The organism is Streptomyces sp. NPDC044033 (assembly GCF_056434425.1).
The window spans coordinates 114,476-227,794 of the sequence record NZ_JBWKFF010000001.1 but is presented as its reverse complement, the minus strand read 5'-3'; the positions used below and the strand labels follow the sequence as shown (position 1 = coordinate 227,794).

The window sequence follows — 113,319 nt, the reverse complement described above, 5'->3', positions numbered from 1 at the left end:
CTCCCCCTTCTTCCTCTCTCCCCCCCTCCCCCCCCCCCTTCCCCCCCCCTCCCCTCCCCCCCTCCCCCCCCCCCCCCCCCCCCCCCCCCCCTCTCCCTCCCCCCCCCCCCCCCCCCCCCCCCCCCCCCCCCCCCACGGTTGGAGAACCCGGACCGCCTACGGGCAGGTCGCCTGGCAGGCAGACTCGCAGGTCTGACCGCAGCCGTCATCGGTCATCTGGATGAGCCGGTCGGCCTCGGGGCCGGACTCGACGATCGAGACATCCAAGTCCCAGCCGTCGATGTCCCCCTCCTGGCCCTCGACTTCCGGACCCTCTACCGCCGCAGGGGCCGTAACCACTACTTCCTCGGACTGCACGGACACAACAACCTCCCTTGAGAGTTGGGCGGTGCACACAGCCCCATCCCGAGGCTCGCCTCGGGATGGGGAGCTTAAGTCCAGGAGATCTCGACAGCTCCGAGCCGCTTCGCCACGACCCCGGCAGACGGCTCGGCCGTTCCTGCGGGCATCGGCACGTACCGGATGCGGGCGGCACCGCGCCGCCGGTGATCGGACGCCCACCGCCGCAGCAGTTCCACGTATCGCGCGGCGACCGTCTCCGCCTCGGGCCCGTGAGCGAATACCCCGCTTTCGAAGCCGTCGGTTTCCTCGTTGGGCCGCTTGGTCCGGTACGCGAAGCTGCCGCCGACCACCAGGGCCGGGACACCACGCGTCACCGACAGAGCGAACACGCCTCGGTCGACGAGTTCCTTGCTGCCGTGCAGCATCACCATTTCCGGTGTGCTGGTCGCCAAGAACAGTTCCAGTTCATCGGGCATGTCGAACGCGGCCCCGGACCAGACCTCCAGATGCGGCGCGTGCACGGCGGCGGCCAGGGCCTCGGTGTCGAACTCCTGGCGCTGGTCGTCGAGCTGAAGCGCGACCCCTTCTGTGACCGGGTCTAGCCGTTCGGTGTAAGCGCCGTCCCCCTGCATGGGCACGAAGCCGCACAGCCGATAGCTGGCGCTGACCAGCCCGGTGTCGTCGCGGTCGAACGCGAACGACCGGGTGATCCCCCGCATGCGCAGCGGGACGACGATCCTGCCCCGATCGGACATCTGCTCCAGCCATGCCGGCGGGATGTCCCACGCTCCCGCTGTGACAACGATCCGATCGAACGGCGCGTGCGCGGGCACGCCTTCGTCGGCGTCGGCCAGCACCACGTCGACCCGGTCGTAACCGGCCGTCCCCAGGCAGGCGCGGGCGCGCTCCACGATCTCCGCGTCGATGTCGGCAGTCACCACCGTGCCTGTTTCTCCGACGAGTTCAGCGAGCAGCGCGGCGTTGTAGCCACCCGAACCCACTTCGAGTACGCGCATGCCCGGCTCGACCTCGGCCTGCTCCAACATCACCGCCTGGATGTGCGTGGCCGACAGCGAGCTCAGAGCGTTGCCGTCGTCGCCGCGCTTGATCACCAGAGCCCTGTTCGCGGCATACGCCGACTCCAGCGGCTCATCCGCCGCGAACAGGTGCCGGGGCACCGTCGCGACGGCCTTCGCGACCGCCTCGGACTGGAACACGCCCATCTCGTGCAGCTCGCTCACCATGGCGGCACGGAGCGAGCCCGCCGCTTCGTCTCGGACCGTAGTCATGACATCACCCTAGACATCTGTGATCGCGTTACGGGGATTGTTGGAAGAGCCGGACCCTGGCTCGTACGGCAACCGAATCTGCGCCGAAGCGTCCTCGACGGACGGGGCATCGGGGGCTACGGCCGCACTCGTCGCGTGCGGGGCTGGGGTCTGGCTGACGAGGACGGCGCCGAGACCGAACAGGTTTGCCGCGACCAGGACGATCCCGGCGAACACGCCGTCCCCGTCCGGTCGTGGTAGCCGGTGGCGGGCGCTCATCGCTCCGCCGCCGAAGCGTCGGCCGGCTCAAGCAGCTCGGTGTCGTGCATGAGGGACTGGCGCTCGGTGCAGTCCGCCAGACGGGAGCAGACGAAGGCGTGGTTCGCGTCCACACCGGCGTAGCCGCTGCCGATCTGCACCACGACTCCTTCGAACTCCTCGGGTTTCTCCCGCCGGCGCCGCTCGGGCGGAACGTAGGAGATGCCGCGTACTCGGTCGCCGATCCGGAACGGTGCCTGATCCGGTGAGGTCACGGGGCTTCACCGCCTGCCAGCGCGGTTCGGGCGTGTTCCAGGTCCAGGTAGATCTCGAAGTCCTGCGCGCTCCAGGTCGCCGGGGCGCCGTGCGCGGTGTGGAAGGAGGCGGCAGCCTCGGCTATGGGGGCCGTTGCGTTCGTGGCCGCCGTTGTCGGCGGGCCTACGGAGGGTTCGCGGGAGCTCTTGCGCAAGGACATGCCGCCTCCTGTGGGTGAGCCGAGCGGGATGACCTGACCTCGGCGAGGGCACGGGGACAGATGGGCCGCTTCTCCTCGGAGACCTCAACTTCCGGAAACCGGGGACGAATTCACCGTGGCCTTCGGCATAGTGGGGCCGCAAGTGAAACCGCACGGGAAGTCGCCGCTGCGGAAAAGTGGCACATGCCAAAGCAGCCGCATGGGCTGTTTCGGCCCGCACATGCCGTGCCACACTCCGCGCATCGGCACCATCGGTCGGCACGTACGCCGGGGAGGCACGCACGTGGCAGCACGAGCAAGACCCACAGCACGGCGCATCGAACTGGGCCACGAGCTACGCGAGTTGCGTAAGCAGAACGATCTGACCCTCGAAGAGGCCGTGGAGGGCCTGCCGCTTTCCGACACCAAGCTCTACCGGGTCGAGACCGGCATGCAGGACCTGCGCAGCTCCGGCGACCTGCGCAAGCTCCTCACGCGCTACAGCGTGACTGAGGAGGACATCGAGCGGCTGCTGGCCATTCAGCGTGAAGGCTCCAGCAGGGAGTGGTGGACGCAGTTCAAGGGCTCGATGCCCTCGGGCATGCCGCGGTTCGTCGGCATCGAGTCCGCGGCCGTCGAGATGCAGGCATTCCACCCGTGCCTGGTGCTCGGGCTGCTGCAAACCCGCTCGTACGCCCAGGCGCTGTACGAGACGATGAAGCCGATCGAGGAGACCACCACCGAGTTCATCCAGCAGAACGTCGACGTAAGGATGGGGCGAAAAGAGGCCCTCACCCGCGCGGAAGAACCGCTGCGGTTGCGGGCCGTGCTCTACGAACCCGCTCTGCGCTACACCGTCGGCGACGCCGAGGTGATGCGCGAGCAGTACGACGAAATCATCAAGCTGACCGCGCTGGACCACGTCACGGTGCAGGTCCTCCCGCAGACCGTGCGCGGCTACCTGGCCGTGAACGACTTCAGCATCCTGGACCTCGGCGACACCTTGCCCGCCACGGTCCAGGTCGACAACGCGTGGGGTGCCTCGTCGGTTACCGACACATCCCGCGAGGTCGGAAAGTTCTCCCGCAGGTTCAACGCCATGGTGGCGTCGTCCCTGCCGCCCGAGGACACCCCGAAGTTCCTGCATCAGCTATCGCGAGAGATCTCCGAATGACCACTGACACCCGCACCCTCAAGGCCACCGACCTCCCCGGCGCCTCCTGGCACAAGTCCTCCTACAGCAACGGCACCGGCAACAACTGCGTGGAGGTCGCCGACCTCGCTCGTACCCCCCGCCGCGCGGTCGCGATCCGCGACTCGAAGAACCCCGACGGCCCGGCCCTGCTGATCGAGCCCGAAGGCTTCGCCGCGTTCGTCGTCGGCATACGCGACGGGCGCTTCACCGCCTGATCGCACGGGCTCCGGCATGCGCTGGCCGGGCCGTACGAACCCACAGCACTCGGACCGGCCAGCCCTCTTTTCACTCTGCTGCCCCGCAGGCCGTAAGGGGGCTGTAGTCGGCTGAAGTCGCTCGGTTGTTGATGCGGCTACTCCGCTCACCAGCGACATCGGCTGCGAGGCGGGCTCTCTGGCTGGCCAGATAAGACCGCTGTGCGTGATCCTTCCCTGACGCGCTGTCAGTGTCGCGTGCTGTCATACGGCATGCAGTAGCTCGTGACGTAGAAGCGAGGGGGAGACTTATGGCCGTGCAGGTCAAGGGGCACACACGGGGTGGGAGCCCGGTACAGGCACATACCCGGTCCCATCCTGGCTCAGCGGGCCAGATGACCGTGCTGGGCATCATCGCCGTTCTGGTGTGGGGCGCCTCGGAGGGCGGGATCAAGATCAAGGGGGAGATGGAATCCCCGCCGGCCTACGGTCCTTCGGTCAGCGGCCCGGCCCAGCCCGGAGGGGCGCGGTGAGCCGGCGGCCGGTACGCCGTAGCAGGGGGCGTCGGCCCTCCCAACGGCAGAGGAGGCAGAACGAGCAAGTGGCGGTCCTGGTGGCCGCCGTCATCGGTTTGCTGTGCGTGGTCGCCCTCGTGCAGTGGCTGTTGGACCACTGGTGGGTTCTGTTGATCGCCGTCTTGGTCGCCGTGGGCGGGGGCGGCTTGTGGCTGCAGCAGGTCCGGCAGCGGGCGGCGTGGGACCGGGTGCGCATGCAGGCGCTGCGGATACGGATCGCCGAGATCGATGCGCTGGATCACCGGGCGTTCGAGTTCGCGGTGCGCGACTTGATGCGCCGTGACGGTTGCGAGGCAGAGCGGCTCGGTGGCGCCGGAGACGACGCGTGCGACGTGCGGGCGGTCGACCCCACAGGTCGTGTCTGGGCGATCCAGTGCAAGCACAGGCGCGATGGGGAGCGTGGCGCCGCCGTGGGGACCGGTGTACTGCAACAGGTCAACGGCACCGCCAGGCAGGTACACAAGGCCGATGTCGCCGTCGTCCTCACGAATGGACGCTTCTCCTCCAAGGCCATTCCCTGGGGCGAGCGGCATCACATCCAACTGGTCGACCGGCGTCTCCTTGGTGAATGGGCTGCTGGCTCCCGCCCGTTGTGGGAGCTCCTGGGGCGCATCCCCCCTCCACGCCGACCAACCTCACTGCCCTGACCGTACGAAGGCCGTCGGGCCGACCGGCTGCGTGTCAGGGCCACCGTTGCTGCGGAACGGACGCGGTTGTCACCCCCGCCCGCTCCTGCGCTCTGTCTCACCCAATCCAGACCATCACCTCCGGCGCCGGACGGCAAAAGACTGGGCAGGGGCGGTAGCGGTGGTGGAGGGCGCTGATTCCGGGGCTGAAGAGCGGAGCGTGGCGGTGGTACTGCGGGCCTGGGCTGCCCGAGCCCGAGGGTTGGGGGCAGGGTGTTGACCCAGGCGGTGAATTCGCCAGATCAGGACCTTGGCGGGGGAGCGTGCGTCGTCCAGGGCCCGACGGTCGGCCGCGAGTTGGAGGACGGTGGAAGGGGCATGTCCCGCTGTCTGGGCGTCGGTGAGGGCAGTGGCGAGCGCGTCCCAGGCAGGACTCTTGAGGACTCGATCCGCGTAGTCGGGCAGAGCCTCGCGTATGAGGTCGGCGTATCGGTCCTCTGCCTTGCGTGACTGCCTGCGCTCGGCCAGGGAGGCCAGCGGCGCGGCTGCCGCCTCGTCGTAGGCGGTCTGGAGGTGCGTCAGGGCTTGGCGGGCGGCATTGGCCTGCTGCTGATGATGCCGTCGCTCGTGCCAACGGGCGGCAGCGATGATGGCGAGGATCGCGGCGTCGAGGAACGTCGCAAGCGCGGCTCCGTCCTTTGGCGCTGGCTGGCGCAGCGCTGCCCGGACAGCGCTGCGCAGGGCACGGGACTGGTGGTGTTCGGCACGGATACGAGAGCGAGTGGCGCGCTCGAAGGCTGCGGCTGTCTGTTGGAGTTCTGGACGGAGGTTCGGTGGCGCGATGAGGGGGAGGGCATCGAGGGCTTCGCCGAGGGCGGCAAGGTGGGCCTGGGATGCGGCGTCGTCGTTCTGGTCCAGGCCGTGGGGGATGCCTTCGGTTGCGGCCGTGGCTTCGTCCCAAGGGCCCGGTCCGAGCTCGGTTGTGGGGCGGCCTGCGGAGTTCAGGCGTTCGTGGATCTTGGGGAAGGACAGGTCGGGGGCGAGTTTTGAGCCGGAGAACCACACGGGTTCGCCGGCCGCGTTGGTGTCGGATTCGAGGGCGATCTTGTAGCCGCGTATGTCGCCGGAGGGGAAGTGCTGGACCTCGACGCGGACGCCGTCGACGGACTCCAGGAATCGGATGAACTCGCCGGTGCTGGTGGCGGCGGCGACTGCGGTGCGGACGGTGGCGCGCAGCCGCTCCCGCGCGGTCTGGGTCTGGCCTGTGCGGTGGGCTTTTTCCTGTTCGGCGCGGGTGGGGCGTTTGGCGGCGGTGCGGTCGCCGCGTGGGACCTGGGTGAGGCCGTAGTCCTTCTCGACGGCTTCGAGTTCGCGGTCGGCGGTGAGGAAATCGTTCCAGTGCTTCTCGTTGCGCAGGTCACCGCGCACCGTGGTGGCTGCGATGTGAATGTGGTCCTCGGCATGCCGCACCGCCACCCACCGGCAACCGTCCGGGTCGCCGTCGGGTGCGATGCCGGTGGCGGCGACGACGCGGCGGGCGATGGCGGCCCACTCCTCGTCGGTGAGGATTCGGTCCTCGGCGGTGGCGCGCAGCGAGCAGTGCCACACGTGCTGCTTGGTGTCCCAGCCCTTCTGGCGGGCCTGGTTGACGCGCAGGTCCAGGGCCTGGACGAGCTGCTGCTTGACGGCCCGTGCGTCGGGGGCGCGGCCAGGGTCGGGGGCGAAGCCGTCCCAGGAGGCGACCAGATGGGGGTCGGTGTGTTCGTTGGCCCGGCCGGGCCCGTAGAGGTAGCTGATCAGGTGGCGGGTGCTGCGCCCGGAGGTGATCTTCGCGATCACTGGGGGCTGCCTTGGCCGGTGGCGGCGTGGTGGGCGGTGGCGTCGATGGCTGTCACGGTGGCGCGGACAGCGTCCAGTGCGCGGTGGGTGTGGTCGAGTGTGGTGGCGTCCCCAGGGTGTGGATGGCCGCCGGAGTTGAGGCGGTGGGCGATCTGGTTGATGTTGTTGCCGATCCTGGCGACCTGGGTTCGCAGGGCGTTGAGTTCGTCGATGAGGTCGTCCATGGCGCCGCGCTGGCCGGGTAGGCCGAGGTCGCCGTGGAGGTGGCCCATGACGACGGTGCCGACGTAGTGGGCGGCGGCGATGTTGTAGGACCGGGCCTCGGCGACGATCTCGTTCTTCTCCTCGGCGCTCCAGCGCACATCGACACGCGCTCGACGCTGCACGGGCTCACGCTTGCGGCGGCGGGCGATGCGGTGCAGGGCGGCTTCGTCGGCGGCACGCGGCAGCGCGACAGGCGCTGCGGCATCGACGGCGTCGGGCCGTTCTCCCTCGGGCACCCCCTGGTGCCCGTCCGCCTCCGCCACCCCCGGGGCGGAGGGTCCCCGGCTGGACCGGCCCTTGGACGGTCCAACGGGATACCTTGCTGCGCCGTCGGTGGCTGGAGTGGGGGCCATCGCCACGGATCCGGGGCGGGATCGAGGGCTGTTGTCGTGCATGGAACGGTCTCCGGTGGTACGTGGGGCGGTGTTGTCTTCGCGGTGCGGGGCCCGGGCGGCGGATGTGGCGGTGGGCTTCCGCCACCCGGCTGGCGCGAGGTCAGGCGTCCGTGAGCGAGCGCTCGCTCTCGTGGCGGTCGGCTTCGTCCTGGAGGGTGCGGGTGGCCTCGGTGAGGCGGTCTTTGCCGATGGTGTGGCCTGCGGCGCGGATCGCTTCTTCGACGTTGCGGCGGGAGATACGGCCGCCTCGTCCATGAGGCGCGGCACGTCCGAGGGCCAGGAGTTCGTCCATCGAGGCGCTGGGCTGACGCCCCGGTGCGCCGGGCTTCGCGGGCGCATCCGGCTGCGGCGTTGTGGTCTTGCTGCTCTCCGCCACGTCCGACGCCGCCTCTTCGCTGCCCGCTGCGGACTCCGGAGCCGACTGCGCGGACGTGGCGGGTGTGGCGGACGTGCCGGAGTGCTGGCCGATGTGGCGGATCGTGGCGCGTGCCACTTCGGCTTCGGCGGGGTTGTGGCGGTGGGTGGGGTGGCGGCGGATGAGGAGGTAGAGGTGGACGGCTCCGGCCAGGGCGAGCGGGGCGATGGCGGACAGGGCGCCGACGGTGGTGTCGTCCAGGTGGAGACCGACCTGGTGCTGGGCCTGCTGGTTGAGGCGTACGGCGTGCAGGGCGTTGGCCCAGATGCTGGTGGCGGTCGCCAATCCGACCAAACTCCATACGTACAGGCGGGCGTGCAGGGGTGCGGTGCGCAGGATGAGCAGGGCGCCGATGCCGATGGCGATGAACCCGTCGATCACCAGGGGGAAGGCGTAGGTGAGCAGACCACGGATGTGGATGGCGACGGCCGTCTGACGCAGGGCGTCGTACGAGAGCCCGAAACCGAACGCGGCGAGCAGGCCGATGCCGGCGCGGATGGCGGCGGTGCCGGGTATGGCGGGGGTCATGCGGGGTGGCTCCTCGGGGTGCTGCTGTGGTGCTTGGTGAGGGCGTTCACGGTGGGGCGTACACGCGAACCCCCTTCTAAAGGGGGGTTCGCGCGTGAACGCCTGGCCGCGTGGACGCCGTGCACGGTCGCGTGATCGTCTGACCTGCGGTTCCGCCGTGCAGCGTGGACGGTGTGAGCGCTTTTCGGCGCTGGGAGCACGGAGGGGGTGCGTGTACGGTCCCGTGAACGCTCCGGCGGCCTTGAGCAGGCGCTGTCAGGAGACGGCGAGGTGCCGGTGGGAGACCTGGTAGCGGGCTTGCTGGCCGCCTCCGGTCCCGCCTGCCGTGCCTTCGGCCTTGGTGGCCAGGCCGCTTTTGACGAGCCGCTCCAGTTGCCGCCTGGCCTTCTCTATATCGGACCGTCCGGGGACGGTCTCGCCGCTGAGGGCGGCGGCCAGATCGCGCGTGGTCAGCCCACTGGGGTGAGCGCGGAGGATGGTGACGGCGTCCAAGGTGGGTTCCACGGTGGTGGTGCCGCGTTCGTGGTCGTGGATGACTTGGAGGGGCCCGATCTCGCCGGTGACCTGCTTGAGGTGGTGGAGGGTGACGGCGGGATCGCCGGCCTCTCCGGCGACGAACAGCACGCTGCCCGCTCCTGAGGTGAGCCAGGTGGAGCCGTAGACACGGTCCAGCGTGGGCCTTTGGCCGCGTGGTGCGTCGGCGGCGGCCTTGCGCTGGTGGTGGAGTTCGAGCACCTCGACGCCGTTGCGCAAGGCGCGCATACGGGCGTTGTGGAAGGCGACGGCGAGTGCGTCGTCGACGAGCGTGCTGACCGCGTCCTTGAGGCTGTCGATCACAAGGGTGTCGGCCTGGTGGGCGGCGGCGAGGTCGGCGAGGAGGTCGGGCTCCTTGTCGATGGTGGCAGGAAGCGGACCCTGCCAGACGCAGAGCCGGTCGCGGAGGGTGGACTCGTGCTCGGGGGCAACGCTGCGCGCCATGGCCTTGGCGATTTGCTTGGGGCGGTCCATGGCCAGGTAGAGGACGCGTTTGCTCGGGGCTACCGGCATGTCCAGCACGGACTCCCGGAGCCCGAGCCGGGCGAGGATCACCTGGTGTGCCAGGGTCGTCTTGCCCACACCGGGTGGCCCGACGATCATCAGGCTCTCGCCGGAGCCCCAGAGAGTCTGTTCCGGAGTGCCCCACAGAGGCGTTTCCTGGACCCCGGTCTCTGAGACGAAACGCCATCCATCGACCATGTGCAGCGAAAGACGCCCCTGGCCCGATGCGAGTGCCCGCTCTCGTTCCGTTCGGGCATCGGTCTCCATGCCGGAACGGATGACGTCCGGATCGGCGCCCGGTTCCTGCGTGAGCTGAACGGTGCGGATGGCAGAGGCGCGCAGACGTCGTAGGTCTGCCCTGTCGCGCACGATCTGCGCGTAGTACTCGGCGCCGCTGACGGAAGGCACGGCGTCGAAGAGCTGGTGCATGTACACCGCTCCGCCGACTCGTTCGAGGTCTCCGCCCGCACGGAGGCTGTCGGCGAGGACGATGGGGTCGGTCGGCTTGCCCTCGCTGTGCAGGGCAAGCAGCTTCTGCCAGACCGTCTCGTGTGCCGGCCTGTAGAAGGAGCCCTCTCCGAGGATGTTGCACACGGCGTCCAGCGCGTCCCGGTTGCCCATGCAGGCACCGAGGACGGCACGCTCGGCGTCCACGTCGCGGAGGTTCTCCTCGGCGGCTTCAAGGTGGGCGGAGCCCGTGTCCCACGGGCTGGATGACACATCGGGCGGTGTGGCCCTACTCTGGACCATGTAGCTCCTCACCCTGCTTGGCCATTACGGGGCGGCAACCCCGGCCAGCAGGTGGTCGTTGTGAATGGGCGGCGTGAGGTTTTTGCTTGGCCCCTCGGCGTTCGTAGCGCCGAGGGGCTTCTTCTATGCCTGCGGTGGCGGCGTGGGCGTGCACTCCTACGGTCGTGGGCGGGCGGGCGCGTACCTACTGTCCCACACGTTTGCCGATTGCAGAAGCCCTTTGCGTACCGCAGGAGCGATGCTACTGTTCAGGGGTCGCTGCAAGACGCAGGGATGCTCTTCTTCAGGAAGGAGGCTGCGTGAGTGACGAGGGGCCGCAGGATGCGGCAGTCAAGGGCGTCCTGCTCAGCGGCGAGGAGAACGTCGCGGCACGTCTTCGAATCGAGCGCGAGGCACGGGGGTGGAGCACCAACATCCTGTCCGACCGCATGAACGAGGCCGGTTTCGACATGAACCCCTCGGCGGTGTGGCGGATCGAGAACGGCAAGCGCCGCATCAACCTCGACGAGGCCATCGGGTTCGCCGAGGTCTTCGGCATCTCCCTGCAGAACTTCGCCGGCCCGCCCAGACTTGCCGCCAGGTCCCGCGCCCTGGAGCTCATCGACGACGTCGTACGTGCCTTCCGGGAGACCCAGCGGGCCAACGCAGCCTTCACCCGGACCCGCGACGCTTTCGATGCCTACATCACCGAGCATCCCGACATCCGCGAGGAGGCTGAGGTGATGATCTCCAACTCCATCGCCGAAGTGGCGATGGAAGACGCCCACGCCATCGCGACACCCGCCTCCGATCCAGGCCCAGGCGCCGCCGCGCCACCGCCGGACGCGTAGCCCGGCCCGGGGTGCTACGAACACTCCGTCAACGCCGCCCATTCATCAACACCGCAGCCGGTCAGGCCACAGGGGTTGCCGCCCCGTGTCTGCCGCGCGGAAGGAGCCTCACTTGCCTCAGCAGGCACTGCCCCTTGCCCAGATCGCCCAGCTCCTCGATGTTCCCGAGGACGCCCTGCGCGCCTTGATGGCCGACGGCGCCGCCCAGGCCCCCGCCCAAGGCGATGCCACCCTCGTCGCTCTCACCGTCGCCGAGGCCGCCCGCCGCATCGGCATCAGCCGGACCAAGCTCTACGAATACGTCGCCACAGGCGAGATCGCCTCGGTGAAGATCGGCCGACTGCGCCGCATACCGGCCGAGGTGGTGCCTGAATTCCTCGCCCGACGCCAGGGCGGGAACGAGTACACGATCGCGGCTTGAGGGGGCTTCCATGACGAAATCCCGTCAGCCGAACGGCGCCTCCTCGATCTTCCAGGGTAAGGACGGTCGTTGGCACGGCTACGTCACCGTCGGCACCAAGGACGACGGCCGACCCGACCGCCGTCACATCAGCCGCAAAACCCGTCCCGAGGTCACCAAGGCGGTCCGCGCCATGGAGCGGCAGCGCGACTCCGGGAACGTCCGCAAGGCCGGACAGACCTGGACGATCAAGATGTGGCTGACCCACTGGGTCGAGAACATCGCCGCTCCGAGCGTCTCCGAGAACACCATCGACGGCTACCGCGTCGCCGTGTACCACCACCTCATACCCGGCCTCGGCGCCCACCGTCTGGAGAAGCTTGAGCCCGAGCACCTGGAGCGCTTCTACAAGAAGATGCGGGAGGGCGGCAGCTCGGCAGGCACCGCACACCAGGCGCACCGCTCGATCCGCACCGCCTTGAACGAGGCGAAGCGGCGCCGCCACATCACCGTGAATCCGGCCACGATCGCCAAAGCTCCGAAGCTCGAAGAGGAGGAGGTGGAGCCGTACTCGATCGAGGAGGTCCAACACCTCCTTGCCGAAGCGGGGAAGCACCGTAACGCCGCCCGCTGGGTCATAGCCTTGGCGCTCGGTCTGCGCCAGGGAGAAGTCCTTGGCCTGCAGTGGAGCGACGTCGACTTCGAGGCCAGTGTCATCCGCGTGCGCCGGGGCCGGCTGCGCCCGCGCTATCAGCACGGCTGCGGCGACCGCTGCGGGCGCAAGCCCGGCTACTGCCCGAAGAAGGTCAGCATCCGACGCGAGACGAAGAACACGAAGTCGCGCGCGGGCCGTCGGCCCATCGGCGTCCCCGAGGAGCTGATGAAACTGCTCCACCAGCACAAGGAGAAGCAGGAACGCGAGCGCCTCCTCGCCCGGGACCTGTGGACGGAGAAGGGGTACGTGTTCACCTCGCCGACCGGCGAACCGCTCAACCCCAACACCGACTACCACCGGTGGAAGGACCTGCTGAAGGCAGCAGGCGTCCGCGACGGCCGCCTCCACGACGCGCGCCACACAGCGGCGACCGTCCTGCTGATCCTCGGCGTACCCGACGCGGTCGTCGACGCCATCATGGGCTGGGAACCGGGCAAGTCCGCCCGCATGCGGAGCCGCTACCAGCATGTGACGGGCGGGGTACTCAAGGACACGGCTGACAAGGTGGGCGGTTTGCTTTGGGGGCAGTCCGGCTGAACCCCAACCCTCGCAACGGCGTGTGCCCCGACCACATGGTCGGGGCACACGCCGTTTTTGCGCGCTCTCCGGAGGGTGTGCCGTGCTGCGCATGTCAGAGGCTGATGCTGATGTTGGCGCGCAGTCGTGAGTCTTCCCTGGTGTGCCAGGAGCGTGGCGACGCTGTTTGAACGTTCGGACCTCCTGCCGTTTGTTGCCTAGGTCTGCCGTTCCTTGCCTAATCTTGCCGGTCTGTGAGAGTGTGCCATCACGCTCAGATGGAGATGTCCCGCAGGGAGGTGGAGTCATGGCAGAGGAGAAGGGAACCTCGTCGCCCAGATGGACCGATGAGAACATCGGACTGAAGGTCCGTCTCGCTCTGTGGCTGCGGGACGAGGTCGGCGAAGGCAACGTCTTCACTAGGGCGCAGATGCAGGATGCGTTTCCAGGTCTCGCCAATCTTGATCGTCGGCTGCGAGACCTTCGTGAGGACGGGTGGGAAATCTCGACTCGCCGCACAGTGGTCTCACTCGCGGAGCACGAGTACCTCTTCGCACGTGCTGGCGCCCCCATCTGGGACCCCGCGACGCGCAGTAGAAGGCGACCCCGTCTCAATGCTGAGGAACACGACGTGCCTCGCGTGGCTCACTACGCGAGGGAGACGAGTGTCCGACGGATCGCAGGACCGCCCAACCCGGACGATGTCTGGTTGAGGCTGGAGGAACTCTCGACACGCGATCGGTCGCTGCTGCTTGCCTGGATGGCGATGGATCGTCGGCCGAGCACCTCGGCCGAGCTGGCGTGGAGGGCATACCGCAGCCTGTCGACGGACGAGCGTCGAAGGCTTCAGCTAGCGCTAGCGGAACTCGTCAGCGAAGAGACTCCAATTGAAGAGCCCCTTGCTCCTCCGGCCTCGGATGAAGAGACCCGCTAGGCCCAAATGCTTCCGCCGAAACCCGGTGTCACCTTCCACAGATCTCCGGGCCTCGGCGGATGGTCCCAACCCGTCTAACAGGGAGAACCATGTTCAGTATGCAGGCCCGGCGGCCTCAGTGGGAACGGCCGCCGTGGATCGAACTCTGGCTGGCGGCTGTCGCCGTCAGTTACGGCGCGGGCTACACCGCGGGTATCGGCGAAGAACCCGGAAGAAGTGTCGGGCTTCTGACTCTTGCGGCGCTCGCCAGTCTGTGGGCCAGGTGGAGGCGGTAGACAGCCTCGGGCGGTTGGGGAGCTGACTGCTCAGCCGGCGAAGGTAACTGCGTGCCGATGACGTTCAGGGGGTTGGGTTCACGCCAGCGTGGAACCAGCGCTCCCGGCCGACCTTGGCCAACTGCAACCAAAACTGCAACCAGGAACTACGTAGGGCCCCACCGCCGAGGCGGTGGGGCCCTACGTTCAGCCCGGTGAGGCTGGGCGGAGGATAGGGGATTCGAACCCCTGAGGAGTTGCCCCCAACACGCTTTCCAAGCGTGCGCCCTAGGCCACTAGGCGAATCCTCCGCCGCAAACAATACAAGACCGGAGAGGGTGCTCGCGAACATGGTCGGGAGGGGGGTCCGGGGAGGGGGTGAGGGTGGTCCTCGTGGGGGCTGGGATCGGTTAGAGTGGGGTCAGCCCCTCACGTGGCGCTATCTCACCGAAATCCCCCAGGGCCGGAAGGCAGCAAGGGTAAGTGGGCTCTGGCGGGTGCGTGGGGGGTCCTTGCGTTTTTGGGGCGGTCTCCCGGCGGGGTCGGAGGGGCGTCGTGGAGCCCTCGGTTCTGTGAGCGAGACCACTTGTCAGTGGGGCCCGATATCGTCGTATGCGTGTCGTCCCTCGCGCTCTACCGCCGCTACCGCCCCGAGTCCTTCGCAGAGGTCATCGGACAGGCGCATGTCACCGATCCCCTGCAGCAAGCGCTGCGCAACAACCGGGTCAACCACGCCTACCTGTTCAGCGGGCCGCGCGGCTGTGGCAAGACGACCAGCGCGCGCATCCTGGCCCGCTGTCTGAACTGTGAGCAGGGCCCCACGCCCAACCCCTGCGGCGAGTGCCAGTCCTGCCAGGACCTGGCGCGCAACGGCCGCGGCTCCATCGACGTCATCGAGATCGACGCCGCCTCGCACGGCGGCGTGGACGACGCCCGTGAGCTGCGGGAGAAGGCGTTCTTCGGGCCCGCGTCGAGCCGGTACAAGATCTACATCATCGACGAGGCGCACATGGTCACCTCGGCGGGGTTCAACGCCCTGCTGAAGGTGGTCGAGGAGCCGCCCGAGCACCTGAAGTTCATCTTCGCGACCACCGAGCCCGAGAAGGTCATCGGCACCATCCGGTCGCGTACGCACCACTACCCCTTCCGCCTCGTCCCGCCGGGCACCCTGCGCGACTACCTCGGCGAGGTCTGCGGGCGCGAGGCGATCCCCGTGGAGGAAGGGGTGCTGCCCCTGGTCGTACGGGCCGGGGCGGGGTCCGTGCGTGACTCGATGTCCGTCATGGACCAGCTCCTGGCCGGCGCCGCCGCCGACGGTGTGACATACGCCATGGCCACGGCCCTCCTCGGGTACACCGACGGCAGCCTCCTGGACGCCGTCGTCGAGGCTTTCGCCTCCGGGGACGGTGCCGCCGCCTTCGAGATCGTCGACCGGGTCGTCGAGGGCGGCAACGACCCGCGGCGCTTCGTCGCGGACCTCCTGGAGCGGCTGCGCGACCTGGTGATCCTGGCCGCCGTCCCGGACGCCGCCGAGAAGGGGCTCATAGACGCCCCGGCCGACGTCGTCGAGCGGATGGAGGCCCAGGCATCGGTATTCGGCGGCGCCGAGCTGAGCCGCGCCGCCGATCTGGTCAATACGGGCCTCACGGAGATGCGCGGCGCTACGTCGCCCCGGCTCCAGCTCGAACTCATCTGCGCCCGCGTGCTGCTCCCCGCCGCCTTCGACGACGAGCGCTCCTTCCAGGCCCGCCTGGACAAGCTGGAGCGCGGCGCGATGGCCGGAGCCTTCATGGGGTACGTGCCGGGGCCCGACGCTCACGCCCCCGGCGTCATCGGCGGCCCCGGTGGGGTCTCCGGGCCCGCCGCCGCCCGCGCCGCGGTCGCGGCGGCGGCCCCCGACGCCGGTTCCGTCCCACCGGCCCCCGCCGCCCCGCAGCAGGCCCCACCGCAGCAGGCCGCCGCACCCCAGCAGGCCCCGCACCAAGTGCCGCCGCCCCCGGCTGCCCCGCCCGCGCAGCCCGGTGCCTGGCCCACCGCCGGCGCGGCGGCCCCCGCGCCGCCCGCGCAGCAGTCCGCCCCCGCGCGTCGCCCCGGCGGCTGGCCCTCCGCGGCCGCCCCCGGCCAGGGCGTCCCGCAGGCCGCTCCGGCGCCGGCCGCACCGTCCGCGCCACCTCAGCAGTCCCAGCAGTCCCCGGCCGCGCCTCAGCAGGCTCAGCAGGGGCAGGGCATGGCGCAGGGCGCCGCGCAGGTCCAGCGGATGTGGCCCGAGATCCTGGAAGCGGTCAAGAACCGGCGCCGCTTCACCTGGATTCTGCTCAGCCAGAACGCGCAGATCGCCGGGTTCGACGGCACCACCCTCCAGATCGGCTTCTCCAACGCCGGCGCCCGCGACAGCTTCGCGGGCGGCGGCAGCGAAGAGGTGCTGAAGCAGGCGCTCGCCGACGCACTCAACGTGCAGTGGAAGGTCGACCTGATCGTCGACACCTCGGGCGGTACGAACCCGCCCGGCGGAGGCGGCAGCGCCTTCGGCAACGTCGGCTACGTCAACCCCGGCCACGCCCCGGCCGCCGCGCCCCGCCCGGCCCCGCCCGAGAGCGCCCCGGCCCCCGGCCCGTACAACGGCGGGGGAGACGGCGGCGCCCCCGCGGCGCGCCAAGCCACGCACACGCCCCCGGCCGCCCCTCCGGCCCCGCCCCAGGCCCCGCGGGCCCAGGCCCCCGCGGAGCCTTCGGGCGGCTACCGGGCGCCGGAGCCGCCGCCGCATGTCGCCCTGGAGGACGACATGCCGGAAGAGGACGACCCGGATCTCGTCGACTCCGCGCTGACCGGCCACGACCTGATCGTCCGGGAGCTGGGCGCGACGGTGATCGAGGAGATCCCCAACGAATGACGCGTCCCGGCAGATGACCCGAGGGGCCCGGGAGGCCCTGGGGCCCGAGGGGGCGGCGGAGCGCGGCGCGCCGAAACAGGTACGCCGGGGTACCGCCGACGGGTGGCGCGATCACGTTCCCGACCGGTCACCGGCCGCTTCCCGGCCGTACCCGCGTTCGTGCCCCCAGGGGAGGGCGCGTCGCTCCGGGACCACGTAGGCTCGGGCTACTGAACCGTCGTTGTCGACAACCAGGAGCAACCCGTGATCCCCGGTGGTGGCCAGCCCAACATGCAGCAGCTGCTCCAGCAGGCCCAGCAGATGCAACAGGACCTCGCGACGGCCCAGGAAGAACTGGCGAAGACCCCTGTCGAGGGCACGGCGGGCGGTGGCCTCGTCAAGGCCACGGTCACCGGCTCCGGTGAGCTCCAGGCCCTGGTCATCGACCCCAAGGCCGTGGACCCCGAGGACACCGAGACCCTCGCGGACCTGGTGCTCGCCGCCGTGCGCGACGCCAACGCCACCGCACAGCAGCTCCAGCAGGAGAAGCTCGGCCCGCTGGCCCAGGGCCTCGGCGGCATGCCCGGCCTGCCCTTCTAGCCCCGATCACCGGCAGTGCCGACAGAACCGACTGGCAGCACCGGATAGCAGAACCGGACAAGGAGAAGGCGTCCCGTGTACGAAGGCGTGGTCCAGGACCTCATCGACGAGTTGGGCAGGCTGCCCGGCGTCGGTCCCAAGAGCGCGCAGCGGATCGCCTTCCACATCCTCCAGTCCGAGCCGGCGGACGTCCGCCGGCTCGCGCACGCGCTGACCGAGGTGAAGGCGAAAGTCCGGTTCTGCGGCGTCTGCGGCAATGTCGCGCAGGAGGAGCGGTGCCGGGTCTGTCTGGACCCGCGTCGCGACCTGTCCGTCATCTGCGTCGTCGAGGAGCCGAAGGACGTCGTCGCCATCGAGCGGACGCGTGAGTTCCGCGGCCGGTACCACGTGCTCGGCGGGGCCATCTCCCCCATCGAGGGCGTGGGCCCGGACGATCTGCGGATCCGGGAGCTCCTCGCCCGCCTCGCGGACGGCGTCGTCACCGAGCTGATCCTCGCCACGGACCCCAACCTGGAGGGCGAGGCCACCGCCACGTACCTCGCCCGCATGATCAAGCCCATGGGGCTGAGGGTCACCAGGCTCGCCAGCGGTCTGCCGGTCGGGGGCGACCTGGAGTACGCCGACGAGGTCACCCTCGGCCGCGCCTTCGAGGGAAGGCGGCTGCTGGATGTCTGACACCACGACGGGGTATATGGGTCGGACGGGGTTCGATGCAGGTGCATACCGATCCACCGCCGACGAGGTCATGCCGGAGCGTGCCTTCGAAGGGAGTTGACTTCTCGATGTCTGACGCAACGCTTCACGACGCCAAACGCGATCCTGACGACTTCTCCGTCCAGATCGCCGACTCGATCGAGAGCTTCATCGTCGCGGTCACCGAGGTGGCCAAGGGCGACGAGCCCGACAGCGCGGTTCCCTTCCTGTTGCTGGAGGTCTCGCAGCTCCTCCTGACCGGCGGCAGGCTCGGGGCGCACGAGGACTTCGTCCCGGACGAGCGGTACGAACCGGACGTCGGCCCCGAGCCGGACGTGGACGATCTGCGCGAGCGGTTCGCCGTCCTGCTGGACCCGATAGACATCTACTCGGAGGTCTTCGACCCGTACGTACCGCGCACCGCGCCCGTGGCGTGCCGGGTCTCCGACGACCTCGCGGACATCGTCACCGACCTCCGGCACGGCCTCGCGCACTACCGCGACGGGCGCGTCAGCGAGGCCCTGTGGTGGTGGCAGTTCTCCTACCTCTCCAACTGGGGCCCGACCGCCAGCGCCGCCCTGCGCGCGCTGCAGTCGCTCGTGGCGCACGTACGCCTGGATTCCCCGCTCGACGAGCTCGACGGCCTCGATACGGACGCCTCGGCGGGTGAGGAACAGCTGGCCGAGGAGGCCGGGAAGGTGATGGAGGCGGAGATCGCCGGCCCGCTGGGGCTGCGTTCGGTCTGATACGCCTTTTCGCCGCGGAAGCCGGCACCTCAAGACGAGGTGCCGGCTTCCGCGGCTTGGTCCGTCGTGCCGCGGCGCCCGCCCGGCGTGTCGCCGATGCCCGCCCGGCGTGTCGCCGGCGCCCGCCCGTCGTGTCGCCGGCGCCCGCCCGGCGCGGCCCGGCGCCCGCCTCACCTGCCGCGACGGATGTGAACTTGTGAGCTGGGTTACGTTCTCGTGTGTCCGTGCCGGATGCGGGAAGGGTTCGTCGCGGAGCGGGCTCGACGGTGAGCCTCGCCAGTCCTGATCATCCAGTGAGCGGTTTGTCTCATAGTGTGATATCGGCAGGGCGGATTTCGCCTGCTCGGTAGACTGAGCCGACCGCATCACCCCCTTGCGGGGTCTGGGGTTCACCCCCAGGAGACACAGAGCGAGGAGCGCACGTGGGCCTTGTCGTGCAGAAGTACGGAGGCTCCTCCGTAGCCGATGCCGAGGGCATCAAGCGGGTCGCCAAGCGAATCGTCGAAGCCAAGAAGAACGGCCACCAGGTGGTCGTCGTGGTTTCGGCGATGGGCGACACGACGGACGAGTTGATCGATCTGGCGGGACAGGTTTCCCCTATCCCGGCCGGGCGCGAGTTCGACATGCTGCTGACCGCCGGGGAGCGGATCTCCATGGCCCTGCTGGCGATGGCGATCAAAAACCTCGGTCACGAGGCGCAGTCGTTCACGGGCAGCCAGGCCGGGGTCATCACCGACTCGGTCCACAACAAGGCGCGGATCATCGATGTCACGCCGGGCCGCATCCAGCAGTCCGTCGATGCGGGGAACATCGCGATCGTCGCCGGGTTCCAGGGGGTGTCCCAGGACAAGAAGGACATCACCACCCTGGGCCGCGGCGGGTCCGACACCACCGCCGTGGCGCTGGCCGCCGCGCTCAACGCCGAGGTCTGCGAGATCTACACGGATGTCGACGGCGTCTTCACCGCCGACCCGCGGGTCGTGAAGAAGGCCCAGAAGATCGACTGGATCTCGTTCGAGGACATGCTGGAGCTGGCGAGCTCCGGCTCCAAGGTGCTGCTGCACCGCTGTGTCGAGTACGCACGCCGTTACAACATTCCGATCCACGTCCGTTCGTCCTTCTCGGGGCTCAAGGGCACGTGGGTCAGCAACGAACCGCAAGGGGATCAGCCGATGGAGCAGGCGATCATCTCGGGTGTCGCCCACGACACGTCCGAGGCGAAGGTCACGATCGTCGGGGTACCGGACAAGCCGGGCGAGGCCGCGACGATCTTCCGCGCTATCGCGGACGCCCAGATCAACATCGACATGGTCGTCCAGAACGTCTCCGCGGCGTCCACCGGCCTGACCGACATCTCCTTCACCCTCCCGAAGACCGAGGGCCGCCGGGCGATCGAGGCGCTGGAGCGCACCCGCCCGTCCGTCGGCTTCGACTCGCTGCGCTACGACGACCAGATCGCCAAGATCTCGCTGGTCGGCGCGGGCATGAAGACCAACCCGGGCGTCACCGCGACGTTCTTCGAGGCGCTGTCGAACGCCGGCGTGAACATCGAGCTCATCTCGACATCCGAGATCCGTATCTCGGTCGTCACCCGTGGCGACGACGTGAACGAGGCCGTACGGGCCGTGCACAGCGCCTTCGGCCTGGACTCCGAGTCGGACGAGGCAGTGGTCTACGGGGGCACCGGCCGATGAACTCCGGGCCCTCGGGCCGCAAGCCGAACCTGGCCGTCGTCGGCGCCACCGGGGCCGTCGGTACGGTCATGCTCGGCATCCTGTCCGAGCGGGCGGACGTATGGGGCGAGATCCGTCTCGTCGCGTCCGCCCGCTCGGCCGGGCGGAAGCTGACCGTCCGGGGCGCGGAGACCGAGGTCGTCGCGCTCGACGAAGAGGTCTTCGACGGCATCGACGTCGCGATGTTCGACGTGCCGGACGAGGTGTCCGCGCGGTGGGCCCCGATCGCCGCCGCCAAGGGCGTGGTCGTGGTGGACAACTCCGGCGCCTTCCGGATGGACGCGGATGTGCCGCTGGTCGTCCCCGAGGTCAATCCGCACGCCGCCCGGGTCCGCCCGCGCGGCATCATCTCCAACCCGAACTGCACGACGCTCTCGATGATCGTCGCGATCGGCGCCCTGCACGCCGAGTTCGGGCTGAGCGAACTGATCGTCTCCTCGTACCAGGCCGTGTCCGGCGCGGGCAAGGAAGGCGTCGACACGCTGCGCTCCCAGCTCGCGGCCGTGGCCGGTACGGAGCTGGGCACGGCCCCCGGGGACGTACGGCGCGCGGTGGGCGACACCGGGCCCTTCCCCGCCCCGATGGCGCTCAACGTGGTGCCGTTCGCGGGGTCGCTCCGGGAGGATGGCTGGACCTCCGAGGAGCTGAAGGTCCGCAACGAGTCCCGCAAGATCCTCGGGCTGCCGGAGCTGCCGGTCACCGCCACGTGCGTACGGGTGCCGGTGATCACCACGCACTCGCTGACCGTGCACGCGCGGTTCGAGAAAGAGGTGACGGTCGGCCGGGCCCACGACATACTGCGGAGCGCGCCGGGCGTGGTGCTGTGCGACAACCCGGCCGAGGGCGAGTTCCCCACCCCGGCCGACGCGGTGGGCACGGACCCGACCTGGGTGGGGCGCGTACGGCGGTCGATGGACGACCCGAGGGCGCTGGAGCTCTTCGTGTGCGGCGACAACCTGCGCAAGGGGGCCGCGCTCAATACGGCGCAGATCGCGGAAGTCGTGGCGGCGGAGCTGACCAGTTCGTAATAATGCGAGGGGATCTGTGAAGGCCTTGTGATGAATTTGTGGTCACACACCACTTGAACTGGGCCGACGCGAACTGTTCGACTAAACGCTCCCCCCTTACTGCAACCGGCAGCAGGGCGGGGAGCGTCTTTGTTGCCGCTCCCGATGAGTGGCACGAAAAATGGGGCATTGGGGAAAACTGGTGCGCATTAGGGCATTTAACTCGTCGTCAAAAGCGGTGCCTTACGCGTACAACCCTGAGGGGGGTAAGCGTGTCCAACTTGCGTGGCAGACGTCATCAGCATCGCAACCGCCCCAGGACGCGGCAGCGCTTCAGCGCGCCCGCGTTCTCGTACGTCGGGCGGTATGCCGGTGATCGCGCCCTGGCCTGCCGCCCGCCCTGCTCAGATACCTCCCCAACGCGGGGACACTGACGAGGCGATGGCAGCGGGCACCACAGTCGACCATCTCACCGAGACCTACCGCGCCCACTACAGGTCGCTGCTCGGTCTGGCCGCCCTGCTCCTGGACGACACGGCGTCGTGCGAGGACGTCGTGCAGGAGGCGTTCATCCGCGTGCACTCCGCGCGCAACCGGGTCCGTGATCCGGAGAAGACCCTCGCCTACCTGCGGCAGACCGTCGTCAACCTCTCCCGCTCCGCGCTGCGCCGGCGCATCCTCGGCCTCAAGCTGCTCTCGAAGCCGATGCCCGACATGGCGAGCGCGGAAGAGGGCGCGTACGACCTGCTGGAGCGTGATCAGCTGATCACGGCCATGCGCGGACTGCAGCGCCGCCAGCGCGAGGTACTCGTACTCCGCTACTTCGCCGACATGACCGAGGCGCAAGTGGCTCAGACCCTCGGCATCTCGCTCGGCTCGGTCAAGGCGTACGGCTCGCGGGGCATCGCGGCGCTCCGCGTCGCCATGGAGGCCCCCGCATGAACGATCAGAACCACGGCCCGGAGGATCCGAGGGGTCCGCAAGGGCCCCAGAGCGGTGATCCCGGACCCCTCGACGAGGAGGCGTTGCGCAGCCTGCTGCGCGATGCCGTCGGTGATCTGGAACCCGACCCCGACTCGCTGGAGCACCTACGGCGCGCCGTGCCCGCGCGCCGTACGCGCCGCAGGCAGGCCCTCGTCGGCGCCGCGGCCGCGGTGATCCTCGGAGGTACGGCCGTACCGGCGCTCTTCCACGCCGCCACGACCGGCGACGCCACCGACGACCGGTCCGCCAACACCGCCAGCAGCCAGCGCGCCCATCAGACGGCCCCCGAGGAGCACACCGGCGGCGGCAGTGGCACCGGCGGGGGCGGCGCGGGCCAGGAGAGCTCGTCCGAAGAGGAGCAGAAGGACAGCGGGACGCCGGGCGGGAAGAAGAGCCACGACCAGCCCGACGGACCTTCGGGGGCCTCCGGCACCCCGTCCCCGGACACCACCGACACCATGGCCGCGACCTCGCCGACCTGCGGCCGCGACCAGCTCGGCAAGGGCACCGCGAAGGTCGGCCCGCCCGACAAGGACGGCCGGATCTACGGCAGCTTCCGGGTTGTGAACACCTCCGACCGCTCTTGTACGGTCGACAGCGGGGGAGCCGTCTCGGCGACCGCCCAGGGCGGGACCAAGAGCTCGAACATCTCCGTCGTCGACCACACCACGGGCGACGCGGCCTCGGGCCTGCCCGACCCGGCCACCGCCCCCAGCGACGTGATCCTCAAGCCCGGCCAGGCGTACGCGGTGGAGTTCGCCTGGATCCCGGCCGCGGGCCACGGCTCCGGGGGCTGCTCGACCGGCGGTGGCGGCACGCCGAGCCCCGGCGGCGGTGGCGGCTCGCCCTCCCCGGGGAACAGCACCAGCGCCGGAACCTCGTCCAAGGCGGCCTCCACCGCCTCCACGGAGGTACTCGCGGTCGGCGGGAGCAAGTCCGGCGCCGAGGACCCCGGCACTCCGCAGCCCACGGGCAGCGTGCAGCTCACCCACGTCCCGGATGTCGGCGAGCCCGAGGCGGCCAGTGCGACGATCCCGGGGGCGTGCGCGGGGACGATCTACCGCACGGGAGCCCTCGCGGGCGACTCGTAGCCGCGCCCCGACCGATTCCCTCGTTCCCCCCCCGCCCCCCCGCCCCATCCCCTCCCGTCCTCCCTCGGCACCGCGTTGCCCGCCCCGCCCGCCCGTGACTGGAAGGGGGCGGGAGAGGCCCCGTTGTGGGGGGCCCGTACCGTGGGGGTGTGTATCGGTTCCTGCTGACTCCCCGCTGGTGGGGGATCAACCTCTTCGCCGTACTGGCCATCCCCTTCTGCCTGTTCATGGGCAGTTGGCAGCTCAGCCGCTTCGAAACGCGCGTCGACACGCACCGCGAACAGCAGGTACAGGCCGACGACGCCAAGACCGCGAAGGCCGAGCCGCTGGCCGGCCTGCTCCCCGTCAGCACCGAGACCTCCGGACGGCAGGCCAGCGCCACCGGGCGGTACGACACGGCCCACCAACTGCTCGTACCGGACCGGGAGCTGGACGACCGCACCGGCTTCTACGTGCTCACCCCGCTGCGGACCGACGCCGGCAAGGCCCTGCCCGTCGTACGGGGCTGGCTGCCCGGCGACGCGGACTCCAAGGCCGACGTGGCCAAGGTCCCCGCACCGCCGGCCGGCGAGGTCACCGTCACCGGGGCGCTCCAGTCCTCGGAGGGCCCCAGCACCCGCGGCGTGCACAACGGCACCGGCCTGCCCAAGGGGCAGCTCGGCATGATCAGCGCGGCATCGCTGGTCAATATCGTGCCGTACGGGGTGTACGACGCCTGGATCACCACGGCCCAGGGCGGCGCCGGCCTGACGCCGGTCCCGGCCGCCGCCCCTCCCAACAGCGGCCTCGACCTCAAGGCGTTCCAGAACCTCGGTTACACCGGTGAGTGGTTCGTCTTCGCGGGCTTCGTCGTCTTCATGTGGTTCCGGCTGCTGCGCCGTGAGGCCGAGGCAGAACGGGATCTCGCGCTCGGCATCACCCCTGAGGAGCCGGGGCCGGGCGGTCCTGGGCGGCCGGGCGGCTCAGATGACGCTGAGCGAACTCGATCTCCAGCCGGAGCTGCTTGATCCGCTCCTCGACCACCAGCGAGCCGTGCCCCGCGTCGTAGCGGTACACCTCGTGCGGGTGGTCGCGCCGCTCCAGGCGCCGCACGTAGTTCTCCACCTGGCGGATGGGGCAGCGCGGGTCGTTGACCCCGGCGGAGATGTAGACCGGAGCCCGTACGGCGTCCACATAGGTCAGCGGTGAGGACGCCGCGTAGCGCTCGGGCACCTCGTCGGGGGAGCCGCCCAGCAGCGTGCGGTCCATCGCCTTCAGGGCCTCCATCTCGTCGTGGTAGGCCGTCACATAGTCGGCGACCGGGACCGCGGCGAGACCCACCGCCCACGCCTCGGGCTGGGCGCCGAGTCCGAGGAGCGTCAGATAGCCGCCCCACGAGCCGCCCGCCAGTACCAGCCGCTCGGGGTCGGCGAGGCCGGAGTCCACCGCCCACTCGCGGACCGCCGCGATGTCCTCCAGCTCGATCAGGCCGATGCGGTGCTTGAGCGCGTCCGTCCACTCCCGGCCGTAGCCGGTCGAGCCCCGGTAGTTGACCCGCACCACCGCGAAGCCGTGGTCCACCCAGGCGGCGGGGCCCGACGCGAAGGCGTCGCTGTCGTGCCAGGTCGGACCGCCGTGGATCTCGAAGACGGTGGGGAACGGGCCCTCGCCCGCCGGCCGCTGCACCAGCGCGTGCACCTTGCCGCCCGGGCCGTCCACCCACGCGTCGGTGACCGGCACCGAATCGGGGGCCTTGCTGAGTCCGTCGGGCAGAGCCGGGGGGTCCAGGACGACGCGGCCGCTCGTGGACCGTACGACCGGCGGCTGCGCCGCCGAGGACCACAGGAACTCCACCGTCCCGTCCGGGCGCGCGGTGGCGCCGGAGACCGTGCCGGAGGGGATCTCCACCCGCACGAGCTCGCCGGTGCCGAGCTCGTACCGCCACAGCTCGCTGCGCGCCTGGAAGCTGTGGGAGATCAGCAGCGAGCCCGCGCCGCCATCGGCTTCGCTCGCGGCGGGGGAGTCGGCGTGGGGCTCCGGATACCACTCGGCGCCGATGTCCCCCGGCAGCTCGATGGCCAGCGCGGTCTCCTCGCCCGTCACCGCGTCCCAGATCATCGGCTCCCAGCGGCCGCGCCGCTGGTGCCCGACCAGCATCCGGGTGTCTCCCGGGCGGGGCGCGAACCCCATGACGGTCAGGCCCAGCTCCTCGGTGCCGTTCTCCGTGTCGTCCAGCTCGGAGACGACCGTCCCGTCCAGGCGCGTGACGCGGATCGCCGAGTGCATCGCGTCGCCGTGCTCGGTGTGCTCGACGGCGATCAGGGTGCCGTCGTGGCTCAGATCGCCGACGCCGGCGGACTCCCGGTGCCGGTAGATCTCCACCGGCTCGGCCCCGGGCCGCACCACGTGGATGGAGGAGCCCTCGTCGTCCGTGGAGCGGCCGACCACCGCCGTGCCGTCGCGGCCGAGCGCCAGGCCGCCCGAGTACGAGGGGGCGAGCCCCGGTGCCGCCGGTTCGTCCTCGCGCGAGCCGTCCTCCCACCCGAAGAAGGGCTGGCGCATCCAGACGCCGAACTCGTCGCCGTCGGTGTCCGAGAACCACCAGATCCACTCGCCGTCGGGCGACAGCACCCCGTCCGTCGTGCCGTTCGGCCGGTCGGTGGCCTGGCGCTGGGAGCCCGTGGCCCGGTCCCACGCGTACAGCTCGAAGGTGCCCGTCGCGTTCGACACGAAAAGCGAGCGGTCCGGGGCGTCCTCGGCCCAGTCCGGCAGGCCGACGCGCGGCGCTCGGAATCGCTTCTCCCAGTCGGGCATGGACGACGGCGACGCGGCTGATCCGTTGCTCTGTGTCATGCCCCCATTCTGCGCCGGGGCGGTGACAACCCGCTGGCGAGGGTCCAAGCCTGTGGATAACCTCACCGGCATGCACAGACCCATGGCCCCTGACGACTGGCGTGAGGCGAACCGCGCGATGTGGGATGAGCGTGTGCCCATCCACGTCGGCAGCGAGTACTACGACCTCGACGCCTTCCGCCGAGACCCGGACTCCCTGCGCGGGTTCGAGGTCGAGGAGGTCGGAGATGTGACCGGCCGTACCCTCCTCCACCTCCAGTGCCACATCGGACTCGACACCCTCTCCTGGGCCCGCCGGGGCGCCCGGCAGGTCGTGGGCCTGGACTTCTCCGAGCCCGCCGTCGAGGCCGCCCGCGACCTCGCCACGAGCCTCGGCCTCGGCCCGGACCGCGCCTCCTTCGTGGCCGCCGACGTGTACGACGCCGTCGAGGCCGTGCCGGACACCGCGTACGACATCGTCTATACGGGCGTGGGCGCCCTGTGCTGGCTGCCCGACATCGTCCGCTGGGCCGAGACCGCGGCCGCCCTCGTCGCGCCCGGCGGATTCCTCTACCTCGCCGAGTTCCACCCGATGACCGACGCGTTGGACGACGAGACCGGCACACACGTCACCTACGACTACTTCAGCCGCCAACCCTGGGTCGACGAGAGCCCCGGCACGTACGCGGACCTCGACGCGCCCACGGTCAGCAACCGCAGCGTCGAGTGGCAGCACACGCTGGGCGACGTGGTCTCGGCCCTGGCCGCGGCCGGGCTGCGCGTCGACTTCCTGCACGAACACGACGTCACGCTCTTCCCGCGATTCGGCTCACTGGAGCGCAGAGACGGCTACTACCGCCTGCCCGCGGACCGGCCCCGCGTCCCTCTCATGTACTCGTTGCGCGCTTCTCGTCCCTGAGCGGCTGCCGGGGCGGGGGCCTTCAGGGGGTGGCGGGCGTTATGTGCGGGGTGTTTCCCGTTCGTGTTGCGGTTCGTGGTTGGGGGCCTGGCCGCCCTCCTGGGGGCGGGCGCGCCTCGGCAGTAGCAGTGGGGTTGCCAGGAGCAGGAGGCCCGCGATGGCTATCGCGGTGCGGGGGCCGGCGATGGCGGCCAGCAGGCCCCATAGTCCGGTCATGATCGCGGTCGTGGCCTTGGTCGTGACCGACCACGCGGAGAGCGTACGGGCGATCCGGTCGTTCGCGGTGTGGTCGAGCCGGTAGGCGGCGAAAACCGTGTTGAAGAGGCTCGCGAAGAAGATCAGGCCGAACTCCACGGCCATGACGAGCACGAGGCCCGGGAGGCCGGGGCGGATGAAGGCCAGGCCGAGCGGCCAGCAGGCTCGGAGCGCGCCGGCGGTGCGCATGACCTTGTGCCGGCCGAACCGTGTGACCAGTGTCTGAGCCAGCCGTGAGCCGATCAGGCCGCCTAGGCAGGGCACCGCGAAGGCGAGCCCGTACTGCCAGGGCGCGAACCCTAGGCGGCCGAGCATGAGGACGGCGAGGAGGGGGACAGGCGCCATGATCAGGCTGTTGACCGCGGCCGTGTTGAAGAGCAGCGGGCGCAGCGCCGGGTTGGCGAGGATGTACCGCCATCCGTCGAGTACGGAGCCGGGGCCGCGCCGTCGCGGCGCTTCGGTCCGTACGGGCCGGGGCTCCGAGCCGCCGATCGCGCGGATGCCCGCTGCCGAGAGCAGATAGCTGACGGCGTCGGCGACCACGGTCAGCATCGGGCCGAACACCCCGATCGCGGCCATGCCGAGCGGCGGGCCGAGCACGGTGGCGGTCCAGGTCGTCGCCTCGAACCGGCCGCTCGCGACGATCAGGTCCTTGGGCTGTACCAGGGCTTTGAGGCAGGCGCCCGCGGCTGCCGAGAAGGTGATGCCGGACGCCGCGACGATCACCGACACCACCAGGAGCTGGGAGAAGCCGAGCCACCCGAGCGCGAACGCGACGGGGACGCTCGCCAGCGCCGCGAACCGGATCAGGTCCATCACGACCATCACCGGCCGTTTGCGGCGGAACTCGATCCACGGCCCGAGCGGCACCGCCACCACCGCGCCCACCGCCGTACCGGCGGCCGCCAGGAACGACACCTTCGCCGGCCCGGTGTGCAGCACAAGGATCGCGATCAGGGGGAACGCGTCGAACGCGAGCCAGGTGCCGAAGGCGCTGACCGAGTACGCCGTCCACAGCCACCCGAACTGCCGCCCCAATGACCTCTTGGGCCGGGCCTCTCTCATCTCTTGCGTTTCCCGTGTCTCCCGCATCCCCCACGCCCTCTGAACGAACAGCCCCGCACCGACCGGCACATCAAAGCCAGCGGCGGGTCGGCAGATCAAACAACCGACGCGCCCCTGCGACGACAACCACAGGTTGTCGAGCTAGGGTTTCGAGCGTGGACCTCGATGCCGTGCGCGCTTTCGTAGCCGTCACGGACGCGGGGACGTTCTATGAAGCCTCCGGCAGCCTCTCGATCACCCAGCAGGCCGTCTCCAAACGCATCGCCGCGCTGGAGAAGGGGCTCGGCGTGCGGCTGTTCACCCGCGCCGCGCGCGGCGCGCGGCTGACCGCCGACGGACAGGCGTTCCTGCCCCACGCCCGCGAGCTCCTCCAGGCCGAAGAGCGGGCAGCCGCCTCCGTACGGCCCGGAAGCCGCGCCCTGCGCGTCGACGTGATCGGCCGGCGGCTCGCCCCGGCGGGGCTGATGAGCGGCTTCCACCGCGCGCACCCCGGCACCGAACTCGACCTCGTGACGCTCTTCGACGCCGACGCGGCCGTCGCCGCCGTCCGGTCGGGCACGGTCGACGCCTCCATCCGCGCCGTCACCGTGCCCGCGCGGCAGCTCCCCGACGGCATCGAGGCCGTCCGCGTCCACGACGAGCCCATCCAGCTGCTCACCGGCCCGGGCCACGAGTTCGCCGACGCCCGCGCCGTCACCCCCGCGCAGCTCGCCGGGCACAGGATCTGGATGCCCGGGATCGTCGCCGGTACGGAGTGGGCCGCCTACTACGACGATCTCGCCGCCGCGTTCGGGCTCACCATCGAGGCGACCGGCCCCGGCTTCGGCACCGAACCGCTCCTCGACACGATCGCCGACTCGCCGGTACTGGCGTCCTTCGTCGGCGAGCAGACCCGCCTCGTCTGGCCTCCCGAGGACGACTTGCGGCGCATCGCCGTGCACGGCCCGACGCCGGTCTACCCGCACTCGCTGATCTGGCGCGGCGACAACCCGCACCCCGCGCTCGCCGGGCTCCGCGACCACTTCGCGGCAGCACGGCCCCGGCCGGGCCGCCACGCCGCCGACCCCGGGACCTGGGTGCCGAAATGGGCGCGGTGAACCGACGCGGACGGCACCGCCGACACGGCCTGCCGGGAGCCCGAAAAGCTCGCTGGCGGGCGCCGTAGGCCCGTAGGCGCGGCCGTCGGCGCCCCCCAGCGGCCTACGCCCCCAGCGGCCTACGCCCCCAGCGGCCTACGCCTCCCAGGGAACGGCCCGCCAAGGCCCCGCCGGATCGTCCATGAGAATCCTGTGCGGCTTCAGCACACTCGCGTACCAGGCGCCGAACTCGTCGCCGTCGAACCGCAGCAGCCGGCCGAGCGCGTACCCCGCCGAGAACTCCGCCCACGACGCGTAGTGTTCCCGGCTCAGCGCCCCCGCCCGTACGATCGCCGCCTGCGCGGCATCGGCTCCGCAGAGCCGCGCGCTGAACCCCCAGCGGGCGAAGTTGACCCCGCGCCCGTAGTCGTAGGCGACCGCGCTGGTCACGACGGAGTCGGGCGGCAGCAGCCCGTCGGCTCTGAACCGCGCCTCGTAGGCGAGGATCCGCCCGATGATCCGCTGGATCTCGGCATCGGCGCCCGGCGGCGCCGACAGTTCGTCGAGCGCCTCGGTGCAGGCGCGGCGCCAGTCGTCGTGGGTGGGCTGTACGCGCCAGGCCCGGGTGAGCCGTTGGCGTACCCGAAGGGCGAACTCCGGTTCCGCCGGGCTGTTCTCGGCGGCGAGCAGCGTGTCCATGTTCGCCTGCCAGTCCCGTGCGGTGGACGTTCCCCACAGGTCGCGGAGGAGGTGGCGGTCCTGTTCGTAGTCGTCGTAGACGTCGTCCAGGTCGTTCCACATCACGCCGTTGGTCACGGCGAGCAGCGCCCCGCAGCCGAGCCCGTGCGCCAGCGGGCCGCTCAGGGGGCCGGTGGCTTTGGTGAGCAGCCGCATGGGCCGTTCGTCTTTCGGGATGTCCCGGGTGGCCTTCTTGGAGAGCCGCTTCCAGCGCAGGAGGTCGCGCGGGCGGGCCGTCAGATACATCTCGACGGGTGTGCCCGGGTTGACCAGGAGGGCGAGGCGCGGGTCGGTCCAATTGCGGGCGAGGGTGTCCAGGGTGGTGCGTACGGCGACGATGCCCGCGCGGCGAGGCAGCCGCTCGCCGACCGTGCGGACGATCAGGCAGCCGCTGGAGACGCTGCGCCAGGGCGCGTCGCCCCCGGCATCGACCTGGTCCTTGGCGACGTATCCCACCAGATCGACCCCCGCGAGTACCCGCAGACAGCCCTTGGAATCACCCCGCCCCGCGACCTCCATCAGCTCCCGCTCGACCTCGGTGACCGGCTGCCATGAGCGAGTGACCGTCTTCGCGCGCGCCCTTGAAGTGCTCACCGGCCAACTCTACTGAGGACGGCGAGGAGCGGATCGGCGGGCTGCCGGACCCCTGAATATCGAGGGTCGCCGAGGTGAGCTCAGGAGTTGGCGCGGGTTCGGGAGTTCCTGCGGGCGAGGGAGTTTCGGGGCGGGGCCGGAGAGCTGCGTTCAGGCCGTACGGACCAGCCTGACCAGTGCGTCGTACGCCTCCTGGATCAGCGTATTGCCGCGCTCCGGCGCGCAGTTGGCGAGGGCGACCAGGGCGGTGCCGTGGTGCGGGCTGAATCCGGCGAAGGCGGTGCAGCCGCGAGTGCCGCCCGAGTGGTGGTAGAGGGCGGAGCCGTCGGGGCGGGGCCGGACGTTCCAGATCAGGGCGAGGCCGTCCTTGCCGCGCGGCATGGTGAGCCGGGGCCGGGTGACGTCCCGCAGCGCCGCGCGCAATGGCTCCGGCGGTGAGGCGCGCAACGGCTCCGGCAGTGCCGCGCGCAACGGTTCCGGCGGTGCCGTGTCCGTACGGGCCGTGCCGCCATGCGCGCCGCACGCCAGCGCCTCCACGTACGCGAGCAGGTCGCGCGCGTCGGCTCGGGCCGCTCCGGCGGCGGGCATGCCCGGGATGTCGAAGGGCGGCCGTGGCCGACGGTGACAGTAGCCGGTGGCCTCGGACCCCTCGCCGCCTGTGCGCGGTGAGCAACTCGTGCCGCTCAGGCCGAGCGGCGACAGGACGCGGGAGTCCAGCAGGTCCCCGTACAGCAGGCCGCCGCCGGCCGCGCCGCACAGGGCGTGGCCCAGGATGCCCACGCCGAAGTTGGAGTACCGCAGCCGGCTGCCCGGCCGGGAACGCAGCCGCGTGCGGGACAGGGCGCGCAGGAGATCCGCGCCGGTGAAGGCGGAGTAGGGGTTGGTGAAGAGCCGCCGGCCGGCCGTGGCCAGCAGGCCCGGGGGCAGCCGGGGCAGCCCGGAGGTGTGGGTGGCCAGGTGGGTCAGGGTGATGGCGTCGGCGCCGGCCGGGTAACGGGTGCCCGGCGGCAGATGGCGTACGGCGCTGTCATGGTGGCCCACCTCGCCGCGGGCGGTCTGTTCGGCGAGGAGCAGAGCGGTGAACGTCTTGGTGATCGAGCCGATCTCGAAGCGCGTACGGGCGTCGGCCGGGACGCCGCCCTCGTGCGCGGTGCTGCCTCGGGCGTGGAAGGTCCGTTGCCCTTCGCGGTACACACCGACGACGACGGCGCTCGCGCCCGGGGCCGCGGACAGCAGCGCGTGCGGCACCTCGTCGGAGTCCATGGCGGTCACGCCGGACCCGGAGCCGCAGCTGGGGCCAGGGCCGGAGCCGAAGCCGAAGCCGAAGCCGGAGCCGGAGCTGCGGTCAGGGCCGGGTCCGGGGCGTATGCGCTGCGGGGCCTCACCCGGCGGACCGCCCCGGGTCGTCCAGCGCCCGGGCGAGGGCGAGGGTCCCGGCGACGACGGCCACGATGGTGGTGTGCTGGTGGTCCTCGAAGCGCTGGGCCGGGTCGTCGTCGACGGGGTTGTCGTCGCGGGGCACCAGGCCGTCGGCGTGCTGGAGTTCCGCCAGCCGCTGCCAGTCCTCGGCCTCGGTGCAGGGTTCGGGCAGGCAGTTGCCGACGATCATCAGCTCGGCCATCAGGTCCCACTGGCTGATCTCGGACCAGACGTCCGTCCACATCGGCAGCCAGTCGCGCAGATAGCCGACGACGTCGCCGGGGAGCCCGCCGGGCAGGCGCCCCCAGTCGGTGAGGTGGAAGACGGTGTGGGTGACGGAGTAACCGGTCAGCCAGTTGATGTGCCAGGGCTCTGGCATGCTGCCGAGCCAGGTCGCCCGGGTCAGCGCGGACCAGTCGTGGGCGCCGGCGCCGTGGTCGTAACCGGTGATGCGGGCGGCGTTGGCGACGGCGAGGCGGCGGTTGGGAATGTGCTCGCAGGCGTGTGTCGCCCGCAGCGTGACGGTATGGGCGAGGAGCCCTTCCAGCAGCGCGTGGCGGTAGCCGGCGCGGGCGAAGTGGGCGTAGGTCTCCAGCGGGTCGGTCTGGAGGGGGTGCCGCAGGAGGCGCTCGTACAGCAGTGTTCCGTCGCCCAGCTGTCGCCAGCCGAAGTCCAGCAGTTCGCGCGCGAGGGTGAGCTCCTTCGTCCCGGCCGCGCCGTCGCGGAGGACCAGGGAGGCGGCGAGCGCCGTCTCGGCGAGCGCCTTGTACGCCTCTCCCTCCTCGTCGAGGTCGGCGCGCGGGAGCTTGGAGAGCGCCCCGTACTCGCGGTTGGCGTGCAGCCAGGCCAGGGCCCGGCTGCTGATGTCGTGCGCGGTCCGCGCCGGGAGGGGGCTCATACGGGCTCCAGGCCGAGCAGTCGGCGGGCGATCGCGGTGTCCAGGGCGAGGCGTCCGCCGTCGCCGCCGGCCAACTGGATGTAGGTCGTCAGCGGCGCCGGGTCCAGCGGCAGCGCGACGCCTTCGGCGTGCAGCCAGGCCAGCCAGCGGGCGATGCGCGCGGCGGTGGCGAAGTCGCGCCGCAGGGTGGCGCGGCCCGCTCCGCGGGCGAGGCCCACGACGCCTTGCCGGGCGGCTTCGTGCACGGGACCGTCCAGGCCGGGGAGTGCGAGCGAGGCGAGTCGGCCCATCCGTACGGACCAGGGAACCCAGCCCTCCCGTACCGCGCCGTCGCCGTCCGGACCGGCCGCCGCGGTGGGCGCGAGGTGGCGGGGCGCGGAGTCGTCGCACCGGGGAGGGCCCTGGGGGCGGGGTGGTTCAAGGGGGGCGGACTCCGCGGGGTCGGTGCGGGACAGCAGGGTGAGCAGCCCCCAGTCGGCCCACGCCATGACCCATGGCTGTTCGTCCCCCGCGGGCGGCGCGGGGGGCGGCGGCTGTACGGGCGGCATCGCGTCGAGCGCGAGGCGCACGGCCTCGGCCTCACCGGGGGGCAGGCCCCGTCCGGTCAGCGCGTAGGGCGCGAGGACGTCGGCGCCGAGCATGCGCACCGCGCCGAGGGCGACCGCCGGGTCGTCCGCTTCTTCCACGTGGGCCGCCGCCACAGCGGTGCCCCCGACGCCGCGGAGGACGTCGAGGGCACGGTCGGCCAAGTGGCCGGCTGATTCGCTGTGGGCGGTCCGTGACCGCTCGGAGATCACTTGCGCTTCGGCCCCTTGGGCGAGAGGGCCAGCCCTGCCAGCAGAATGCCGGACCCGCCCCCGACGCCGTCCGGCGAGGGGACCGGAGCGTCGCTGAGCGGCGCTTCGGGCTGGGTCATCAGGTGACCGAGGGTTTCCTTGTCGAGTGCGAGGCCAGTGGGCTTGAGAGTCTGGACAGGCATTTTCGTTCCTTCGCAGAGATTCATCACCACAGCCGGTGATGCCCCGATGCTCTGTCCAATTTAACCCGATACGTCACATCGCGCTCGTTGGCGGGACGGCCGGGCGCCAGAGCGCGTTCCCCGCCTCCTCAAGGCGTCAGGCGAGGGGCACGTTCACGCAGGCGAGGCGCGCCCCCGCCATGCCGGCGTGGCCGGGTTCGGTCTCGGTCGCGTGCTCGTGGACGACCACGGACCGCGCCTCCCCGTACCGGAAGTGCCAGCCCTGAGCCGCGCGCGAACGCCCGTCGCCGTCCTCGTCCGTCGTGAGGTCGAGCCACACCTCGTTGCGAGGATTGGCGTAAGCGGGGTCGGTGGAGGGCTGCTTCGGGTCGCGTACGTCCTGGTAGTGCGGGCCGGAGTCCTCCGGCTTGGCGCCGCACGGCTTGGAGTGGACGTGCGCGCCGAAGGTGCGGTGCGCCTCCACCCCCTCCAGTCGCAGGGCGAGGGACGTGCCACCGCCCTCGCGCCGCCGCTCGGTGACCACCACACGGCTCCCCTCGGGCACGGCGGCCGGGGCGTGGGTGACGGCCGTGTACGGGGGGTGGCTCGCGGAGCCGAAGTGCTCGTCGACGGTCACGGTGGTGCTGCGCACTCCGGCGGTCGGGCTCAAGGCCATGGCCGCGGTCAGCATGGTCGCAACGAAGGGCACGTCCACTCCCTGACGGGAAGATCGGATGCGGATGGGGATCCTGGGACAGTTCTTGCCGCCTCGGATGATTGCGGGAAGGGGGGCTGCCCACTACCGAGTATCTGGACAACCCGAATCCCGCGCCTTTCGTGCTCACATCCTGCTCAGATGCTGCCCATCCGGGCTCTCACGGTCCCGACCATGGTTGGGACGGTGTTTGACTGCTGAGGCATCAGCGAAGAGGGGCGGATTCCACCATGGCTGACCAGCCTTCTGTGAGCGTCGGTGGTGTCACCTACCGGGTGACCCCCGAGTACCTGGCCAACGCTTCCAGCAACACGATGTCCACGGCGGCGGAGATCGCCGGGCAGCTGGCGGAGCTGAAGACCTATGTGACCAGCCTGGAAGCGAGCTGGCAGGGGCTCGCCCACAACCAGTTCCAGACCCTGATGACGGAGTACGACATCTACGCGCGGATGCTCCACGACGCCCTGGAGGGGATCTCCAAGGGGCTTCAGGGCAACTTCGTCAACTACAAGGACTCCGAGCAGCAGAACCTCACGAACCTCGCCGCGCTGGGCGAGGACGTGCCCAAGACGCCGGCCGGCACCAACTTCAACTGAGCGGGCCTCGCATCCACTTGCTCGATCCGTCCGCCAGGGCGGGCGCATTCCTAGGAGCGTTTCATGGCCGATATCGACGGCACGCCGATCTACGTCGGCGAGGGGCTCGCGGCCGCGGGCGGTGTGCTCAACGCCCGGGCCGCGGAGATCTCCGGCGAACTCCAGCAGCTGAAGTCCCAGCTGGCCCCGCTGGTCGACGCCTGGCGGGAGAGCCAGGCCGCCACGTACTACCAGGACATGCAGAATGAGTGGGACCTCGCGGCCGACGGGCTGTTCGGGCCGGAGGGCGTGCTCGGGCGGATCGCCACCGCCATGCACGTGAACTGGAACAACTACAGCGACGCCGAGTGGTCGAACATGTCCACCTGGCGGCACTGACCCCACCGCGGCCCGCGGGCTCGCGGCCATGCGGTCCGACACCGAAGGAAACATCCGTGCCCGATGAACGCTGCCGGGTCACCGTGGTCGGCGAACGCAGGCGGGTCGACCTCGCGCTCCCCGCGCAGGCCCCGATCGCCGAGTACGCCTCCCGGCTCGCCACCCTGTGCGGCCAGACCGAACCCGAGGCCATGCCCCCGGTCTGGTCGCTCGCCGAGTCGGGTGGCAACCCCATGGCGCCCGGCGAGTCGCTGGCGGCCGCGGGCATCGTGGACGGCGCCATCCTCTACCTGCGCGACCAGCGGGCGGCGGAGCTCGGCGAGCTGACCGTCACCGACCTCGACGAGCAGGTCGCCAATGCCCAGGACACCAGCGGTCTGTGGAACGGACGGCGGCGCGCCCAGTTCGTCGTGGGCGCCGGGCTCGCGGTCGCCGCGGCCTCCGCGGGCTGGCTCGGCGCACACCGGCTCGCGAGCCTGTCCGTGGTGCTGTTCGGGCTCGCAGCGCTCTGCTCGGCGCTCCTCGCCTGGTACGCCCAGCGCAAGAACTGGCCGCTGCCGCACGCCGTGCGGCAGCTCCTGGCGCTGGCCGCCTGCCCCCTGCTGGCCTGTGTCGGCCTGGGCGCCCCGGCTCACGGCCCGGTGGTCACGCCGGTCCTGGTCTCGATCTGCGCGGTGTTCGGCGCGCTCGCCGGGCTGATCGCGCTGCCGGCCCCCTCCACCGTGGTGCTCCAACTGCTCACCGTGGCCACCATGCTGTTCGTCGTGCCGCTGACAGCGCTGCACGCGGGCCTGACCGGCTCCGCCGCCGTACTGGCCGCGGTGCTGTTCATGCTGGCCGGGCTGCTGCCCCGGATCACCAGCCAGATCGCCGTGCTCGTGCCCTCCGGCCCCGACACCGGCGCCGCCGCCCTGGACCCCGGGGAGATCGCCGCCGTCGTCCGCCGCGGCAACGGGCTGCTCACCCTGCTCAGCGTCGTGTCCGGCACGTTCCTCGCCGCCTCCCTGCTCACCCTGAGCGCCTCCCGCGGCGCCTGCGGCCTCGCGCTGGTCGCCGTCGTCAGCGTCGGGCTGCTGCTCCAGGCCGGTTCCGTGCGCGTGCTGACCGGCGTGATCCCGCAACTCGCCGCCGGAGTGGTGGGGTTGCTCGCACTGGCCGTACGGGTGCCCGAGTACGTATTCGGCTCGACCGTCGCGGGGCCGCTGGCCGCCTTCGCCGTGGGCATCGTCCTCGTCGCCTGCGGGCTGTTCCTCGCCTTCGGCGCGGTCCTGCGCCCCATCGAGCCCGAGCGCCCCACCTGGCCCGGGGGCCTCGCCACCTTCCTCTCCTTGGCCGGACTGCCGCTGGCCGCCGGGGTGTTCGGCCTCTTCGGCTGGCTGGCCAACCTGGGAAGTGGTCTGTGACCGGGCGGCCGGTGCCCGGACGGTCCGCGGCCGGGTGCCCGGTGGCCGGACGGCCTGTGATCGGGCGGCCGGTGACCGGATGGCCCGTGATCGGACGGTCCGTGATCGGACGGCCTGTGATCGGACGGTCCTCGGCCGGGCGGCCGACGCCACCGCCGTACGCGGCCGCGCCCGCGAACGAAGCCGCGCCGGGGCCGTTCCAGGCCGGCCCGAGGCGCGCCCCATGAGGGCCGCCGCTCAGCGCGTCGCGCCCGGCAGCTGGGGCGGCCACCGCACGATCGGGGCCGCGGTCCGCAGCGCGAAGCCCGGCGCCGTGATCACCGTGCAGGCCGGTACGTACACCGAGAGCCTGGTGCTGGACAAGGACGTCAGCCTGGTCGCGAAGGGCGCCGTACGGCTGGTCGCGGCCCGCGGGCCCGCCGTCACCGTGCACGCGGGCGCGGCCGAACTGCGCGGCTTCGCCATCGCCTCCACCACGCCCCGGGACGCCGCGGTGCTGCTGCGCGGCGGCGAACCGGTGCTGCGGGACTGCGAGATCACCGGCGGGCGCGTCGATATCGCCGGAGCGGCGGCCGCGCTGCTGAGCGGCTGCTCGGTGCGGCAGGCCGAGGGCGTGGCGGTATGGCTGGCCGGCACCAGCCGCACCACGCTGGAGAACCTGACGATCGGCGGCTGCACCGGGGACGGCCTGATCGTCGAGGACGAGGCACGGGCCGAGCTGACCGACGCGCTGGTGGACGGCGCCACCGGGCGCGGCGCCCTGCTGACCGGCGGGGCGCACGCGACGCTGACCCGCTGCGAGATACGCGGCAGCGGCGCCGCCGCCGTCATGGTGGAAGGGCACGCCACCGCCGCGCTGCGCGAGTGCCGGCTGCACGAGGCGACCGGCCAGGGCGTGTGGACCCGCGAGACGGCGGGCCGCCTCGCGGGCGCTGCCGACGTCCGGGCCACGGACACGGGCGCCCCCGCGCGCGCCGAAGGCCGGGACCGGGCCCCCGCCACCGGGTCCCGCGCCCAGCACGGCCGCGGCGCCCAGGGCGTGCGGCTGCGGGACTGCGAGATCTTCCGTACGGGCGGCGCGGGCGTGCTGGTGGACGGCGGCAGCGCGGTCCTGCTGGACGGCTGCCACGTGCACCACACCACCGGCGCCGCGGTGCTGGTCACGGCGGAGGCCGCCGTGGAACTGGTCTCGGTGCGCGCCGTGGACTGCGAGGACACCGCGCTGGTCGTCAGCGCGGCGGGGCGGGCCACCGCGCACGACTCCACCTTCGCCCGTACCGCCGCCAACGGGGTGTACGCGGTGGGCGAGGCGGAGGTCGCGCTGACCGGCTGCACCGTACGGGACACCGCTTATACGGCCGTACACCTCGGCGGCGCCGCGCGCGCCACGGCCCGGGACTGCACCGTCAGCGGCACCCCCGAGTACGGCATGCGCGTCACCGAGCGGGCCGAACTCCTCGCGGACGGCTGCGAGGTGAATGACGCGGGGCTGACCGGGGTGAGCGTGGAAGGCGGCGACGCCGCCGTGCGCGGCTGCCGCGTGACCGGCGGCCGGGAGGGCGTGCGGCTGCGCACCACCCACCGGCCGCTGCTGGCGGACTGCGAGATCACCGCCGCCGGGGACACCGGGGTCCGGATCGGCCGGGACACCGGCGCCCGGCTGGAGAACGTGACCGTCACCGGCAGCGGCGGCGCCGGGCTGCTGCTGGAGGAGGACAGCACCGCCGTGGTGGAGGGCGGAGCGGTACGCGAGTCCCAGGGCAGCGGCGTCGTCGTACGCGCCGGGGCCCGGCCCCGCATCCTGGGCCTGACCGTCGAGGCGGCGGCGAAGAACGCGCTGTTCGTCGAGGAGGGCGGCGAGGGCCGCTATGAGGACTGCCACCTCACCAAGAGCCGTTTCCCCGCCGTCTACGCCGCCGCCCGCTCCCGGCTCGTACTGCGCCGCTGCACCGTGGACGGCACCGAGACCGATTTGCTGCGGGACGACGAGGCCGTGGTCCACGCGGAGGACTGCCACGTCGAGGACGTCGCCGAGCCGCTGCTGCCCACCCTCGCGGCGCCGGGGACGGAGGACGGCGAGGGCCGCAAGGCCGTGCCCGCCGTCGCCGGTGCCGGCCGCCGGGCCGGAGCCAAAGACGACGGCAAGGGCCGTACGGACAAGAGCGAGGACGAGCAGAGCGCCGAGGAGGCCGCGGCGAAGCTCGCCGAACTCCATGTCGAGCTGGACCGCCTGGTCGGCCTCGACGGCGTCAAACGCGAAGTCGTCACGATGACGAAGCTCATGCGGATGGTCAAGGTCCGCCAGGACGCCGGGCTCGCCCCGCCGCCGCTGAGCAGGCACCTGGTCTTCGCGGGCAACCCCGGCACCGGCAAGACCACCGTGGCCCGCCTCTACGGCGGCTTCCTCGCCGCGCTCGGCCTGCTCAGCCGGGGCCATCTCGTCGAGGCGGACCGGGGCGACCTGGTCGGCGAGTACGTCGGCCACACCGCGCCCAAGACGACCGCCGTCTTCCGGCGCGCCCTGGGCGGGGTGCTGTTCATCGACGAGGCGTACTCCCTCGTGCCGCAGGGCCAGGTGACGGACTTCGGTTCGGAGGCCATCTCCACGCTGGTGAAGCTGATGGAGGACCACCGGGACGAGGTGGTCGTCATCGTCGCGGGATATCCGAGCGAGATGAACCGGCTGCTGGAGTCCAACGCGGGCCTCGCCTCGCGCTTCACCCGCACCCTGCTCTTCGACGACTACACCACGCCGGAGCTCGTACGCATCGTCGAGCACCAGGCCGACAGCCACGAGTACGTCTTCACGCCGGAGACCACCGACGCGCTGCACGGCTACTTCGAGACCCTGCCGCGCGGCGAGCAGTTCGGCAACGGGCGCAGCGCGCGGCAGGTCTTCCAGCGGATGACCGAGCGGCACGCCCAGCGGGTGGCCGAACTCGACCTGAGCGCCCTCGACCTGGCCTCGGCGGACGCGGAGCTGCTCACCACGCTCCTGCCCGCCGATCTCCCGCCGGGAGGCGTCACGTGAGAGACGGTTTGACGAGACAGCAGCAGCACCGCCCCTCGCGCCCGGCCCGGACGGCGCGCGGGGGCGGCACAGGACATCGGACCGGGTGAAAGGCAGGTGACCCGCGGATGGCCGAGCAGCCGACCCCGCAGGAGTGGCACGCCGACCTACAGGCGCTGAAGGATGCGATCGCGGTGGTGAAGCGCGAGAAGTCGTCGATCTCCACCAACATGTCGTCGATCGACACCAAGATGGGCAAGATCAGCACGCACTGGTCCAGCCCCTCCTTCCACTCGTACGACGCGATGAAGACGTGGTTCCAGAAGGGGCAGCACGACCTGGAGTCGATGCTGAGCGACATCATCAAGCGGATGGAGACCTCTTACACGAACTACCACAACGCCGAGAGCGCCAACGTCAAGAACCTCCACGACGGCGGGTCCGGTGGCTGAGCCGACGACGCGCCGCCGCCCCGCCTCGCGTGCGCGGGGCGGGGCGGCGGCCTGCGGCGTCGGGTCACTTCGCGGGCGGCGCGGGGAAGTTGGACTTCCGGTCGGTGTGCCCGTAGACCTGCCCGGCGTGGTTGAGCAGCGCGATGTACTCGCCCAGCTTCTCCAGCGCGGAGCCGACCTGGAGCAGCGCGCGCTCCTGGGCCGGGTTGATGTCCGCGCCGAACTTCTCGGCGGACTCGGCGAACGGGTTCGTGCGGTAATGGGTCCCGGCGCTCGGGTCGTACCCGGACGCGAGGGAGGTGTGCATCTCCCCCTTCGTCTCCTTGATCTTGGCGCCCTGCCCGAAGACATAGCCCTTTTCGGCCATGACCTTCTTGCGGACCTCCTCGTACTTCTCGACCGCGCCCTTGGCCTCCGTGAGCATCGACGTCTCCGCGGTGCGCAACGTGGAGGGGTCGATCTTGAAGTCGCCGGAGGGCGTGTAGTTCTGCGGCGACTCCTCCGAGCCGCCGTCGGACCCGATGTCCTTCGGATCGTCGTTGAAGGAGGGCGGCTGCGTCCAGGCGACCTTGTCGGTCGGCACCAGGCCGTCGAGGTTCTTGTCGTGGTCGGGGCTCGGCTTATCGTCGCCGTCCCCCTCGGGCAGCGGGCTCGTGTCGTACTTCGAGGTTATGGGGTCGGTCACAGGGTCTCCCTCGTCTCTCTCGCGCCGGCCTCACAGCCGGGCGGCCGGGCGACGGTTCTGCGGAGTATCGCCAGGTTTACCACTTATGCAAGCAATTGTCAGCGCGGGGGTGTGTCCTCCGCACCGATAGCAACCCCCCAGGCACCCGAGTGGAGTTGCCGAGAAAGGCGAGTCATGGGCGACAGCGGCACGGCCGATTACGACACCTCCGTCATCAGCGTCTCCCCGAGCGGCCTGAAGACCACCGGCAAGGAGCTGGCGGGCCTCAGCGCCGACGTCGTCAAGAGCCTCAACACCATCCACACCGCACTGGACGGGCTGAAAGTCAACTGGCAGGGCAAGGCCGCCTCGGACGCCGACGAGGTGAACCAGGAGTGGCTGCGGGTCATGACCGAGCTGTTCGGCACCAAGGAGGACCCGCACAAGGGGGTCCTGCCCGCCCTCGCGGACGGCGTCGGCATGGCCGCCTTCAACTTCAGCACGGCCGAGGACGGCGTCGCCGAAGCCTTCACCAAATTCCGGGAGGGCCTGACCGCGAAGAGCGGCGGCGACGACAAGCCGAAGGACACCCCGCCCGAGGCCGTGACCGACACCAACACGACGGCGGTCACCATGACCTTCTAGCGAGTCCGCCGCTTTGACCTGAGCCCGCCGCTCCGCCGTGAGCCCGCCGCTCCGCCCGCTCCCGCAGCCCCCGACAGCCCGCTAGGCAGCCAACGTGAGTCGAATCCCCTTCCACCGCCCGGTCCGTACGACGCCCCCGCCGACGCCGGAGGGCCGGACGAACCTGGCCAGCCCGCCGCAGCGGCCTCAGCCCCAGGGCGCGGCGGGCTGGCTGATGCTCCTGCTGCCGCTGCTGTCCAGCATGAGCATGGCGGCGTACATGGTCGCCTACGGCAAGGCGTGGATGATCCTGCTGGGCATCGCCTTCGTGGTGGTGTCCGTCGGCGTCACCATCGGCGTACGGATGCAGCTGCGGGGCAGCCGGCGCCGCAACCAGTACCGGCAGCGGGAGCGGTACCTGGAGTACCTCGCCGGGATGCGCAAGCAGGCCCTGCGCTCGCGGGTCGCCCAGCGGGCCTCCGACGTCTGGCGGCACCCGCACCCGGACCGGCTGTGGGCGATCGCCGCCCGCCGCCGCCGGGTGTGGGAGCGCCGTCCCGCCGACAGCGACTTCCTGCACCTGCGGGTGGGCACCGGCACCGTGCCGCTCGCCGCCGAGATGCGCATGCCGGACCAGAGCGACCCGACCATCGAGGCCGACGCCGAGTGCAAGCACGCCGCCGCCGAGCTCGTCCGCTCGTACGGCACGGTCGAGGGGCAGGCCGCCTGGCTGGACCTCGCCAGGTCCGGCGTGGTCAGCCTGCTGGGCCCGCGCGCCCGCACCCGCGAGCTGGCCCAGTCGATGCTGCTCCAGCTCTCCGTCCTGCACGCGCCGGACGACGTGCGGATCGCGGTCGTCACCGGCGGCAACTCCGCCTGGAGCTGGGCCAAGTGGCTGCCGCACGCCCAGCACCCCGACGCGGCGGCCCAGCGCCGCGAGCAGGAGCTCGTACCGCTGCTCGCCGACGACCTCGCCGGGCTCCACGATCACCTCCAGGAGACCCTCGACCAGGCCCTGGTCGCCCGCGCCGAACGCAACAGCCGCATCGTCGCGCAGCGGGACGCCACCCCCCGCCGCCAGTTGGTGATCTTCCTCGACGAGTACGAGCCGGGGGCGCCCTGGGCCCGCTCGGCGCTCCTGGAGGACCTGATCACCGAGGCCGGCCCCGACCTGGGCATCCACGTGGTGTGCCTGGTCGAGGAGGAGGGCTCGGAGCCCGGCCGGGTGGACGTACGGGCCCGTACGGACGGCCGCGGCACCCTCACCCTGGAGGGCCGCGCGCCCGGCCTGCACGCCACCGTCGAGAAGGGCGTCGTCGACGAGACCACCCCCGGCGTCCTGGAGGCCACCGCTCGCTCGCTCGCCCCGCTGCGCCTGTCCGGCGAGCGCGACCAGGTCCTCTCCGAGCACGTCTCCCTCTCCAGCATGCTCGGCGTCCACGACATGGCCGTCTTCGACCCCGCCGCCCGCCGCCGCGCCCCCGACGCGAAGGAACTCCTCAGCGTCCCCATCGGCGTGACCGGCACCGGCGAGCCGCTGACCATGGACCTCAAGGAGTCCGCGCAGGGCGGCATCGGCCCGCACGGACTCGTCGTCGGCGCCACCGGCTCCGGCAAGAGCGAACTGCTGCGCACCCTCGTCACCGGGCTCGCCATGGTGCACGCCCCCGAGCACCTCGCCTTCGTCCTGGTCGACTTCAAGGGCGGCGCCACCTTCGCGGGCGTCACCGAGCTGCCGCACGTATCCGGCCTGATCACCAACCTCGCCGACGACCTCGCCATGGTCGACCGCATGCACCAGGCGCTCTCCGGCGAACAGCAGCGCCGCCAGCGGATGCTGCGCGAGGCCGGGAACGTCGACTCGGTCCGCGAGTACCAGCTCCGCCAGGCGGCCGGCGGCACCGACGTCAACGGCAAGCCGCTGGAACCGCTGCCCTACCTGCTGATCATCGTCGACGAGTTCGGCGAACTGCTCTCCCAGCGCCCCGACTTCATCGACCTGTTCGTGCAGATCGGCCGCGTCGGCCGGTCGCTCGGCATGCACCTGCTGCTGGCCACCCAGCGGCTGGAGGAAGGCCGACTGCGCGGCCTGGAGTCCCACCTCTCCTACCGGATCTGCCTGCGCACCTTCAGCGCCGCCGAGTCCCGCGCCGTCATCGGCACCCCCGACGCCTACACCCTCCCGGCCATCCCCGGCTCCGCCTACCTCAAGGTGGACGAGACGGTCTACGAGCGGTTCCGCGTCGCCTACATCTCCGCGCCCTACCGCGAGTACGACCCGGACGGCGCGGGAGCCGCGGCCCTCGAACCCGTGCCGTACGCCGTGCACGGCGACCTCGCGCCGCTCTCCGCCGACGAGAGCGAGAAGACCGGCTGGGAATGGGAGCTCGACGCGGGCCCCACCGAACTCCAGGTCGCCGTCGAGCGGCTGCTCAACAAGGACACGCCCGGACACCAGGTGTGGCTGCCTCCGCTGCCCCCGGCGTTCACCCTCGAACCGCTGCTCGGCGACCCGGAGGCGGACCCGGAGAAGGGCCTGCGCTGCGTCCAGTGGCCGTACGGCGGCGAGCTGAAGTTCCCCGTCGGCGTGCTCGACGTGCCCTCCCGCCAGGAGCAGCGGCCGCTCGTCCTGGACCTCGTCGGACGGCAGGGCCACCTGGCGCTGGTCGGCGCGCCGCAGAGCGGCAAATCCACCTTCCTGCGCACCGCGATGCTCAGCGCCATGCTCACCCACACCCCCGACGAGGTGCAGTTCTACGCCATCGACATGGGCGGCGGCTCGCTGCACGGACTGAGCGACGCGCCGCACGTGGCGGGCGTCGCCGGCCGCCGCGACGAGGAGCGGGTGCGCCGGGTGCTCGCCGAGGTCAGCCGGCTCGTCAACGCCCGCGAGCGGATGTTCCGCGACCTGGGCCTCCAGTCCGCCGCCGAATTCCGCGCCCGCCGCGCCGCCGGCGACCTGCCCGAGGGCGTACGGGCCGCCGACATCGTGCTGGCCGTCGACAACTGGGCCGCCCTGCACGAGGCCGACGAGGACGCCGTCACCACCCTGATCGAGGTCGCCACCCGCGGCCTCGGCGTGGGCGTCCACCTGTGGCTGACCGCCAACCGCTGGGCGGAGATCCGCGTCAACCTCCGCGACAACATCCCCGCCCGCCTCGAACTGTGGCTCAACGACCCCTCCGAGTCCGAGATCAGCCGGCCCAGCGCCCGCGCGCTCGGCCAGAGCGTCCCCGGCCGCGGCCTGACCCCGCCCGGGCTCATCCACCACATCGCGCTGCCCCGGTTCGACGACGGGGCCGAGGGCGCGGACGGCGTGACCGGGCTCGCCGAGGCCCAGCAGCGGCTGGTGTCCCGGATCGCCGAGAGCTGGCAGCGGCCCGCGGCCCCGGCGCTGCGCGTCCTGCCCGAGCGGATCACCGTCCGCGAACTGGCGGTCGCCGCGGCCCCCACGCCCGGCGAGCGCTGGGAGGGCCACGGCTCCGCCATCGGCGAGCGCGAGGTGCCCATCGGGCTCCGCGAGTCCGACCTGCGCCCCGTCGGCCTCGACCTGACCTCCGCCGCCGATGCCCCGCACTTCGTGGTCTTCGGCGACTCCAGCTCCGGCAAGACCGCGTTCCTGCGCGCCTGGATGCGCGGGCTCGCCGCCCGCCGCAGCGCCCGTGACGTGCGCTTCATGGTCGTCGACTACCGGCACAGCCTGCTGGGCGCGGTGCCCGACGAATACATCGGCGCCCGCGGCGCCAACGCCGACATCGTCACCGGGCAGGCCCAGGCGCTCGCCGAGACGCTGCGCTCCCGGATGCCCCCGGCGGACGTCACCGCCGCCCAGCTCGCCGCGCGCGACTGGTGGCAGGGCCCGGAGCTGTACGTCGTCGTCGACGACTACGACCTGGCGGCGGGCAGTATGGGGCGCGGCCCGCTCGCCCTGCTGGCGGAGTTCATCCCGCAGGCCGCGGAGCTGGGCTTCCACCTCATGCTGGCCCGCCGGGTCGGCGGTGCCAGCCGGGCCCTGCTGTCCGATCCGCTGCTCAGCAAGCTCAAGGAGGTCGGTACGGACGGGCTGCTGCTCTCCGGCGACCACCGCGAGGGCGCCCTCATCGGAAACCAGCGCGCCTACGCCCATGGGCCGGGGCGCGGCACGCTGGTCCGCCGCAGCCACGACCCGGTCGCGGTGCAGGTGGCCCTCGACGAGGGGGAGGGGCCGGTGGAGTCCGTGGGAGCGGCCTTGGAAGAGGCCGTGGAAACGGAAGATCCCGAGGCTTACGAGGCCGTTCCCGACAACGCGCCCGACCAGCAACCCGCCTGACCCGCACGACGACCGACCTGCACGACAACCTTCCCGTACGACGACCGACCCGCACCACGTCTGACCAGCGTGATGAACGAAAAGCGCTACGAACGACCAGCACGAAGCTTGATCAGCGACCGTCTGAGAAGCGGCAGTACGCCCAAGGAGGGCGACCCCGACCATGGCTAACGCGGATTCCGTACTCGACACCATCAAGATCGACGACATCTACGCGCTGGGGAACGCGTGGATCCAGCTCGGGGACGATCTCCACGAGCGTCGGGTAGCCGTCGACACCCAGGCCGGTTCGCTCGGCATGACCGGCACCGCCGGCACGGAGGCCAAGCGGGCGTGGAGCGAGGGGGTCGCCCCGGTCATCGACAGCGCCGCCGAGACCGCCTGGACCATCGGCCAGACGATCAACCGCTACGGCGAGGAACTGCACAAGGCGGCCGAGGAGTACGCGAAGAAGCTCAACGCCGCCATGTGGGCCGACATCCTCGGCGCGCTCCTGGGGGCCGTGTTCTTCGCCGTCGGGCCACTGCTCGGCAGCCTGCTGACGATCATCGGCCAGGTGCTGGCCCGACTGCTGCCCATCCTGAGCCAGATGGCGGCCCGCCTCGGCAGCCTGGGCACCACGATCGTCGCCATCGGCGGCGGCGCCGTCCTCGGCGCGGCGTCCGCCCTCGGCATCGATGTCGCGCTCGGCGAGGTGGGCGCGGCCATCGCCGGCACGGATTACGACGTCGACTGGGGCATGGAGGCGTGGAGCATCGGCATCGGCGGCGCCTTCGGCGCCATCGGGGGCGGTCTGGGGGCGGGTTTCCGCTACCACCCGCATCCGGTGAAGCCCGGCCCCACCCCGAAAACCCACAACACACCGATCGAGAACCCGCCCAAGGCCCATCCGACGGGCGGCAACCCGCTGCCGGGCGGTGGCGGCGGAAAGAGCGTCGTCAGCCCCCCGCCCGGCAAGCTGGGCGGCGGCGGCCACCAGGCGCCGCTCAACGTCGGTCCGGGCAAGGGCGACACTCCCGGCTCCGGCCCGGTCGCCGGCAAGGGCGTCTCCGGCCAGGAGAGCCACCCCACCAGCAGCGGGCCCGCAGGCGACGGACGCTCCGGAAACGTCGGCAGGCCCAACCCGTCCGTGAAGCACGAGAACACCACGTCGGCGCCGCCTCCCACGTCGGCCCCGCCGGCGAAGCAGCCCGGTTCGGGCAACTCGACGAAGCACGTGCAGCCCGGCTCCGGTCCGGCCGGGGAGGGCGCCAAGCACGCCGCTCCCGCGCCGAACCCGCCGGTCAACGGGCAGAAGGGGGTGGCCGGGGGCGGCGGGAACGGTGCGAACGGCAACCGGACCGGGAACGGTGCGCCGGTGGAGAATCCGCCGGTCAGCGGGCAGAAGGGGGTGACCGGCGGCGGTAACGGTTCGAGCGGCAAGCGGGCCGACGGCAGTGCCCCGGTGACCAATCCGCCGGGCAGCAGCCGTAAGGACGGGGCCGGCGGCGGGAACGGTTCGCACGGCAACCGGGCGGATGACGGTGCTCCGGTGTCGAACCCGCCGAGCAACAGCCACAAGAACACGACGGGCGAGACCGGGGGAGGCAACGGCTCCGACGGCAACCGGTCCGACGGCAACCGGTCCGACGGCAGCGGCCCGGTGTCGAACCCGCCGGCCAACAGCCACAAGAACACGACGGGCGAGACCGGTTCGAAGGTCCCGCCGGGCGAGGGGCGTACGGGCGGGAACAGGACCGGCGACGGCCGTTCGGGCGAGAACGGCGGCGCGCCGATAGGGCGTCACCCGGAGCCGGGCGAGGGGGCTCCTCGGGACACCAACAGCAACAACAGCAACAACAGTCACAACGACAAGCCGGCCGCCCCGCCGGCTCAGCCCCGTGAGACGCATGAGGGCCGTGGCTACGACCACCCGGCCACGAACGACAACCGGCAGCCCAGCGGCGGCAAGGACAACTTCTCCAGTCCGGGGCACCGCTTGGGCGGGCCGGGGAACAACCCGCACGAGACGCGGGCGAACGAGCCCGGCACGACCGGGGACGACGCGAATTCCCGTGGTACCGGACGGGACCCGATGGCCAATCCCGGACAACGGCTGGGCGGCCCGGGGAACAACCCGCACGGAACGAAAGCGCAGGACCCGGGAAAGACCGAGGACAACTCCCATTCCGGAGGGTCCGGGCGCGACCCGATGGCCAATCCGGGGCAGCGGCTGGGCGGCGGAAAGCCGGACCCGGAAGGGGTGTGGAAGGAGCCGCAGCCCGGCGACGGAACCCATGGGCCGGCGAAGGCCCAGCCGACCGGCCGGGGCCACGACTATCCGGCCACGACCACCAACGGCAAGCCTGACGAGGTGGGCGACGGCTCCCATTCCGGCGGTCCGGGGCGGGACGCGTTCGCCGATCCGGGGCACCGGCTGGGCGGCGGGGGCGAGAATCCGTTCCCGGGCCCGGGGTCGAAGTCCGAGGGCGGCGGTCCCGTGAAGGCTCAGCCGACCGGCCGCGGCCATGACTACCCGGCCACGACCACCAATGGCCGGCCGGAGGAACTGGGCGGCTCGGGCCGGGACCCGATGGCCAATCCGGGACACCGCCTGGGCGGCGGAAAGCCGGATTCCGACGGGATCTGGAAGGAGCCGCACCCCGACGGCCGGACCAATGGGTCCGCGAAGGCGCAGCCGACCGGTCGGGGTTACGACTACCCCGCGAACGAACACAACCGTCCCGCCGAGGGCACGGACGGCGGTGCCAAGTCCGCTGACGCGGTCGGCAGGGACCCGTTCGCCGGTCCGGGCAAGGCGCTCGGCGGGGGCCAGAAGGACCCGTTCGGCCACAACGAGCCGCGTCCGGAGCGCGGGACGGGCGACAAGGGCGAGGGCTCCCCGCTGGGCGGGGCCCCCAAGCCGCCGACGCGTAAGGAACCCGGTTACGGCGGCCGGCCCGCCACGCTCGACGACGTCCCCGGCGGGCGGCCGGGCACCGGCGGCAAGGGCTCCGGCGAAGCCGGCGGCGGTCTGCGCCCCAACCACGGCAACAGCAGCACCACCCACGTCGAGACGCAGTCCCACGGCAGCGGCAGCGGCAGCCGTTCCGGAGCCGGTACGAACTCCGGCAAGGGCACGAACACCGAGTCGCCGGGGACCCCTGGAAAGCTGCGTCCGGGCAATGAGAAGACGCTCGGTGAGGGCCGCTCGAATGAGTTCGGGGAACCGGGCAACAAGGGCGAGCCGCAGGGCGGGCACGGCGGCCGGGGCGATCGCGGCTCCGGCAACGCCAAGGGCTCCGGCCGCACCGACACCGGCACCGGTCGCGGCGACCGCGGAGGCGAGCACCTGGGCGACGACGGCCCGGCGCCCGAGCAGGCGCCGCCGTCCGGCGGGCGCCGCCAGACGCAGGACGCGGTGCTGGAGCGGCCCCAGCCGAAACCCGCGGCGACGGACAAGACGCCTGCCGCGGGCGAGCAGCCCGCGAAGGGCAAGGAGCCCGCAGCGGGTGCTCCTGCCCCCTCGCACCGGCATCCGGGCGCGGCGCGGTTCGACATCGACGCCGCGCATGAGCGGCTCAACGACCCGGCCGTGCCCGAGGACCGCCGGGAGGAGTCCCTCCAGTGGGCCGAGGACGAGGTGTGGGCCCGTATCGGGCACGTCGCGCCGGATGAGAATCCGCTCGGCGTCGTCGCGCAGCCCGGTGAGGTCGTGGACCTGGTCGCCGCCGAGCACCTGCGCGGCGGTCACCTCCCGGCGAGGGACCTGCTGAACACCCTCGTCCCGAGCCGGGAGCCCGTAACGGGGCCGCAGGCCGTACAACCCGGCCAGTCCGCCCCGGCCCAGCAGCCCGCACAGTCCCAGCAGCCCCGGCAGAACGAGCAGCCCGCACAGCCCAAGTCGACCCCACCGGCCTCATCGACGCCCCACACCGAGCAGCCCGCCCGGACCCACCAGTCCGTCCAGCCCGGCGAAGGCAAGGACAACTTCTCCGGCCCGGGACACCGGTTGGGCGGTTCGGGGGACAACCCGCATGGCGTGCGGGTGCAGGACCCTGACAGGACGGGGGACGATGCGGGCTCCGGTGGCCGGAGCAATAACCCGATGGAGAATCCGGGGCGTCGGCTGGACGGTAAGACGGAGAACACGCAGGGAGTACCGGCGCGGGACCCCGGTAACACGGGGGACGATGCGGGCTCCGGTGGTCGGAGCGGCAATCCGATGGAGAATCCGGGGCGTCGGCTGGACGGTAAGACGGAGGACACGCAGGGAGTACCGGCGCGGGACCCTGGCGAGACAGGGGACGATGCGGGCTCCGGTGGTCGGAGCGGCAATCCGATGGAGAATCCGGGGCGTCGGCTGGACGGCGGGAAGCCGGACCCCAACGGAATCTGGAAGGAGCCGCACCCCGACGGCCGGACCAACGGGCCGGCGCAGGCTCAGCCGACCGGGCGGGGCCACGACTATCCCGCGACCCACTACAACCGCCCTGTCGAGGGCGACTTGGGCGGGGGCGACAAGGTCGGCGGCAGGCCGGGCGACACGGTCGGCAGGGACCCGTTCGCCGGTCCGGGCAAGGCGCTCGGCGGGGGCCAGAAGGACCCGTTCGGTCACAACGAGCCGCGTCCGGAGCGTGCGGAGCGCGCGTCGGGCGACAAGGGAGCGGGCAACCCGCTGGGCGGGGCCCCCAAGCCGCCGACGCGTAAGGAACCCGGTTACGGCGGCCGGCCCGCCACGCTCGACGACGTCCCCGGCGGACGGCCGGGCACCGGCGGCAAGGGCTCCGGCGAAGCCGGTGGCGGCCTGCGCCCCAACCACGGCAACAGCAGCACCACCCAAGTCGAGACGCAGTCCCACGGCAGCGGCAGCGGCAGCGGGAGTCGTTCCGGAGCCGGTACGAACGCCGGCAAGGGCACGAACACCAACACGGCGAAGGGCGGCACCTCGGAGCACGGCGGGAAGCGTACGGGCACCACGTCGAGCGGCCCGGCTCACGAGCCCACGCCGTCCCTGCCCGTACCGCCGCCGCACGGTCCGGCGACCGGTCACCAGCCGGTCGCCGGTACGGACGCGGCAACGCCGACGCCCTCCGCCACGGTCGGCCGGACCGGTCCCGCCGACCACCTGGACGAGCCGACCACCACGCCGGGCACGCAGTACCCCCCGGCGGTCGGGACGACGGGCAGCCCCGGTACGGACCCGCGTACGGGCACGAGCGGGCAGCAGGAACCCGGCGTAGCCCCGACGACGGACAAGACGCCTACCGCGGGCGAGCAGTCCGCGAAGGGCAAGGAGCCCGCAGCGGGCGCCCCCGCCCCCGCCCCCTCGCACCGGCACCCGGGCGCGGCCCGGTTCGACATCGACGCCGCACAGGAGCGACTCAACGACCCCGCCGTGCCCCAGGACCGCCGGGAGGAGTCCCTCCAGTGGGCCGGCCATGAAGTGTGGGCCCGTATCGGGCACGTCGCGCCGGGTGAGAATCCGCTCGGCGTCGTGGCACGGCCGGAAGAGGTCGTGGACCTGGTCGCCGCCGAGCATCTGCGCGGCGGTCACCTCCCGGCGCGGGACCTGCTGAACACCCTCGTCCCGGCCCGGGAGCCCGTGACAAGGCCCCAGGGCATACGGCCCGAGCAGCCGCAGCAGACTCCGAAGGCCCCGCAGACTCCGAAGGCCCCGGAGACCCCGCAGACCTCGGCGACCCCGTCGACCTCACACACCGAGCAGCCCGAACGTACCCACCAGTCCGCTCAGCCCGAAGACGAGGAAACCCACTTCGCACCGCCGTCCCGCCGCCAGGGCGGGACCGACCCGATCCGCGACTGGGAACGGCTCTCCTCCGCCTCGGGGAAGCGGCGCTCCGACGAGCTGCGGGCGATCGACGACGCCGTGCGGCGGCTGCACTCGCCTCCGGGGGAGCGGGACCTGCGGCGGGTGCTCAACGCGGTGGAAGCCTGGCGGGCCGTCAAGTCGCGGAGCAGTCACCGCTGGGAAGTGGTGAGCCAGCTGCGAAGGGCGGTCAACAGCCGGCTGGGGGAGCTCGAAGCGCAGCCCGCCGCCGAGGCGGGGCCCTCGTCGCGCCCGGCCGCCGCCGCGCCCGCGAGCAGCTCCCAGATGGTGCCGCTGGTCCCTGTTCCCCCGCGTCAGCCCCAGGTCAGCGGTTATGCCCCGGCCGATGGCTTCGAGGCCGAGTTGCGCGGCTACCAGGTGGTTCTGGCCGCCGGAGACGATCACGGGGCGTACGGCGACGTCGTCACGCTGCCGGGTCTGCTGAAGATCACCCTGGACCGGTTCGGCGGGGTGCCGATCCTGGAGATCGTCACGGACCCGTCCCGCGGGCTGCAGGGCGGGTACCCCGACGGTCGGGCCGAACGCGCCGATGTGATCGCGGCGTTCCGCCAAGTGGTGGCACTCCTGGGGAAGGTCACCTCGGGCCGGAGCATCAAGCTGGGGCGGCTGTTCCCCGCGTCGCTCGGATACGAAGTCGACCCGCTCGCAGTCGATCTGCCGGTCAGGATCAACCCGCACAGCACGGCCAACATCCTGGTGCACCACACCGCTTCGGCGCCGCTCAGCGAACTCGTCGAGTACATCCGGCACGTGAGGAAGCACACGCAACCGAGCGCGCCGCCGCTCCAGACCGCCCGCCGTGACGCGGAAACGGCCATCGAATTCGGCCGGAACGCCCGCGACGCGTTTCGGAGCTGGCTCGGCCAGCACCCGGATCAGGCCGCCTATCTGACGGAATGGGACACCGACGAGCTGCGCGGCGCGCTGACGCTCGGCTATATGCAGGTCGCCGCGGCCATTCAGGGGAAGACGGGAGGGGCGCTCCCGAAGGAATACACCGTCGCATCCTCCCGCGCCTCTCTCGCCGCGATACGGTCCGGCCTCGGGCCCGTACCCCAGGCGTTCCTGGCGGAGAACGCGGATGGGATAGCGGCCGCTTTCACCCAGGTCTTCAACAGCCATACTTCCCGGCCGCAAGACAATCTGCTCGACGAGACGATGAAGCGGCGCAGCGCGGGGCACGAGCCCGGAACGTTCCGCCAGTATCTCTACAATCTGCTCGTCGAGCAGCCGGAGCGCTTCATCGACCAGGACGAGGCGCTGTACATTCGCACCAACTCCTGGGAATTGGAGAGCAACCCCATCTACCAGGGGGGAACTCCGCGTATCAGTCCGCCCGTCGTCCTGACGGAGAACCGCGCCTACGCGCCGCCGCCGGAGCAGGCGACGCCGGACACCACCGTGGAAGGCGCCACCAGGCTGTCGGATTTCTCCCTGGGCCTCTACAACCAGGCCCGTCGGCGGCGCGGCCTGGAGATGGTCGGCTATCCCATCGCCGCCGAGCCCTACGGGCAGCAGAGTGCGTACTCTCCGCCCGTCAGGCCGTCCGCCGACGACGCCGGAGCCCACGCTTCGCAGCCGACCACGCCCGACGGGACCAACGAGCGTCCCGCTCGGACCACCGGGAACAGCGGTCCGGTTCAGACCGCCGGGGCCCCGGCGGCCACCCCGGGGTCCGTCGCGCCCGTTCCCGCTGCGGCCGCGCCCTCTCCCGGTCTGGCCGACCTCGCGGGTCGGCTGCCGGCCATGGCGCCGGACGAGCGCGCCGCCGCGGTGGCCGCGCTGCCCCTGCCCGACCGGGAGGCGCTGGCTACCGACGAGACGCTGATACGGGGCTTGGGCGACGCCCTTTCCGCGCAGGGCTTCACGGACTTGGCGGCTCAGTTGCTGGTCGTGGTCCCGTCGGGGACGGATCAGCCGGAGGACGCCCGGCGGGAGGCCGAGGGCCTGCTCGCCGGGATGCTGGGCGATCCGGACACCACGGCGGCTCTGCTGACCGGGGGGCGGCGGCTGGTCGTCGTGGCTCGGGACACGCCGCTGACGTCCTTCGATCCGTTCCACGAGCCGAACGAGGCCCACGACCAGGGGCGTTCGGTCGCCGCCGAGCGTGGGGTCTTCCGCGGCCGGCTCGCGTGGGTCGGCGAGGAGAACCTGCTGGGCGACACCGTCGCCGTGCCGCACGCCGATGTCTTCGAGGACGGCTATTCCAGTGCCCGTCACGAGTGGGCTCACGCCGTTCGCTCGGTGCTGAGCCCTGCCGACCGGGCGTGGGTCGCGGATGTCTACCAGGCCAAGATGCGCGAGGGCGCTGCCGCGAACTGGCCGGACGGTGTCTTCCCCAACTACTCCTCCAGCACGGAGAGCGAGTACTTCGCCCAGCTCAGCACCGCCTACCTCGGCGCCAACACCGGCACCGACCCGAGCACCGGCCAGGCGCGTAACAACGGTTCGGACTGGGTCGAGCAGCATGACCCTGAGCTGCTGCCGCTGTTGCAACGGCTGTACGGGCCGGGGCGGCCGGCGATCCTCGGCAGCCAGGACAACCCGTACATCCTGGCGGGGTTCCGCGCCCTGTGGGCCCGGGCCGAGAGCGAACTGGAACTGGAGACCGCGGCGCATCAGCAGCCGACGTCCGGGGCGGGGCACTCGCCGCACGTCGACTCCGGCTTGGACGAGTCCGGCATCTTCCACCGGGAGGGCTCCGACGAGGAGGCCGTGTCGGAGGAGACCCACTTCGCGCCTGGGACGTCGACCACTACGGTCCTGGAACGGCCCGAGACCACCGAGGAGCGGCCGAACCGGCCTTCCCATAGCGAACGGTCGTCGAGCACCGAACAGCCCGCCCGTACGGAGCAGCCCGCCCGCAGCGAGCAGAAGCTCCCGGCGGAGGAGCCCGCGCAGTCCAAGCCGGATCAGCAGCCCGCCCGTACCCACCAGTCCGTCCAACCCGCAGCAAACGAAACCCACCACGCGCCTCCGAGCCGCCGTCATGGCGGTAGCGATCCGATCCTTGACTGGGAGCGGCTTTCCTCCGCTTCGGGCAAGAAGCGTTCGGAGGAGTTGCGTGCGATCGATGACGCTGTGCGGCGGCTGCCGGACAGCCCGCAGGAGCGGCATCTGCGGCGTGTGCTCTCGGCGGTGGACAACTGGCGGGCCGGCAAGTCGCGGAGCAGCCACCGCTGGGAGGTGGTGAGTCAGCTGCGGAGGGCGGTCAACAGTCGGCTGGGGGAGTTCGAAGCGCAGCCCGCCGCCCAGGCGGGGCCGTCCTCGCAGCGGCCCGCCGCGCCGGCGAGCGGCAGCCAGTTGGTGCCGCTGGTTCCCGTTCCCGCACGCCGGCCCCTGGTCACCGGTTACGGTCCGGCCGACGGCTTCGAGGCCGAACTGCGCCACTACCAGGTGGGCTTGGCCGCCGAAGACGATCACGCGGAGTACGGCGACGTCGTTACGCTGCCGGGGTTGCTGGCCATCACCCTGGACAAGTTCGCCGGGGTACCGATCCTGGAGATCGTCACGAGTCCGTCCCGCGGACTCCAGGGCGGCACGGTCGACGGCCGGGCGGAGCGCGCCGATGTGATCGCGGCTTTCGAGCAGGTGTTGCAGATTCTCCGGCGGGTCACGCCGGAGAGGAGCATCAAGCTGGGCCAGCTTTTCCCCGCCTCGCTCGGATACGACGTCGATACGCTCGCAGTCGATCTGCGGATCAGGATCAACTCGCGCAGCACGGACCACATGCTGGTGCACCACACCGCGACGTCGCCGCTCAGTGAACTCGTCGAGTACATCCGGCACGTAAAGGCGAACACCCAGGGGAATACTCCGCCGACCCAGGCCGCCCGCAACGACGCGGACGCGGCCATCGAATTCGGCAGGAACGCCCGCAGCGCCTTCCAGCGCTGGCTCGACCAGAACCCGGACTATGCCCCCTATCTGACGGAATGGGACGCCGACGAGCTCCGTGGTGCGCTGACGCTCGGCTATATGCAGGTCGCCGCCACCATTCGGGGAAAGTCGGGACAGAACCATCCGAAGGACTACACCGTCGCGTCCTCGCGCGCCTCCCTCGCCGCGATACGGTCCGGTCTCGGATATGTACCCCAGGTATTTCTGGAGGCGAACGCCGACGCGTTGGCGGCAGGTTTCACCCAGACCTTCAACAGCCATACCTCCCGGCCGAGCAACGCCCTGCTCGACGGGAGGATGAGGCAGCCCGAGCAGGGTGTCCAGCCCGCTACATTCCGCGAGTACCTCGACAACCTGCTCGTCGAGCAGCCGGCTCGCTTCATCGATCAGCATGAGGCGCTGTCGATCCGCACCAATTTCTTGGATCTGGAGAGCAATCCTCCCTTTGCGGGGGGAAGCCCGCGCCTCAGCCCGCCCGTCGTCATTACGGAGAACCGCGCCTACGGGCCCTCGCCGGAGCAGGCGACCCCGGCCACCACGGTGCAAGGCGCCACCAGGCTGTCGGATTTGTCGTTGGTCCTCTACAACCAGGCCCGTCAGCGGCGCGGTCTGGAGGCGGTCGGCTGGCCCATCGACTACTCGCAGCAGGCCGCGTACTCGCAACAGGTCGCGTACTCCCAGTACTCGCCGCCCGTCAGGCGGCCCGGGACCGACGCCGTGGCTCCCACGGCGCAGACGACCCCGGCCGACGGGACCGCTACCGAGCGTCCCGTGGAAAACACCGGGAACAGCGGACCCGCCCGGACCACCGGAACCACGGACACGACCGCTCGCCCCGCCGCGCCCGTACCCGCCGCGTCCACGCCCTCTCCCGGCCTGGCCGACCTGGCGGGCCGGCTGCCCGGCATGGCGCCGGACGAGCGCGCCGCGGTGGTGGCCGCGCTGCCGCTGTCGGACCGGGAGTCCCTGGCCTCCGACGAGTCGTTGGTACGGGGCCTGCGCGAGGCGCTTCCCGTGCAGGACTTCAGGGATGTGGCGGCCCAGTTGCTGGTCGTGGTCCCGCCGGGCACGGAACGGCCGGAAGAGGCCCGACAGGAGGCCGAGGCCCTGCTCGCCGGCACGCTCGGCGACCCGGACACGACGGCTGCTCTGCTGACCGGGGGGCGGCGGATCGTCGTCGTGCCGCGGGAGACGCCGCTGACGTCGTTCGACCCGTTCCACGAGCCGGACGAGGCCAACGACCACGGCCGTTCCATGAGCGGGGAACGCGGAGCCTTCCGCGGCCGGCTCGCCTGGGTCGGCGAGGAGAACCTGCTGGGCGACACCATCGGTGTGCCCCACGCCGATGTCTTCGAGGACGGTTACTCCAGCGCCCGCCACGAGTGGGCGCACGCCGTCCACTCGGTGCTGAGCGACGCCGACCGCGAGCGGATCGCGGAGGTCTACGAGGCCAAGCGGCGCGACGGCGCCGCCCAGAACTGGCCCGACGGAATCTTCCCCAACTACTCCTCCAGCACGGCGTACGAGTACTTCGCCCAGCTCAGCACCGCCTACCAGGGCGCCAACACCGGCACCGACCCCATCACCGGCAGGCCGCGCAACAATGGCGCGGACTGGGTCGAGCAGCACGATCCCGCGCTGCTGCCGCTGTTGCGGCGGCTGTATGGGCCGGGGCGTCCGGGAATCCTCGGCAGCCAGGACAATCCGTACATCCTGGCGGGGTTCCGCGCTCTGTGGGCACGGGCCGAAAGCGAGCTGGAGCCGGAGACCGCGGTGCCGGAGCCGACGCCCGCGGCGGGTCACTCGCAGCACACCGACTCCGGCTTGGAGGAGTCCGGCCTCTTCCAGCGCGAGGGCTCCGGCGAGGAGTCCGTGCCGGAGGAGACCCACTTCGCACCTCGGACGTCGTCCACGACCACGGTGCTGGAGCGGCCCGAGACCACCGAGGAGCGGCCGAGCCGGTCGAGCGGGTCGAGCCGTAGCGAACGGTCGTCGCGTACCGAACGCACTCCCCGTAACGAACAGCCCGCCCGTACGGAGCAGCCCTCCCGCAGCGAGGGGAAGCGCCCGGCCGAGCAGCCCGCACCCGCCCGTAACGAACACCCGGCCCCCTCGCCCGAAGAGCAGCTGGTCGAGCGCGGTCTGGAGCCGGTGTACATCCTCGACCGCGGGGACACGCTGGCGCACGCGCTGAACGCCACCGCTCCGAGGGAGACCAGCGGCCTGGTCGGGCAGGTCCGGCCGGCCGGGTCGCAAGAGCTGCGGGACGGCCTCGCCGACGCGCTCGCCGCCGACCTGCGCCTGCCCCCGCGGGAGCGCCGGCTGTGGCCTGCCCTCACCGGGCAGACCGAGCCCGGCGAGACGGGGGTGCCGCTCGTTGCCGACGGCGCCGAGAGCGAGGCCGTGCACACCGTACGGACCGGCTCCGGCGACGCGGACTGGCTGACCCTCGCGGTCGCCGCGCCCGTACTGAACCTGAATCTGACCGTACTGACGCCGGACGGCGCCTCCTGGACGACCGGGCCCGACGACGGCCGCCCGGCCGTCCTCTTCCAGCAGCAGGACCCTCCCCCCTACACGGCGGAATGGGCGGCGACCCAGCCCCCCGAGGCGTCCCGGCCGACTCCGCCCGCCGCGCCGACCCGGCAGCCGGGCCGAACGCCGGCCCAGGAGACCGCGGCTCCGGCCCCCGCCGAGAGCCGGTCCACGGTGCCGCGCTCCCTCGGCACGCCGGCCGGAGGGCGCTCCGCCGAACCGACCGTCGCCAGTTCCTCGGGGCAGCCGGAGGTCTTCTTCGGCGCCGACCCGCGCCCGACGGCGGCCCCGGCCGAGTCGTCGCGCAGCCGGACGAAGTCCAGCAGCTCCTCCGGGACTTCCTCGAAGTCGAAGAACGCGCCTGACTCTTCCTCGAAGTCGACGAGCTCCTCCGCCACCTCTTCGAAGCCGAAGGCGACCCCCACCTCTTCCTCGAAGTCCAAGAGCTCCTCCGCCTCCACTGCGAAGCCGAAGAGTTCGATGCCGAAGAGCACGTCGTCCAAGACCACTACGTCCAAGAGCACGTCATCCGCCCCCGCGGAGCCGACCACCACCGCCCCCACGCGGCGCACCCTCCTCACGCCCGTGAACGAGGACACCGAAATGCGCCCCGCCGACCCCGGCGAGGGCAGTTCCCGAGGAGCGGCGGGCCACAGCGGCACCGGCAGCGGCAGCGGCAGGGGAAGCGGCAGCGGCCGGGGCAGCGGTGACGGGTTCGAGGAGACCCCGGCGCCGCGCGAGGGCGACGACTCCGCGCCGCGCACCCTGTCCCCGTACGTGCTCGGCTACGGCGCCCGGCACGACGGCATGGTCGGGCTCGTGCTGTACGAGGCGCAGACCCCGGACAACCTCGACGGCCTGTACCAGCAGGTGGTGGAGGAACTGGGCGTGACGCCGGGGAGCGCGGCCGCGGAAGACGTGCGCGCGCAGCTCACCGAGTGGCTCAACCTGTCGGAGATCTCGCGGAACCTGTCGGACGTGCGCAGCAGCCGCGGCCACCGCGTCACGGTCACCGTCGACGGGCGCGAGCGCACCGCGGACGTGCGGATGCGGCAGACCGAACCCAGGCTGAACCAGCGCGCCGGCACCTCGGGCGAGGTCCCGCGCAAGACGAAGGTGGAGCGGACGGGCGACGGCGGGCAGACGTCCTCCAGCAGCCAGGACTCCGGCACCGTGCGCACCGTGCCGATCCCGTGGATCGGGATCTACGAGGGCCCGCAGGGCCCGCTGCGCTGGTTCGACGGCACGCTCTCGGCGAGTGTGACGCACAATCAGATCTCGCAGTCCGTGACGGTCAGCGAGGGCGTGTCGACCAAGACCGTGCAGCGCGCCGGCGACGCGGCGCACGCCGTGGACTACACGGGCCAGTGGCAGGTACGGGCCGACGCGGACCGGAACCCGCAGGCGGCTTGGGGACCGGAGCGGGCGCAGGGCACCGTGACCGTGTGGTTCCCGGAGCACCGGGCCTTCGCCCCCACGGGCGACCAGGGGCAGCTGCCGGAGCCCGCCGGGCTGGACGGCCTCCCGCTGTGGGGCGTCGATGGCGTCGTCGAGCCGGGTCGGCTGCGGGACGAGATCCTCGACCACGAGGACTTCGCCGACCTGAACGAGCTGGGCGAGGACTCCCGGCAGGATCTGACCGAGTTCCTCTCCGAGCGGATGCTGCACGGCAGCGTACCGATGCAGCGCGACAACGGCGTGTACTCGCCGGTGCTGTACGACGAGGACGGCGACGCGGTGGGGGTGGTCCGGATCGCCGCCAGGCTGCGGCCCAGGGATCCGTCCGTCCGGACGCCGGACGGCTTCTCGCTGGAGTCCTGGCGTACCCACAGCTCCGGCGTGGACCAGTCGGTGCGGCTCACCAGCGGCATCGGGGTGGACGGCAGCGGCGGCCCGATGTTCACGCCGGACACCGCGGCCGGCCACCCGACCGCGGGCACCCGGCACGGCGGCGGTTTCTTCGGCAAGGCCGGGGTGTCCTGGTCGCCCTACGACGGGATGAGCACCGGCAGCAGCTCGTCGCTGATGCACGGCCTCTACACGACCAGCGGCCACCTGGTGGTGCCCGCCGACATCACGTACGACGTCACGTTCATCCCCGCCGACGGCGGCGAGATCACCCGCTCCTTCGGCCCGTGGGAGGAGGGCATCCAGCTCCGGCTGCCGCCCCGGGAGGTCACCGAGGGGCACGCCCCCACACAGGAGGAGACACGGCGGCTCCCCGGACACCTGGAGAACGTCGAGTCCATCGGGCTCACCGCGGTGCCCGTCGGCGTCGAGGGCACCGAGGAGATGTTCGACCGGGCGGAGCGGCATTTCCGCCAGGAGGGCATCCTGCCGTCGCGTGAGCGCGGCGGGTCCGGTTCGAGCGAGCAGCGCAGGCGCGCCCAGCTGGAGAACCTGCGCCGGTTCCAGCAGCTGCGTTCGGGGATCGGCCAGGACACCGCGCTGACGGACGCCGTCGACGGCGGCCGGCGCGCGTGGTTCCAGCTGCCCGGCGAGATGGTCGGCCGGCGCAATGTGCAGTTGCGGTTCACCGCCGGACCGGACCGCACGCCGCGGCCCGGGGAGACCGACGCGCCGCGGCCCGAGCACGCGCGGCGGCTGCCGAATGTGGAGACCGCGACCTTCAGCTCCCACGCGACGAGCGGTTCCCGGCAGACCGGCAACCAGTTCGGCGGCTCGGTGGGCGGTGGCGGCGGCCCGCGCTGGGCGACGCCCGACGCCAAGTGGGCGGTGGACACGACCGCTGACCACACCCGCGGCAAGAAGGTCGACAACTCCTCGACGGCCGGCACCTCGGTCTCCACGGACCAGTTCAACCTCACCACGGAGGGCGGCACCGAACTCTTCCGGATCCCGGCCCGGTTCGGGCTGGACCTCTACGAGGGCACCTCGCCGGAACCGCTGGTGCGCTTCGCCCAGGACCCGGCCCGGCCCGCGCCCGTAACGGGGCGGCAGCCGGCACAGGTCCTGCCCGCGCCCGTAACGGCCGGGCAGAACATGCCGACCGTGCCCGCGCGCGTACTGGGTGGGCAGACCGCCCCGGTGGCACCGGCAGTACCGGCCGCCGCCCCGACGACGGTTCCCGGCACCATCACGCTCGCCGTGCCGCACGCCCGTACCCTCCCGGCGGACACCCCGGCCCCCGCGCCGCGGGAGCCGGACGTCATCCGCGCGCCCCGCACCGGCGGCGGGCAGGACGACGACTTCGAGCGGCTGCGGATGACGGACGCCGAGGGCAACCCGCGGCCGGGGCAGATCCGGCTGCCGTCCGACGCGAACGTGGACGACTTCCGGGGCACCGGCGCGATCCAGCGGGCGTTCCAGCAGCTCGTCAACGGCACCTATCCCGGCCACCCGGCCACCAACGCGTTCGGCCAGTGGGTCAACTCGGCCACCGGCCAGCTGCCCGGTGTGGTGAGGGCCGTGGGCAGCGGGGTCGCTGAGTATTTGGCGGGTGCCGCGCCCACGGACTCGGGTGCCTTCGCGGCCGAGGCCCTGTTCCAGCAGATCCGGACCTCCAGCCTGATCGGCCGCTCGCACCAGATCTTCAACGGCACGTATGTCATCGAGGGCCTGGTGCTGCCCGGCCTCGCCGCCGACCAGGAGATGTCCCTGGACATCCGCGGCATCCTGCACCACCCCACCCACGACGGGTCGTTCACCACCTACGGCGAGAGCGACATGTCCAGTACGGACACCAGGTCGCGGCAGCGCACCGTCACCAGCAGCCGCGAGTACGGCGGCAGCGTCGGCGCGCTCCAGTCGGCGCCCACACCACCGAGCCGGGGCCTTCAGGCCCAGCCCAGCGGCCGCGGCGCCCAGAGCCGCACCGTCGACGACGGGAATTCGCGGTCGACGAGCACCTCGGTCGTGCGGGTGCCGGTGGAGACCGGCCGGCACCATCTGATCACCGCCGACGCCACGTTGCTGCTGACGCTGCGCCGGGGCACCCGCAACGTCGTCGGGCACCTGGCCGGGATGGGCAGCCGGGGCGACATCACGATCGCGGTCGACCTGCCGCGCTCGGTGCGGTTCAGCATCGCCGACAGCCATCTGCATGGCCTGGCCCGCTGGTTCGCCGGTGTGCAGGGCATCCCCGCGACGCCCACGCCGCCCAACACGCTGCCGCTGCCCGAGCACTTCGTGCAGACCCGGCAGCTGGGCTACGGCAGCGTCCGGTACGTCACCCAGCTCGACCACCCGGTGCGGCGCAACGAGGTCCGCGACCGGCTCCACGACGAGCTGCTGGCGCTGCTGGAGCGGGAGGCGTCCGGCGTGACGCGGCCCGGCAGTGCCGCGTACATGTCCGGGCTGGGCGCCCAGATCGCCGACATGACCTCGCAGGACCGGCTGCGGGCGCTGCCCGGCCGGGGATCGGTCACCGCGTGGTACCGCTACCCCACGACGGGCGGCACCCGGCTCCTCCAGGTCACCCTCTCCGCCGAGCCGGAGAACCAGTCCGCGGCGCTGCGCCAGATGCGCGGCCGCCCGGCGGGCGAGGGGGCGGGCCTGGACCAGCTCGGCATCCACGCGCCGAACGTCGAGGGCCGGTCCCACGGAACGTCCCTCACCCGGAAGGCGGGGGTCAACCCGATCACCCGGTACCCGCGCCCGAACGCCACGGCCGGACGTACCGACCGGACCGGCCCCACGCTGTCGGCCTCCCGGACCACCGCCCGGTCCGCGCGGATCGACAACAGCGCCGACGACCGGCACTGGACCCGCACCGAGAACGCCGCTGACTTCGACGACGTCGGCTACACCCTGACCGGCTCCGTGCGCTCCCAGCTGATCCCGAACTGGCCGCCGGACCTGCTCGGCGGCGCCGCGGCGGCCGGCTGGATCACCCTGTCCGAGGACTCGGGCAGCTCGATCGCCCAGCGGCTGCAACGGCTGCTGCGCGGCCGGCCGGCCCGTTCGGTGCAGGTCCCGGCGTCGGTGGCGCTGCGGTTCGCGGGCTCGGAGACGACCCCGCCCCGCACGCAGATCGCCCCGCCGGTCCGGCCCTGGGTCACCGGCGCCGACCCGCGGCTCTCCGCGCAGGCGCGGGGCCCGCTGCCGTTCGGCAGGCCCCCGTTCACGGCCGGGCCCGCGCTGGTGCCCACGGGCGCGACGCCCGTGTTCACGTACAACGCCTTCCACGAGCTGGCCGACGCGATCCGGACGGTCGCGCCGGAGGCCGCCCACACCTGGGGCCTGGCGGCCGACCTCACGCCGGAGGCCGCCTCGGTCCGGCTCGGGGAGCTCATCCAGGCCGGGGAGATCTCCCTTCCCCCGGCGGGCACGGGCGGGGAGCAGACGCCCCACATGCCCGGCGCCTGGCCGGCCGAGGGCGAGCGCGACGCGGCCCCCGCCCTCCAGGTGAGCCTGCACAACCCGCGGCCGCTCACCGAGGCCGAGGACATCGCCATGGACCGGCTGCGGGTGCGGTCGCGATCGCAGGGCAGCTCCTCGTCGGTGGGCACGACCGCGGGCATGGGCTACCAGTCCGTCGAGAGCGGCAACCAGGCCAACCTGCACCTGGTCGGCTTCACCGTGCCCGCGCTCAGCGAGCAGCCGGTCACCCGCACCGGCGGCGGCTCGACCTCCAGCGGCGGCTGGGACCGCATCAAGACCGGCGGCACGTCCCGGTCCGAGACCGAGACCAACACCCGCAGCCACGAGACGATGGTCGACGTGGTGCTGCGGGTCGCGGGGCCGGGCGGCACCCGCTACGTCACCGGCACGGCCACCGTCCGGCTCTTCGAGCGCGACCTGCTCGGCTACGGCGTGATCGGGCCGCGCAGCGCCTCCCGGGTCTACGACCTGCCGGCGATGCTGAACGAGCAGCCGCACACGCCGCTGCGGAACTGGCTCACGCACCCGGTCACCCAGCTGCCCGCCGCACTGGCCGCCGGACTGGACAGGCAGGAGGGCAGCGCCCAGCTCTGGCTCGACCTGGGCGCCGACCCGGACAGCACGGCGCTGGCCCGCGCCCTGTACGTGGGGTCCGGCACCGCCCAGGCGGCGGGGCGGCCGGTGGAGCTGGCGCTGCGCGGCAACACCGGGCTGCGGTTCTGGCCCTTCACGGCCGACGGCTCGCTCGCCGACACCACCGGCGCCACCGCCGACACCTGGAACCGGATACACGGGCACATCACCGCCGCGACGGACGCGGTGGCCGCCGAGGCCGACGCGGTCGCCCGCGAGGAGCGGCTGCGGCCCCAGCTGGAACGGGCCGCGGCCCAACTCGCCGCCGCAGACGCCGCGATGGGGGCGGCGGACACCGCGCACACGGACACGGCGGAGGCCCTGACCGAGGCGCGGCGGCAACGGCGGTCGGTCGTCGACCGGCTCGCCGAGGCCCAGCGGGCGCAGGGTGAGGCCGAGGGCGCGGCCCGTGCCCAGGCGCAGGCCCAGCGGGCGGCCCAGGTCCGGGTCACCAGCGCGGAACGGGCGGTGGCGGAGGCCGAGGCGGCCCTGGCGGAGGGGGAGGACAGCGAGTCGGATACGTCCTCCATCGCCGAATCCGAGGCCGATCTTGAGGCGGACCTGGCCGCCGCGCGCAACGAACTGGGCGCTGCCGAAAGGGCGTTGACAGGAGCGCAGGCGCGCGCCGAGGTCGCCCAGCAGGCGGCCGACCGCGCCGCCGCGAACGCGGACGGGATCGGGAAGCAGCTCGCCGCCGCCGACAAGGAGGTCGCCGAGGCCGACCAGGCGGAACGGACGGCCGACCGCGGCCTCACCCGCGCCACGGACCGGCGCGACCAGGACTTCCAGACCCACCAGGGGCTTCAGGAAGAGGTGCGCCAGGCGCGTCAGGAGCAGGTCGACCAGCGCGGGATCCGGGAAGCGGCGTGGGCCCAGATGCCGGGCCTGGCCGGCAACCTGAGCGCCGACCGCTGCCGGGAGGGTACGGGCGGGGCGCGGTTCCCGCTGAACTCGCTCCACTAGCCGCGGGGCGGCGGACATGAATCGGCCCCGGCGGGGATTTCCCCGCCGGGGCCGATGGGCTCTACCGGAGCGCTGTCAGATCCGCCAGCGGCTCTCGCCGTCGTCGCACTTCTGGAGGATCAGCCGCCGGTCGTTGTTCTCCGGCTTGTCCTTGGCGCCGACCGTGACGCACAGGCCGTGGCTGGCGAAATTGCGGATGTGCACGGTGCCGCCCCCGGCCGGTTCGAGCCACCACAGCTGGTTGTCCTTGAACGAGTCGGTGCAGGGCGCCTCGATGAGCTTGGTGCCCGCCGGCATCGGGCCGAACATCGGCACATCCAGGCAGAGGCCGTCCTTCGCATTGTCGATCAGCACGAGGTCGGAGCCGCCGGGGCCCTTGCCCTTGTGGTAGACCCGGACGTCCCACAGCTGGTTGTCGTTGTCGGTCCCGTCGCACTGGTACTGGTTGACGGGCGTGTTCTGCGAACCGGGGCCGTTGCCCGGGATGTCCATGCACAGGCCGGTGGAGAAGTTCCGCAGCAGCGTCTTGGGGGTGTTGACGAGGGACTGCGACCGGAACACCATCTCCTTCGGCTGGACGGGGCCCGCCTTTTTGAGCTTCTCCTCCTGCTCCTTCTTCTTCTCCGCCGCCGTCTTCGGCTTCGCGGACGGCGTGCCGGCGCTCTTCGGCTCGGTCCCCGTGCCGACCGACGTCTGGGGCGGCGGGTCCTGGGTGTGCGTGGGCTCGGGCGGCCGCGTCGGCTTCGGGTCGGCCGTGTGCGGCGCGGGGGTGTGCGTGAGCAGCTCGCGTTTCTTCGCCGTCTGCTCGGCCGCGATCCGCTGCTGCTTGTCGTGCTCGTCCGACTGGTAGCTGCGCCACGCGCCCACGCCCAAGGTGGCGCCCGCGGCGAGCGCCATCACGGCCGCCGCGCCGGCGACCCTGGTGCCCACGCGGGAGCGCTCTCCCGGCTGTTGGGAGCTCGTGGTCAGTGCGGCGACGAACCGTGCCCGCCGCCGTCGTTTCGCGTCGTCCTGTTCAGTATCGCTCAAGGCCCGTTCCCCACTCAGAAGCTGCGACAGTAATAGTGCGGGTGGATCCGCCCCGCCCGCTGCGCCCCCGGCCAGTGAATCACCGGCGGGCTCGCGCGGGACCGCCCCGTGGGCGGTGTGAGCGCGTGATGAGCAAGAGTTGAACACCCTTGATCCGCCCTCACCGGGTTACTGATCCGTACAGTTCGCGCTCGCGCAGCAGCTCCGCCGCCCTCGTCAGCGCCGCCGACAGCCGGCGCCGGTAGGTGCTGAAGGACAGCGCCGCCCGGCTCGCCGCCGCCTGCTGGCTGCGCGGCCCGCTCAGGTAGGTGATCTCCAGTACGTCCCCCAGCTGCCGCTGCCCGGGGAGCGCGCGCAGCTGCGCCACGGTCTCGGTCAGCGTCGCGCGCAGCGCCGCGGCGTCCGCGCCGGGCGCCACCAGCCGGGTGCCCAGCAGCGCGCTCTCCGCGAGCTGCCGCGGGTCCAGCGCGCTGCGGTAGGCGTGCTTGACGGCCTCCGCGAACTCCGGCCAGGGCATGGGGGGCGCCGCGGCGGCGCCGGCCGGCGCGGACAGCGCGCCGGGGTCGTCGGACAGCAGCCGGGTGCGCAGCGCCGCGGCCCAGCGGTCGAACGACGCGCTGCGCCAGTCCTGGAGGTACGGCGAGACCCGCTCGCCGTCCGGGCCGTCGACCGGGGCCGTGCGCTGCTGCCCGTACAGCTCCAGCAGCGTCGACAGCGCCCGCTGGTCCGGCGCCGTGCACGTCCAACTCAGCGCCAGGCCGGGGGTGGTGGCCCACAGTGTGGTCAGCGCGGAGCCGGCCGCCACCGCGCTGCCGGTGCTCCAGCGGGCCAGCAGGAGCCGTTCGCTGCGCCGCAGCGGCGACCGGCCCGCGGCGTGCCGCAGGGCGGCGTGCGCCACCGGGTCGTCGGGCAGCCCGGTGGCACCGGCCTCCAGGCAGGGCGCGACGAGCGCGCCGACGATCCCGCGGCGGCCGTTCTCCGCGACGGTGAAGGCCATGGGCTGCTGGTCCCACCACTGCCGGGCCAGGACGCCGGCCGCGGCGCCGTGCTCCTCCTCGATCGCGGCCAGTACGCCGTCCAGGTCCGCCGGGCGGGCGGTCCGCAGCTGGAGGCGGTCCGCGCCGTGCCAGTCCACGGCCTCCCGCGCGATCCGGTTCGTACGCCCCAGGTAGGCGAGCCCCGCGCCGAACGCCCAGCGGCCGCCGCCGTGCTCCGCCAGCCGCTCGGCCAGGTGCGCGTGCAGCCGGCGGAAGAGCCGCTCGTACGTCTCCAGGCCGCGCCAGCGCAGATCGGCCAGGAGCGCTTCCCGTACCAGCTCGTGCGGGACGAGGCCGTCGGCGGTGCTGTGGACGAAGGAGAGTCCGCTCAGCCAGGCGCACAGCGTACGGGCCTCGGCCGCCGGTATCTCCAGCGCGTGGCGCACCAGTTCCTCGGTGGTGACGCGGGCGAGCGCCAGTACGTGGAGCGCGTCGGCCCGGTCCGGCGTCGGGCTCTCCCGCAGCAGCAGCCGCAGCAGTTCGCGCACCAGGCCGGGGGAGTCGCGCAGCTCCCCGCCGCGGTAGGGGTCCTCGCCCCGAGGGGCGCGTTCCCGCGCGTCGGCGAAGAGCGCCAAGGCCAGCGGCAGTCCGTGTGCGGCCCGTACGAGCTCGGGGACGGCCGGTTCGGCGACGTCCCGGTTGCGCAGCAGCTGCGCGGCCTCGGCGTCGTCCATGCCGTCCAGTTCCATGCTGCGCAGCGCGTGCCACCACTGCGCGTCGGTGCGCCACTCGGCCGACGGGGGCCGCCGGCCGCCGATCACGAGCAGGACATGGGCGGGCATGCGCGGCAGGAACTCATCGCGCAGCCACTGCTCCAGTGGGCCCAGCGACTCCGCCGAGTCGATCAGCAGCACATGCGCTTCCTCCGGCGGCCCCTGCGCCCCCAGCGCGGCGAGGAACGCCTCGGGCGTCGGGTCCGTACCGCGCATGTCGACCGAGCGGGCGGTCCTGCCGTGCGCCTCCGTCTCGTCCGCGAACCGGCGCAGCAGGGCGCTCTTGCCGACGCCGCCCATGCCGTGCAGCCACACCACGAAGCAGCCCCGCCGGTCGCTGAGCAGCAGTTCCCGCAGCAGCCGCAGCTCGGCGACCCGGCCGGTGAACACGCGTTTGCGCAGCCTCGCCAGGACGTCCGCGTGGGAGTCGACGGGGCGGTGCGTGAGGGGCATGGGGGTGGGAGGCGTTCGCATCGGTTATCCGCTGAACCGCTGGTGGTGGCCGGTGCGCGCGTTGTGGGCGCCGGCTGTGCCGACGAGGGTGCCGGTGGCCGCCCCGCGGGCCGGCGCCTGGTCGGCCGAGGGCTCCGCGAGGCCCGGCAGAACCACCTGTGTGATCATCGAGCCTGTTTCCTGCTTTCGGACGTGATGACTTTCGGACGTGAGTGCGTTCGGGCGTATGGACTTGAGAGCCGGTACGTGACTGATCGTGATTGATCGTGAATACCGACGATGCCGCGCCGGGGGTGCCCGCGCATCGGTGATGACTACGTAGACCGGGGCCGGTCGATTACGTAATTCCGTTTCGGGTGGTCACAGAGACAACTCGCGCAACTGGCGGCGTGAGGATATGCCCGTCTTGCGATAGATGTTGCGCAGATGGGCATCGATCGTGCGCGGGCTGAGGAAGAGCATCGCCGCCACCTCCTTGGACGTCGCACCGGCGGCGACCTTACCGGCGATGATCCGCTCCTGGGTGGTGAGCTGGCCGAGCGGATTCTCACCGTGCGGGCGCGGCCGCGCACCGATGGCGCGCAGCCCCCGGGCCGCGCGCTCGGCGAAGCCGCGGGCGCCCATGGCCGAGAGCATGTCGTGCGCCGCCCGCAGCTCGGCCCGGGCCTCGGGGCGCCGGTTCTCACGGCGCAGCCACTCCCCGTACGTCATCCGGGCGCGCGCGTACAGCACGCGCACCCGGGTCCGGGCGAACTGGTCGATGGCCTCCCGGTACAGCGCTTCGCGGTCCTCGTCCCGGCCGAGGAGGGCGCGGGCCTGGAGCCACTCGGCGACGGCCCACGGGACCGGGTTCGTACGGGCCAGCGCCTCCAGGTGGTCCAGGGCCGCGTCGGCCTCCTTGCCGCGGCCGACGTACGCGGCGGCCTCGACCAGCTCGGAGTTGACGGACCAGATCGAATACGAACCGCCCTGCTGCCGCTGCTGAGCCGCCAACCCGGCCTCCAGAGCCGCCTCGTGATTGCCGAGCCCGTTGTGCAGCACCGCCCGCGAGTAGTGCTCGCCGGCGGTCTCGAACGGCCGCCCGCCGCTGCCCAGCAGCGACTGGACCTCGCGGTAGCGGGCGACGTCGCCGCTGAACGCCATGCAGACGAGTTCGGCCCCCAGCAGCGGGGCCGTGCCCGCGGCCTCGTCGACCGACCGCGCCTCAGCGAGGCTGACGGCCGCTTCCGCGAACCGGCCGACCGAGACCCTGGCGATCGCCTGGTAGCGCAGCGCCTGCGGCAGCGTGGCGAGGGCGCCCTGACGGCGCGCCACCTTCACCTGGCGGTTCGCGACCTTCTCCATCAGCGCGTCGTCGCGCAGGTCGATGACGAGCTGGCAGACGAGGTTCATCCGCAACGGCCCCGTCGACGGCGCGGCGGCCTCGCGGCAGGCCGCCGCCGCCCCGAGCATCGCGGGCACCGCCTCCTCGACGGAGAGCATGTTCTGGTCCAGCAGGGCGTCGAGCAGCAGATCGACGGGCCGGGGCGGCACCCGCAGCGGGGCCCGCTCCCGGATCCGGGCGCCGAGCTGCTGGAGCCGGCCGGGCTCGTTGTCGTTGTACATGAACGACGCGAACGCCTCCAGATAAGCCTCCCTCGCCCGGTCGGGGTCCAGCCCCTCGGCGACGTCGACGAGCGTGGTGGTCGCCTGCGGGCTGTGGCCCAGCTGGTAGTCGACCCGCGCGCGCAGCAGGCGCGCCTCCGCCTGCCCGCGGGCGTCCATCGGACGGTGCTCGGTGCGGGCGACGAGGGCACGGGCCGCGGCCGGCTCGCCGGCCTGCAGCCGCAGCCGCGCGGCGTCGAGCAGCCGGTCGGCCTCGCGGTCGGCCGCGGGCGTCAGCTGCGCAGCCCGCTCCATGAACGCCGCGGACGCGGCGAACCCGCCGCGCAGCCGCGCCTGGTCGGCGGAGCGTGCCAGCTCCGCGGCGACGCCCTCGTCGGCCTCGACCACGGCGTGCGCCCGGTGCCACGCCCGGCGGTCGAGATCGGTGTCGGGGCGGGTCGCCTCGGCGAGCGCGCCGTGCACCCGCCGGCGCGTGCACGGCGTGGCCGCAGCGTACACCGCCGAGCGTACGAGCGGATGCCGGAACCGCAGCCGCGGCCCGAGGGTCAGCAGCCCGGCGCTCTCCGCGGCGTCGAGCCCGGCGGCATCCAGGTCGAGGAGCGCCGCCGCGCGCCGCAGCAGCCCGAGATCGCCGACCGGCTCCGCCGCGGCGAGCACCACCAGTGTCCGGGCGGCGGGCGGCAACCGGTCGAGGCAGCGGACGTACTGATCCTCCAGCGCCGCGACCACACAGGCCCGGGAGCGCCGCGGCCGGGCGACCCCGAACGGCCCCGCGTCGTGCGCGAACTCCAGCAGCGCCAGCGGGTTGCCGTGCGCCTCGTCCAGAATCCGGTCGAACACCTCGGCGTCCAGCCCGGCATGGGTCACCGCCCCCAGCACCGCCCGGGCGTCCTCGTCCCCCAGACCGGCCAGCGGCAGCCGCGGCAGATCGGTGAGCCCGGTCCCCGCCCCGACCTCCCGCGCGGCGAACACCACCGCGATCCGCTCGACGGCCACCCGCCGCGCCACGAAGACCAGCGCCCGCCGCGAGGCGTCGTCGACCCACTGCGCGTCATCCACCACACAGCACACCGGACGCTCCTGCGCCACCTCGTTCAACAGCCCGAGAACCGCCAGCCCGACCGTCAGCGGATCGGGCGACGTCCGTTCCCCGAGCCCGAAGACCGCCTCCAGCGCCTTCCGCTGCACCGCCGGCAGCCCCCACCGGTATTTCAGAAAGGGCGCGCACAACTGATGCAGCGTCGCGAAAAGCAGATCCTGCTCGAACTCGGCCCCGGCGGCCCGCATTACCGCGAACCCCTCCAGCGCCTCCACGGCGGAATCCAGCAACGCCGACTTCCCGATTCCCGCTTCCCCGGCCACCACGAGCGCGCCCCCACGCCCGTCCGCCGCCGAGACCAGCAGCCGATCGAGCTCACTCCGCTCCCTCTCCCGGGCAACGAGCTGCATCGGAGTCGGCCTCCTCTATCCTTGTTATCCGCGTTAGAACCTCTAACTCCTTCAAATCGTGATGAGTTGGCGCGAGATTTGTCAACTCGGGCGCTCAAAACGCCCCATCGGGCGCCGAAGCAATGTAAATGCCTGCCCGAAGAGACAGCGAATCCGAAAGGAAGCCCTGACGCGGACCGGCTGCCGGAAGGCTCCCGCCGGAATACCGGCCAACGGCCGCCGGGCCCTTGCCCGGGACGGCCGACCGGTCCACGGCTCCCGCCTGGGACCGTCCTCGCTCCCGCCTGGACCGTACTCGAAGGAACCTCGGTCAACCGTCGAGCAGGCTCCGGAGCGCGGCCAGCGGCAAACGGGCTTCCGGAACGGCCGCTCCACCGTCGAACCGGACACCCTCGGCCGCCAGGACGTCCGCGGGCCCGTCCGTGCGCGTCTGATCGGTCCACCGGAAACCCGAGCTGACGCGCCCGGCCGCGGTGAGGACCCGCCACGCGTTGGGGCACTGGCCGCAGGTCGCCAGGTGGGTGCCGACCGGGACGGCGTGGCTGCCGATGACGGATGCCACGTCGCCGTAGGTCGTCCACCGCCCGGACGGGGTGGCGTCCAGCAGGGTGTGCAGACTCGTCCAGTCCCTGCGGGCGCCGCCGAGCTGCTTGGCCAGGTCCGCGATGCTGGCACCTGCCAGCGCCGCCCACTCATCGGGGTCCACCGTGCTCGGGACGGTGCCGGTGTCGACGTCCCACCAGGTCGTTCCCTGTATCCCGTCGGCGGTCCGGCCGGTCACGCTCGTGAAGATGTGGCTGGCCAGCCCGGTCGGCGTGTACGGCTTGCCGTCCGCATCCCAAATCAGCGGTTTTGCCGGATTGTTGTTCCACGCGGCCTTGGTGCGGCTGTCGTCCTCGGCCGCCCAGGCGAGGATGGCCTCGCGGACGGATCGCGGCGCGCCGTGCCTCGGCGTCAGCCGCATTCCGGTCCCGTCCGGCAGCAGGCCGGCGGCGACGAGGATGTGCGCGGCGTTGCGGGCCCGGGAGCGCTCCTCCAGTTTCTGTACGGCGGCCTTGGCCTCGATACGGGCCGGAGCGAGGGTGAACTCCGCCACCTCCGGCGTCGGATAGACCTTGGTGAAGCCGACGACCAGATGGCCTGCCACCTTCCACAGCCCCACCTGGACGAGGTCGATGTCGAGGTTCATCTCCGACAGCCACACCACGGTGTGGGTCACCTGCTTGGGGAAACCGGCGGCGATGATCACCTGCCGGGGGCGCTGGAGCAGTTCGGGGCTCCAGTCCCCGTCCACCTGGTCGAGGAGGCGCTGCCTGCACGCGTCGAGTCCGACGGTCTGCCCCCGGCCCGTCAGGAAGTCGCGGTGCGCCTGGGCCAGGGTGTCGAGATCGAACCGGGACACCAGGGCGGCGTACGTGATCGCCTGGAGATGTACGTCCCGGTCGGCCGTTCCCCGCTTCAGCTCGACCACTACGAGCCGCCCGGTGGCGTCCAGCCCGAGGACGTCCAGCCGGTCCCGCGCCGGAACCCCGTCCGTATCGGCCCACCGGTCGAACTCCGCGGTGATGACGAGCACCGACTCACCCAGGACCTGAGGGTTGGCGATCACCCACTCCTGTAGGTGCCGGCGTTCGAAGAGCCCTTCCTCGGCCAGTCCGGTCGGCGAGATCGGTGTCGCCAACGCGCCCTCGACGGCGAAGAGATGATCCACTGCTTCCCCCTCACATGCCCGGCGGCGTCACGCCGGGTGCGCAGCCTATGCGCGGGCCGCCCCTCGGCCGGTCGGTTTCACCGGATACCAAGGCCCCCGCACTTCTCAAAGAGGGGAAGCGATGCGGCCGTTTGAAGGGGCTCCGCTGGGCGAGCGGGCCCAGGGCGCATTCACATCGGTGAGGCCGCTGCCCGCGGTGGTACGGGGGCGGGCAGCCGGTCCAGGATGTCGAAGTCCAGGCGCAGCCGTGGATGGTTGAGCAGGTGAAGGGTCGCGGGGCGGGTGCAGATCAGGCGCAGGCGTCCGTGGCGGCCGCTGGTCCGGGCTCGGACGCGGTTGAGGAGCCGTACGCCGGAACCGTCCATGAAGTCCACGGGGCGAAGGTCGACCAGCAGGTCGGCGTCGCCGGTGTGGGTGAGGGTGTCCAGGCAGTCGGTGATGTGGGCGGCGGTGTGGATGTCGATTTCGCCGCACAGGACCACCAGGGTGCAGTCTCCGTGGGGGCGGACTTCTTTGACGCAGGCCATTGCAGGGGGTGGGGTCACGACGACCCTCTTCTCCGGAGGCGGATGTCCAGGGGACCGGGCGCCAACGGGTCCGGGTCGGCATTTCCAGGCTAGCGGACTGTGCTGGTCCGCTGACGGATTGTTCCGACGGGCTGCGGATGTGCTGGTGCTGCTGGTACATGGCGGCAGAACAGGGGCCCGGAAGACATGGCCGCCGGCCGTCCGTCCCCCGTCAGTCGCGCCGGGGCAGGGCGTCTCCGTTGTCGTTCAAACGCAGCCGGCGGGCCAGCACGTCGCGGGCGACGTCCAAGAGGGCCCGGTCGTGGCTGAAGGCGTGACCGCGCAGCCGGATCAGGGCGTGGGCGCAGTCGGATCCCAGTTGGGCGGCGAGCATGCCGGTGGCCTGGTGGACCTCGGCGAAGTGGAGACCGGGCTCGTCCAGCAGCGGAGTGCCCGGCGACTCCGGGTGGGCGACGGTGGCGATGGTGATCTGGGAGATGGTGTCGGTCATGCCGAAGGCGTCGGTCAGCTGGTGGGTGGACATCGGGCCGGGCCGGGTGCGGTGGCCGGTGAGCGCGCCGAGCGCGATGACCCCGATGCGCAAGGGGAACGAGAACACCGCGCGTACGTCCAGCGCCTCGACGGCGCCCGGCAGGCCGGGCCAGCGGTCCGTGGCGAACGCGGAGGTGTCGGTCACGTCGGGCAGCAGCATCAGGGCACCGTGACGGGCGGCGTCCAGGCTCGGGCCCTGGCCCTGTACTTGCTGCAGATCCTCCAGCGCGACGGTGCGCTCGCCGAAGGACTGCACCAGTTCCGCCGACCCGCCGCCGGGGGCCAGCAGCAGGCCGAGACCGTCCAGCCCCAGCATGCCGGCGCAGTCCGCGAGCGGCAGCGGTGCCAGGCCGGGACCGGCATGGGAACTGAGGGCGCGCAGATAGTCGGCCATCACCGGATGGTTCACCGAAGCCGCCCCCTTTCGGGTGCCACCCGGACCATCCGGCGGCCGGCCCACCAGTCAGCACCGATGGGCCCGCGCCTCACCGATCGCGCCCCGTGAGAAGCGATGCGTCGGCCGTGCCCTGCAAGATCTGGCGAGCGATCTCGGTGAGCCGAGTCTGGTGAGTGCGTGCGTAGTGGCGCATGAGGGTGAACGCCTCCTCGACGCTGGTGTCGCGGCGGTGTGCGAGATACCCCTTGGCCTGCTCGATGATGACGCGGCTGTCCAGAGCGGCCTGCAATTGCGCGGTCACCGTCATCTGCTCACTCACCGCCCGCTGCTGCAGCACCCCGATGGTGGCGGTATCGGCCAGCGCCTGTCCCAGCCGCACCTGGGATTCGTCCAGTGGCCCGGATCGGTCCCGGAACAGGTTCAGCGCCCCGATCACCTGGTTGTGCAGCCGAAGCGGCGTCGCCGCAACGGACGTGAATCCCGCCTCCAGCGCCCGCGGCGCGAACCGCGGCCACCGCATCCGGGCCGCCTGCGTCGCCAGCGGTACGTCGGGAACCTGCTTCTTGCTCCGGGTGCAGTCCCGGCAGGGGCCCTCGTCCCACTCGATGCTGGCCAGCTCCAACCGGCGGGTCCGCTCGTCGGAGGCCGCGGCATCCACGAGCCGGCCACCGGGAGTCGCGAGCAGCACCCCGGCCGCCGCCACATCCAGCAGCCCCACGCAGTGTTCGGCGAGCGTGTGCAGGAATCCGATGACATCGAAGTCCCGCACCAAGGTATCGGCCAAGTCGACGAATGCGGCCGCCAACTGCTCCTCACGCGGCAGTTCAGGCATGCCCCACCCACCTCCCATGGCGATTCGGGGACACCCTCCCACAGGCTGCTGTCTTCATCTGCTACCCAGTCTCGACCCGATCGCACGCCATTACCAGGGCGCCTTGAACCGCCGCGCCGACGCAGCAAGAAACCGGCGGCCACGAGGTGGGCAAGGCGCGCGGCCGGGCTCTCCTCGTCGAACTGCGCGCCGTGGGCGGTACGGGAGGCGGTGTCCGGACGGACGCGGACGCGGCCGTGACGGACGGCACCTTCTAGGCCGATCCGAAGCCATAGTCACCCAGTCGGACACGCACAACGAGACAGGGCCACCGACTCAGCTGAGTCGATGGCCCTGACCTGCTACTTCTCAGTCGGGGTGGCGGGATTTGAACCCACGACCTCTTCGTCCCGAATGAGGTTCGGCAAAGATCGCCACCGGCTCCGATTGAATTTTCGCAGGTCAGGGCATTGGTGTGGGTTGGTGTGGAGGGGTCTCGCGGGGGCTCGGGGAGCGAGTTGGCCCCCGAATGGCTCCCAGGCTCCCCGTGGTTTGGTCATCCTTCGCGTCAGCGTTGTCCGAACATGCGGCACCTGGCCATGACACGGATAGACGGACTACTGAACAGTCTGCCCCCAGAACCGCGATTCGAGGTCTGCGAAGAAGCGACGCATGAACGTCAAGTCGCCCTTGGCTTGTAGGATCTCGTGGCCGCCGAAGCGAAAGACTTCGTACCCCAGCAGACGCAGGGCTCGATCTTCGGCGACCATCGCGGAGTAGAGGTCAGCGGCGACCTGCCATTGCCCTGTCCCCGGGGGAACCTCGCGGGCGTAATGGTGCTTCCCGTCCACCTCGACGACGATGCGGACGCCGCCGGGAAGAAGCAGCAGGAAATCCATGCGTTCGCGGGCAAGGCGGCGAGGCTTGTGCAGGAGCTGGCGCTGGCGCTCGGTCAGCGGGTCGAAGTGCAGGTATACCTGTGGAAGGAGGGCTGGCTGGCGCCGCCCGTCGACTTCGGAATAGCGGCTGGCGAAAGCGTAGAAGAGATGGCGTTCGGCATTAGAGCTTAGGGACTCTCTTAGCCGCTCGTACAGGGAGATGGCGACGTCGCGTTCTGGTGACGCTTCGAGATGGTTCTCTTGCCGCCACCAGTCGACGAGATCGCCCCAGGTGAGGCCGGCATTGGTCAAAGGCTTGTTGTAGATGAGGCACTGGTCTGCGTGCTCGACGACCTCAATGGCGCCGTCCAACACCTGGCTCCAGACGATCTCAGGCTTGGGACCTTTAGAGGCGAAGATTATGTTCCTCGGGTCGCCGTCAACACCGAGGAAGCCGGTCGACGCGGTAGATGCTTCGTCCAGTTCGTCCAACTGCTCCCAGACTGGCGCGAAGAGCTTGTTGAGGTAACCGCGCCGGGCTGCCCATCCACCAGCACCCCCCATCCCTTCGGCGCTCCAGTAGCCGTGGAAGCCGCGGAAGTCGCGGAACGGCGTATTGAAGTCCAGGCCAAGCCTGCGCATCACAGACTTGAAGGTACGGATCGCCTCAGCTATTTCGTCGTCGTTCAGGCGCTGGTAGCCGCTGGTGCCGCATTGCTCCAGCTCGGAGTGGATGAGCCGCCCGAGGGCTTCGGCTGCGTCTCTGTCTTCGGTGCCCTCCAGCGGCCCTCCGCGTAGCCGAACAACGAACTCGCGCTCGAACTCGTGTCGCTCCGATGACCACAGCTCTCCCGGTCCAGGAGGCGTCACCACCGGTCGGAAAAAGTCGTTCGGCTTCGTACGAGCAGATTACTGAGCAGCGCTGACACGGAAGAGGGGTGAGCATGTTTGCCTGCACAGCGTGCGTGGCGCCTGACTGTCGAGTCAGAGATCATCCAGCGCCGGGGGGTGCAGGCGGGAGGCAGCATGCGCTTGGGTAGCAGGCATGAACTGGAACCCTGCTGGTCCTGAGGATGCTCCAAGCGCCAACATGAACGAGCGAATAGCCAACCTGTGGCGCCGTCAGCGGGTGCGGAAACGTTGGAGTCGTGCGCTGGTGGTGCTGGGGTCTCTGGTTCTGCTGGTCGGGGTCCCGTGGCTCATTTGGCGTGGACCGTACGCGCTGGACCATGAGTACCTAGACCGGGACGAACTAGCAAAGGGATCAGCAGCGCTCGTAACCGGCCTACGCACTTCTCTGGTCACTATGCTTGCCGCGATTGGGGCCGGAGTTGCCGTGGTGTACACGATCCGGACCTATCGCCTTACGCGGCGTGGCCAGATCACTGACCGGTTCAATAAGGCGCTTGAACGCCTCGGCTCCGAGCATGAGTACGTGCGTATCGGAGGTGTCCTCAACCTGGAACAGATTGTCCAGGATGCTCCGGAGCAAGCTGCCCCGGACGCTGCCCGCGTCCTTGTGTATTTCATTCGTGACAGGGCGCCGAAGGCCAAACATGGCAGTCGCAACTGGATGGCGCGCATACGCACTGGGGGCAATGCCTCCCTGCCCCTAGAACCAACAGCTGATGTACAAGCTGCCCTCACGGCCCTGACCAGCGATGTGATGCGCCTTCATGCCGATCCGCGTGTAGTCGTTCTCGACCTTCACGGATTGCACCTGGCGGGAGCCCGGCTGCCTGGCGTCGATCTCACGGATGTCCACTTGGAGGGTGTCGACCTGACTGGTGCTGACCTGAACGGTTCGACGCTGACGATGGCTAACTTGAACGGAGCACGGCTCGCCTCTGCCAACCTGATTGATGTGGATCTGACCTATACGGAGCTAGCACGAGCAGATCTGCGAGGAGCGGATCTCCGACTCACAAGATGGGCCAAGGCGGACCTGCGCGGGACCAACCTGTTGGACGCCAGCGGCTTGCCCTCGAACCTTGATGAGCTTGCGCGCGTCGATGGCCAGACCGTCCTTCCAAGGCACTTGCGATCACCAGCGAGGGGCTGAGGCTGTACACGACCGTGTCTGTATGGGTTAGTTGCTGATTAGAGACGCCTACGTCACCAGCCATTGAGAGAGACTTCTGGTCCACCATTGAGGTAGCGGTCGAGGGCACTCGCGGTGGTGTCTACGAACTCCTCGGGGATGGCGTCGGTGTCGACCCAGCGGACCTGGGCGTGCTTGCGCGGCTCTCGGTTCTCGGGGGTGCCGGTCCACTCGTGGGAGACGAAGACGACTGTCAGGAAGCCGTTCGGAGCCTCGACCCCCCATGCTCCGTGGATGATGTGGGCGACCTTGAGGGATTCCGGCTTCACCGTGAGGCCGGTCTCCTCGTGGAGCTCGCGCACCGCGGTGTCGGTGATCGCCTCGCCGGGTTCGCTCTTCCCGACTGGCAGGTCCCACATGCCTTGGGCGAACTTGGCATTTTCGCTGCGCTGCAGGAGGACGACGCGCTCGGTGGCCTGGTCGTGGACGATGACGGCGGCGACCAGCAGGGTCATGGATTCGAGTGCGGGCTTGAGGGCTTTGGGCTGGTCGTCGGTGGTCGGTTGAGCCACTGTGCGTCCCTTCATCGGCCGGTTGTTGGGCATGTTAGGCGAGTGCTTCGCGGGTGCGGCGGGCGAGTTCGCCGGCGCCGGGGACTCTGCGGCGCTGATAGATCGCGAGGGTGGACCCCAGCGACGTGATCGCTTTGCGGGTGCGGTCGGAGGTCATGCCCTCCATGAGTGTCAGAGCCTGCGACCAGGCGGCGACCGCCTCGTCGGCGCGGGCCTGGGCGGCGAGGCTGTCGCCCAGGTCGGCGTAGGTGAGGGCGTGGACGCGCTTGTACTTCACGGGATCCCAGCGGACCAGGGCGTCACGGTGCTGTTGTTCCGTGCCGATGTGGTCGGCGAGGTCGGTGAGGGTGCGGGCGGTGTGGCTGGCCACGGTGCCGGCGGCCGGGCCACTGACGCGGGAGTAGCTGGGCTGCGGGCCGTCCTCGCGAAGCAAGGCGTCCTCAGCAGTGAGGAGGGCGCGGGCAGCGGCGGGCTTCTCGCCCGTGGCGGCATAGGCGCGGGCATGGGTGATGTGGAGCAGGGCTTCGGTCTGGCCGTCGATATGCCCGACGCCCTGCCCAAGAGCTGCTTCGGCGAGGTCGATGCAGTGATGGGGCTGTTTGAGGCTGAGTGCCTGGTGGGCGAGGGTGCGCATCATCCAGGCGGCATGGCCGTGCGGGTCGGCCTCGCAGGCAAGTTGGTAGCCGACTTGGTAGTAGCGCTGGGCGGCGCCTTCCTGGCCGAGATCGTGGTGCTTCCAGCCTGCCAGGTAGGCGAGTTCGGCCACCGCGCCGAAGGCTTCTCGGCGTAAGGGATCCGCGGTGAAGCGTCCTCGGAGCATCGGGGCTGCCGTGTCGGCGAGGTAGGCGGTGACGGTGGTCAGACCGTGACCGCCTCCGAGGCGTTCGTCGGCCGCGCTGAACGCGGCGGTGATCTGTCGTACGACGTCCACGTCCTCCTCGCCGACCAGCATCGTGCCGGATCGGGCGCGGAGCATGCGGCTTGCAGCCTCATGGTCGTATGCGAGCGGCATGGAGACGCCCGCGGTGGTGAATGTGGCGATCGCGAGGAAGCGGTGGTGCTCGACGTCGGCGCGGCCCAGATCGGTCGCTGCCAGCACCGGATCGCCTTCGTCCTGCCCGTGGTCGTCGTGAGTGCCCAGGCCGATTTCGGCCTTGGTGACGATGCGACCGGATCGACGGGACAGGGCCTCGGCGAGGTATTGGGCGGTGCGACCGCTGGGCTGGCGGGTGCCGTTGACCCAGTGCGAGATGGCCGACTTGTTGGTCTGGGTGATCTCGCCGTTCTCGGCGGCGATACGCCGTACGTCCTTCGCCAGCGCCTCGTACGTGCAGCCGATCGCCGCGATGGCCTCACGCAGGCGGGAGTTCGGTGCTCGCTGCGCTGCCACGACCGCCTCCGACCTGGAGCCTGTAAACCGCGTATACCGCTTCGCCTGGCTCTCACCGTACCCACTGAGCGTGACGGCCGGTTCACTAATCATCAGCCGCCCGGAACGGTTCCAGGTCCGACCGTGAATCCAGGCTCCCCACGTGGCCGGGCGGCACCCAAGTTCCGTACACCCGCCTCGGTTTCGGGCATTCCTGTGCCCGAACCCGGCCGAAGAGAGACGGAGACATCGTGACCACCATCGACACCACGGCCATCACGGTCGAACTGCCCGAGTCATTCGACACGCGCTGGGGCCGCCTGCCCGGCATCCAGGTCGACGGCCGGCGCATCACCATCGACCCGGTCGACTACTTCTTCCGCTTCGAGTCCCACAGTTGGCTCGTCGCCGACTGGGAGCTGGTCAAGTCCCAGCTCCTGGATGTGGACGAGACCACCGAGAGCGCGGTCGAGCAGCTCGCCCTCGACTTCATCAAGCAGCACGCCGCCTCTACTCCGGACGCGGCCCAGGTACTGGCCACCGCGTACGAGGTGTACGCGTACCTGTTCCGCGAGGAGCACCTCGCCTCGCTCGGTCTGCCGCAGATCACCGCCGAGCACCTGCGGATGCTCCGTGAGGCGGCCACGCTGATGGCGCTGAACAAGGTCGAGCTGGACGGGCACATCTCCAACGTCGGTCCGTGCTGGTTCTTCCCCGCAGCCACTTCCGTCGTCTTCGACCTCGACGAGGAGATGGGCGGCCTGCTGGACGAGGTCTACCACGGTGGCTGGTTCAACGAGCACCGCCGCATCGAGTCCATCAAGGCCCACGCCGCGCTCGGTGGCCGGCTCGTGCACGGCTGCCAGTCCGTGCCGGATCAGTCGGGTGGCGTCGTCGCGCCCTACGGTGCCTCGATGGCCAACTTTCGTGACGACCTGGCCGAGTTCAAGGCCGGTTGGATCGAGCAGATCTACACCCACCGCGTGACCCCTGCCGTGTAGCCCGCACCCGACCCGGCTCCGGGGCGGGCCGGCACTTCCGCCCGCCCCGGACGCCTCCAACCACAGGAGTCCCTCATGGACGCGACCCTGAACGCTGAACTCTTGGACAACGTGCTGACCGCCGCCGGGCAGCCCGCCGCCGTAGCGCGTGCGGAGGTACGCGTCTGGTCCATGTCTGGCGTCGAACGCCTGACGTTCCCCGACGGCGCCACCGCCATCTTCAAGTACGCCAAGAAGCCCTTCGACAGCGAAGACCAGGCCCTACGCCTGGCCGTCACCCTCGGCGTCCCAGTCCCCAAGGTCCACGCCTCCGCGGTACTGGACGGCTGGCTCGGGATGATGCTGGAAGACCTCGGCACCCCTATCCGGGACGCCGACGACCTCGACGGTGCTGCCGCAGCCGTGGTCCTGCACCACACCCGCACCGCCGCTGCGCTGTCCGTCCTCGACCAAGAAGCCCTGCGCTCCCTGCCCGGCCGAGCACTGGATCACCTCGATCAACTACGCAAGGCCGAGCGATGGGAGGACACCGACGACATCGGGAGCGCGCTCGACCGACTCGCCCGGGCCGCCGAAGCACGCTCGGCCGGCACAACGACAGCGCCGTTCGGCTGGGTGCACTCCGAGTTCCACCCCACCAGCCTCCACATCGGCCAACGAGGCTGGCGCCTCCTGGACTTCGCCCGCGCCTTCAACGGTCCTGGCCTGCTCGACCTGGCCAGCTGGCACGGCACACTCGACGAGCCGGAACCGTACCGACTCCGGGTCTTCCTCGAGCAGTACGTCACCGAAGGCGGCACCCCCGATGCCCTCGCCGAGCGCGGCGGACTGCCGGCCGAGGAGTGGGCGCTGGGCTGGCACCGCATGTGGGCGGTGGAGTGGTTCATGGAACAGGCCATCCGCTGGATCAACGACCCGGCCACCGACCCCGCGTACATCAAGATCGTACGCCGTCACCTCACCGATGCCCTCCGGCTCCTGGAGGTCTAGATGCCGTTCGCTCAGGCATCCCCCTGGCACGCACACGCACTCCAGCGCACCGCCGCCGGCCCTGCCCGAGCACTCGCTGTGCCGGCCCGGATGGAATGGACGGTCAAACCCGGCAGCGGCCCAGGCGCCGAGATACTTGGCCCCGACCTGCACGGGAAGCGGCTGCTCGAACTCGGCTGCGGCCCCGGCCATAACGCCGCCCACCTCGCGACACGACACGGAGCACGCGTCACGGGCCTCGACCTGGTTGGCCTTCAGATCCGCCGAGCCCGCTCCCACTACGGCCGACTCACCAACCTCACTTTCGTCGCCGGCCACGCCCTGCACTACCTGCAAGCAAGCGACGAGCAGTTCGACGCCATCTACTCGGTCTTCGGTGCCGTCGGCCTTGTAGCTCCCGAGCTCCTGCTCCCGGCCATCGCCCAGCACCTGAAACCCGGCCGCGCTCTGACCTTCACCGTGCCTCACCCCGAGCGCGGGGGCCGCCGCCCGTCACCGGACGACCGGCCGCGCCGCGATCACGTCATGCTCCCGGACCGCACTCGACTTCCCCTCGCGCGCTGGGACTTCGATGCGGGCCGCTGGGAGTCACACCTCCGCGAGGCGGGCCTGTGGCTCACCTCAGCCCAGGAATTCCACGACGCCCGCCTCGGCCGCTGGCCCGCCACCTTGCTGATCACTGCCCGCAAGCTCTGACCCCCGCTCCAGCCCTCTGGAGGAACCGATGCGCACGCCCTACCTGCTCCTCGACGTCGACGGCGTCCTCATACCGTTCCCGGCGGACGACGGGTCCACCCCGGCCTCGCATGTCCGACACGACGTCGTCCCTGCCGGCCGACGTGCCGACGACCCCGTCGGTGTCTGGCTCCACCCCGAACACGGCCCCCTGCTGATGGACGTGTTCCGAACCGGCCTGGTCAACCCGGTCTGGTGCACCAGCTGGCGCCGAGACGCTGCGACCTTGATCGGCCCACTTCTCGGCCTCCCGCCACTGCCGTACGTCGAGCTCCCGCGGCCACAGATCACGACCAGCCACCCCGACGGCTACCTCTGGAAACGCGACTACGTTGACACCTGGCTGGGCGACGCACCCGCCATCTGGATCGACGACGACTTCACCAGCCTTGACCACGAATGGGCTGCCGCCCGCACCGGCCGTGGCGCGGCGACCCTCCTCATTGAGCCGGACCCTCACGCCGGGCTGCAGGCCCAGCACCTGGACATAGCCATCGGGTGGGTGGACCAGTTGCGTCGATTCGTGACAACCGGTCCATCTGATGCTCTACCTGGAGTCGTAGCCGTCTAGGCCGTTTCCTTCGGATCACCTCGCCGACCAGATGAAGATGCGCACCATCACCCTGGCTCTGACGCAGCTGCGTCACGCCATCGACGCCCAAGCGCGAATGATCGCGCGGGCTCTCCGGCACCTCGCGCCCGGCCACCTGCCCCGCTGATCGGCGGGCAGGTTGCGGGCAGCATCGACCCGCACACGCCAGTCGGGGTCGTCGGCGAGGAGGGGTATGCACACGTGGGCGTCACCGGTGTCGGTGGGCAGCGGAGGCTGGAGACTACGCTCCTGTCGGCGGGGATGGGCTGGTCAACAGCGTCTCTCCCACGACCATGGCCCGCCACAGGGTTGGGACGCAGGCTAGCAACTCCTTCAGCCGGCGGGCCTGTGCCGCGGCCAGCCAGCTCAGGACGACCCGCGAGGTCAATGACTGCCCCAGAGTGAATTGCGGGTTGGCCCCAGCCAGCGTTTCCAGGGCCGTCTGAAGGCGAAGCCGCGCCTCCTGGGATGTGTGGGTGAGGTAGTTACGGGTCTCGCGCAAAACCGTGAACCTCCACATCACCTCATCGGGAACCGCGTTGAGCTCGGCCTGCACGTCCGCTCGCAGCCATCCGTCGGTGATCCGCGGATCCCCGTTGCCCAGCTTGTCGATGTACATATCCGTGAGGACGCCCGCCCCGTCCGCGACGATGGCTGCACGTGGCTTCGGCTTCAGCGCCGGGTCGGCCAGCCGGCGGGGGATTGCTGTCGGATCGGCGGCCACGATTGCGCGGATCCAGCCCCTGCGGCGGAACTCGAACTCCTGCATGAACCCCCGCGTGAAGCTCTCGACCAGGCCCGACATCTCTGTCGGGGGAGTGCGTTCGAGACGCGTGAGAAACATATCGATCTCCTGCTGGGCACTGTGCAGGGCCAGCGTGGCCATAGGCGTCGACGTCTGTTGGCCTCGGCTTGCCGCGACCTGGACCGCGACCGATCCGGCCACAGCCCGCTTGGCCGAGATCCAGTTCCCGTATCGGAACCGCACGGCTGCTGCCGACGGATGGCGTCGCCCCGCGCGGTCCTCTGCGTCGACCCAGGTCTGGTACCCAGTGAAGGTGGAGGTCTGCCTATTGGTGACGCAGTACTCCAAGTACTGATTTAGGGCCGCAGGGTAGTGCTCCTCGTCGAAGACGATCAGCCCCTTCGGACGACCGCGCCGATCCGGGGTCAGACCGATCCCCGTAAGCGCATCACCCCACGCGCCGTGGCCTATCCGCTTCATCACTGTTTGGCTCGTCGGCGGCCATGGGGCACTTCCCTTGCGGGACTCCAGGCCGAGCTCGGACAGGATCTGTCTCCGCTGCCCGTTGTAACGCTGCGCCGACAGTCCCGTGCCTGCGTTCTCGCGCGCGTGCTGTCGCGCTGCGTGGACCAGGCACAGGATCGAGGAGACAGTCTCCGCATCGAGTCCTTCGCGCTGCAGCGCCAGTGCCACATCGTTGGCCTCCTCCACGTCGACCCCTGCGACCGCCGCGACCGGATCGGGCGTCAGACTCTCCTCTCGCGCCAGGGCGTACCACACCGCGCTCTCGATGACGGCCGGCGAGAAGGCGAACTCCTGTACGTCCACATTGAATAGAACGCCAGCCTCACCGATTGCCTCCCGCACCACCGTGGACGGGGTCTGCGGCAGCAACAGCGAAAACCGCGCCTCGACTTCTGTCCGCGCCACCCCGGCAGCGGCCAGATTCTCGATCGTCGTGCGGAAGTCGCGTAGGAATGCGGCGACTTGCTCGGACAACTCGTGTGCTCGGCCCTGTGCGCGGACTTGCCGCGCTTGTTCGGCCGTCACCGCTCCCAAGGACTTCAGGATCTGACGTACGCGCTCACGAGTGATGCTGAATCGGCTCCCGATTTGTTCCAGGGTCTCGCCTGCGGCGTACGCCTCCACCATGGCGAGGTTGCGTTCCTTGTTGGAGCCCGTCACGCGGTCCCTCCCGAATTTCCGCCGATACGCACTGCGGTGATCTTGCCAGGTGGGTGGCTCTGGTTCAGGCGGTTTGCGCGCATGACTTAGGCAGCGCTGAAGTCATGCCCGCTTGCACCTTCACAGGCTGGATCATTGATTGCCTGCTGATCGGGTTAAGCTCGCCAGGGCGTGGATGTAGACACCTGCAGTGCGCCTGGCCGATGCCGTTCAGGCAGGTCCATCCACAGCGGCCCAGCGCCCAAGTGCGGCTCGCCCGGTGGCTAGCGTCGCCGTGTGTGTGGAGGCTGTGCCTGAGTTGCCTGGGCAGTTGGTGTCGGTCGTGTCGGCATGCTCGGACGCTGTGCCGCGTTCCGGGCCTGCGCCGCACGGGCGCGGTCGCTCGGCACCGGCCTGGCGCTGAGGCGTTCGACGCGCCAGGTCAGAACACGCGCGGGGCGGCGAGCATCGTCCAGCGCTCGCTGGTCGGCAGCCAGCTGCAGGAGCTCCTTCGGATCGTGTCCCGCCTCCTCTGCGGCCGCGAGAACGGCGGCGAGCGCGTCGAAGGCCGGGTCCTTCAGTACCTGTTCCGCATGCTCTGGTACGTACTGCCGGATGAGCAGGATGTGCCGCTCCACGACCCGCTGCGGCGGCCGGCGCTGGGCGCGTGCGGTGAGCGGCGCGGCTGCGGTCTGCTCGTAGGCGGCTTGGAGGTGCAGCAGGGTCTGGTGGGCGGCGACCACTTGCTGGTCGTGCTGGTGGAGCTGATGCCAGCGAGCGGCGGCCATGACAACGAGGATCGCTGCGTCCAACAGCATCGCCAGCAGGGCACCGTCCCTTGGTGCGGGCTCGCGGACCATCGCCCGTACCGCGCCGCGCAGGGCACGGGCGTGCTGGTGATCGGCCCGGGTGCGGGAGCGGGTAGCGCGTTCGAAGGCTTCCGCTGCCTGACGGAGCTGGGGTTGTACGCCCTGGGGCGTGAGGAGTGGGAGGACGTCGAGGGCTTCACCGAAGGCGGCGAGGTGGGCCTGGGCGGCTGCGTCATCCTCGCGGTCGAAGTGGTGGGGGATGCGTTCGGCGGCGGCGGTTGCTTGGTGCCAGGGGTTGGTCCTGCGTGGGCTCGGCTGCCGTTCGGTGGCGTCGAGGCGCTGGCGGATCTTGGGGAGGGACAGGTCGGGGGCGAGTGCTGAGCCGGAGTACCAGATGGGCTCTTGCTTGCCGTTGGTGTCGTCCTGGAGAGCAACGGTGTAGCCGCGTACGTCGCCGGTAGGGAAGTGCTTGATGTCGACGAGGACGCCGTCGGTGGCCTGGAGGAGGCTTATGAACTCCTCGGTGCTGGTGGCGGCGGCCACGGCGGTACGCACCGTGGTGCGCAGTCGCTCGCGGGCGGCGCGGGCTTGGCCGGCGCGCTTGGCCTTCTCCTGCTCGGCGCGGGTGGGCCGCTTGGCGGCGGTGCGATCCCCGCGTACGACCTGGAAGAGGCCGTACTCCCTTTCGATGGCTGCGAGTTCGCGGTCGGCGGTGAGGTAGTCGTTCCAGTGCCGGGCGGTGCGCAGATCGGCACGGACCTTGGTGGCGGCGATGTGGATGTGGTCGTCGGCGTGGCGGACGGCGACCCAGCGGCAGCCATCCGGGTCGCCGTAAGGGGCGATGCCGGTGGCGGCGACGACGCGGCGGGCGATGTCGGCCCAATCGTCGTCGCTGAGGTGGCGGTCGGTCTCGGCGGCGCGGATCGAGCAGTGCCACACGTGCTTCTCGGGCGCCCTGTCGAGCCGCGCGGCCTGTTTGACGTGCAGGTCGAGGTCGGCGGCGAGAGCCCGCTTGGTAGCGTCGAAGTCGTCCGCGCGGCCGGGGTCGGGGGCGAAGCCGTCCCAGGAGGCGACCAAGTGCGGGTCGGTGTGGCCCTTCTTCTTCGTGTCGTACAGGTAGCGGATGAGATCGGCGGTGTCCTGGCCGCCGGTGATCTTCGCGATCATCGAGCCGCCTTGTGGCTGACAGCCTGGTTCGCGGCTGTGGCGATGTGGCGCACCGCCTCACCGACTGCATCGAGAGTCCGGTCGGTCTGGGCGAGGAGGGCGCTGTCCCCAGGGTGTGGATGGCCGCCGGAGTTGAGCTTCTTGGCGATCTGGTTGACGTTGCGGCCGATGGCGGCGACCTGCTCGCGCAAGGCGTTGATCTCGTCGATGTAGTCGTCGAGTTGGGTGCGCTGGCCGGGCACGGTGAGGTCACCTTCGATGTGGGCCATGGTGACGGCGGCGACGTAGTGAGCGCCGCTGAGGTTCAGCGACGTGGCCTTGGCGCGGATCGCGGCCCTTTCTTCGACGCTGTAGCGGACATCGACACGCTTCTCGCGGCGGCCACTCGGATCGGCCTTGCGACGTTGGGCGACGCGGTGCAGAGCGGCTGCTTCGGCGGCACGCGGCAGGGACACGGCAACGGCGACGGGCTCGGCGCCAGGGTGTTGCTTCTCCTGCTCGAGCACCCCCTGGTGCCCGAGTGCCTCCGCCACCCCAGGGGCGGAGGCTTCCCCGTGAGACCGGCCTGTGGACGGTCCAGCGGGATACCTTGCTGACGCGGTTTCGGCTGCTGTGATCGTCTTCATCTCCTCGTGTGTGGTGGCCGGTTCGTGCTGCGGTGCGGGCATGGGGGACCTACTCGGTGGGGTGTGGATCGGGGAGTGCGGTGACGTCGGGTCGGCTCGTCACCGAAGGGAGACTCGTCCCCGCGCTGACGTGCGGGGACGAGAGATGCGGGACGTGCTCGGCAGCGGCAGCTAGTCAGGAAGCGATTGCCGCTGGCGTGGCCTCGCTCGGTTCGGCTGCGGCGGCTTCGTCGAGTTCGGCCTGGAGCGCGTCCTTGACGCGCTCGGCCTCGTCCTTGCCGATCGTGCGGTCGGCGTTGCGGACCGCGTCCTCGATGTGGCGGCGTGAGGCTTTGCCTCCGCGCCCACGAGGCGCACTCCGGGCGATAGCGAGGAGCTCGGGGTCTACGGTGCCCGCCTCCTCTTCGGTGTCCGCGATGGAAGAGGCGGGGGGAACCGCCACATCGGCAGCCTGTGCCGCCACGTCTGCCGGAGCGCCCGCCACCTTGAGGGGCGCGGGCAGCTGGACGTCGGAGGTGGCGCCGTCGGCAACGGCTTCGGCGTCCTCGATCGGTCCCGTCACGGATGCTGTGGCGGCCTGGGGAGCCGCAAGGTTCGAGGGCATCGTGCTGGGGCTGGCGGACTCGGGGTTGTGGTGCAGCACCTTTGCCACGAGGTCTGATCCGAAGTAGATCGACCCGACTGGGAGGGAGGTTGCCAGCAGGACGAGCGCCCAGTTGGCGTGGTCCCAGTCGGTGAGCCGGCCCCATCGGGTCGACTCGGAGTGCAGAGCCGGTATGAGGCCGTGGACGTAGTTCAGCAGCAGGCTGGCGATGGTGTAGGTGGCCAGGATCCGTAGTGCGAATTTCCGATCCGGGCCGGTCAGCACGAGCGTGGCGATGAGCGCGAGAGCCATCAGCCCGTCGACCACGATCGGGTAGAGCAGAGCGGCAGTTGGATCGGCGCCGATGGCACGAGCCACGTCGGACAGGGCGTTCCACGAGACCCGGAAGGCCATGAGGACGACAGCCACCAGGCCGAGGACGAGGGCGGTGCGTGCATGTCGGAGGGCACTTGCAGGTTCGTCGGTGAGGTGCGGCCGATGCGGATCAGTTCGCCGCAGTAGGGCCTTGATGCGTGCGCGCAAGCGGGGTTCTCCAGGTGGTTTTGGGTGCGGCGGTCTCGGCGGAGGTGCGGGCAGGCGAGGCCGCCGTGAGGGTGCGATGTCTCGTACCACTCGTCGCATGCCTGGTCAGCGCAGGTACGGGTGGAACGGTGATGTCGAGACGACTCGTTGCGGGCTGCTCACCCGTCCCCGAGCTGACCTGCGCAGGGACGAGTGATGCGGGTCGAGTCGGGTCAGACTGCGGTGCCGGGCAGCAGCCCGGCCGTCGGCACGGCGGGCGGGTCCGCGGGCTTCGGCTCGGGGCAGTATCGGGCCCACGTGTCGAGGAATTGGTTGCGCGCGAAGCCCTTGGCCTGAGTGCCGTCGGGGAAGCGGCGATTGGCGGAGCCAATCCCGTACGGCTTCAGCAGCAGCTGCAGGCCGCGCGGGGTCAGCCCGCTCGCCGTACTCCGCCCACGGGGCTTCTTTGTCCGCGTTGAGCGACTCCAGCAGAAGCCTCGTGCTCAGCACAGCCGGATCCCCGACGGCGGCGAAGGCCCGACGGATACCGACCAGGAGACGGGTGCGCAGACCACCCTCCTCGTCCTGGCCGGCCTCGTAGTCGGTCAGCGTGCGGCAGGCGGTACGGGCGAGCGCGGGCCAGTCGCCCCCGGCGAGATCGGCAACGATGACCAGCGGTTCCCACGTGTCCGCCGCACGGTCCTCGACCGGCATCGGCGGCTCCGTCTCCATGGCCAGCGTGTATAGCGGCTCGAGCCAGGCGCGGAGGCGGTCGCGGACCGCGTTCAGGGCAGGGGTGTCCCGGCCGGTACGGAAGGACGCCACCTTCTCGCCCGCCGCACGACGGCGCATCCGGATCACCACCGCACGGTCCATGATCGTGTCCGGCAGGTCACCGATCCCCGCCAGTGCGGCCATGGCGAAGGTGGGGAACTCCTGCACCTGGTGCTCGGGCCCGGATACCCGCAGCGTCGGCCGGCCACGCTGATGCCCGGCATTGATCAGGCCGCGCACCTCCTCGTTCTTCTCCGCCGCCTTGCCGGTGGCGAACATGGTGTCGGCCTCGTCGACCAGCAGAGTCGGCGGATCCTCCCCGTCTATCGACCGGAAGATCGCCGCCGCGCTCGCGTTTACCGTGATCAGCCGGTTGTGCACCGTCTCGGTCACCACATCCAGCAGCCGCGACTTACCGCATCGCTTCTCCGGCGCGACGATCGCCAGACGCGGCGCGTGCTGCCACGCACGCTGCAGATGCGTCGCCGCGACCCACAAGGCCACCGCCGTGACGGCCTCCTCGCTCGGCATCGCCACGTATCGCTTGAGCTGAGCCCGCAGGTCGTCCAAGACCTGCGCTCCTGCGCTCGGCGGTGGTGCCGAGGCCGCCTCGTCACCCTCCTCATCTGCCGGCGGCTCAGTGGAGCCAGCCGGCTGGCCGGGCACAGCGACAGGGGGCCACGAGGTGCCGGAGCCGTCGGGAAGGGATGGCGTATTCGGCTGGGGATCGGTCATACTGGGCATCAGCTCCTCTGCTTGCGGGCCATATGGGACGGCAATCCCGGTCTCCGCAGGTTGATCGCTAGGGATGGCGGTTGAGAGGTTTGCGCTTGAGCCCCCGGCATTGCCGGGGGCTTCTTTCATGTGACGTGCGGGCGTGCGGACTCCTGAGGTCAGTGGGGTGGGATGCCACCACTGTGCCACATGAATTGCAGATTGCAGAAGTGTTTTGCATCTCGCAGTGGCGATGCTACTGTTTAGGCTGTGCTGCAAACCGCAGTGCATCGCTACGAACGGAAGGAGGTGCTAGTGGCAGAGGAAGAACCCTCCGAGGGCGTCCTACTCAGCGGCGAGGCGAACGTCGCGACCCGCATCAGGGTGGAGCGCGAGGCGCGCGGCTGGAGCACCAACGCCCTGTCCGACCGGCTCAACGAGGCCGGCTTCGAGATGAACCCGTCCGCGGTCTGGCGGATCGAGAACGGCAAGCGCCGCATCAACCTCGACGACGCCATCGGCTTTGCCGAGGTCCTCGGCATCGACCTGCGCAATCTCGTCGGGCCCCCGCAGCTGGCGGCCAAGGCCCGCGCCATGGAGCTGATCGACGAAGTCGTGGACGCGTTCCGCGCGACCCAGAGAGCCAACATGGCCTTCACGGAGACGCGCGACGCGCTCGACGCTTACCTCGCAGAGCACCCCGACATCCGCGAGGAAGCCGACCTCATGGTCCAGAGCGCCATCGCGGAGGCGGCCAACAAGACCATGCTGAAGATGCACGGCCCTCCGCCTGGCGAGCACGCCGACGCCAGCTCCGCCGACGAGTCGTAGCGTCCCGTTCCCACTCCCGTCCTGGGCCCGCAAACCCCCAGCACGGGCGTCTCACCCTCATCCCTAGCGATCGACCGGCAGGCCGGCGTTGCCGCGCCCATACCCGCCACGGCCTGAAGAGGACCCACTCCTTGCACCAACCCGCGATACCCCCTGCCTCCGCACCGACCCTGCACACCGAGGCTGTCCTGCCCCGCCTGTACGTCCCCGAGGAAGTCGCCGCTGCCCTCGGCTGCTCCGCCTGGTGGGTCAAGGACCGCGCCCGCCGGCGCCTGATCCCGTTCACGCGCGTCGGTCGCGCCTACCGCTTCACCGGCGAGCACCTCGCGGAGATCATCCGCATGCACGAGGCCCGCCCCGCGCTCCCGCAGAAGCGGGCGGCAACGCTTCCAGCCCCCGAGTCCCCTGCTCCCCAACCGCCTTCGCCGTTCGCCGCTACCAAGACTCCCTTGCGGGCCCGGCCGCCACGCCGAGCCCGCCAGAGCCAGTTCGGGACCGCGGCCTAGCACGACGACGGGAAGGGGAGGGATACATGGGCTTCGGCGAGAAGCGCGGAAACTACTGGCGCGCCCGCTACAAGATCGCGCCCGGCAAGCACCTCACCGTCGTCGGTGAGGATGGCAAGCCGATCAAGTTCGCCACCAAGGGCGAGGCCCAGCGGGCCGCGAGCGAGGCCGAGAACAAGTACCGGCGCGGCGACTGGCGCGACCCGGCACTCGGCCAGGAGACCTTCGGCGAGTACGCGAACCGCTGGTACGCCGCTCAGGACTTGGCGGCTTCGACCATGCAGAACTACCGGCGCCACATCGAGGAGCATCTGCTCCCCGACTTCGAGGAGAAGGCGCTCGTGGGGATCCTGCGTACGGACGTCGAGCTGTGGGAGAAGAAGGAGCGGGCGGCCTATGCGGCTTCCAGCGTCAAGACCTGGCGCTCGACGCTCCATCTGATCTTTGAGGACGCGATCGACGAGGGCCTGCTCACGTCCAACCCGGCGGCCAGGCGTCGTGGCCGGGGCAAGCGCGCCGGCCGTTCCCGTGACCGCGGCCCGGAGAAGGTCGTCACCGACGCGCTCGGCATCCTGCTGACCGCCGAGCGGGCGGCCCTGCTCTCCGGTCGCGACGACGAATTCGTCGCCACGGTCCTCAAGGGCTACACCGGCAAGCGCTGGGGCGAAATTGTCGGCTTGGAAACGGAGTTCGTCCGCCCCGGCGCCTTCCGTGTCGAGTGGCAGCTGTACGAGCTGGACACGGGCGAGCTGGTCCGCTGCCCACCCAAGGACGACAGCTACCGCACCATCGACTCGATGGACTGGCTGTCCGCCCTGGTCTTCAACCACATTGCCCGCACGAAGCCGACCCCCTGCCCTTGTCACGGCAGGACGTACGTCTTCCGAGGGCAGGGCACCGCCCGTACTGGAGGCCACCAGGGCGCCAAGCTCGTCGACGTGGCCCGCCGTGCCGAGGTCTCCACGGGGACGGTCTCCAACGTCCTCAACCACCCCGACCGCGTACGCGAGGACACCCGCGTACGCGTCGAACTCGCCATCGCAGAGCTCGGGTTCATGCGGGGCGGTGCCACTTCGGAGCACGCGGCCCACTGGCGCCGCAACGGCTTCGCCACCTGGCTGTTCACCCCGGCAGTCTCCGGCTGGTACCCGAAAAAGGTGCCCCAGGAGGCCCGCCCAGTGCCGATCCTGGGCGAGCCGTGGCCGGGAATCCCGGCCCGAGGCCGAGGCGCTGCTGCTCGGGCGGACGCCTGCTGGCTCCCGATCGCCAAGGGCCTCACACCCCACGGCCTCCGCCACACGCACCGCACGATGATGGAGGACCTCGGCACCGAGAAGGTCCTCATGGATGAACGCATGGGCCACATCGACGGCTCGGTCTCGGCGCGCTACGCCCACGTCACGCCCGGCATGCGCAAGCGCCTCATGGCTGGCCTGACCCAGCAGTGGGAAGCGGCACTCGATGCCCGTCTCGCGATGTGCCCCACGTCGCCGGTGCGCGCGCTCAACGATCTTCTGCGCGCACGAGCGGTAGCACTCCGATAGCTCCGCTCTGCCCCCCCGCAGCGTTTGCTGCGGGGGGCAGAGCGGACCGCAGCGCATACGACGAAGACGGCTGATTCTGTCCCTTTTCGGGACAAGCGCGCTGTCCCGAAAAGGGACAGGCAAGGAGCGACAACCGTCGCCCGTCTCAGTCGGTCGATGGCCGGCTCATGACTGGATGATTGGCTCCCAGTACTTCAGGCGCCGAACACTGCTTGGTATGCGCTCTGTCCGGCCCCGAGGAGCATGGTCAGTCCAGGAGTAGCCGTACCGATTGCGGTGAGGGTCGCGTTCAGTCGATCAAATGCGGCCCGCACACGCCCCGGTTCGGCCTCGTCGGAGGCGGCAGCTTCTTCCAGCACCTCTGCGTCCAGAATCAACTGGCCCTGCTCCTCCTCGGTGACGCCCAGGCGCGGCGCGAACTGCCGGACCTGTTGGGCGAACTCGGCGAGCTTGGATGCGTCCAGGCCGAAGGAGTTGTTCTGTACGACGTGCTGCTGCGAGCCGGCAACGAAGCCGTGGGAGTCGCTGATGTTGTAGGTGTCGCCGCCGGTCGGTTGACGGCTCAGAAAGTCATTCACGGTGCCTCCAGCGAGTACGCAGCGAGTGCCTTGTGCCGTGATCAGGACTGCGACCTCGGCGTCTGAGACCACTCGCTCCACAAGAGCGTGCTCACGCAGGTAGTCGAGCGCGCTGAGAACTTCTACTTCGGTCAGGGGGTCCCCGGCGAAGCTGCACAACGGGTCTTCCAGAAAGGCCAACGCCGGAACCGAGGCTTGCCGTCCGCCCACGCGTAGGACCCAGCGCAACAACACATCGCAGGCGTGCCCGAAGCGTTCGACTGTGTCGGTGCGCAGAGCGAGCAGGCGGCGCGCTTCCAGGAGGCCGTCGTCCGTGGGGAACACCTCGGAGAGTCCGCCGGCGAGACTTCGCGCGATCTTGACGAGCCCGAGCTTCTCGAGTTGCAGCGCCATGTTGTCGCTGTCGTCTTCCGGTAGACCTTCGCTCCGCGCGAAGACCTGCACGTCTACGTAGTGGCTCGGATTCTGCTGGACCGACTCGTACAGCCAGAGCAACAAGCGGGACAGCTGCGGGTCGCTTTCGAGGCCGCTGGCACTCGCGAGGGTGAGCATGCCCATGGACGGCGGGTCGACCTCGACGGGGATGCGTACGGGGTGCTTACGGTTGGCCCGCTCGAACTCCTTGACGATCTCTTTCTGCATCTTCGCGATCGCGCGCTTGTCGATCTTGAACCCGGCCAATCCGGCCTCCTATAGGACGGTGCTGGTTCAAGGCTAGACGTGGCCACTGACAGTGAGCCCGAGTTTCCGTCCGAAGGATCTGTTGCCCTGAGGTTGTCGCCAGGCGGTCGGCTGGGGAGCCCGATCCCGAAGTCGGCTCCCAAATGGCTCCCAAATTGGCCCCCGAACGCAGATCAGGCCCGGCACTGATTTCTCAGTACCGGGCCTGACCTGGTGTTTCACCTGTCGGGGTGGCGGGATTTGAACCCACGACCTCTTCGTCCCGAACGAAGCGCGCTGCCAAGCTGCGCTACACCCCGAAGCAACGAGCTCTACTTTAGCGGACCGATGGCCGGAGACGAAATCCGGTTCTCGGGGCCTCGCAGGTGGGGGCGGATGCGGTCGAGGAGGAAGAGGACCAGGGCGAGGACGTAGAAGGCCAGAGCGAAGATCACGGTGTTGCCGAGGACGCCTCCGTAGCCGTTGATGTCGACGTCCAGGAAGGGGTAGGGGTAGCGGGCCTCGGTGCCGGGGGAGAGGAGGGCGCCGCGGATGAGGGCGAAGGGGAGGTAGAGGAGGGGGTAGACGAGCCACTGCCAGGCGAACGCGGGGCGGAACCGGCCCGGCGTCGTGAGCAGGAGCCAGTCGAGGGTGACCGCGATGGGGGTGACCGTGTGCAGCAGCTGGGTGGCCGTGGTCTGCCACTCGGAGGGGGCGTGGGCGTCCCCGGCCATCGCGAAGCCGCTGGAGCTGTTGGTCAGGACGAAGTGGTAGACCAGCCCCGTAATCGCTATATAGAGGAGAGCCGCCCCCGTGACGCGCGCCGAGAGCGGCGGCCGCGCCGACCACGCCCGGTGTGCGGCCGCCAGCATGACGACCGCGACCACCGCGTTGGACTGGATCGTGAAGTAGCTGAGCACCCGCGGCACGTCGCCGATCGCGCAGTCGATCACGATGCCGGTGATCGCCGCCAGAGCGATGAGCACCCGGAAGACGGCCACGAGGGGGCGGCGCCCGGCCGGGACGACCGCCGAGGCGGGTACGCCCGCGGCGCTGACCGCGCTGAGCCGCGCGTGGGAGGAGGACGGATCGATCATGTCCCCACCGTACGGGCGGGCGCTCTCCTCCGGAGGAAGTCGCCCAGTTCCGTGCGGTCGGCCTGCGGTCGGCTGTCGGTCAGCGCGCGGTAAGTGTGAGGAGCGTCGCCTCGGGCGGGCAGTTGAAACGGACCGGCGTGTACCGGTTCGTGCCGCACCCCGCCGACACATGGAGGAACGACTCATGGCCGCCGGCCCGGTGCCGGGACAGCCCCTTGACCCGCTTCGTGTCCAGGTCGCAGTTGGTGACCAGCGCCCCGTAGAACGGCACGCACAGCTGGCCCCCGTGCGTGTGCCCGGCCAGGACGAGCGGGTAGCGGTCCGCCGTGAACGCGTCCAGCACCCGCAGGTACGGGGCGTGCACCACCGCCAGCGACAGGTCCGCCGATGTGTCCGGGCCGCCCGCCACCTCGCTGTAGCGGTCCCGCTTGATGTGCGGATCGTCGAGGCCGGTGAGGGCGATCTCACACCCGTCGACCTTCAGCCGGCCCCGCGTGTTCGTCAGGCCGACCCACCCCGCCGCGTCGAAGCCGTCGCGCAGCTGCTCCCACGGGTTGTGCACCGCGCCCTCGACCGGCTTGTTGCCGTTCAGGCCGTGCTGCTTCCGCGCCTTCTCCAGCAGATAGCGGGCGGGGTTGCGCAGCTTCGGTCCGTAGTAGTCGTTCGAGCCGAAGACGTACGCGCCGGGGAACTCCATCAGCGGCCCGAGCGCGTCCAGCGCCTCCGGCACGCCCTCCGGGTCGGAGAGGTTGTCCCCCGTGTTGATCACGAAGTCCGGACGCAGCCCCGCCAGCGACTGGAGCCAGCGCTGTTTTTTGCGCTGCCCGCTGACCATGTGGATGTCGGAGACCTGCAGTACGCGCAGCGGCCGCCGGCCGCGTGGCAGTACTGGGACGGTGACCCGTCGAAGACGGAAGGAACGGGCCTCGATGCCTGCGGCGTAGGCCACGCCGGCCGCGCCGACCGCCGTGATTCCCGCCGTGATGCCCAGGGGTACTCCGTATCGCGCGCGCATAACGCCTATCGTCGCAGACCGGCGGCCAGGGAGAAATCTTCGGGTGATTCCCGGCGCTTGCTGGCATAGTCAAGGACATGACCACGCTCAAGTCCCAGCTGCAGGACGACCTCACCGCCTCGATCAGGGCGCGCGACGAGCTGCGCTCCTCCACCCTCCGGCTCACCCTCACCGCGATCACCAAGGAGGAGGTCTCCGGCGAGTCCGCCCGCGAGCTCTCCGACGACGAGGTGCTGAAGGTGATCACGCGCGAGGCGAAGAAGCGGCGTGAGGCGGCGGAGGCGTTCGCGCAGGGCGGCCGGGCCGAGTCCGCGGAGCGGGAGAAGGCGGAGGGCGAGCTCCTCGCCGAGTACCTTCCCCAGCAGCTGTCCGACCTGGAGCTGGAGTCGCTGGTCGCCGCCGCCGTCGCGGAGGCGTCCGGCCACGGCGCCGAGGGGCCGCGCGCGATGGGTGCGGTCATGAAGATCGTGAACCCGCAGGTGGCGGGCCGGGCCGAGGGCGGCCGCGTCGCCGCGATGGTCAAGAAGCTGCTCGCGGGCTGAGGGCGGGAAGGGTGACGGCGGGAAGGGTGACCGCGGGACGGCTGACCGCGGTGTCCGCCCGCTGGTAGCGGGGCGGCTGACCGCGATGCCCGCGCCGCCTGCCGGCGGGACGCCCGCAGCCTCGTGCGACAGCGAAGACGAAGAAGGGGCGCCCGGACCAGGATGGTCCGGGCGTCCCTTCTTCGCGGCCGCATTCCTGCTGCCTACCTGTTCACCGGCCTGCTCACTGGCCCATCAGGTCCGCCGGGTCCGGCAAGTCGCCGAACGGGTCGTGCTTGCCCTTGCCCTTGCCGCCGTGCTTCTTCCCCTTGCCCTTTCCGTCGTCCCCGCCGTCGGAGCCCTTGTCCTTCCCCGAACCGGCGATCGGGACGGTCGTGAACTTGTCCGCCGGCTTCCCGGAGAGGGCTCCGGAGACCGCGTCCTTCCAGATGGGCGCGGGGCCGTCGGCGCCGTACACCTTGTCGTACGTCTTGCCGCCGAAGGTGACGCCGTTCTGCATCTGGACCTGGTGCTGCGGGTCGCCGAGCCAGACCGCGCCCGACATGTTGGGCGTGTAGCCCACGTACCACGCCGAGTACCGGTTGTCGGTGGTACCCGTCTTGCCCGCGCTGTCCCGCCCGTCGGTCAGGCCCGCCGCCTTGCCCGTACCGTCGTCGACGACGCCCTTGAGCATCGTGTTGATCGTGTCGGCGGTCTTCGGCGACATGGCCTGGGTGCAGGCGCCCTGCGGCACCGGCAGCTGCTTGCCATTGGCGTCGGTGACCGCTTCGAGCGCGGTCGGCGTGCAGTACTTGCCGCGGGACGCGAAGGCGGCGTACGCGGCGGACATGTTGAGCGGCGACGCCTCGTTCACGCCGAGGGTGTACGACCCGCCGAGGCCCCAGGCGGTGCCGCCCGCGCGCTTGGTCATGCCGAGCTTGTTGACCATCTTCGTCACGTTGCACAGGCCGGTGTCGGCCTCCAGCGAGACGAAGTAGGTGTTGATCGACTTCTTCAGCGCCTCCGGCATGGAGTACGGGCCGACCTCGTCCTTGCTCTCGTTCGGCACCGAGGCGTTGCTGGCGTAGCTACGGCCCTGGCAGTCGGAGACGGTCGGGTACGGCATCCGGTTCGGCGAGGCGTACGACTGGGAGTTGTCGATGCCGTTCTCCAACGCGGCCGCCGCGGTGAAGGGCTTGAACGTCGAACCCGGCAGATATCCCGCGCCGCCGCCCATGTTGCGGTCGACGGAGAGGTTGATCTGCGTCTGGTTCTTCCCGAAGCCGTACGGGCGCGACTGGCCCATCCCGCGGATCTTGCCCGTGCCCGGCTCGACCAGGGTGATGGCGCTGGCCACCGGGTCGGCCGCGTACACGTGGCTGCTGATCCCGGTCTGCACCGACTTCTGGGCCTGCGGGTCCAGCGTCGTACGGACCGTCATGCCGCCCTGGTTCCAGCGCTTGGCCCGGTCCTCCTTCGTCTTGCCGAAGGTCTCGTCCCGCAGGAAGACCTCGCGGACGTAGTCGCAGAAGAAGCCCGCGCCGCTCACAGCGGTGATGCAGCCGTTCTTGGGCCGCTTGACCTTGAGCTTGATCGGCTTCTTCTTCGCCGCCTCGGCCTCGGCCGGAGTGACGTCGTGCAGTTCGGCCATCCGCTGGAGCACGGTGTTGCGGCGCTTGGTCGCCTCTTGCCTGTCGTTGACCGGGTCGTAGCGGGTGGGTGACTGGACGATGCCGGCCAGCAGGGCGGATTCGTCCAGGGTGAGGTCCTTGGCGTGCTTGCTGAAGTAGCGCTGGGCGGCTGCCTCGACGCCGTACGCCTGCTCACCGAAGAAGGTGATGTTCAGATAGTTGTTGAGGATCCGCTTCTTGCCGAGCTCCTGCTCGACCTGGATCGCGTACTTCAGCTCCTTGACCTTGCGGCCGATCGTCTGCTGAGTGGCCTGGGCGACCTTGTCGGGGTCGTCGCCGGCCTCCTCGATGAAGACGTTCTTCACATACTGCTGGGTGAGGGTGGAGGCACCCTCGGATACGCCGCCGGACTGCGCGTTCTTGTTGACGGCGCGGAGCACGCCCTTGAGGTCGATCGCCCCGTGCTCGTAGAAGCGCGCGTCCTCGATCGCTACGAGCGCCTTCTGCATATAGGGCGAGATGTCCTTGAGCGGTACGACGGTGCGGTCGCGGGAGTAGACCTTCGCGATCTCGCCGCCCTGGTTGTCGAGGATCGTGGTGCGCTGACTCAGCGGCGGGGTCTTGAGGTTGGACGGGATCTCGTCGAAGCCCTCGACCGAGCCTTTGGCCGCCAGGCCGAAGGCGCCGAAGGCCGGCAGCGCGAGACCTGCCAGCACCGCTCCGGAGAGCACGCTGACACCGAGGAATTTCGCGGCCTGCTGGGTCGTCGTGAGACCCCCGCCCGAGCGCTTCTTAGCCATGGGGGGCAGCCTACGTTCTCATTCGCCGGACAGACGCCCAGGTGTTCGCCTACGCTTCATTCACGCCAGTCACTGCGGTGCGGTTCCGGACCATCCTCCTCAGCACTCAGTCGAGTGCCGAGCCGTGCCCGACTTCAGCCCATGTGTCACATGGTGCCCACTGCGCCCCGACTGAATCACCCCGAGTTGACGGCTTTGTCGATGATGTCGTCGGCTCACTCCGTTGGGTGATCTGCCGCATACGCATAGTCCGTTCGGGCCATTCAAGATTGGGCCCGCAGGGGGTGTTGCACCCTGTCCGCCTTCCGTAACGTCCTCAACTGGCAACGGTGAATATGCCGCTGCCGCCGTGGGGGAGCCTCGATTCGGGAGAGGACGGCGCCAGCATGAGCTGGGTAACCGACTGGAGTGCACAAGCAGCATGCCGCACCACCGATCCGGATGAGCTATTCGTTCAAGGCGCGGCACAGAACAGGGCCAAAGCGGTCTGCACCGGTTGCCCGGTGCGCACCGAGTGCCTGGCCGACGCCCTGGACAACCGTGTCGAGTTCGGCGTGTGGGGCGGTATGACCGAGCGGGAGCGGAGGGCGCTGCTGCGTCGTCGGCCGACGGTCACCTCTTGGCGGAGGCTTCTGGAGACCGCCCGTACGGAATACGAGCGCAGTACGGGCATCCTGCCCATCGACGACGAGGAGTACGAGAACTACGCCGCGGCGGGGTGAGCCGGCGCGGAGATGACGGAAGACGACGGGCGGCGGCATCGCCGCCTCGTGAGCAAACGCGATCGCGACCGCGGAAGTACGCGGGAACGAAGACGTACGAGAGCGTGCGGCAGCACTCAGGAGCGCGCAGTGGTACGCGGGAACGCATCAGGGGCAGCGGCTCATACCGCCCGCGCACGGCACGCCCGCGCTCGGCATGCGCGGCCCCATCGCGTATGTACCGCCGCGCCGCGCGGACCGGTCGCTAGAGCTCGGCTCGGTCGCGTCCGTACGGGCATCCGCAGGGACGCCCGTCTGCGGGGCCTCTACCTGCGGGGCCTCTGCCTGTGGGGCCTCCGTTTATGAGTCGCCCGTTGATGAGTCGTCCGTTTGCGAGCCCCCTGTTTGTGAGTCCTTCGTTCGCGAAGAGGTGGACGGAGACGCGGGCTGGGCCGCCAAGCGCTCGCCGACCGTGCGCAGACCGGCCAAGTCGTGCACATCGCCGGGCAGCGCGGCCACTTCCGCCACCGGCACCTCGGGATGCAGCGTGGTGAAGCGGTCACGCGTACGGCGCTCGCGGGCGAGCACCCGCATCCGCTCGGCGTGCAGCCGCAGCAGACGGGCGGCGAGTTGTTCCGGGGTGGCCTCGACGGTGCCGGCCGCCTCGGCGGTAGGGGTGGGGTCGGTAACGGATGCGGTGCTGTCCTGTGAGCCCTCAGTGGCGGTGGGGGAGCCGCTGGCGCGGGCTGACGGGCTGCCCATACGAGGCTTCCCCGACTCACGATCCACAATGCCGGAACCGGCAAGATTTTCTGCGTAATCGGATGTCGTGTCCGCTGAAGCGCCCGCGGAGCCGTCCGTGAGGGCTTCAGCGGCGGCCAGCGCACGCTCCGCCGACAGTTGGGCGGCGCCGCTGCCGTGCACCCGGTTCAGTACGAGCCCGGCCAGCGGCATCCGGTCGGCGGCCAGCCGCTCGATGAAGTACGCCGCCTCGCGCAGCGCGTCCCGCTCCGGGGCGGCGACGACGAGAAACGCCGTGCCGGGCGCCTGGAGCAGGCGGTACGTGGCGTCCGCGCGGGTGCGGAAGCCGCCGAACATCGTGTCCATCGCCGCGACGAAGGTCTGCACGTCGCGCAGCAACTGCGCGCCCATCAGCTTGTTCAGCGGTCCGCTCATCACCGACATGCCCACGCCGAGGAACTTCATCCCCGCGCGGCCGCCGATCTTCGCCGGGGCCATCAGCACCTTGATGAACTTGCCGTCCAGGAACGACCCGAGGCGGCTCGGCGCGTCCAGGAAGTCCAGCGCGGAGCGGCTCGGCGGGGTGTCGACGATGATCAGGTCCCACTCGTCGCGGGCGCGCAGCTGACCGAGCTTCTCCATGGCCATGTACTCCTGCGTACCGGCGAACCCGGCCGACAGGGACTGGTAGAAGGGGTTCTCCAGGATCGCTCGGGACCGCTCCTTGTCGGAGTGCGCCTCGACGATCTCGTCGAAGGTCCGCTTCATGTCCAGCATCATGGCGTGCAGTTCGCCGCCCGCGCTGCCGTCGACGCCCTCGACCCTGCGCGGCACGTTGTCCAGCTCCTGGATGCCCATCGACTGCGCGAGCCTGCGCGCCGGGTCGATGGTGAGGACGACGACCTTCCGGCCGCGCTCCGCGGCCCGTACCCCCAGCGCGGCCGCCGTCGTCGTCTTGCCGACGCCGCCGGAGCCGCAGCACACCACGATCCGGGTCGCCGGGTCGTCCAGGACCGGGTCCATCTCCAGCCGGTAGGTGTCCGCCAGGCCGTTCATGAGGCCACCCCTTGCTTCCGCAGTCCGCGGGCCATGCGGTAGAGCCCCGCCAAGTCCACGCCGTCGCCGAGCAGTTCGAGTTCGTACGTCGGCAGGTCGAGTCCGGATATCTCCGCTCGCCCGCTGCGCTCCAGGGCCACCCGCTCGGTGTGCTCGCGGGCCTCTTCCAGCAGCGGGTCGATCAGGCGGTCGGCGTGGCCGCCGCGCTGGGCGCCGCCGAGGCCGGCCCGGGAGAGGGCCTTGGCGACGGCCGGCCGCTGCCCGTTCGCGACCACGTCCACGGCCGTCTCGTCGAGCAGCGCGGGCCGCACCATGTTGATGACGACGCCGCCCACCGGGAGCTTCGCGGCCCGCAGCTCCGCCACCCCGTCCACCGTCTCCTGGACGGGCATCTCCTCCAGCAGCGTCACCAGGTGGACCGCGGTCTCGGCGGACTTCAGGACGCGCATCACGGCCTGTGCCTGATTGTGTATGGGGCCGATCCTGGCGAGCCCCGCCACCTCGTCGTTGACGTTGAGGAAGCGGGTGATGCGCCCGGTCGGCGGGGCGTCCATGACGACGTGGTCGTAGATGAAGCGCCCGCTCTTGTCCTTGCGGCGGACCGCCTCGCACGCCTTGCCGGTCAGGAGCACGTCCCGCAGCCCGGGCGCGATGGTCGTGGCGAAGTCGATCGCGCCGAGCTTCTTCAGGGCCCGCCCCGCGCCGCCGAGCTTGTAGAACATCTGGAGGTAGTCGAGGAGCGCGAGCTCCGCGTCGATGGCGAGCGCGTGCACCTCACCACCGCCCGGGGCCACCGCGATCTTCCGCTCCGCGTACGGCAGCGCCTGGGTCTCGAAGAGCTGCGCGATCCCCTGCCTGCCTTCGACCTCCACCAGCAGGGTGCGTTTTCCCTCGGCGGCGAGGGCGAGCGCGAGGGCGGCGGCGACCGTGGTCTTACCGGTGCCGCCCTTGCCGCTGACGACGTGGAACCTGCTCATGTTTTGGAGCCTAACCAGTCGGGCCCCGGAGTACGCACGAGGCGGGGGGAGAGAGGCATTACAGTCGCACCATGACCAAGTGGGAATACGCGACCGTGCCGCTGCTCGTACACGCGACCAAGCAGATTCTGGACACCTGGGGCGAGGACGGCTGGGAGCTCGTCCAGGTCGTGCCCGGGCCGAACAACCCCGAGCAGTTGGTGGCCTACCTGAAGCGGGAGAAGCAGGCATGAGCGTCGTCGAGGACAAGCTGCGCTCCCTCGGCCTGAACCTGCCGGAGGTCGTGCCACCGCTGGCCGCGTACCAGCCGGCCGTACGGTCCGGTGGCTACGTGCACACGTCCGGGCAGCTCCCGATGGTCGAGGGCAAGCTGCCGCTGACCGGCAAGGTCGGCGCGGACCTCACGGCGGAGCAGGCGAAGGAGCTGGCGCGTACCTGCGCGCTCAACGCGCTCGCCGCCGTGAAATCGGTCACGGGCGACCTCGACAAGATCGTGCGTGTGGTGAAGGTCGTGGGCTTCGTCGCCTCGGCCACGGACTTCACCGGCCAGCCGGGCGTCGTCAATGGTGCGAGCGAGCTCCTCGGTGAGGTGCTGGGCGAGGCCGGGGTGCATGCGCGCAGCGCCGTCGGCGTGGCGGTCCTGCCGATGGACGCGCCGGTCGAGGTTGAGATCGTGGTGGAGGTCCAGGACTAGGACCGCGCCGCAGGGGGTGATTCGGGGCGCTGCCCCGGACCCCGCTCCTCTGTCGCGGACTCCGGCCTTCCGCTCGGACTCCGGCCTTCCGCTCGGACTCCGGCCCTCCAATCGGACCCTGGCCCTCCGCTCGGGCCCCGGCCCTCCGCTCGGGCCCCGCTCCTCTGTCGCGGACTCCGGCCCTCTGCCCGGGCCCTGCGCCTCTGCCGCGGACCCCGGCCCTCCGCCGCCGGACGGGCCGAATTCGGCGGACGCCGATCGCCGCGCACCGGCCCGGTCGAATCGGGCGGGACAGGCCACTGCCCTCAAGCGCCAGATGGCCCCGGATGCCCGGATGCCCGGATGCCCGGATGCCCGGATGCCCGGATGCCCGGATGCCCGGATGTGGCGGGCGTAGGCCCCAGTTGCGCGAGAACGCTCGTCCTCCTGCCGAGTCCAACGCGGCCTCGGCCAGTTTCACCGGCCTGCACTCACCGTCCCTGCACTCGCCGGCCCCGTACTCACTGGCCCGTACTCACCGAGCCTGGGACGCGGATCCGCCCGCCGCCGTACCGGCCAGCCGCCGCCCATGAGGGGTTTCGGCTGGTGTGACGCCCATAGGCGCCGGCCCCGATGAGTCTGGCCCCCTCGAACATCGGCCCGTGAGCGCATAGCATCCGGCCATGTCGTCCTCGACCAATGGCCAGTGGTACCCGCCGGAGTGGCCGGACCGCATCCGTGCCCTCTCGAACGGGGAGTTGACGCCCGCCGTGCCGCGGCGGGCGGCGACCGTGCTGCTGCTGCGGGACGCCGGGTCCGGCGCGGCCGGCGGTATCTCCGTGTACATGCTGCGCAGACGCGCCTCCATGGCCTTCGCCGGAGGCGCGTACGCCTATCCGGGCGGCTCCGTGGATCCGCGGGACGAGCGGCCCGTGGCCTGGGCGGGGCCCTCGCGGGCGCGGTGGGCCGAGCGGGTGGGGACCGATGAGGCGACCGCGCAGGCGATCGTCTGCGCCGCGGTCCGGGAGACGTTCGAGGAGTCGGGCGTCCTCCTCGCGGGCCCGTCCCCGGACACCGTCGTCCGCGACACCACGGGTGACGACTGGGAGGCGGACCGCGCGGCCCTCGTCGCCCGCGACCTGTCCTTCGCCGACTTCCTCGAACGCCGCGGCCTCGTCCTCCGCTCCGACCTGCTCGGCGCGTGGGCGCGCTGGATCACCCCGGAGTTCGAGCCGCGCCGCTACGACACCTGGTTCTTCGTGGCCGCCCTGCCGCGGGGGCAGCGCACCCGCAACGCCTCGACCGAGGCGGACCGCACCGTATGGAGCGGCCCGGCCGAGGCCGCCGCGGGGTACGACCGCGGCGACCTGCTGATGATGCCGCCGACCGTCTCCACCCTGCGCTCCCTGGTGCCGTACGGAACGGTCGCCGAGGCGCTGGAATCCGCGGCGGAACGCGATCTCGCGCCCGTACTCGCGCGGGCCCGCCTGGAAGGGGACGAACTGGTGCTGAGCTGGCCGGGGCACGACGAGTTCACCAAACGCATCGATTCACATGAAATCGATCCACATGAAGCCGAAGGGCGCGCGCGGATCGGCGGCACGGACGACAACACCTCCACGGGGGCCTGATCATGACCTATGCGGCAGAGCTTCCCGGCCGACCGCGCGACGGTGTCATCGGCGGTCCGGCCACCGACCGCGCCGTCTGCGTACTGGCGCCCAACCCGTCCGCGATGACGCTCGACGGCACCAACACCTGGCTGATCTCCGAACCCGACTCCGACCTCGCCGTCGCCGTCGACCCCGGCCCGCTGGACGAGGGGCACCTGGCGAACGTCATCGCCACCGCCGAGCGCGCCGGCAAGCGCGTCGCGCTCACCCTCCTCACCCACGGCCACCCCGACCACGCGGACGGCGCGGCGCGCTTCGCCGAGCTGACCGGTACGCACGTACGCGCCCTGGACCCGGCGCTGTGCCTCGGCGACGAGGGGCTGGGCGAGGGCGACGTCATCACGACGGGCGGCCTGGAGATGCGCGTCGTGCCCGCCCCGGGCCACACCGCGGACTCCCTCTGCTTCCACCTCCCGGCCGATTCCGCCGTGTTGACGGGCGATACGGTCCTGGGGCGCGGGACGACCATGGTCGCCCACCCGGACGGGCGGCTCGGCGACTACCTGGACTCGCTGCGGCGGCTGCGGTCGCTGGCCGTCGACGACGGCGTCCAGACGGTGCTGCCGGGGCACGGGCCGGTGCTGAACGACGCCCGCGGCGTCGTCGAGTTCTATCTGGCCCATCGCGCGAAGCGGCTCGCCCAGGTGGAGACGGCCGTCGAGGACGGCTACCGGACGCCGTCGGAGGTCGTCGCCCACGTCTACGCGGACGTGGACCGCACGCTGTGGCCGGCGGCCGAGCTGTCGGTACGGGCCCAGATGGACTATCTCGATGAGCACGGGCTGCTCTGATACGGCGCGGGCGCGGTCGAGGTGGTGCGCGGCCGAGGCGGTGCGCGGGCCCGTGACGACGGTGCGCTTCTGCTGCGCAGCGATCCGGGCGGCCGCCGAATGGCGGACCACGAGGCCCGGCAGGGCCCCTGGGGCGCGGCCGGTGGCCTCCGCCGTCCCCTGGCCGCGCTCACGGGCGTCCTGGCGCTGCTGAGGCGCTGTACGGCACGTTCAGGCATCAGCGAAGGGCCCGCCGGAGATCCGGCGGGCCCTTCGTACGTTCTGGGGCTCGGGGCGCCGTTACGGCCGAGTGACCGCCGCACCGTCGCGGCCACACGGCTGGGCGGGCCGGGCCCGTACGGCCCGTACGTACCTGTCGGCACGCGACTGTACGGCTAGGACGCCCGTAACGCCCGTACGCCCGTATGGCTCAGCGCGAGCGCTTGGCCAGCCGCTCCACGTCCAGCAGGATCACGGCGCGCGCCTCCAGGCGCAGCCAGCCGCGGCCGGCGAAGTCGGCGAGGGCCTTGTTGACCGTCTCCCGGGAGGCGCCGACGAGCTGTGCCAGTTCCTCCTGGGTGAGGTCGTGCACCACGTGGATGCCCTCCTCGGACTGCACGCCGAAGCGGCGCGACAGGTCGAGGAGCGCCTTCGCCACGCGCCCGGGGACGTCGGAGAAGACGAGGTCGGACATCGAGTCATTGGTCCGGCGCAGGCGGCGGGCGACGGCGCGCAGCAGGGCGGTGGCCACCTCCGGCCGGGCGTTGAGCCAGGGCTGGAGGTCGCCGTGGCCCAGGCCGAGGAGCTTGACCTCGGTGAGGGCGCTGGCGGTGGCGGTGCGCGGTCCCGGGTCGAACAGGGACAGCTCGCCGATCAGCTCGCCGGGGCCGAGGACGGCCAGCATGTTCTCCCGGCCGTCGGGGGAGGTGCGGTGGAGCTTCACCTTCCCCTCGGTGACCACGTAAAGCCGGTCTCCGGGGTCCCCCTCGTGGAACAGGGCGTCACCCCTCGCGAGGGTGACTTCACCCATGGAGGCGCGCAGCTCAGCGGCCTGCTCGTCATCGAGCGCCGCGAAAAGCGGGGCGCGCCGCAGAACGTCGTCCACGAGATCTCTCCTTGTCGGCATGCACAGAGGACCGTGGTCCCCATCATGCCGGACGATAAAACAGTGCGATCAATCACAAGTTTGACGCACCGGCGTCCCGGACCGTACGGCAGGGGTCCGATTGGGCTGTGGATTCGCTGCGGTCGGGGCGGATGTCAGTGCTGGGCTTTAGTCTGGCCGAGTGTCCAATACGCCGGTGAGAGCACAGGGAAAGGGCCCCGGGGGTCCCCCCGACAAAGGTACGGGGAGGGCGGCCGCGCCCCGCGATTCCGCCCTGGGCGAACGTACGCCCGAGAAGAAGACGAGAGCGGCTGCCAAGAGCAAACCGCCCGAGAGCGGAAGTGGCAAGCCGCGCGCGGGCGAGTCGCGGCTCGCGCTGGTGCGCCGAGCGCGCCGTATCAACCGCGAGCTCGCCGAGATCTACCCGTACGCCCACCCCGAGCTCGACTTCGAGAACAGCTTTGAGCTCCTGGTCGCCACGGTTCTCTCCGCCCAGACCACCGACCTGCGGGTCAACCAGACCACCCCTGCCCTCTTCGCCGCCTACCCGACGCCCGAGGACATGGCGGCGGCGGACCCCGAGGCGCTGGAGCAGCTGATCCGGCCGACCGGGTTCTTCCGCGCCAAGGCGAAGTCGCTGCTCGGCCTGTCGGCGGCGCTGCGCGACAACTTCGGCGGCGAGGTGCCGGGCCGTCTGGAGGACCTGGTCACGCTGCCGGGCGTCGGCCGCAAGACCGCCAATGTCGTCCTGGGCAATGCCTTCGGCGTGCCGGGCATCACCGTGGACACGCATTTCGGCCGGCTCGTGCGGCGCTGGAAATGGACGGACGAGACGGACCCGGAGAAGGTCGAGGCCGTCGTCTGCGACCTCTTCCCGAAGAGCGAGTGGACGATGCTCTCGCACCGCGTCGTCTTCCACGGCCGCCGCGTCTGCCATTCGCGCAAGCCCGCCTGCGGAGCCTGCCCGATCGCGCCTCTCTGCCCGTCGTACGGCGAGGGCGAGACGGACCCGGAGAAGGCCAAGGAACTGTTGAAATACGAAATGGGCGGCCGGCCGGGGCAGCGGCTCAAGCCCCCGGCCGACTATCCGGGCAAGCCGGCCCCGCCGCTGGGCGCCGCTGTGGAGGTCGAGTGACGAGTACGTACGGTGGCGCGGCAGTCGTCAGCACCCAGGGGCTGCCGCAGTGGCTGATGCCCGTGGCGCGGGCGGCCGAGACGATCGAACCGCGGCAGCTCAGCCGGTTTCTGCCGCCGGAGACGGGCGGTCGGCAGTCGGCCGTACTCGTCCTCTTCGGCGACGGCGACGGCGACCGCGGCAGTGGCGGCGACCGCGACAGTGACGGCAGCGGCAGCGGCAGCGGCAGCGGCGACAGCGACGCTGCCGAAGAGCGCGACAGCGGTCAGGGCGCGCGCGGCCCCGTGCTGCTGCTCACCGAGCGGGCGGGCAGCCTGCGTTCGCACGCCGGACAGCCCTCTTTCCCCGGTGGCGCCCTCGATCCGGAGGACGGCGATCCGGGCGGCGAGGGGCCGCTGCGCGCGGCCTTGCGCGAGGCGCAGGAGGAGACCGGCCTCGACCCGTCCGGCGTCCAGGTCTTCGGCGTGCTGCCACAGCTCTACATCCCGGTGAGCGGCTTCGTGGTGACGCCCGTGCTCGGCTGGTGGCGCGAACCCAGCCCCGTCATGCCGGTCGACCCGCGCGAGACGGCGCGGGTGTTCGCGGTGCCGGTCGCCGAGCTCACGGACCCCGCCAACCGGGCCACGACCGTGCACCCGAGCGGCCACCGCGGCCCGTCCTTCCACGTCGCCGACACCCTCGTCTGGGGGTTCACGGCCAGCGTCATCGACCGGATCCTGCACTACTCCGGCTGGGAGCTGCCCTGGGACCGGGAGAAGCGGGTGCCGCTCGACGGGCGTGCGTGAGACGGTGACCCAGCACGGCGCCCCGACGCCCGTACAGCGGGGCGGTCCAACGACTTCATGACGACTCCAAGGCGAGGCATTTTTCGGTGAACGTGCTGGACATCGTGCTGTTGCTCGCCGCCGTGTGGTTCGCGGTCGTCGGCTACCGGCAGGGCTTCGTCGTCGGCGTGCTGTCGGTCATCGGGTTCCTCGGCGGCGGCCTCGTCGCCGTCTATCTGCTCCCCGTGATCTGGCACAGCGCCACCGACGAGACGTCGCCCAGCACCTGGGAGGCGATCGCGGCAGTGGTCATCGTGATCGTCTGCGCCTCGGTCGGCCAGGCGGCCACCACCCACCTGGGCAACAAGCTCCGCCGCCACATCACTTGGTCACCGGCGCGCGCCCTGGACGCCACCGGCGGCGCGCTCGTCAACGTCGTCGCGATGCTGCTGGTCGCCTGGCTGATCGGCTCCGCCCTCGCGGGCACCTCCCTGCCGACGCTCGGCAAGGAGGTCCGCAACTCCAAGGTGCTGCTCGGCGTCGCCCGGGTGATTCCTCAGCAGGCCGACGGCTGGTTCGCGGACTTCAGTTCCGTCCTCGCGCAGAACGGCTTTCCGCAGGTCTTCGCGCCCTTCTCCAACGAGCCCATCACCGACGTACCGGCCCCCGACCCCAAGCTCGTGGCCAGCCCCGTGGCGAGGGACGCCCAGCGCTCCATCGCGAAGGTCGTCGGCACCGCGCCCAGTTGCGGGAAGGTCCTGGAGGGCACCGGCTTCGTCTTCGCGCCGCACCGGGTGATGACCAACGCCCATGTCGTCGGCGGCGTCAAGGAGCCCACGGTCCAGATCGGCGGCCGGGGCAGGCTGCACGACGCGACGGTCGTCCTCTACGACTGGAAGCGCGACATCGCCGTCCTGGACGTCCCGTCGCTGAACGCGCCGGTGCTGCGCTTCTCCACGCCCGGCGCGTCGACCGGCAAGAGCGCCATCGTCGCCGGGTTCCCGGAGAACGGCTCGTACGATGTGCGCGCCGCCCGTATCCGCGGCCGCATCCAGGCCAAGGGCCCGGACATCTACCACCGCGGCACGGTCCACCGGGACGTCTACTCCCTGTTCGCGACCGTGCGGCAGGGCAACTCCGGCGGACCGCTGCTCACCCCGGAAGGCCGCGTCTACGGCGTGGTCTTCGCCAAGTCCCTGGACGACGCCAACACCGGGTACGCCCTCACCGCGGACGAGGTCCGGGACGACGCCGGCAGGGGCCGTACGGCCACGCACCAGGTCGACAGCGAGGGCTGCGCGCTCTGAGGAGCCGCGGCCTGGAGCCGTCCCGGGAAGGGGCGGCGGCCGGCCTCACTCGGCCGGTCCCGCGGCTTCAGAGGACTGTCCGGCCCGCCCCTGGGGAGCGGCTAGCGGCTGCGCGGATGGCGAAGCCGCGCGGATACCCACCGCGCGCGGCGCCGGATGATGCGTGGAATGCCGATCCGGGGGTCATGGCCCACGCCTCGCGGGGAGCCACCCCTGTCGGAAACACTCAGCGCGGCATCGCCATCGGCGCCGCGCTCCTGAGTCAGGTCACGGTAGTCGTGCGTCCAGCCCATACCGAGCTAAGTGCCCCTCTCGCATGGTCCGTAACCGCCCGGGGGCCCGGCAATTGGCCTATGCGCCGGGCAATTGGCTGTTCGAAGGACGGGTGTTCGGCTGCGCTGGATGACCGGATCCGGGGCCGTTGAGCCGTCCGACGAGCCCGGAGCGCCATGCGGCCGGGCCCGCCCCACGGGATACGGAATTCCCTCGATCGTGGCCCCGCGACCGGCCGGTGCCGACCGCCTCGGGCCCGTTCCGAAGACCCAGCCCCTCCGGCCTCCGCCTAACGGTCCGGTTCCGGGTCCTTGAGCCAGTTCACCAGCTCCGTGGAGAACGCCACCGGGTCCTCCTCGTGCGGGAAGTGGCCCAGGCCGTCGAAGAGCCGCCAGCGGTACGGGGCCTCGACGTACTCGCCGGACCCCGCCGCGCTGCGGGTACGCACCACGGGGTCGAGCGAGCCGTGCAGATGCAGCGTCGGCACCCGCACCGGCCGCCGCATCCGGCGGTTGAACTGAATGCCGTCCGGCCGGGCGATCGACCGCACCATCCACCGGTACGGCTCGATCGCACAGTGCGCCGTCGACGGGATCGACATCGCCCGCCGGTAGACGTCCACGGCCTCGTCACCCGGCACCCGCGGCCCCGACCAGTCGCGCATCAGCCGCCCGACCACCGCCGCGTCGTCCGCGATCAGTTGGCGCTCGGGCAGCCACGGCCGCTGGAACCCCCAGATATACGAACTCGCGGCGCTCTGCTTGACGTCCGAGATCATCGCCGCGCGCCACCGGCGCGGGTGCGGCATCGAGGACACCGCCAGCCGCCGCACCAGCTTCGGCCGCATCACGGCCGCCACCCAGGCCAGATAGCCGCCCAAGTCGTGCCCCACCAGCGCCGCGTCCGGCTCGCCGAGCGAGCGGATCACGCCGGTGATGTCGAGCGCGAGGTTGGCGGGGTCGTACCCCCTGGGCGTACGGTCGCTGCCGCCCACGCCGCGCAGGTCCATCGCCACGGCGCGGAACCCCGCGTCGGCGAGCGCGGGCATCTGGTGCCGCCACGCCCACCAGAACTGCGGGAAGCCGTGCAGCAGCAGCACCAGCGGGCCTTCGCCCATCTCGGCGATGTGGAACCGCGCACCGTTGGCCGCGACATCCCGGTGGCTCCAGGGCCCGTCGGGACGTACGACCGCGGAGGGCGCGGTGAGCGCGGCGGCCGCGGCCGAGCCGGCGTGCGCGGGCGCCGCGGAGGTGTCGGGAACCGTCATACGGCCGAGCGTGTCACAGAAGAGCCCGTACGGGTGGCCTCGATCGCCGGGCGGGGGTGCGGCTTGACGCTTCCCAGCACGGCCGCCGTCTCCTTCGCCGAGGCGATGGACTTCTCCGGCGGCTTGATCTTCTTGAACTTGGCGACGGCCAGCAGCCCGAGCACCGCGGCCACGACGAGGAACGCGCCGCCGACGATCAGGAACGACCAGGCGAGCCCGAGGCCGAGGTTGTGGATGCCGTACGCCGCGGCGAAGCTCAGTACGGGCAGCGCGAAGAGCGCCAGCACGCCGGCCGCCGCGATGGCGCCGCCGCCGATGCCGGCCCGTTTGGCGTCCTGCCGCAGTTCGGCCTTGGCCAGCGCGATCTCGTCGTGCACCAGCGCGGACAGGTCGGCGGTGGCCGCGGCCACCAGCTGCCCGAGGCTGCGGCTCGTGCCGTCGTCGGCTGTGCTCATCGCCTGCTCCCTCTTCGTCTTCAACGGACCATCAGCAGATCTTCAGCGGATCTTCAGCGACCTAAAGCCTCTCAGATCATGCCGGACCATCGT

The 113,319-nt window shown here is 71.1% G+C and carries 87 protein-coding genes, 2 tRNA genes, 1 other RNA gene and 1 pseudogene (1 of these 91 running past the window's edge); 45 read left to right on the top strand and 46 right to left on the bottom strand.

Annotation, left to right across the window (positions count from 1 at the left end):
- Positions 1-156: 156 nt before the first annotated feature.
- From AC07AB_RS00960 to AC07AB_RS00945, 4 genes are all read right to left on the bottom strand, one after another.
- Positions 157-363, bottom strand: a complete 207-nt coding sequence (locus AC07AB_RS00960) for an FxLD family lanthipeptide (RefSeq protein WP_478557946.1) — start codon at positions 361-363, stop codon at positions 157-159.
- 68 nt (positions 364-431) lie between these two features.
- Positions 432-1,631: a methyltransferase, FxLD system gene (gene fxlM / locus AC07AB_RS00955; RefSeq protein WP_478557943.1), complete on the bottom strand. Its 1,200-nt coding sequence runs from the start codon at positions 1,629-1,631 to the stop codon at positions 432-434.
- Between the two features lie 254 nt (positions 1,632-1,885).
- Positions 1,886-2,143: a hypothetical protein gene (locus AC07AB_RS00950; RefSeq protein ID WP_478557940.1), complete on the bottom strand. Its 258-nt coding sequence runs from the start codon at positions 2,141-2,143 to the stop codon at positions 1,886-1,888.
- Positions 2,140-2,343 carry a hypothetical protein gene (locus tag AC07AB_RS00945; RefSeq protein WP_478557937.1) on the bottom strand — a complete coding sequence of 68 codons (204 nt, stop codon included), beginning with the start codon at positions 2,341-2,343 and terminating at the stop codon, positions 2,140-2,142. Before AC07AB_RS00945 ends, AC07AB_RS00950 begins: the two co-directional genes overlap by 4 nt.
- Positions 2,344-2,626: 283 nt before the next feature.
- Between AC07AB_RS00945 and AC07AB_RS00940 the strand changes: the two genes are divergently transcribed.
- The 4 genes from AC07AB_RS00940 (at position 2,627) to AC07AB_RS00925 (ending at position 4,933) form a co-directional block, all read left to right on the top strand.
- Positions 2,627-3,496 carry a helix-turn-helix domain-containing protein gene (locus AC07AB_RS00940; protein ID WP_478557934.1) on the top strand — a complete coding sequence of 290 codons (870 nt, stop codon included), beginning with the start codon at positions 2,627-2,629 and terminating at the stop codon, positions 3,494-3,496.
- Positions 3,493-3,732, top strand: coding sequence for a DUF397 domain-containing protein (locus AC07AB_RS00935; protein ID WP_478557931.1), 240 nt, complete (start codon positions 3,493-3,495; stop codon positions 3,730-3,732). Before AC07AB_RS00940 ends, AC07AB_RS00935 begins: the two co-directional genes overlap by 4 nt.
- A 374-nt stretch (positions 3,733-4,106) precedes the next feature.
- Positions 4,107-4,244 carry a hypothetical protein gene (locus AC07AB_RS00930; protein WP_478557928.1) on the top strand — a complete coding sequence of 46 codons (138 nt, stop codon included), beginning with the start codon at positions 4,107-4,109 and terminating at the stop codon, positions 4,242-4,244.
- 68 nt (positions 4,245-4,312) lie between these two features.
- Positions 4,313-4,933, top strand: coding sequence for a restriction endonuclease (locus AC07AB_RS00925; protein WP_478557925.1), 621 nt, complete (start codon positions 4,313-4,315; stop codon positions 4,931-4,933).
- A gap of 114 nt (positions 4,934-5,047) precedes the next feature.
- Here the strand turns inward: AC07AB_RS00925 and AC07AB_RS00920 are convergent, their stop codons facing one another.
- The 4 genes from AC07AB_RS00920 to AC07AB_RS00905 form a co-directional block, all read right to left on the bottom strand.
- Positions 5,048-6,751: a relaxase/mobilization nuclease domain-containing protein gene (locus AC07AB_RS00920; RefSeq protein ID WP_478557922.1), complete on the bottom strand. Its 1,704-nt coding sequence runs from the start codon at positions 6,749-6,751 to the stop codon at positions 5,048-5,050.
- Positions 6,748-7,278 carry a MobC family plasmid mobilization relaxosome protein gene (locus AC07AB_RS00915; protein ID WP_478557919.1) on the bottom strand — a complete coding sequence of 177 codons (531 nt, stop codon included), beginning with the start codon at positions 7,276-7,278 and terminating at the stop codon, positions 6,748-6,750. The genes AC07AB_RS00920 and AC07AB_RS00915 overlap by 4 nt, the downstream gene beginning before the upstream one ends.
- A 232-nt stretch (positions 7,279-7,510) precedes the next feature.
- Positions 7,511-8,353, bottom strand: coding sequence for a DUF2637 domain-containing protein (locus AC07AB_RS00910; protein WP_478557916.1), 843 nt, complete (start codon positions 8,351-8,353; stop codon positions 7,511-7,513).
- 255 nt (positions 8,354-8,608) lie between these two features.
- Positions 8,609-10,141 carry a DnaB-like helicase N-terminal domain-containing protein gene (locus tag AC07AB_RS00905; RefSeq protein ID WP_478557913.1) on the bottom strand — a complete coding sequence of 511 codons (1,533 nt, stop codon included), beginning with the start codon at positions 10,139-10,141 and terminating at the stop codon, positions 8,609-8,611.
- A gap of 299 nt (positions 10,142-10,440) precedes the next feature.
- Here AC07AB_RS00905 and AC07AB_RS00900 point away from each other — a divergent pair, with 299 nt between their 5' ends.
- The 4 genes from AC07AB_RS00900 to AC07AB_RS00885 all read left to right on the top strand — a co-directional run bounded on the left by AC07AB_RS00900 (position 10,441) and on the right by AC07AB_RS00885 (position 13,536).
- The gene (locus AC07AB_RS00900) at positions 10,441-10,971 is read left to right on the top strand and encodes a helix-turn-helix domain-containing protein (RefSeq protein WP_478557910.1); all 531 of its coding nucleotides are present in this window, start codon (positions 10,441-10,443) and stop codon (positions 10,969-10,971) included.
- Between the two features lie 112 nt (positions 10,972-11,083).
- The gene (locus AC07AB_RS00895; protein WP_478557907.1) at positions 11,084-11,392 is read left to right on the top strand and encodes a helix-turn-helix domain-containing protein; all 309 of its coding nucleotides are present in this window, start codon (positions 11,084-11,086) and stop codon (positions 11,390-11,392) included.
- A gap of 10 nt (positions 11,393-11,402) precedes the next feature.
- The gene (locus tag AC07AB_RS00890; protein WP_478557904.1) at positions 11,403-12,623 is read left to right on the top strand and encodes a tyrosine-type recombinase/integrase; all 1,221 of its coding nucleotides are present in this window, start codon (positions 11,403-11,405) and stop codon (positions 12,621-12,623) included.
- A gap of 286 nt (positions 12,624-12,909) precedes the next feature.
- Positions 12,910-13,536, top strand: coding sequence for a hypothetical protein (locus AC07AB_RS00885; protein ID WP_478557901.1), 627 nt, complete (start codon positions 12,910-12,912; stop codon positions 13,534-13,536).
- A gap of 480 nt (positions 13,537-14,016) precedes the next feature.
- Here the strand turns inward: AC07AB_RS00885 and AC07AB_RS00880 are convergent.
- Positions 14,017-14,101 (bottom strand) — tRNA-Ser (locus AC07AB_RS00880).
- A 109-nt stretch (positions 14,102-14,210) separates the two neighbouring features.
- Here AC07AB_RS00880 and ffs point away from each other — a divergent pair.
- From ffs to AC07AB_RS00830, 10 genes are all read left to right on the top strand, one after another.
- Positions 14,211-14,307, top strand: an RNA gene (gene ffs, locus AC07AB_RS00875) — signal recognition particle sRNA small type.
- A 99-nt stretch (positions 14,308-14,406) separates the two neighbouring features.
- Entirely contained in the window at positions 14,407-16,680 is a 2,274-nt protein-coding gene (locus AC07AB_RS00870; protein WP_478557898.1) for a DNA polymerase III subunit gamma and tau, read from the top strand.
- Positions 16,681-16,923: 243 nt separating this feature from the next.
- On the top strand, positions 16,924-17,259 hold the full coding sequence (locus AC07AB_RS00865; RefSeq protein WP_478557895.1) for a YbaB/EbfC family nucleoid-associated protein: 336 nt from the start codon (positions 16,924-16,926) through the stop codon (positions 17,257-17,259).
- Positions 17,260-17,334: 75 nt separating this feature from the next.
- Positions 17,335-17,934: a recombination mediator RecR gene (gene recR, locus AC07AB_RS00860; RefSeq protein WP_478557892.1), complete on the top strand. Its 600-nt coding sequence runs from the start codon at positions 17,335-17,337 to the stop codon at positions 17,932-17,934.
- A gap of 107 nt (positions 17,935-18,041) precedes the next feature.
- Positions 18,042-18,698: a DUF5063 domain-containing protein gene (locus AC07AB_RS00855; protein WP_478557889.1), complete on the top strand. Its 657-nt coding sequence runs from the start codon at positions 18,042-18,044 to the stop codon at positions 18,696-18,698.
- Between the two features lie 422 nt (positions 18,699-19,120).
- On the top strand, positions 19,121-20,392 hold the full coding sequence (locus AC07AB_RS00850; protein WP_478557886.1) for an aspartate kinase: 1,272 nt from the start codon (positions 19,121-19,123) through the stop codon (positions 20,390-20,392).
- Positions 20,389-21,459 (top strand): aspartate-semialdehyde dehydrogenase, encoded by a 1,071-nt coding sequence (locus AC07AB_RS00845; protein WP_478557883.1) that lies wholly within the window; start codon positions 20,389-20,391, stop codon positions 21,457-21,459. The genes AC07AB_RS00850 and AC07AB_RS00845 overlap by 4 nt, the downstream gene beginning before the upstream one ends.
- Positions 21,460-21,804: 345 nt before the next feature.
- Entirely contained in the window at positions 21,805-22,380 is a 576-nt protein-coding gene (locus AC07AB_RS00840; protein WP_363227501.1) for a SigE family RNA polymerase sigma factor, read from the top strand.
- On the top strand, positions 22,377-23,513 hold the full coding sequence (locus AC07AB_RS00835) for an anti-sigma factor (protein ID WP_478557880.1): 1,137 nt from the start codon (positions 22,377-22,379) through the stop codon (positions 23,511-23,513). The genes AC07AB_RS00840 and AC07AB_RS00835 overlap by 4 nt, the downstream gene beginning before the upstream one ends.
- A gap of 149 nt (positions 23,514-23,662) precedes the next feature.
- Positions 23,663-24,520 carry an SURF1 family protein gene (locus tag AC07AB_RS00830; RefSeq protein WP_478557877.1) on the top strand — a complete coding sequence of 286 codons (858 nt, stop codon included), beginning with the start codon at positions 23,663-23,665 and terminating at the stop codon, positions 24,518-24,520.
- On the opposite strand, the gene AC07AB_RS00825 is transcribed toward AC07AB_RS00830, so the two are convergent.
- The gene (locus tag AC07AB_RS00825) at positions 24,429-26,306 is read right to left on the bottom strand and encodes a S9 family peptidase (RefSeq protein ID WP_478559666.1); all 1,878 of its coding nucleotides are present in this window, start codon (positions 26,304-26,306) and stop codon (positions 24,429-24,431) included. The two genes, AC07AB_RS00830 and AC07AB_RS00825, sit on opposite strands and share 92 nt — an antisense overlap.
- A 109-nt stretch (positions 26,307-26,415) precedes the next feature.
- On the opposite strand from AC07AB_RS00825, the gene AC07AB_RS00820 reads away from it, so the two are divergent.
- Complete coding sequence (locus AC07AB_RS00820; RefSeq protein WP_478557874.1) at positions 26,416-27,243, top strand: class I SAM-dependent methyltransferase; 828 nt, start codon at positions 26,416-26,418, stop codon at positions 27,241-27,243.
- Between the two features lie 39 nt (positions 27,244-27,282).
- Here AC07AB_RS00820 and AC07AB_RS00815 read toward each other — a convergent pair whose 3' ends face one another.
- On the bottom strand, positions 27,283-28,563 hold the full coding sequence (locus AC07AB_RS00815; protein ID WP_478557871.1) for an MFS transporter: 1,281 nt from the start codon (positions 28,561-28,563) through the stop codon (positions 27,283-27,285).
- Between the two features lie 155 nt (positions 28,564-28,718).
- Here AC07AB_RS00815 and AC07AB_RS00810 point away from each other — a divergent pair, with 155 nt between their 5' ends.
- Positions 28,719-29,660, top strand: coding sequence for a LysR family transcriptional regulator (locus AC07AB_RS00810; protein WP_478557868.1), 942 nt, complete (start codon positions 28,719-28,721; stop codon positions 29,658-29,660).
- 135 nt (positions 29,661-29,795) lie between these two features.
- On the opposite strand, the gene AC07AB_RS00805 is transcribed toward AC07AB_RS00810, so the two are convergent.
- From AC07AB_RS00805 to AC07AB_RS00780, 6 genes are all read right to left on the bottom strand, one after another.
- Complete coding sequence (locus AC07AB_RS00805) at positions 29,796-30,971, bottom strand: DUF1266 domain-containing protein (protein ID WP_478557865.1); 1,176 nt, start codon at positions 30,969-30,971, stop codon at positions 29,796-29,798.
- A gap of 150 nt (positions 30,972-31,121) precedes the next feature.
- Positions 31,122-32,234 (bottom strand): serine hydrolase domain-containing protein, encoded by a 1,113-nt coding sequence (locus AC07AB_RS00800; RefSeq protein ID WP_478559663.1) that lies wholly within the window; start codon positions 32,232-32,234, stop codon positions 31,122-31,124.
- A 118-nt stretch (positions 32,235-32,352) separates the two neighbouring features.
- Entirely contained in the window at positions 32,353-33,288 is a 936-nt protein-coding gene (locus tag AC07AB_RS00795) for a DUF6895 family protein (RefSeq protein ID WP_478557862.1), read from the bottom strand.
- Positions 33,285-34,085: a hypothetical protein gene (locus tag AC07AB_RS00790; RefSeq protein WP_478557859.1), complete on the bottom strand. Its 801-nt coding sequence runs from the start codon at positions 34,083-34,085 to the stop codon at positions 33,285-33,287. Before AC07AB_RS00790 ends, AC07AB_RS00795 begins: the two co-directional genes overlap by 4 nt.
- A complete protein-coding gene (locus AC07AB_RS00785; RefSeq protein ID WP_478557856.1) occupies positions 34,082-34,267 on the bottom strand; it encodes a hypothetical protein in 186 nt (61 codons plus the stop codon). The genes AC07AB_RS00790 and AC07AB_RS00785 overlap by 4 nt, the downstream gene beginning before the upstream one ends.
- A gap of 136 nt (positions 34,268-34,403) precedes the next feature.
- Complete coding sequence (locus tag AC07AB_RS00780) at positions 34,404-34,955, bottom strand: superoxide dismutase family protein (RefSeq protein WP_478557853.1); 552 nt, start codon at positions 34,953-34,955, stop codon at positions 34,404-34,406.
- A 236-nt stretch (positions 34,956-35,191) separates the two neighbouring features.
- Here AC07AB_RS00780 and AC07AB_RS00775 point away from each other — a divergent pair, with 236 nt between their 5' ends.
- The 5 genes from AC07AB_RS00775 to AC07AB_RS00755 all read left to right on the top strand — a co-directional run bounded on the left by AC07AB_RS00775 (position 35,192) and on the right by AC07AB_RS00755 (position 40,800).
- The gene (locus AC07AB_RS00775; RefSeq protein WP_478557850.1) at positions 35,192-35,557 is read left to right on the top strand and encodes a WXG100 family type VII secretion target; all 366 of its coding nucleotides are present in this window, start codon (positions 35,192-35,194) and stop codon (positions 35,555-35,557) included.
- A 63-nt stretch (positions 35,558-35,620) separates the two neighbouring features.
- Positions 35,621-35,935 (top strand): WXG100 family type VII secretion target, encoded by a 315-nt coding sequence (locus tag AC07AB_RS00770; RefSeq protein ID WP_478557847.1) that lies wholly within the window; start codon positions 35,621-35,623, stop codon positions 35,933-35,935.
- Positions 35,936-35,991: 56 nt separating this feature from the next.
- A complete protein-coding gene (locus AC07AB_RS00765) occupies positions 35,992-37,338 on the top strand; it encodes an EsaB/YukD family protein (RefSeq protein ID WP_478557844.1) in 1,347 nt (448 codons plus the stop codon).
- 223 nt (positions 37,339-37,561) lie between these two features.
- Positions 37,562-40,369: a right-handed parallel beta-helix repeat-containing protein gene (locus AC07AB_RS00760; RefSeq protein WP_478557841.1), complete on the top strand. Its 2,808-nt coding sequence runs from the start codon at positions 37,562-37,564 to the stop codon at positions 40,367-40,369.
- 107 nt (positions 40,370-40,476) lie between these two features.
- Positions 40,477-40,800 (top strand): WXG100 family type VII secretion target, encoded by a 324-nt coding sequence (locus tag AC07AB_RS00755; protein WP_478557838.1) that lies wholly within the window; start codon positions 40,477-40,479, stop codon positions 40,798-40,800.
- A 64-nt stretch (positions 40,801-40,864) separates the two neighbouring features.
- Here the strand turns inward: AC07AB_RS00755 and AC07AB_RS00750 are convergent, their stop codons facing one another.
- Positions 40,865-41,485, bottom strand: coding sequence for a hypothetical protein (locus tag AC07AB_RS00750; RefSeq protein WP_478557836.1), 621 nt, complete (start codon positions 41,483-41,485; stop codon positions 40,865-40,867).
- A gap of 174 nt (positions 41,486-41,659) precedes the next feature.
- On the opposite strand from AC07AB_RS00750, the gene AC07AB_RS00745 reads away from it, so the two are divergent.
- From AC07AB_RS00745 to AC07AB_RS00735, 3 genes are all read left to right on the top strand, one after another.
- Positions 41,660-42,109, top strand: a complete 450-nt coding sequence (locus tag AC07AB_RS00745) for a WXG100 family type VII secretion target (RefSeq protein ID WP_478557833.1) — start codon at positions 41,660-41,662, stop codon at positions 42,107-42,109.
- A gap of 94 nt (positions 42,110-42,203) precedes the next feature.
- Positions 42,204-46,397: a type VII secretion protein EccCa gene (gene eccCa, locus AC07AB_RS00740; RefSeq protein ID WP_478557830.1), complete on the top strand. Its 4,194-nt coding sequence runs from the start codon at positions 42,204-42,206 to the stop codon at positions 46,395-46,397.
- A gap of 163 nt (positions 46,398-46,560) precedes the next feature.
- A complete protein-coding gene (locus AC07AB_RS00735) occupies positions 46,561-65,601 on the top strand; it encodes a hypothetical protein (protein WP_478557827.1) in 19,041 nt (6,346 codons plus the stop codon).
- Between the two features lie 75 nt (positions 65,602-65,676).
- Here the strand turns inward: AC07AB_RS00735 and AC07AB_RS00730 are convergent, their stop codons facing one another.
- From AC07AB_RS00730 to AC07AB_RS00690, 9 genes are all read right to left on the bottom strand, one after another.
- Positions 65,677-66,630, bottom strand: coding sequence for an RICIN domain-containing protein (locus tag AC07AB_RS00730; protein WP_478557824.1), 954 nt, complete (start codon positions 66,628-66,630; stop codon positions 65,677-65,679).
- Between the two features lie 160 nt (positions 66,631-66,790).
- On the bottom strand, positions 66,791-68,854 hold the full coding sequence (locus AC07AB_RS00725) for a hypothetical protein (RefSeq protein WP_478557821.1): 2,064 nt from the start codon (positions 68,852-68,854) through the stop codon (positions 66,791-66,793).
- Between the two features lie 3 nt (positions 68,855-68,857).
- Positions 68,858-69,001: a hypothetical protein gene (locus tag AC07AB_RS00720; RefSeq protein ID WP_478557818.1), complete on the bottom strand. Its 144-nt coding sequence runs from the start codon at positions 68,999-69,001 to the stop codon at positions 68,858-68,860.
- A 192-nt stretch (positions 69,002-69,193) separates the two neighbouring features.
- Positions 69,194-71,887, bottom strand: a complete 2,694-nt coding sequence (locus tag AC07AB_RS00715) for a helix-turn-helix transcriptional regulator (protein WP_478557815.1) — start codon at positions 71,885-71,887, stop codon at positions 69,194-69,196.
- A gap of 310 nt (positions 71,888-72,197) precedes the next feature.
- Positions 72,198-73,598: a DNA-binding protein gene (locus tag AC07AB_RS00710; protein WP_478557812.1), complete on the bottom strand. Its 1,401-nt coding sequence runs from the start codon at positions 73,596-73,598 to the stop codon at positions 72,198-72,200.
- 170 nt (positions 73,599-73,768) lie between these two features.
- Positions 73,769-74,143: an STAS domain-containing protein gene (locus AC07AB_RS00705; protein ID WP_478557809.1), complete on the bottom strand. Its 375-nt coding sequence runs from the start codon at positions 74,141-74,143 to the stop codon at positions 73,769-73,771.
- 193 nt (positions 74,144-74,336) lie between these two features.
- Positions 74,337-75,065, bottom strand: coding sequence for an ANTAR domain-containing protein (locus AC07AB_RS00700; RefSeq protein ID WP_478557806.1), 729 nt, complete (start codon positions 75,063-75,065; stop codon positions 74,337-74,339).
- A 76-nt stretch (positions 75,066-75,141) separates the two neighbouring features.
- Complete coding sequence (locus AC07AB_RS00695; RefSeq protein ID WP_478557803.1) at positions 75,142-75,885, bottom strand: GAF and ANTAR domain-containing protein; 744 nt, start codon at positions 75,883-75,885, stop codon at positions 75,142-75,144.
- 596 nt (positions 75,886-76,481) lie between these two features.
- Positions 76,482-77,612, bottom strand: a complete 1,131-nt coding sequence (locus tag AC07AB_RS00690; protein WP_478557800.1) for a hypothetical protein — start codon at positions 77,610-77,612, stop codon at positions 76,482-76,484.
- A 175-nt stretch (positions 77,613-77,787) separates the two neighbouring features.
- Between AC07AB_RS00690 and AC07AB_RS00685 the strand changes: the two genes are divergently transcribed.
- A complete protein-coding gene (locus AC07AB_RS00685) occupies positions 77,788-78,804 on the top strand; it encodes a pentapeptide repeat-containing protein (RefSeq protein ID WP_478557797.1) in 1,017 nt (338 codons plus the stop codon).
- A 53-nt stretch (positions 78,805-78,857) separates the two neighbouring features.
- Here AC07AB_RS00685 and AC07AB_RS00680 read toward each other — a convergent pair whose 3' ends face one another.
- Together AC07AB_RS00680 and AC07AB_RS00675 are read right to left on the bottom strand one after the other, a co-directional pair.
- The gene (locus AC07AB_RS00680) at positions 78,858-79,388 is read right to left on the bottom strand and encodes an NUDIX domain-containing protein (protein ID WP_478557794.1); all 531 of its coding nucleotides are present in this window, start codon (positions 79,386-79,388) and stop codon (positions 78,858-78,860) included.
- A gap of 1 nt (position 79,389) precedes the next feature.
- Positions 79,390-80,745 (bottom strand): helix-turn-helix domain-containing protein, encoded by a 1,356-nt coding sequence (locus AC07AB_RS00675; RefSeq protein ID WP_478557792.1) that lies wholly within the window; start codon positions 80,743-80,745, stop codon positions 79,390-79,392.
- A gap of 230 nt (positions 80,746-80,975) precedes the next feature.
- On the opposite strand from AC07AB_RS00675, the gene AC07AB_RS00670 reads away from it, so the two are divergent.
- The 4 genes from AC07AB_RS00670 to AC07AB_RS00655 all read left to right on the top strand — a co-directional run bounded on the left by AC07AB_RS00670 (position 80,976) and on the right by AC07AB_RS00655 (position 84,021).
- Positions 80,976-81,725 carry a hypothetical protein gene (locus AC07AB_RS00670; protein ID WP_478557789.1) on the top strand — a complete coding sequence of 250 codons (750 nt, stop codon included), beginning with the start codon at positions 80,976-80,978 and terminating at the stop codon, positions 81,723-81,725.
- A 75-nt stretch (positions 81,726-81,800) separates the two neighbouring features.
- Positions 81,801-82,715 (top strand): phosphotransferase family protein, encoded by a 915-nt coding sequence (locus AC07AB_RS00665; protein WP_478557786.1) that lies wholly within the window; start codon positions 81,801-81,803, stop codon positions 82,713-82,715.
- A complete protein-coding gene (locus tag AC07AB_RS00660; RefSeq protein WP_478557783.1) occupies positions 82,716-83,411 on the top strand; it encodes a class I SAM-dependent methyltransferase in 696 nt (231 codons plus the stop codon).
- 28 nt (positions 83,412-83,439) lie between these two features.
- Positions 83,440-84,021, top strand: a complete 582-nt coding sequence (locus tag AC07AB_RS00655; protein ID WP_478557780.1) for a hypothetical protein — start codon at positions 83,440-83,442, stop codon at positions 84,019-84,021.
- Between the two features lie 262 nt (positions 84,022-84,283).
- Here the strand turns inward: AC07AB_RS00655 and AC07AB_RS00650 are convergent, their stop codons facing one another.
- The 5 genes and pseudogenes from AC07AB_RS00650 to AC07AB_RS00630 form a co-directional block, all read right to left on the bottom strand.
- On the bottom strand, positions 84,284-85,972 hold the full coding sequence (locus AC07AB_RS00650; protein WP_478557777.1) for a sigma factor-like helix-turn-helix DNA-binding protein: 1,689 nt from the start codon (positions 85,970-85,972) through the stop codon (positions 84,284-84,286).
- Positions 85,973-86,235: 263 nt separating this feature from the next.
- Positions 86,236-87,927 carry a relaxase/mobilization nuclease domain-containing protein gene (locus tag AC07AB_RS00645; RefSeq protein ID WP_478557774.1) on the bottom strand — a complete coding sequence of 564 codons (1,692 nt, stop codon included), beginning with the start codon at positions 87,925-87,927 and terminating at the stop codon, positions 86,236-86,238.
- A complete protein-coding gene (locus AC07AB_RS00640) occupies positions 87,924-88,460 on the bottom strand; it encodes a plasmid mobilization protein (protein WP_478557771.1) in 537 nt (178 codons plus the stop codon). Before AC07AB_RS00640 ends, AC07AB_RS00645 begins: the two co-directional genes overlap by 4 nt.
- Before the next feature lie 268 nt (positions 88,461-88,728).
- Positions 88,729-89,550 (bottom strand): DUF2637 domain-containing protein, encoded by an 822-nt coding sequence (locus AC07AB_RS00635; protein WP_478559660.1) that lies wholly within the window; start codon positions 89,548-89,550, stop codon positions 88,729-88,731.
- A 341-nt stretch (positions 89,551-89,891) separates the two neighbouring features.
- Positions 89,892-91,167, bottom strand: a pseudogene (locus AC07AB_RS00630) (DUF3631 domain-containing protein).
- 294 nt (positions 91,168-91,461) lie between these two features.
- Here AC07AB_RS00630 and AC07AB_RS00625 point away from each other — a divergent pair.
- From AC07AB_RS00625 to AC07AB_RS00615, 3 genes are all read left to right on the top strand, one after another.
- Positions 91,462-91,977: a helix-turn-helix domain-containing protein gene (locus AC07AB_RS00625; protein ID WP_478557768.1), complete on the top strand. Its 516-nt coding sequence runs from the start codon at positions 91,462-91,464 to the stop codon at positions 91,975-91,977.
- Positions 91,978-92,108: 131 nt separating this feature from the next.
- Positions 92,109-92,483 carry a helix-turn-helix domain-containing protein gene (locus tag AC07AB_RS00620; RefSeq protein WP_478557765.1) on the top strand — a complete coding sequence of 125 codons (375 nt, stop codon included), beginning with the start codon at positions 92,109-92,111 and terminating at the stop codon, positions 92,481-92,483.
- Between the two features lie 26 nt (positions 92,484-92,509).
- The gene (locus AC07AB_RS00615; protein WP_478557762.1) at positions 92,510-94,027 is read left to right on the top strand and encodes a LacI family DNA-binding transcriptional regulator; all 1,518 of its coding nucleotides are present in this window, start codon (positions 92,510-92,512) and stop codon (positions 94,025-94,027) included.
- 194 nt (positions 94,028-94,221) lie between these two features.
- Here the strand turns inward: AC07AB_RS00615 and AC07AB_RS00610 are convergent, their stop codons facing one another.
- From AC07AB_RS00610 to AC07AB_RS00595, 4 genes are all read right to left on the bottom strand, one after another.
- The gene (locus AC07AB_RS00610) at positions 94,222-95,286 is read right to left on the bottom strand and encodes a hypothetical protein (RefSeq protein WP_478557759.1); all 1,065 of its coding nucleotides are present in this window, start codon (positions 95,284-95,286) and stop codon (positions 94,222-94,224) included.
- Positions 95,287-95,511: 225 nt separating this feature from the next.
- A tRNA-Pro gene (locus tag AC07AB_RS00605) sits at positions 95,512-95,585 on the bottom strand.
- A 12-nt stretch (positions 95,586-95,597) separates the two neighbouring features.
- Positions 95,598-96,362, bottom strand: coding sequence for a Pr6Pr family membrane protein (locus AC07AB_RS00600; protein WP_478557756.1), 765 nt, complete (start codon positions 96,360-96,362; stop codon positions 95,598-95,600).
- A 79-nt stretch (positions 96,363-96,441) separates the two neighbouring features.
- A complete protein-coding gene (locus AC07AB_RS00595) occupies positions 96,442-97,377 on the bottom strand; it encodes a metallophosphoesterase (RefSeq protein ID WP_478557753.1) in 936 nt (311 codons plus the stop codon).
- Between the two features lie 77 nt (positions 97,378-97,454).
- On the opposite strand from AC07AB_RS00595, the gene AC07AB_RS00590 reads away from it, so the two are divergent.
- Positions 97,455-97,919, top strand: coding sequence for a GatB/YqeY domain-containing protein (locus tag AC07AB_RS00590; protein ID WP_478557750.1), 465 nt, complete (start codon positions 97,455-97,457; stop codon positions 97,917-97,919).
- 223 nt (positions 97,920-98,142) lie between these two features.
- Here the strand turns inward: AC07AB_RS00590 and AC07AB_RS00585 are convergent, their stop codons facing one another.
- A complete protein-coding gene (locus tag AC07AB_RS00585; RefSeq protein WP_478557747.1) occupies positions 98,143-100,329 on the bottom strand; it encodes a transglycosylase domain-containing protein in 2,187 nt (728 codons plus the stop codon).
- A gap of 386 nt (positions 100,330-100,715) precedes the next feature.
- Here AC07AB_RS00585 and AC07AB_RS00580 point away from each other — a divergent pair, with 386 nt between their 5' ends.
- Positions 100,716-101,051, top strand: coding sequence for a WhiB family transcriptional regulator (locus tag AC07AB_RS00580; RefSeq protein WP_037964184.1), 336 nt, complete (start codon positions 100,716-100,718; stop codon positions 101,049-101,051).
- Positions 101,052-101,390: 339 nt separating this feature from the next.
- On the opposite strand, the gene bagB is transcribed toward AC07AB_RS00580, so the two are convergent.
- Both bagB and bagA read right to left on the bottom strand, forming a co-directional pair.
- Positions 101,391-102,827, bottom strand: coding sequence for an ATPase BagB (bagB, locus tag AC07AB_RS00575; protein WP_478557744.1), 1,437 nt, complete (start codon positions 102,825-102,827; stop codon positions 101,391-101,393).
- The gene (gene bagA / locus AC07AB_RS00570) at positions 102,824-103,804 is read right to left on the bottom strand and encodes an ATPase BagA (protein ID WP_478557741.1); all 981 of its coding nucleotides are present in this window, start codon (positions 103,802-103,804) and stop codon (positions 102,824-102,826) included. The genes bagB and bagA overlap by 4 nt, the downstream gene beginning before the upstream one ends.
- A gap of 71 nt (positions 103,805-103,875) precedes the next feature.
- On the opposite strand from bagA, the gene AC07AB_RS00565 reads away from it, so the two are divergent.
- The 4 genes from AC07AB_RS00565 (at position 103,876) to AC07AB_RS00550 (ending at position 106,941) form a co-directional block, all read left to right on the top strand.
- Positions 103,876-104,037: a Sp36 family protein gene (locus tag AC07AB_RS00565; protein WP_003975360.1), complete on the top strand. Its 162-nt coding sequence runs from the start codon at positions 103,876-103,878 to the stop codon at positions 104,035-104,037.
- Positions 104,034-104,498, top strand: coding sequence for a RidA family protein (locus AC07AB_RS00560; protein ID WP_478557738.1), 465 nt, complete (start codon positions 104,034-104,036; stop codon positions 104,496-104,498). Before AC07AB_RS00565 ends, AC07AB_RS00560 begins: the two co-directional genes overlap by 4 nt.
- Before the next feature lie 662 nt (positions 104,499-105,160).
- Complete coding sequence (locus AC07AB_RS00555; RefSeq protein ID WP_478557735.1) at positions 105,161-106,108, top strand: NUDIX hydrolase; 948 nt, start codon at positions 105,161-105,163, stop codon at positions 106,106-106,108.
- A gap of 2 nt (positions 106,109-106,110) precedes the next feature.
- On the top strand, positions 106,111-106,941 hold the full coding sequence (locus AC07AB_RS00550; RefSeq protein WP_478557732.1) for an MBL fold metallo-hydrolase: 831 nt from the start codon (positions 106,111-106,113) through the stop codon (positions 106,939-106,941).
- Positions 106,942-107,350: 409 nt separating this feature from the next.
- On the opposite strand, the gene AC07AB_RS00545 is transcribed toward AC07AB_RS00550, so the two are convergent.
- Entirely contained in the window at positions 107,351-108,025 is a 675-nt protein-coding gene (locus AC07AB_RS00545) for a Crp/Fnr family transcriptional regulator (protein WP_363130200.1), read from the bottom strand.
- Positions 108,026-108,299: 274 nt separating this feature from the next.
- Here AC07AB_RS00545 and nth point away from each other — a divergent pair, with 274 nt between their 5' ends.
- The 3 genes from nth (at position 108,300) to AC07AB_RS00530 (ending at position 111,231) form a co-directional block, all read left to right on the top strand.
- Positions 108,300-109,160, top strand: a complete 861-nt coding sequence (gene nth / locus AC07AB_RS00540; RefSeq protein WP_478559657.1) for an endonuclease III — start codon at positions 108,300-108,302, stop codon at positions 109,158-109,160.
- Positions 109,161-109,216: 56 nt separating this feature from the next.
- Positions 109,217-109,945 carry an NUDIX hydrolase gene (locus AC07AB_RS00535; RefSeq protein ID WP_478559654.1) on the top strand — a complete coding sequence of 243 codons (729 nt, stop codon included), beginning with the start codon at positions 109,217-109,219 and terminating at the stop codon, positions 109,943-109,945.
- Between the two features lie 86 nt (positions 109,946-110,031).
- Entirely contained in the window at positions 110,032-111,231 is a 1,200-nt protein-coding gene (locus AC07AB_RS00530; protein ID WP_478557729.1) for a MarP family serine protease, read from the top strand.
- A 101-nt stretch (positions 111,232-111,332) separates the two neighbouring features.
- On the opposite strand, the gene AC07AB_RS00525 is transcribed toward AC07AB_RS00530, so the two are convergent.
- From AC07AB_RS00525 to nhaA, 4 genes are all read right to left on the bottom strand, one after another.
- Positions 111,333-111,524: a hypothetical protein gene (locus AC07AB_RS00525; RefSeq protein ID WP_478557726.1), complete on the bottom strand. Its 192-nt coding sequence runs from the start codon at positions 111,522-111,524 to the stop codon at positions 111,333-111,335.
- Positions 111,525-111,793: 269 nt separating this feature from the next.
- Entirely contained in the window at positions 111,794-112,771 is a 978-nt protein-coding gene (locus AC07AB_RS00520) for an alpha/beta fold hydrolase (protein ID WP_478557723.1), read from the bottom strand.
- Positions 112,768-113,226 (bottom strand): phage holin family protein, encoded by a 459-nt coding sequence (locus tag AC07AB_RS00515; RefSeq protein ID WP_478557721.1) that lies wholly within the window; start codon positions 113,224-113,226, stop codon positions 112,768-112,770. The genes AC07AB_RS00520 and AC07AB_RS00515 overlap by 4 nt, the downstream gene beginning before the upstream one ends.
- A gap of 76 nt (positions 113,227-113,302) precedes the next feature.
- Positions 113,303-113,319 carry the 3' portion of a Na+/H+ antiporter NhaA gene (nhaA, locus tag AC07AB_RS00510; protein ID WP_478557718.1) on the bottom strand. 1,381 nt of this gene lie beyond the right edge of the window, so 17 of the gene's 1,398 nt are visible here — the last part of the coding sequence; the start codon falls outside the window, past its right edge; its stop codon occupies positions 113,303-113,305.

Excerpts from the sequence above, each read along its gene's own strand:
- fxlM (WP_478557943.1), bottom strand. The coding sequence starts at position 1,631 with ATGACTACGGTCCGAGACGAAGCGGCGGGCTCGCTCCGTGCCGCCATG.
- AC07AB_RS00945 (WP_478557937.1), bottom strand. The coding sequence starts at position 2,343 with ATGTCCTTGCGCAAGAGCTCCCGCGAACCCTCCGTAGGCCCGCCGACA.
- AC07AB_RS00935 (WP_478557931.1), top strand. The coding sequence starts at position 3,493 with ATGACCACTGACACCCGCACCCTCAAGGCCACCGACCTCCCCGGCGCC.
- AC07AB_RS00930 (WP_478557928.1), top strand. The coding sequence starts at position 4,107 with ATGACCGTGCTGGGCATCATCGCCGTTCTGGTGTGGGGCGCCTCGGAG.
- AC07AB_RS00910 (WP_478557916.1), bottom strand. The coding sequence starts at position 8,353 with ATGACCCCCGCCATACCCGGCACCGCCGCCATCCGCGCCGGCATCGGC.
- AC07AB_RS00905 (WP_478557913.1), bottom strand. The coding sequence starts at position 10,141 with ATGGTCCAGAGTAGGGCCACACCGCCCGATGTGTCATCCAGCCCGTGG.
- AC07AB_RS00890 (WP_478557904.1), top strand. The coding sequence starts at position 11,403 with ATGACGAAATCCCGTCAGCCGAACGGCGCCTCCTCGATCTTCCAGGGT.
- AC07AB_RS00885 (WP_478557901.1), top strand. The coding sequence starts at position 12,910 with ATGGCAGAGGAGAAGGGAACCTCGTCGCCCAGATGGACCGATGAGAAC.
- AC07AB_RS00855 (WP_478557889.1), top strand. The coding sequence starts at position 18,042 with ATGTCTGACGCAACGCTTCACGACGCCAAACGCGATCCTGACGACTTC.
- AC07AB_RS00845 (WP_478557883.1), top strand. The coding sequence starts at position 20,389 with ATGAACTCCGGGCCCTCGGGCCGCAAGCCGAACCTGGCCGTCGTCGGC.
- AC07AB_RS00840 (WP_363227501.1), top strand. The coding sequence starts at position 21,805 with ATGCCGGTGATCGCGCCCTGGCCTGCCGCCCGCCCTGCTCAGATACCT.
- AC07AB_RS00835 (WP_478557880.1), top strand. The coding sequence starts at position 22,377 with ATGAACGATCAGAACCACGGCCCGGAGGATCCGAGGGGTCCGCAAGGG.
- AC07AB_RS00825 (WP_478559666.1), bottom strand. The coding sequence starts at position 26,306 with ATGCCCGACTGGGAGAAGCGATTCCGAGCGCCGCGCGTCGGCCTGCCG.
- AC07AB_RS00820 (WP_478557874.1), top strand. The coding sequence starts at position 26,416 with ATGCACAGACCCATGGCCCCTGACGACTGGCGTGAGGCGAACCGCGCG.
- AC07AB_RS00815 (WP_478557871.1), bottom strand. The coding sequence starts at position 28,563 with ATGAGAGAGGCCCGGCCCAAGAGGTCATTGGGGCGGCAGTTCGGGTGG.
- AC07AB_RS00800 (WP_478559663.1), bottom strand. The coding sequence starts at position 32,234 with ATGGACTCCGACGAGGTGCCGCACGCGCTGCTGTCCGCGGCCCCGGGC.
- AC07AB_RS00795 (WP_478557862.1), bottom strand. The coding sequence starts at position 33,288 with ATGAGCCCCCTCCCGGCGCGGACCGCGCACGACATCAGCAGCCGGGCC.
- AC07AB_RS00785 (WP_478557856.1), bottom strand. The coding sequence starts at position 34,267 with ATGCCTGTCCAGACTCTCAAGCCCACTGGCCTCGCACTCGACAAGGAA.
- AC07AB_RS00775 (WP_478557850.1), top strand. The coding sequence starts at position 35,192 with ATGGCTGACCAGCCTTCTGTGAGCGTCGGTGGTGTCACCTACCGGGTG.
- AC07AB_RS00770 (WP_478557847.1), top strand. The coding sequence starts at position 35,621 with ATGGCCGATATCGACGGCACGCCGATCTACGTCGGCGAGGGGCTCGCG.
- AC07AB_RS00760 (WP_478557841.1), top strand. The coding sequence starts at position 37,562 with ATGAGGGCCGCCGCTCAGCGCGTCGCGCCCGGCAGCTGGGGCGGCCAC.
- AC07AB_RS00755 (WP_478557838.1), top strand. The coding sequence starts at position 40,477 with ATGGCCGAGCAGCCGACCCCGCAGGAGTGGCACGCCGACCTACAGGCG.
- AC07AB_RS00745 (WP_478557833.1), top strand. The coding sequence starts at position 41,660 with ATGGGCGACAGCGGCACGGCCGATTACGACACCTCCGTCATCAGCGTC.
- AC07AB_RS00735 (WP_478557827.1), top strand. The coding sequence starts at position 46,561 with ATGGCTAACGCGGATTCCGTACTCGACACCATCAAGATCGACGACATC.
- AC07AB_RS00725 (WP_478557821.1), bottom strand. The coding sequence starts at position 68,854 with ATGCGAACGCCTCCCACCCCCATGCCCCTCACGCACCGCCCCGTCGAC.
- AC07AB_RS00720 (WP_478557818.1), bottom strand. The coding sequence starts at position 69,001 with ATGATCACACAGGTGGTTCTGCCGGGCCTCGCGGAGCCCTCGGCCGAC.
- AC07AB_RS00715 (WP_478557815.1), bottom strand. The coding sequence starts at position 71,887 with ATGCAGCTCGTTGCCCGGGAGAGGGAGCGGAGTGAGCTCGATCGGCTG.
- AC07AB_RS00695 (WP_478557803.1), bottom strand. The coding sequence starts at position 75,885 with ATGCCTGAACTGCCGCGTGAGGAGCAGTTGGCGGCCGCATTCGTCGAC.
- AC07AB_RS00685 (WP_478557797.1), top strand. The coding sequence starts at position 77,788 with ATGAACTGGAACCCTGCTGGTCCTGAGGATGCTCCAAGCGCCAACATG.
- AC07AB_RS00680 (WP_478557794.1), bottom strand. The coding sequence starts at position 79,388 with ATGCCCAACAACCGGCCGATGAAGGGACGCACAGTGGCTCAACCGACC.
- AC07AB_RS00665 (WP_478557786.1), top strand. The coding sequence starts at position 81,801 with ATGGACGCGACCCTGAACGCTGAACTCTTGGACAACGTGCTGACCGCC.
- AC07AB_RS00660 (WP_478557783.1), top strand. The coding sequence starts at position 82,716 with ATGCCGTTCGCTCAGGCATCCCCCTGGCACGCACACGCACTCCAGCGC.
- AC07AB_RS00655 (WP_478557780.1), top strand. The coding sequence starts at position 83,440 with ATGCGCACGCCCTACCTGCTCCTCGACGTCGACGGCGTCCTCATACCG.
- AC07AB_RS00645 (WP_478557774.1), bottom strand. The coding sequence starts at position 87,927 with ATGATCGCGAAGATCACCGGCGGCCAGGACACCGCCGATCTCATCCGC.
- AC07AB_RS00635 (WP_478559660.1), bottom strand. The coding sequence starts at position 89,550 with ATGGCCTTCCGGGTCTCGTGGAACGCCCTGTCCGACGTGGCTCGTGCC.
- AC07AB_RS00615 (WP_478557762.1), top strand. The coding sequence starts at position 92,510 with ATGGGCTTCGGCGAGAAGCGCGGAAACTACTGGCGCGCCCGCTACAAG.
- AC07AB_RS00600 (WP_478557756.1), bottom strand. The coding sequence starts at position 96,362 with ATGATCGATCCGTCCTCCTCCCACGCGCGGCTCAGCGCGGTCAGCGCC.
- AC07AB_RS00595 (WP_478557753.1), bottom strand. The coding sequence starts at position 97,377 with ATGCGCGCGCGATACGGAGTACCCCTGGGCATCACGGCGGGAATCACG.
- AC07AB_RS00590 (WP_478557750.1), top strand. The coding sequence starts at position 97,455 with ATGACCACGCTCAAGTCCCAGCTGCAGGACGACCTCACCGCCTCGATC.
- AC07AB_RS00585 (WP_478557747.1), bottom strand. The coding sequence starts at position 100,329 with ATGGCTAAGAAGCGCTCGGGCGGGGGTCTCACGACGACCCAGCAGGCC.
- AC07AB_RS00580 (WP_037964184.1), top strand. The coding sequence starts at position 100,716 with ATGAGCTGGGTAACCGACTGGAGTGCACAAGCAGCATGCCGCACCACC.
- bagB (WP_478557744.1), bottom strand. The coding sequence starts at position 102,827 with ATGAACGGCCTGGCGGACACCTACCGGCTGGAGATGGACCCGGTCCTG.
- bagA (WP_478557741.1), bottom strand. The coding sequence starts at position 103,804 with ATGAGCAGGTTCCACGTCGTCAGCGGCAAGGGCGGCACCGGTAAGACC.
- AC07AB_RS00565 (WP_003975360.1), top strand. The coding sequence starts at position 103,876 with ATGACCAAGTGGGAATACGCGACCGTGCCGCTGCTCGTACACGCGACC.
- AC07AB_RS00560 (WP_478557738.1), top strand. The coding sequence starts at position 104,034 with ATGAGCGTCGTCGAGGACAAGCTGCGCTCCCTCGGCCTGAACCTGCCG.
- AC07AB_RS00555 (WP_478557735.1), top strand. The coding sequence starts at position 105,161 with ATGTCGTCCTCGACCAATGGCCAGTGGTACCCGCCGGAGTGGCCGGAC.
- AC07AB_RS00550 (WP_478557732.1), top strand. The coding sequence starts at position 106,111 with ATGACCTATGCGGCAGAGCTTCCCGGCCGACCGCGCGACGGTGTCATC.
- AC07AB_RS00535 (WP_478559654.1), top strand. The coding sequence starts at position 109,217 with ATGCCCGTGGCGCGGGCGGCCGAGACGATCGAACCGCGGCAGCTCAGC.
- AC07AB_RS00525 (WP_478557726.1), bottom strand. The coding sequence starts at position 111,524 with ATGGGCTGGACGCACGACTACCGTGACCTGACTCAGGAGCGCGGCGCC.
- AC07AB_RS00520 (WP_478557723.1), bottom strand. The coding sequence starts at position 112,771 with ATGACGGTTCCCGACACCTCCGCGGCGCCCGCGCACGCCGGCTCGGCC.
- AC07AB_RS00515 (WP_478557721.1), bottom strand. The coding sequence starts at position 113,226 with ATGAGCACAGCCGACGACGGCACGAGCCGCAGCCTCGGGCAGCTGGTG.